At 56.6% G+C, this 99024-nt stretch carries 90 protein-coding genes, 2 pseudogenes and 1 riboswitch; of the genes and pseudogenes, 44 read left to right on the top strand and 48 right to left on the bottom strand.

The features are described 5' to 3' along the window. Positions 1–30: 30 nt before the first annotated feature. Both mobB and mobA read right to left on the bottom strand, forming a co-directional pair. Positions 31–546, bottom strand: a complete 516-nt coding sequence (mobB, locus tag FFB58_RS21035) for a molybdopterin-guanine dinucleotide biosynthesis protein MobB (RefSeq protein ID WP_138370918.1) — start codon at positions 544–546, stop codon at positions 31–33. Next, on the bottom strand, positions 543–1127 hold the full coding sequence (gene mobA / locus FFB58_RS21030; protein ID WP_138370917.1) for a molybdenum cofactor guanylyltransferase MobA: 585 nt from the start codon (positions 1125–1127) through the stop codon (positions 543–545). The genes mobB and mobA overlap by 4 nt, the downstream gene beginning before the upstream one ends. A 68-nt stretch (positions 1128–1195) precedes the next feature. Between mobA and FFB58_RS21025 the strand changes: the two genes are divergently transcribed. The 3 genes from FFB58_RS21025 (at position 1196) to dsbA (ending at position 3178) form a co-directional block, all read left to right on the top strand. After that, a complete protein-coding gene (locus FFB58_RS21025; protein WP_039032193.1) occupies positions 1196–1465 on the top strand; it encodes a YihD family protein in 270 nt (89 codons plus the stop codon). A 75-nt stretch (positions 1466–1540) separates the two neighbouring features. Further along, positions 1541–2527 carry a serine/threonine protein kinase gene (locus FFB58_RS21020; RefSeq protein ID WP_138370916.1) on the top strand — a complete coding sequence of 329 codons (987 nt, stop codon included), beginning with the start codon at positions 1541–1543 and terminating at the stop codon, positions 2525–2527. A gap of 27 nt (positions 2528–2554) precedes the next feature. Next, entirely contained in the window at positions 2555–3178 is a 624-nt protein-coding gene (gene dsbA / locus FFB58_RS21015; protein ID WP_039032191.1) for a thiol:disulfide interchange protein DsbA, read from the top strand. A 15-nt stretch (positions 3179–3193) separates the two neighbouring features. Here the strand turns inward: dsbA and FFB58_RS21010 are convergent, their stop codons facing one another. After that, positions 3194–4102 (bottom strand): acyltransferase, encoded by a 909-nt coding sequence (locus tag FFB58_RS21010; RefSeq protein ID WP_039032190.1) that lies wholly within the window; start codon positions 4100–4102, stop codon positions 3194–3196. Positions 4103–4538: 436 nt separating this feature from the next. On the opposite strand from FFB58_RS21010, the gene polA reads away from it, so the two are divergent. After that, positions 4539–7331, top strand: a complete 2793-nt coding sequence (gene polA / locus FFB58_RS21005) for a DNA polymerase I (RefSeq protein ID WP_138370915.1) — start codon at positions 4539–4541, stop codon at positions 7329–7331. A 312-nt stretch (positions 7332–7643) separates the two neighbouring features. Here the strand turns inward: polA and yihA are convergent, their stop codons facing one another. Further along, a complete protein-coding gene (gene yihA / locus FFB58_RS21000; protein WP_039032188.1) occupies positions 7644–8270 on the bottom strand; it encodes a ribosome biogenesis GTP-binding protein YihA/YsxC in 627 nt (208 codons plus the stop codon). A 581-nt stretch (positions 8271–8851) separates the two neighbouring features. Here yihA and yihI point away from each other — a divergent pair. Both yihI and hemN read left to right on the top strand, forming a co-directional pair. Next, positions 8852–9364 carry a Der GTPase-activating protein YihI gene (gene yihI / locus FFB58_RS20995; protein ID WP_039032187.1) on the top strand — a complete coding sequence of 171 codons (513 nt, stop codon included), beginning with the start codon at positions 8852–8854 and terminating at the stop codon, positions 9362–9364. Positions 9365–9552: 188 nt separating this feature from the next. Then, on the top strand, positions 9553–10926 hold the full coding sequence (hemN, locus tag FFB58_RS20985; protein ID WP_138370914.1) for an oxygen-independent coproporphyrinogen III oxidase: 1374 nt from the start codon (positions 9553–9555) through the stop codon (positions 10924–10926). A 75-nt stretch (positions 10927–11001) separates the two neighbouring features. Here the strand turns inward: hemN and FFB58_RS20980 are convergent, their stop codons facing one another. From FFB58_RS20980 to glnA, 4 genes are all read right to left on the bottom strand, one after another. Beyond that, complete coding sequence (locus tag FFB58_RS20980) at positions 11002–11112, bottom strand: YshB family small membrane protein (protein WP_138370913.1); 111 nt, start codon at positions 11110–11112, stop codon at positions 11002–11004. Between the two features lie 111 nt (positions 11113–11223). Further along, positions 11224–12636: a nitrogen regulation protein NR(I) gene (glnG, locus tag FFB58_RS20975; RefSeq protein WP_039032185.1), complete on the bottom strand. Its 1413-nt coding sequence runs from the start codon at positions 12634–12636 to the stop codon at positions 11224–11226. Positions 12637–12647: 11 nt separating this feature from the next. Further along, positions 12648–13697, bottom strand: a complete 1050-nt coding sequence (glnL, locus tag FFB58_RS20970) for a nitrogen regulation protein NR(II) (RefSeq protein ID WP_039032184.1) — start codon at positions 13695–13697, stop codon at positions 12648–12650. 189 nt (positions 13698–13886) lie between these two features. Beyond that, positions 13887–15296 carry a glutamate--ammonia ligase gene (gene glnA, locus FFB58_RS20965; RefSeq protein WP_039032183.1) on the bottom strand — a complete coding sequence of 470 codons (1410 nt, stop codon included), beginning with the start codon at positions 15294–15296 and terminating at the stop codon, positions 13887–13889. A gap of 388 nt (positions 15297–15684) precedes the next feature. Here glnA and typA point away from each other — a divergent pair, with 388 nt between their 5' ends. The 5 genes from typA to fabY all read left to right on the top strand — a co-directional run bounded on the left by typA (position 15685) and on the right by fabY (position 20533). Beyond that, positions 15685–17508: a ribosome-dependent GTPase TypA gene (gene typA, locus FFB58_RS20960; protein ID WP_039032182.1), complete on the top strand. Its 1824-nt coding sequence runs from the start codon at positions 15685–15687 to the stop codon at positions 17506–17508. Positions 17509–17638: 130 nt separating this feature from the next. Beyond that, the gene (gene yihX / locus FFB58_RS20955) at positions 17639–18238 is read left to right on the top strand and encodes a glucose-1-phosphatase (protein ID WP_039032181.1); all 600 of its coding nucleotides are present in this window, start codon (positions 17639–17641) and stop codon (positions 18236–18238) included. After that, positions 18232–19113, top strand: coding sequence for a virulence factor BrkB family protein (locus FFB58_RS20950; protein WP_039032180.1), 882 nt, complete (start codon positions 18232–18234; stop codon positions 19111–19113). Before yihX ends, FFB58_RS20950 begins: the two co-directional genes overlap by 7 nt. Then, positions 19110–19547, top strand: a complete 438-nt coding sequence (gene dtd, locus FFB58_RS20945) for a D-aminoacyl-tRNA deacylase (protein WP_138370912.1) — start codon at positions 19110–19112, stop codon at positions 19545–19547. Before FFB58_RS20950 ends, dtd begins: the two co-directional genes overlap by 4 nt. A 44-nt stretch (positions 19548–19591) precedes the next feature. Continuing rightward, positions 19592–20533, top strand: coding sequence for a fatty acid biosynthesis protein FabY (fabY, locus tag FFB58_RS20940; protein ID WP_039032178.1), 942 nt, complete (start codon positions 19592–19594; stop codon positions 20531–20533). A 63-nt stretch (positions 20534–20596) separates the two neighbouring features. Here the strand turns inward: fabY and FFB58_RS20935 are convergent, their stop codons facing one another. Both FFB58_RS20935 and FFB58_RS20930 read right to left on the bottom strand, forming a co-directional pair. Further along, positions 20597–21157, bottom strand: coding sequence for an Ail/Lom family outer membrane beta-barrel protein (locus tag FFB58_RS20935; RefSeq protein ID WP_039032177.1), 561 nt, complete (start codon positions 21155–21157; stop codon positions 20597–20599). 172 nt (positions 21158–21329) lie between these two features. Then, a pseudogene (locus FFB58_RS20930) lies at positions 21330–21590 on the bottom strand (alpha/beta hydrolase); the annotation flags it as partial. Positions 21591–21790: 200 nt separating this feature from the next. Here FFB58_RS20930 and FFB58_RS20925 point away from each other — a divergent pair. Both FFB58_RS20925 and FFB58_RS23105 read left to right on the top strand, forming a co-directional pair. Next, positions 21791–22033 (top strand): ribbon-helix-helix domain-containing protein, encoded by a 243-nt coding sequence (locus FFB58_RS20925; RefSeq protein WP_138370910.1) that lies wholly within the window; start codon positions 21791–21793, stop codon positions 22031–22033. Next, a pseudogene (locus FFB58_RS23105) lies at positions 22032–22160 on the top strand (PIN domain-containing protein); the annotation flags it as partial. The gene FFB58_RS20925 and the pseudogene FFB58_RS23105, both read left to right, overlap by 2 nt. A gap of 39 nt (positions 22161–22199) precedes the next feature. Here the strand turns inward: FFB58_RS23105 and fdhE are convergent. The 4 genes from fdhE to fdnG are packed head-to-tail and all read right to left on the bottom strand — an operon-like array spanning position 22200 to position 27723. Continuing rightward, positions 22200–23129, bottom strand: a complete 930-nt coding sequence (gene fdhE, locus FFB58_RS20915) for a formate dehydrogenase accessory protein FdhE (protein WP_138370909.1) — start codon at positions 23127–23129, stop codon at positions 22200–22202. Then, complete coding sequence (gene fdoI / locus FFB58_RS20910; RefSeq protein WP_039032173.1) at positions 23126–23761, bottom strand: formate dehydrogenase cytochrome b556 subunit; 636 nt, start codon at positions 23759–23761, stop codon at positions 23126–23128. The genes fdhE and fdoI overlap by 4 nt, the downstream gene beginning before the upstream one ends. Continuing rightward, positions 23758–24660, bottom strand: coding sequence for a formate dehydrogenase subunit beta (fdxH, locus tag FFB58_RS20905; protein ID WP_039032172.1), 903 nt, complete (start codon positions 24658–24660; stop codon positions 23758–23760). The genes fdoI and fdxH overlap by 4 nt, the downstream gene beginning before the upstream one ends. Before the next feature lie 12 nt (positions 24661–24672). Then, positions 24673–27723 carry a formate dehydrogenase-N subunit alpha gene (gene fdnG, locus FFB58_RS20900; RefSeq protein ID WP_138370908.1) on the bottom strand — a complete coding sequence of 1017 codons (3051 nt, stop codon included), beginning with the start codon at positions 27721–27723 and terminating at the stop codon, positions 24673–24675. Between the two features lie 441 nt (positions 27724–28164). Here fdnG and fdhD point away from each other — a divergent pair, with 441 nt between their 5' ends. Both fdhD and FFB58_RS20890 read left to right on the top strand, forming a co-directional pair. Continuing rightward, positions 28165–28995 carry a formate dehydrogenase accessory sulfurtransferase FdhD gene (fdhD, locus tag FFB58_RS20895; RefSeq protein ID WP_138370907.1) on the top strand — a complete coding sequence of 277 codons (831 nt, stop codon included), beginning with the start codon at positions 28165–28167 and terminating at the stop codon, positions 28993–28995. A gap of 115 nt (positions 28996–29110) precedes the next feature. Further along, positions 29111–29323, top strand: a complete 213-nt coding sequence (locus tag FFB58_RS20890) for a YdgH/BhsA/McbA-like domain containing protein (protein WP_039032168.1) — start codon at positions 29111–29113, stop codon at positions 29321–29323. A gap of 41 nt (positions 29324–29364) precedes the next feature. Here FFB58_RS20890 and FFB58_RS20885 read toward each other — a convergent pair whose 3' ends face one another. Both FFB58_RS20885 and FFB58_RS20880 read right to left on the bottom strand, forming a co-directional pair. Next, positions 29365–29688: an AzlD domain-containing protein gene (locus FFB58_RS20885; RefSeq protein ID WP_103825275.1), complete on the bottom strand. Its 324-nt coding sequence runs from the start codon at positions 29686–29688 to the stop codon at positions 29365–29367. After that, positions 29688–30347 carry an AzlC family ABC transporter permease gene (locus FFB58_RS20880; RefSeq protein WP_039032165.1) on the bottom strand — a complete coding sequence of 220 codons (660 nt, stop codon included), beginning with the start codon at positions 30345–30347 and terminating at the stop codon, positions 29688–29690. Before FFB58_RS20880 ends, FFB58_RS20885 begins: the two co-directional genes overlap by 1 nt. 103 nt (positions 30348–30450) lie before the next feature. On the opposite strand from FFB58_RS20880, the gene FFB58_RS20875 reads away from it, so the two are divergent. The 4 genes from FFB58_RS20875 to FFB58_RS20860 all read left to right on the top strand — a co-directional run bounded on the left by FFB58_RS20875 (position 30451) and on the right by FFB58_RS20860 (position 35563). Continuing rightward, entirely contained in the window at positions 30451–30999 is a 549-nt protein-coding gene (locus FFB58_RS20875; RefSeq protein WP_039032164.1) for an XRE family transcriptional regulator, read from the top strand. A gap of 21 nt (positions 31000–31020) precedes the next feature. Continuing rightward, the gene (locus FFB58_RS20870) at positions 31021–32016 is read left to right on the top strand and encodes a LacI family DNA-binding transcriptional regulator (RefSeq protein WP_138370906.1); all 996 of its coding nucleotides are present in this window, start codon (positions 31021–31023) and stop codon (positions 32014–32016) included. Between the two features lie 104 nt (positions 32017–32120). Further along, a complete protein-coding gene (locus tag FFB58_RS20865; RefSeq protein WP_138370905.1) occupies positions 32121–34244 on the top strand; it encodes an alpha-galactosidase in 2124 nt (707 codons plus the stop codon). A 44-nt stretch (positions 34245–34288) separates the two neighbouring features. Next, complete coding sequence (locus FFB58_RS20860) at positions 34289–35563, top strand: MFS transporter (RefSeq protein ID WP_039032161.1); 1275 nt, start codon at positions 34289–34291, stop codon at positions 35561–35563. Here FFB58_RS20860 and rhaM read toward each other — a convergent pair. The 9 genes from rhaM to rhaB all read right to left on the bottom strand — a co-directional run bounded on the left by rhaM (position 35551) and on the right by rhaB (position 45452). Next, a complete protein-coding gene (gene rhaM, locus FFB58_RS20855) occupies positions 35551–35865 on the bottom strand; it encodes an L-rhamnose mutarotase (protein WP_039032160.1) in 315 nt (104 codons plus the stop codon). The genes FFB58_RS20860 and rhaM overlap by 13 nt on opposite strands. Further along, complete coding sequence (fucO, locus tag FFB58_RS20850) at positions 35862–37010, bottom strand: lactaldehyde reductase (protein WP_138370904.1); 1149 nt, start codon at positions 37008–37010, stop codon at positions 35862–35864. Before fucO ends, rhaM begins: the two co-directional genes overlap by 4 nt. A 99-nt stretch (positions 37011–37109) precedes the next feature. After that, on the bottom strand, positions 37110–38114 hold the full coding sequence (locus tag FFB58_RS20845; RefSeq protein WP_039032158.1) for an ABC transporter permease: 1005 nt from the start codon (positions 38112–38114) through the stop codon (positions 37110–37112). Beyond that, a complete protein-coding gene (locus FFB58_RS20840; protein ID WP_138370903.1) occupies positions 38111–39115 on the bottom strand; it encodes an ABC transporter permease in 1005 nt (334 codons plus the stop codon). The genes FFB58_RS20845 and FFB58_RS20840 overlap by 4 nt, the downstream gene beginning before the upstream one ends. Continuing rightward, entirely contained in the window at positions 39115–40617 is a 1503-nt protein-coding gene (locus FFB58_RS20835; RefSeq protein ID WP_039032156.1) for a sugar ABC transporter ATP-binding protein, read from the bottom strand. Before FFB58_RS20835 ends, FFB58_RS20840 begins: the two co-directional genes overlap by 1 nt. Positions 40618–40731: 114 nt before the next feature. Then, a complete protein-coding gene (gene rhaS / locus FFB58_RS20830) occupies positions 40732–41718 on the bottom strand; it encodes a rhamnose ABC transporter substrate-binding protein (RefSeq protein WP_032615332.1) in 987 nt (328 codons plus the stop codon). 81 nt (positions 41719–41799) lie between these two features. Further along, entirely contained in the window at positions 41800–42630 is an 831-nt protein-coding gene (gene rhaD, locus FFB58_RS20825; protein ID WP_138370902.1) for a rhamnulose-1-phosphate aldolase, read from the bottom strand. Positions 42631–42726: 96 nt separating this feature from the next. Beyond that, a complete protein-coding gene (gene rhaA / locus FFB58_RS20820) occupies positions 42727–43986 on the bottom strand; it encodes an L-rhamnose isomerase (protein WP_138370901.1) in 1260 nt (419 codons plus the stop codon). After that, positions 43983–45452 carry a rhamnulokinase gene (rhaB, locus tag FFB58_RS20815; protein WP_138370900.1) on the bottom strand — a complete coding sequence of 490 codons (1470 nt, stop codon included), beginning with the start codon at positions 45450–45452 and terminating at the stop codon, positions 43983–43985. Before rhaB ends, rhaA begins: the two co-directional genes overlap by 4 nt. A gap of 303 nt (positions 45453–45755) precedes the next feature. Here rhaB and rhaS (FFB58_RS20805) point away from each other — a divergent pair, with 303 nt between their 5' ends. From rhaS (FFB58_RS20805) to yiiM, 4 genes are all read left to right on the top strand, one after another. Then, positions 45756–46592 (top strand): HTH-type transcriptional activator RhaS, encoded by an 837-nt coding sequence (gene rhaS, locus FFB58_RS20805; protein ID WP_039032152.1) that lies wholly within the window; start codon positions 45756–45758, stop codon positions 46590–46592. A 74-nt stretch (positions 46593–46666) separates the two neighbouring features. Next, positions 46667–47515 carry an HTH-type transcriptional activator RhaR gene (gene rhaR / locus FFB58_RS20800; RefSeq protein WP_138370899.1) on the top strand — a complete coding sequence of 283 codons (849 nt, stop codon included), beginning with the start codon at positions 46667–46669 and terminating at the stop codon, positions 47513–47515. A 185-nt stretch (positions 47516–47700) separates the two neighbouring features. Continuing rightward, entirely contained in the window at positions 47701–48321 is a 621-nt protein-coding gene (gene sodA, locus FFB58_RS20795) for a superoxide dismutase [Mn] (RefSeq protein WP_039032150.1), read from the top strand. A 76-nt stretch (positions 48322–48397) separates the two neighbouring features. Then, complete coding sequence (gene yiiM, locus FFB58_RS20790; protein WP_138370898.1) at positions 48398–49081, top strand: 6-hydroxyaminopurine reductase; 684 nt, start codon at positions 48398–48400, stop codon at positions 49079–49081. Between the two features lie 25 nt (positions 49082–49106). On the opposite strand, the gene cpxA is transcribed toward yiiM, so the two are convergent. Continuing rightward, positions 49107–50480 carry an envelope stress sensor histidine kinase CpxA gene (gene cpxA / locus FFB58_RS20785; RefSeq protein WP_138370897.1) on the bottom strand — a complete coding sequence of 458 codons (1374 nt, stop codon included), beginning with the start codon at positions 50478–50480 and terminating at the stop codon, positions 49107–49109. Next, entirely contained in the window at positions 50477–51175 is a 699-nt protein-coding gene (gene cpxR / locus FFB58_RS20780) for an envelope stress response regulator transcription factor CpxR (protein WP_039032144.1), read from the bottom strand. Before cpxR ends, cpxA begins: the two co-directional genes overlap by 4 nt. Positions 51176–51325: 150 nt before the next feature. Between cpxR and cpxP the strand changes: the two genes are divergently transcribed. The 6 genes from cpxP to FFB58_RS20750 all read left to right on the top strand — a co-directional run bounded on the left by cpxP (position 51326) and on the right by FFB58_RS20750 (position 57459). After that, positions 51326–51826 carry a cell-envelope stress modulator CpxP gene (gene cpxP, locus FFB58_RS20775; RefSeq protein ID WP_138370896.1) on the top strand — a complete coding sequence of 167 codons (501 nt, stop codon included), beginning with the start codon at positions 51326–51328 and terminating at the stop codon, positions 51824–51826. Between the two features lie 153 nt (positions 51827–51979). Continuing rightward, the gene (gene fieF, locus FFB58_RS20770; protein ID WP_138370895.1) at positions 51980–52885 is read left to right on the top strand and encodes a CDF family cation-efflux transporter FieF; all 906 of its coding nucleotides are present in this window, start codon (positions 51980–51982) and stop codon (positions 52883–52885) included. Between the two features lie 174 nt (positions 52886–53059). Then, a complete protein-coding gene (pfkA, locus tag FFB58_RS20765; RefSeq protein ID WP_039032141.1) occupies positions 53060–54022 on the top strand; it encodes a 6-phosphofructokinase in 963 nt (320 codons plus the stop codon). A 214-nt stretch (positions 54023–54236) separates the two neighbouring features. Continuing rightward, a complete protein-coding gene (locus tag FFB58_RS20760; RefSeq protein WP_138370894.1) occupies positions 54237–55226 on the top strand; it encodes a sulfate ABC transporter substrate-binding protein in 990 nt (329 codons plus the stop codon). Between the two features lie 111 nt (positions 55227–55337). Beyond that, positions 55338–56081, top strand: a complete 744-nt coding sequence (locus tag FFB58_RS20755; RefSeq protein WP_138370893.1) for a CDP-diacylglycerol diphosphatase — start codon at positions 55338–55340, stop codon at positions 56079–56081. A gap of 73 nt (positions 56082–56154) precedes the next feature. Further along, the gene (locus FFB58_RS20750) at positions 56155–57459 is read left to right on the top strand and encodes an SLC13 family permease (protein ID WP_138370892.1); all 1305 of its coding nucleotides are present in this window, start codon (positions 56155–56157) and stop codon (positions 57457–57459) included. A gap of 81 nt (positions 57460–57540) precedes the next feature. Here FFB58_RS20750 and tpiA read toward each other — a convergent pair whose 3' ends face one another. Both tpiA and FFB58_RS20740 read right to left on the bottom strand, forming a co-directional pair. Next, entirely contained in the window at positions 57541–58308 is a 768-nt protein-coding gene (tpiA, locus tag FFB58_RS20745) for a triose-phosphate isomerase (RefSeq protein WP_039032137.1), read from the bottom strand. A 110-nt stretch (positions 58309–58418) separates the two neighbouring features. Next, positions 58419–59015 carry a DUF1454 family protein gene (locus FFB58_RS20740; RefSeq protein WP_138370891.1) on the bottom strand — a complete coding sequence of 199 codons (597 nt, stop codon included), beginning with the start codon at positions 59013–59015 and terminating at the stop codon, positions 58419–58421. Positions 59016–59128: 113 nt separating this feature from the next. Here FFB58_RS20740 and FFB58_RS20735 point away from each other — a divergent pair, with 113 nt between their 5' ends. Next, the gene (locus tag FFB58_RS20735; protein ID WP_138370890.1) at positions 59129–59548 is read left to right on the top strand and encodes a DUF805 domain-containing protein; all 420 of its coding nucleotides are present in this window, start codon (positions 59129–59131) and stop codon (positions 59546–59548) included. Here FFB58_RS20735 and fpr read toward each other — a convergent pair whose 3' ends face one another. The 4 genes from fpr to FFB58_RS20715 all read right to left on the bottom strand — a co-directional run bounded on the left by fpr (position 59549) and on the right by FFB58_RS20715 (position 63948). Next, complete coding sequence (gene fpr, locus FFB58_RS20730) at positions 59549–60295, bottom strand: ferredoxin--NADP(+) reductase (protein WP_138370889.1); 747 nt, start codon at positions 60293–60295, stop codon at positions 59549–59551. A 96-nt stretch (positions 60296–60391) separates the two neighbouring features. Beyond that, positions 60392–61402, bottom strand: coding sequence for a class II fructose-bisphosphatase (gene glpX / locus FFB58_RS20725; protein ID WP_138370888.1), 1011 nt, complete (start codon positions 61400–61402; stop codon positions 60392–60394). 170 nt (positions 61403–61572) lie between these two features. Beyond that, the gene (gene glpK, locus FFB58_RS20720) at positions 61573–63081 is read right to left on the bottom strand and encodes a glycerol kinase GlpK (protein WP_039032132.1); all 1509 of its coding nucleotides are present in this window, start codon (positions 63079–63081) and stop codon (positions 61573–61575) included. A gap of 21 nt (positions 63082–63102) precedes the next feature. Beyond that, positions 63103–63948, bottom strand: coding sequence for an MIP/aquaporin family protein (locus FFB58_RS20715; protein ID WP_039032131.1), 846 nt, complete (start codon positions 63946–63948; stop codon positions 63103–63105). Between the two features lie 401 nt (positions 63949–64349). Here FFB58_RS20715 and zapB point away from each other — a divergent pair, with 401 nt between their 5' ends. Continuing rightward, entirely contained in the window at positions 64350–64589 is a 240-nt protein-coding gene (zapB, locus tag FFB58_RS20710) for a septal ring assembly protein ZapB (protein ID WP_039032130.1), read from the top strand. Between the two features lie 80 nt (positions 64590–64669). Here zapB and rraA read toward each other — a convergent pair whose 3' ends face one another. From rraA to priA, 7 genes are all read right to left on the bottom strand, one after another. Further along, positions 64670–65155, bottom strand: a complete 486-nt coding sequence (gene rraA / locus FFB58_RS20705) for a ribonuclease E activity regulator RraA (RefSeq protein ID WP_039032129.1) — start codon at positions 65153–65155, stop codon at positions 64670–64672. Between the two features lie 92 nt (positions 65156–65247). Beyond that, positions 65248–66174: a 1,4-dihydroxy-2-naphthoate polyprenyltransferase gene (menA, locus tag FFB58_RS20700; protein WP_138370887.1), complete on the bottom strand. Its 927-nt coding sequence runs from the start codon at positions 66172–66174 to the stop codon at positions 65248–65250. Between the two features lie 62 nt (positions 66175–66236). After that, positions 66237–67568: an HslU--HslV peptidase ATPase subunit gene (gene hslU, locus FFB58_RS20695; RefSeq protein WP_039032127.1), complete on the bottom strand. Its 1332-nt coding sequence runs from the start codon at positions 67566–67568 to the stop codon at positions 66237–66239. 9 nt (positions 67569–67577) lie between these two features. Beyond that, entirely contained in the window at positions 67578–68108 is a 531-nt protein-coding gene (gene hslV / locus FFB58_RS20690; RefSeq protein WP_039032126.1) for an ATP-dependent protease subunit HslV, read from the bottom strand. 92 nt (positions 68109–68200) lie between these two features. Further along, the gene (gene ftsN, locus FFB58_RS20685) at positions 68201–69184 is read right to left on the bottom strand and encodes a cell division protein FtsN (protein WP_138370886.1); all 984 of its coding nucleotides are present in this window, start codon (positions 69182–69184) and stop codon (positions 68201–68203) included. 93 nt (positions 69185–69277) lie between these two features. Then, the gene (cytR, locus tag FFB58_RS20680) at positions 69278–70303 is read right to left on the bottom strand and encodes a DNA-binding transcriptional regulator CytR (RefSeq protein WP_039032124.1); all 1026 of its coding nucleotides are present in this window, start codon (positions 70301–70303) and stop codon (positions 69278–69280) included. A 134-nt stretch (positions 70304–70437) separates the two neighbouring features. Next, positions 70438–72633: a primosomal protein N' gene (gene priA, locus FFB58_RS20675; RefSeq protein WP_138370885.1), complete on the bottom strand. Its 2196-nt coding sequence runs from the start codon at positions 72631–72633 to the stop codon at positions 70438–70440. 201 nt (positions 72634–72834) lie between these two features. On the opposite strand from priA, the gene rpmE reads away from it, so the two are divergent. After that, positions 72835–73050, top strand: a complete 216-nt coding sequence (gene rpmE / locus FFB58_RS20670) for a 50S ribosomal protein L31 (RefSeq protein ID WP_039032122.1) — start codon at positions 72835–72837, stop codon at positions 73048–73050. A 51-nt stretch (positions 73051–73101) separates the two neighbouring features. Here rpmE and metJ read toward each other — a convergent pair whose 3' ends face one another. Beyond that, entirely contained in the window at positions 73102–73419 is a 318-nt protein-coding gene (gene metJ / locus FFB58_RS20665; RefSeq protein ID WP_007369220.1) for a met regulon transcriptional regulator MetJ, read from the bottom strand. Positions 73420–73697: 278 nt separating this feature from the next. Here metJ and metB point away from each other — a divergent pair, with 278 nt between their 5' ends. The 4 genes from metB (at position 73698) to katG (ending at position 80708) form a co-directional block, all read left to right on the top strand. Further along, positions 73698–74858 carry a cystathionine gamma-synthase gene (metB, locus tag FFB58_RS20660; protein ID WP_039032121.1) on the top strand — a complete coding sequence of 387 codons (1161 nt, stop codon included), beginning with the start codon at positions 73698–73700 and terminating at the stop codon, positions 74856–74858. Between the two features lie 2 nt (positions 74859–74860). Continuing rightward, on the top strand, positions 74861–77293 hold the full coding sequence (locus FFB58_RS20655; protein ID WP_138370884.1) for a bifunctional aspartate kinase/homoserine dehydrogenase II: 2433 nt from the start codon (positions 74861–74863) through the stop codon (positions 77291–77293). 208 nt (positions 77294–77501) lie between these two features. Further along, complete coding sequence (gene metF / locus FFB58_RS20650) at positions 77502–78392, top strand: methylenetetrahydrofolate reductase (protein WP_039032119.1); 891 nt, start codon at positions 77502–77504, stop codon at positions 78390–78392. A 144-nt stretch (positions 78393–78536) separates the two neighbouring features. Further along, the gene (gene katG, locus FFB58_RS20645; protein ID WP_138370883.1) at positions 78537–80708 is read left to right on the top strand and encodes a catalase/peroxidase HPI; all 2172 of its coding nucleotides are present in this window, start codon (positions 78537–78539) and stop codon (positions 80706–80708) included. 111 nt (positions 80709–80819) lie between these two features. Here the strand turns inward: katG and FFB58_RS20640 are convergent, their stop codons facing one another. From FFB58_RS20640 to argE, 5 genes are all read right to left on the bottom strand, one after another. Next, on the bottom strand, positions 80820–81923 hold the full coding sequence (locus FFB58_RS20640; RefSeq protein WP_138370882.1) for a glycerol dehydrogenase: 1104 nt from the start codon (positions 81921–81923) through the stop codon (positions 80820–80822). A gap of 12 nt (positions 81924–81935) precedes the next feature. Next, positions 81936–82598 (bottom strand): fructose-6-phosphate aldolase, encoded by a 663-nt coding sequence (gene fsa / locus FFB58_RS20635; protein ID WP_138370881.1) that lies wholly within the window; start codon positions 82596–82598, stop codon positions 81936–81938. A gap of 128 nt (positions 82599–82726) precedes the next feature. Further along, positions 82727–83497 (bottom strand): helix-turn-helix domain-containing protein, encoded by a 771-nt coding sequence (locus FFB58_RS20630; protein WP_138370880.1) that lies wholly within the window; start codon positions 83495–83497, stop codon positions 82727–82729. Positions 83498–83590: 93 nt separating this feature from the next. Further along, positions 83591–86242, bottom strand: a complete 2652-nt coding sequence (gene ppc, locus FFB58_RS20625) for a phosphoenolpyruvate carboxylase (protein WP_138370879.1) — start codon at positions 86240–86242, stop codon at positions 83591–83593. 246 nt (positions 86243–86488) lie between these two features. Further along, the gene (gene argE / locus FFB58_RS20620; protein ID WP_138370878.1) at positions 86489–87640 is read right to left on the bottom strand and encodes an acetylornithine deacetylase; all 1152 of its coding nucleotides are present in this window, start codon (positions 87638–87640) and stop codon (positions 86489–86491) included. Positions 87641–87728: 88 nt separating this feature from the next. Here argE and argC point away from each other — a divergent pair, with 88 nt between their 5' ends. The 4 genes from argC to oxyR all read left to right on the top strand — a co-directional run bounded on the left by argC (position 87729) and on the right by oxyR (position 92206). Next, positions 87729–88733 (top strand): N-acetyl-gamma-glutamyl-phosphate reductase, encoded by a 1005-nt coding sequence (argC, locus tag FFB58_RS20615; protein WP_138370877.1) that lies wholly within the window; start codon positions 87729–87731, stop codon positions 88731–88733. Positions 88734–88739: 6 nt separating this feature from the next. Further along, positions 88740–89516, top strand: a complete 777-nt coding sequence (argB, locus tag FFB58_RS20610) for an acetylglutamate kinase (RefSeq protein ID WP_138370876.1) — start codon at positions 88740–88742, stop codon at positions 89514–89516. Positions 89517–89590: 74 nt separating this feature from the next. Continuing rightward, a complete protein-coding gene (gene argH, locus FFB58_RS20605; protein ID WP_138370875.1) occupies positions 89591–90964 on the top strand; it encodes an argininosuccinate lyase in 1374 nt (457 codons plus the stop codon). Positions 90965–91288: 324 nt separating this feature from the next. Further along, on the top strand, positions 91289–92206 hold the full coding sequence (oxyR, locus tag FFB58_RS20600) for a DNA-binding transcriptional regulator OxyR (protein ID WP_138370874.1): 918 nt from the start codon (positions 91289–91291) through the stop codon (positions 92204–92206). Here oxyR and sthA read toward each other — a convergent pair. Beyond that, on the bottom strand, positions 92189–93589 hold the full coding sequence (sthA, locus tag FFB58_RS20595) for a Si-specific NAD(P)(+) transhydrogenase (RefSeq protein ID WP_138370873.1): 1401 nt from the start codon (positions 93587–93589) through the stop codon (positions 92189–92191). The two genes, oxyR and sthA, sit on opposite strands and share 18 nt — an antisense overlap. A 196-nt stretch (positions 93590–93785) precedes the next feature. Here sthA and fabR point away from each other — a divergent pair, with 196 nt between their 5' ends. Together fabR and FFB58_RS20585 are read left to right on the top strand one after the other, a co-directional pair. Beyond that, positions 93786–94424 (top strand): HTH-type transcriptional repressor FabR, encoded by a 639-nt coding sequence (gene fabR / locus FFB58_RS20590; RefSeq protein WP_032615233.1) that lies wholly within the window; start codon positions 93786–93788, stop codon positions 94422–94424. A 10-nt stretch (positions 94425–94434) separates the two neighbouring features. Then, on the top strand, positions 94435–94794 hold the full coding sequence (locus FFB58_RS20585) for a YijD family membrane protein (protein ID WP_032615232.1): 360 nt from the start codon (positions 94435–94437) through the stop codon (positions 94792–94794). A 57-nt stretch (positions 94795–94851) separates the two neighbouring features. Here FFB58_RS20585 and trmA read toward each other — a convergent pair whose 3' ends face one another. Then, positions 94852–95952: a tRNA (uridine(54)-C5)-methyltransferase TrmA gene (trmA, locus tag FFB58_RS20580; protein WP_138370872.1), complete on the bottom strand. Its 1101-nt coding sequence runs from the start codon at positions 95950–95952 to the stop codon at positions 94852–94854. A 103-nt stretch (positions 95953–96055) separates the two neighbouring features. Then, positions 96056–96231: riboswitch (cobalamin riboswitch) on the top strand. A 65-nt stretch (positions 96232–96296) separates the two neighbouring features. Here trmA and btuB point away from each other — a divergent pair. Both btuB and murI read left to right on the top strand, forming a co-directional pair. Next, on the top strand, positions 96297–98150 hold the full coding sequence (gene btuB / locus FFB58_RS20575) for a TonB-dependent vitamin B12 receptor BtuB (protein WP_138370871.1): 1854 nt from the start codon (positions 96297–96299) through the stop codon (positions 98148–98150). Beyond that, positions 98095–98946, top strand: coding sequence for a glutamate racemase (gene murI / locus FFB58_RS20570; RefSeq protein WP_138370870.1), 852 nt, complete (start codon positions 98095–98097; stop codon positions 98944–98946). Before btuB ends, murI begins: the two co-directional genes overlap by 56 nt. The last annotated feature ends 78 nt before the right edge of the window (positions 98947–99024 follow it).

The following is a 99024-nucleotide window of genomic DNA, read 5'->3' as shown; positions in this document are numbered from 1 at the left end:
TGCGCGGAAAAGCCGGGTGGCGGCTCCGCCTTACCCGGCCTGGAAAGACCTCATCCATTGTTGAATGAAATCGACAACGCCCTCCACATCATTGATATCTAATACCGGTACCTGAAGCGACAGTGAAATGTCGCTGGCTACCGCGATAACATGTTCATCAAGCGTTAATTCATTAATGTCATGCCCTGTATCGCTGCGAAACAGCAGGATCTTTGCCACGGGCTCATGCTTAAAACCTTCAACCAGAACCAGATCCAGCGTCGAATGATCCATCCGGCTAATGAGATAAGGAAGATCAACGTCCCTTTCATCCGGCGTCTCGGTCATTAATGCCCAACGCTGACTGCTGGCGACAATAGTTTGTGCCGCGCCAGCTTTGCGTAGTTCATAACTGTCTTTACCGGGAATATCGACATCCATATTGTGGTGGGTATGTTTGATAAGCCCCGGACGCACGCCCCTGGCACAAAGTGCCGGGATAATGGCTTTTAGAAGGGTGGTTTTACCCGTACCGCTCCAGGCGGCGATCGCTAAAACAGGTATCATTGGTGCCTCTGCATAGTGTCTATCTGTTTGAGGGTATTTATATTAATAAATGCCTGTTTCATCTCGCTAAAATCGACAGGATGTCCGCCAGCCTGCCGCATGAAGACCATCACCCGACGCTCTCCCGCAGCCAGGTAGTTCTGTAATTCTGGCATCAGCCTACGGTGCATTAGCGCGATGGTTGGATGATCGCGCTCGCCGTCATGCGCCCAGACAACGGCTGCCGCTTCCCTCTGTTGAACAAAGCGTTCAGCCAGATAATCAGGAATGAACGGCGTATCGCAGGGGCAAAACAGAAACCACTCCGCGTCACACTGCTGCATAACGGAAAGCATGCCAGCCAGCGGCCCGGGGAAATCTGCCAGCAAATCGGGATAGACGGGATATCCACTTGCCTGATAAACGGCGAGGTTTTTGTTAGCACTGACGGCAAGCGTGCTGACTTGTTTACTCAACCTCTGTGCAACGTGCTGCCATAACGGTATGCCGCTCAACTCCTGCAGACCTTTATCAACTCCGCCCATACGGGACGCCTTGCCGCCGGCTAAAACCACACCGGTGATCGTGCTTATCTGGCTCACGAATATCGCCTCTTTTCTTGTGGGATTGACCCTGATAACGTGTCACTCTAAATGAAAGGAGTATTACCATGAAATGTAAACGTCTGAATGAAGTTATCGAACTTCTCCAGCCAGCCTGGCAAAAAGAGCCAGAACTTAACCTGGTGCAATTCTTACAGAAACTGGCGCAGGAGTCAGGCTACGAGGGTGAACTGGCCGACCTTTCTGATGACATCCTGATCTATCACCTGAAAATGCGCGATTCCGGCAAAGATGCCGTGATCCCCGGTATTCAGAAAGATTATGAAGAGGATTTCAAAACGGCCCTGCTGCGCGCGCGTGGCGTAATTAAAGAGTAAAAGCTTGTAAGAGGCGCCACCGTAATCGCCGTTAAATGATATCCTGAATCATTCGTATAATTTCCGGATGATCGGATGAACGACCAGGCCTTTACTTTCCAGACCTTACACCCGGATACCATTATGGATGCTCTGTTTGAGCAGGGCATCCGGGTGGACTCAGGTCTGACCCCATTAAACAGCTATGAAAACCGCGTCTACCAGTTTCAGGATGAGGATCGTCAGCGCTTCGTCGTGAAATTTTATCGCCCGCAGCGCTGGTCAGCCGATCAGATTCAGGAAGAGCATCAGTTCGCGCTCGACATGGTCGCCGATGATGTTCCCGTTGCTGCGCCCATTAAATTCAATGACCAGACGCTGCTGTCGCACCAGGGATTTTATTTTTCTGTATTCCCAAGCCTCGGTGGCCGACAATTTGAAGCCGATAATATCGATCAGATGGAATGGGTTGCCCGTTATTTAGGGCGCATTCACCAGACGGGAAAGAAAAGCGCCTTTACCTCACGCCCCACCATCGGGATACAGGAATATCTCCTCGAACCGTGTCAGGTATTTGAAACATCCTCGCTTATCCCTTCAGGTCTGAAAGCTGATTTTCTTGCCGCGACGGACGGCTTAATTAATGCCGTTATCGCGCGCTGGGATAACAACGTCAAAACGCTGCGCCTGCACGGCGATTGCCATGCCGGAAATATCCTCTGGCGTGACGGGCCATTATTTGTCGATCTCGATGATGCGAGAATGGGACCTGCTATTCAGGATCTCTGGATGCTGCTGAATGGCGATAAAGCCGAGCAGCGGATGCAGCTTGAGACGATTATCGAAGCTTATGAAGAGTTCAGCCCCTTTAATTCAGACGAAATTGCATTAATCGAACCTTTACGCGCCATGCGTTTTGTTTATTATCTTGCATGGTTAATCAGGCGTTGGGACGACCCCGCGTTCCCCAGAAACTTCCCGTGGCTTACCGGGGAAGATTACTGGCGTAACCAGATATCCACATTTATTGAACAGGTAAAGGTTCTGCAGGAACCCCCTTTGCAATTAACGCCAATGTATTAATCGAACACATCCAGGAGAGAGTTGATCATGAAAAAAATATGGCTGGCGCTGGCAGGTATGATTCTGGCATTTAGCGCTTCGGCTGCACAGTTCACCGATGGTAAGCAGTACATTACCCTCGACAAACCTGTTGCCGGAGAACCTCAGGTTCTCGAGTTCTTCTCATTCTATTGCCCGCACTGCTATGAGTTCGAGCAGGTTCTTCATGTTTCCGATAACGTGAAGAAAAAGCTGCCAGAAGGCACCAAAATGACCAAGTATCACGTTGAGTTCCTTGGCCCGCTGGGTAAAGACTTAACGCAGGCGTGGGCGGTAGCGATGGCCCTGGGTGTGGAAGACAAAATCACTGCGCCAATGTTTGAAGCCGTGCAGAAAACTCAGGCCGTACAAACCACTGCCGATATCCGTAAAGTATTCGTCGATGCGGGCGTGAAGGGTGAAGAATACGATGCAGCCTGGAATAGCTTTGTGGTGAAATCTCTGGTCGCGCAGCAGGAAAAAGCGGCAGCCGATCTGCAACTGCGTGGTGTTCCAGCTATGTACGTTAACGGTAAATACCAGCTGAATATGCAGGGTATGGATACCAGCAGCATGGACATCTTCGTGCAGCAGTATGCTGACACCGTGAAATATCTGGTTGAGAAGAAGTAATAAAGAAAACGCCGGTCAATGACCGGCGTTGTTGTATTGGGCTTTAATCCTGGTGATTAGCGCGTCTTTTTCCGTCCATAGCGTATTCAGCCAGAGCTGGAAACGTCGCTTAAAGTTCTTATCGTTAACATAATCCCCATGTAACTCTTCCGCCACTGGCACCAGATTAATACGCACCACGATCCGCGTTAACTTACCGCTGAGCATATCGTAAAATGGGGTCTTATCGTTTTCCGGATAACACAGCGTCACGTCCAGTAATTTATCGAACTGTTGACCCAGTACGTTCAGCGCCATGGCGATGCCGGCCGCTTTTGGTGGCAGGAGGTTGCTATAGGATGAGCGGGTCTGCTGCTTTTTCTCTTCGGTAAAGCGAGAGCCTTCAACAAAATTGACGATGGTGGTGGGGTGCGCGCGAAACTTCTCGCAAGAGCGACGGGTTGTTTCAACATCTTTGCCGCGGCGTTCAGGATGGCGAATCAGATAGCTGCGGGAGTAGCGCTTCATGAAAGGCATATCCAGCGCCCAACAGGCCAGGCCAATAAAGGGTACCCAGGCAAGCTGCTGCTTGAGGAAATACTTGTTCATCGGAATATGTTTGCGGAACAGCACGCATAACACCACGATATCGGCCCAGCTGTGGTGGTTGCAGATGAGCAAATACCAGTTTTTCTTGTTGAGACCATCCAGACCCTGAACGTCCCATTTCAGATGCGGGTTAAGGCGGAGCAGTACCGCCAGGCCTTCACACCAGCAGTACATCATAAAGTTGCAGAATGCAGATACAGCACGCCAGACGACGGGAATGGGTAAAAGCAGTTTAATTATTCCGGCGATGATGATCGGCACAGAACAGGCAATGGTGACCAGAATAGTTAATGCGATGCTTAACAGGAGTATGATCGCAGCCAGCAGTCTAGGCATGATGAATGTTTTCAGGTAGTTAGCTATGGTAAGCGCCTGATAAACAGACACCGGGCGCTGATTTTACCAGAAAACTGCCAAATGATGGCGCTTTAACTTGGCGGGACGAATGATTTGCACGCGTTGTGGAGAAAAATCCTGTGTCGCCAAAATGGCGTGGCTTATATCCACATGGAGTAAATTGTCATCAACCGAAAATATGAGATCGAGATCGAATGATAATTATCTGATTATTAATAATAATATTTAGATGAACGATCTACTTTCAGCACAATTAATCCAGGTGTTAGAAAGTATTCACAAACTTATCCACAGATTTGATTTGCGAGCGATCCTGAGGATCACAAAATCTTTGGCTGTATTGACCGTGAAAAACTGATGTTTTCATCCTTCTGTGGCATCCTTTATCCATAAATTCCTTAAAGGCACGGACATTATGGTTCAGATCCCCGAAAATCCGCTTATTCTCGTCGACGGTTCGTCTTACCTCTACCGGGCGTATCATGCGTTTCCTCCGCTGACTAACAGCGCAGGAGAGCCTACGGGCGCAATGTATGGCGTGCTGAATATGCTGCGTAGTCTGATCATGCAGTATCAGCCGAGCCATGCTGCCGTAGTCTTCGATGCGAAAGGCAAAACTTTCCGGGATGAGCTGTTCGAGCATTACAAATCCCATCGTCCGCCGATGCCGGACGATCTGCGCGCGCAGATTGAACCCTTGCATAAGATGGTAAAAGCGATGGGGCTGCCTTTAATGGCCGTCACGGGCGTAGAGGCTGACGACGTTATCGGTACGCTGGCGCGAGAAGCCGAAAAGCTGGGCCGTCCGGTACTGATCAGTACTGGCGATAAAGACATGGCGCAGCTGGTCACGCCGGGGATCACCCTGATTAATACCATGACCAACACCATTCTTGGACCGGAAGAGGTGGTGGCGAAGTATGGCGTGCCGCCAGAACTGATCATCGATTTCCTCGCATTGATGGGCGACTCCTCCGATAACATTCCTGGCGTGCCGGGCGTGGGTGAGAAGACGGCTCAGGCGCTGCTACAGGGGCTGGGCGGGCTGGATACGCTTTACAGCGAGCAGGATAAAATTGCCGGGTTGACCTTCCGCGGTGCAAAAACCATGGCCGCGAAGCTTGAGCAGAACAAAGAGGTGGCATACCTCTCCTATCAGCTGGCAACCATCAAAACGGACGTCGAACTGGAATTGACCTGCGATCAGCTTGAAGTGCAGCAACCTGCTGCCGAAGAGCTGCTGGGCTTGTTTAAGCAATACGAGTTCAAACGCTGGATCACCGATGTTGAAGCGGGGAAATGGCTGCAGGCAAAAGGGGCTAAACCGGCGGCGAAGCCAAAAGAGACCCTGGTGATTGATGCAGAAGATGCGGTAGAAGAAGCCGCCAGCATTCTCTCTTCCGAGCATTACGAAACCGTCCTTGATGAAGCACAGCTACAGGGCTGGATTGAAAGACTGAAGCAGGCGCCGGTATTTGCCTTTGATACCGAAACCGATAGCCTCGATAACGTCTCCGCCAATATGGTGGGCCTCTCATTTGCCACAGAACCTGGCGTCGCCGCCTATGTGCCGGTGGCTCACGACTATCTCGACGCACCTGTGCAGCTCACGCGTGAGCGCGTGCTCGAACTCCTCAAGCCAATCCTTGAAGACGAAAAAGTGCTGAAGGTGGGGCAAAACCTGAAGTTCGATCGCGGTATCCTGCAAAACTACGGCATCGAGCTGCGCGGTATTGCGTTCGATACCATGCTGGAGTCTTATATCCTCGACAGCGTAGCCGGTCGTCACGATATGGATTCGCTCTCTGACCGCTGGCTAAAGCATAAAACCGTTACCTTTGAACAGATCGCGGGTAAGGGCAAGAATCAGCTGACTTTTAACCAAATCGCGCTGGAAGAGGCCGGACACTATGCTGCGGAAGATGCCGATGTCACCCTGCAACTGCATTTGAAGATGTGGCCTAAGCTCGAAAAAGACGCCGGGCCGCTGAACGTGTTCCAGAATATCGAGATGCCGCTGGTGCCGGTGCTGTCCCGCATCGAGCGCAACGGCGTTAAGATCGATCCGGCTGTATTGCATAAGCACTCGGAGGAGATCGCCCTGCGCCTGAACGAGCTGGAGCAAAAAGCGCATGAGATTGCCGGCGAGCCGTTCAACCTCTCGTCCACCAAACAACTGCAGACCATCCTGTTTGAAAAGCAGGGTATCAAGCCGCTGAAGAAAACCCCTGGCGGCGCGCCGTCCACCTCAGAAGAGGTGCTTGAGGAACTGGCGCTGGACTATCCGCTGCCAAAAGTGATCCTTCAGTACCGTGGCCTGGCAAAGCTGAAATCGACCTACACCGATAAGCTGCCGCTGATGATCAACCCGAAAACGGGTCGCGTGCATACTTCTTATCATCAGGCCGTGGCGGCTACCGGGCGCTTGTCCTCAACCGATCCTAACCTGCAAAACATTCCGGTGCGTAATGAAGAAGGGCGTCGTATTCGTCAGGCGTTTATTGCGCCAGAGGATTACATCATTGTCTCTGCTGACTATTCACAGATTGAACTGCGCATCATGGCGCACCTGTCCCGGGATAAAGGCCTGTTGACCGCCTTTGCTGAAGGGCAGGACATTCACCGGGCAACGGCGGCGGAAGTATTTGGTATGTCGCTGGAGAGCGTTACCGGGGAACAGCGTCGCAGTGCTAAAGCGATCAACTTTGGTCTGATCTACGGCATGAGCGCCTTTGGTCTCTCCCGCCAGCTCAACATTCCGCGTAAAGAGTCGCAGAAGTATATGGATCTCTATTTCGAGCGATATCCGGGCGTTCTGCAATATATGGAAAATACGCGTGCTCAGGCGAAAGAAAAAGGCTATGTCGAGACCCTGGAAGGGCGTCGCCTCTATCTGCCGGACATCAAATCCAGCAATGCTGCCCGACGTGCCGGCGCTGAGCGTGCTGCAATCAACGCCCCAATGCAGGGAACGGCTGCGGACATCATTAAACGTGCAATGATCGCTGTTGACGCCTGGCTGGAGAAAGAGCAGCCGCGGGTGCGGATGATCATGCAGGTTCACGATGAACTGGTGTTCGAAGTGCATAAAGACGATCTGGAATCCGTGTCGAAAAAGATCCACGAATTGATGGAGAACAGCGTGAAACTGGACGTGCCGTTGCTGGTGGAAGTGGGTCACGGAGAAAACTGGGATCAAGCTCACTAAGTGTTTATGGCATATCAACTGTTTCTGTAAGTAAGCAACATATCCATGAACGTTTTGTGATGATCATTAGAATTCCCTATGTAAAGAATGAAAAAAAACTACAAAAAGTGCTTTGTCTGTAGTCTAAAAAAGGGTAGAGTTATTCACGTAGGGTACAGAGGTAAGATGTTCTATCTTTCAGACCTTTTACTTCACGTAATCGGATTTGGCTGAATATTTTAGCCGCCCCAGTCAGTAATGACTGGGGCGTTTTTTATTGCGGCAAAGAAAATAACAGCGCAAAAAAAAGCGCGGACATCGCCGCGCTCATCTTTACTGATCCCCTTCTGTAGCGGGTTCCAGTTCGCTATACCACGTATCCAGTTTCTCACGCAGTTTATCCACGCCCTGCTTCTTCAGCGAAGAAAACGCTTCGACCTGGATGTCACCGTTAAACGCCAGAACCGCTTCGCGCACCATGTTTACCTGCGCTTTACGCGCGCCGCTGGCCAGCTTGTCGGCTTTGGTGAGCAACACCAGCACCTGGATCCCGCTTTCGACGGCCCAGTAGATCATCTGCTGATCGAGATCTTTAAGCGGATGACGAATATCCATCAGGACAACCAGGCCCTTCAGGCACAGGCGTTTTTCCAGATATTCACCCAGGGCGCGCTGCCACTTGAGCTTCATCTCTTCCGGAACTTCTGCATAGCCGTAACCTGGCAGGTCCACCAGGCGCTTGCCCGGCGCGACTTCGAACAGGTTGATTAGCTGGGTACGGCCAGGCGTTTTAGAGATACGGGCCAGGCTTTTCTGATTGGTCAGGGTATTCAGAGCGCTGGATTTCCCCGCGTTAGACCGGCCAGCAAATGCCACTTCGAGACCCGTATCGGCGGGTAAATGGCGAATATCAGGCGCACTAAGAACAAAATGCGTCTGGTGATAATTCAGGTTGGTCACGTGGTTGTCTCCAGAAATTCGTAACGTTGGGGGGATTATACCTGAACAGAGAGAAAAGGCTTTTCCCATCGGCAATACGGCTGTAAGTAAAAACCCCTGGCTTTGTGAGAGATCTGCCATTTGAACTATGGGAGATTTAAGAAAAATCGCAGAGCTCTAAAATTTCAAAACCATTAAAATCAATCTATTAACGTTTAGTCTTAGTCTGAAAGTCGTGGATAAACGGCCTTTGTGGCTTGTGCGTACAGCTGGAAACGGTAAAGTAGCGCTCAACGGCGAGGATGCCGACAGGAACCGGACTCAAGGATGAGGGTCAGGAGCGCCAGGAGGCGAAGACACAGGACAGTCAGGAAGACGTACGCCTGGAGGCGTTTTAAAGGGAAACGGAACATATCACGGACGGTACCTGCTAACGGACAAACAGGGTGAGTTGTAAGCAAACAGGGATTGTCAGACCCGTAATGGGTTATGAGTCAGGAAAAAAGGCGACAGATTGCTCTGTCGCCTTTTTTCTTTGCTTGCTTTCTGCTAGATTTCGCCGCAATTCTATACTGAAGAAAACGACTTAAAGACAAAACAACATGAAAAAACCGACCTCCGCTGCAGGCGCTAAACGTCCTGCAAAAGCACGCCGCAAAACGCGCGAAGAACTGAATCAGGAAGCGCGCGATCGCAAACGCGATAAAAAGCATCGTGGTCATGCTGCGGGTAGCCGCGCGAGTGGCGGTGCTTCGGGCGCGTCTGCGAAGAACAAACAGCAGAAAGACCCGCGTATCGGCAGTAAAACACCTGTTCCATTAGGCGTGACCGATGCCCCGGTCACCAGGCAGCACAAACCGAAGAGCGAGAAACCTATGCTTTCACCGCAGGCCGAGCTGGATATGCTGGAGAACGATGAGCGCCTGGACGCGCTGCTGGAACGTCTTGAAGAGGGCGAAGCCCTGAATGCTGAAGAGCAATCATGGGTTGATGCCAAACTGGATCGTATCGATGAACTGATGCAACAGTTGGGTCTCTCCTATGATGATGAAGACGAAGATGAAGAAGAAGAAAAACAGGAAGATATGATGCGCCTGCTGAAAGGTGGAAACTAACATTTGCACCCGGCAGGCTCACTCGTCCTGCTTATAACCCTTCCGGTTATATGTTATCTGGTGTGGTTATTCGTTAAACTACGGCGGTTGTCGCGGCGACAGAAGTGGCTGCGCACCCGATTCGTGGCCCGCACAGGGGTCAGAACGGGCCGCCGTATACGAACGCGACACCAACGGAAGGAGTGAGCATGTCTGTACCAACCATCGACTGGGATCTGGCCCTCATCCAGAAATATAACTATTCCGGGCCGCGTTATACCTCTTATCCCACTGCGCTGGAGTTTTCCGACGCCTTCGGTGATAGCCAATTTCAGCAGGCCGTGGCGCGTTATCCTGACCGTCCGCTTTCTCTGTACGTTCATATCCCGTTCTGTCACAAGCTCTGCTATTTCTGTGGCTGCAATAAAATTGTGACCCGTCAGCAGCATAAGGCGGACCAATATCTGGATGCGCTTGAACAGGAGATCCTGCATCGTGCGCCGCAGTTTGCCGGCCGTCATGTCAGCCAACTGCACTGGGGCGGCGGTACGCCAACCTATCTGAATAAAGCGCAAATCAGCCGCCTGATGACCCTGCTGCGGGATAACTTCCGTTTCAATGCGGATGCTGAGATCTCTATCGAAGTGGACCCGCGCGAAATCGAGCTGGATGTGCTCGATCATCTGCGTGCCGAAGGTTTTAACCGCCTGAGTATGGGCGTGCAGGACTTTAACAAAGAGGTCCAGCGCCTGGTCAACCGCGAGCAGGATGAAGAGTTTATCTTTGCCCTGTTGAATCATGCTCGGGAGATTGGCTTCACCTCCACCAATATTGACCTGATTTATGGCCTGCCGAAGCAGACGCCTGAGAGCTTTGCCTTTACGCTGAGGCGCGTGGCGGAGCTGAATCCGGATCGCCTGAGCGTGTTTAACTATGCGCATCTGCCGACGCTGTTTGCTGCCCAACGCAAAATCAAGGATGCCGACCTGCCTTCCGCCCAGCAAAAGCTGGATATCCTGCAGGAAACCATCACCTCGTTGACCCAGACCGGCTACCAGTTTATCGGTATGGATCACTTCGCCCGTCCGGATGACGAACTGGCCATTGCCCAGCGCGAAGGTGTCCTGCACCGCAACTTCCAGGGTTATACCACTCAGGGCGATACGGATCTGCTGGGGATGGGCGTCTCGGCCATCAGTATGATTGGCGACTGCTATGCGCAAAACCAGAAAGAGCTGAAGCTCTACTACCAGCAGGTGGATGCGACCGGCAACGCCCTGTGGCGCGGCATCGCGTTAACCCGCGACGACTGCATTCGCCGGGACGTGATCAAAGCGCTGATCTGCAACTTCCGTCTCGACTTCAGCGCGGTCGAAGCGCAGTGGGATCTCAACTTTACCGATTACTTTGTGGAAGACATGAAGCTGCTGGCGCCGCTGGCGAAAGACGGGCTGGTGGATGTGACGGAGAGTGCGATTGAGGTGACGCCGAAAGGACGTCTGTTGATTCGTAATATCTGTATGTGCTTTGACGCCTATCTGCGGCAGAAAGCCCGTATGCAGCAGTTCTCGCGCGTGATTTAAGCCGTACTGCCGGGTGGCGGCTTCGCCTTACCCGGCCTACAAAAGCGCGAAATGCAGGCCGGGTAAGCGAAGCATCTAACTAAACAATCCAACCAGCGCCGCACACAATACTGCGGCAACGGCTGTTTGCGGCGTATGGCTTTCGACTGCTGCGCCAGACAACATATTCATGATTGATTCCAGCATGATGATCCCCCCGTTTTCCCGGGCGAGATCATACTTAACGCATCGGAACAGTAAAGCGCAAAATAACACCAGCTTGCGTTTGATTAACTCTCTTTACACTGCAAGAGAGCATCACTCCATCCCCAGCTCTTTTAACTTACGCGTCAGGGTATTGCGACCCCAGCCAAGCAGGCGTGCTGCCTCTTGTTTATGGCCCTGAGTATGGCGCAGCGCGGTGGTAAGCAGCGTGCGTTCCATCTCGGGCTGCGCCTCGGAGAGCAGGTTTTGATGACCGGAACGCAGGGCGCGATCGGCCCATTGCGCCAGCAGCGTCGCCCAGCTGTCGGGCAGGCTCTGCCCGGTGCTGCTTTCCGGAACATGGGTTTCGAAAAGCTCTGGCGGGAGATCCTGAATCAACACTTCCTGACCGGCGGCCATCACCGTCAGCCAGCGACAGGTATTCTCCAGCTGACGCACGTTCCCCGGCCAGGCCAGACGCGTCAGCGCCGCTTCGGTTTCCGGGTGCAGCAGTTTGGCTTCGACACCCAGTTCGCGGGCGGCATCCTGCAGGAAATGGCGCGCCAGACGCGGAATATCTTCACGACGCTCGCGCAGCGGCGGGAGATGAACGCGAATGACGTTCAGGCGGTGGAATAAATCTTCACGGAATTTCCCCTCCTGGACGCGCAGTTCGAGGTTCTGGTGGGTGGCGGCAATAATGCGCACATCCACTTTAACCGGCGCATAGCCGCCCACGCGGTAAAACTGTCCGTCCGCCAGCACGCGCAGCAGACGTGTCTGGACGTCGAGGGGCATATCCCCAATCTCATCCAGGAACAGCGTCCCGCCGTCGGCCTGCTCAAAGCGACCCTGACGGATGGTATTGGCCCCGGTAAAGGCGCCTTTTTCATGGCCGAACAGTTCGGACTCAATCAAATCCTTGGGGATCGCCGCCATATTCAGGGCGATAAACGGGGCTTTGGCACGCGGACTGTGGCGATGCAGGGCATGCGCGACCAGCTCCTTACCGGTACCCGACTCACCGTTGATCAATACGCTGATGGACGAGCGCGACAGGCGGCCAATGATGCGAAACACATCCTGCATTGCCGGCGCTTCGCCAATGATGTCGGTGGTGGGGCCGAAAACCGGGGCATTGCGCGGCTGCTGCTGCTCCTGATAGTGGCTAATGGCGCGCTCAACCAGCGCCACCGCTTCGTCAATATCGAACGGTTTTGGCAGATAATCGAACGCACCCTGCTGATAGGCGCTGACGGCCGCATCCAGATCGGAGTGGGCGGTCATTATGATGACCGGAAGCATCGGATGGCGCTGCTTGATCTGTTTTAACAGCGCCAGCCCGTCCATCCCCGGCATACGGATATCGGACAGCAGCACATCCGGGGTTTTGGTGGTGAGGGCATCAAGCACCTCAGCGCCACTTTCAAACGCAGTGCAGCTTAAACCTGCTCCGGTAAGCGCCCGTTCGAGCACCCAGCGGATGGAGCTATCGTCATCAACTACCCAGACTATCCCTCGTTGCATAACCTAACCCTCTATTTCCTGATTGGCAGGTAAACCGAAAACTCGGTATGACCCGGCCAACTGGTAAATTCAATTTTGCCGGAATGCTGATCTATCAAATTACGGGCAATCGATAAGCCAAGCCCGGTCCCGCCTTCACGGCCGCTGACCATCGGGTAAAACAGCGTGTCCTGTAAATGGGAAGGGATGCCCGGACCGTTATCTTCAACGTCGATACGTGCCGCCAGGCGGTAGCGCGTGCCGTGCAGCGTCAGCTGGAACGCGGTGCGGGTGCGCAGAATAATTTCTCCGCCTTCCACGCCTAATGCCTGCAGGGCATTGCGCACGATATTCAGCAATACCTGCTCAATCTGGTCGGGATCGTGCGGCAGTTCCGGCAGGCTGGGATCGTAATCGCGAATCAGCCTGACGTTGTCCGGCAACTCCATCGACACCAGCTTCACGACGCGCTCGGCCACTTTGTGAATGCTTTCGGTAACATGCATGCCGGGCTGCTGTGGCCCTAACAGGCGATCCACCAGGTTACGCAGGCGATCGGCCTGCTCAATAATAACGTTGGTGTATTCCGCCAGCGCCGGGTCGGGTAGGGCTTTGGTGAGCAGCTGTGCCGCACCGCGCAGGCCGCCAAGTGGATTTTTAATCTCATGGGCGAGGCCACGCACCAGATCGCGGGCCGCAATCTGCTGGGCATGCTGAAGCTGCTCCTGGCTCAGGCGGCGCTGGTTATCCATGGGCGCCATTTCCAGCAGAATCAGCCCTTCCGGCAGCCGCTGCGCGGTCAGGGACAGAATATGCGAGCGCCCGTCGATCACCAGCGTAACTTCGTTATCGGTAAAGCCCTGTCCTGCCTGCAGGCTCTCCTGCATCAGGCCGATGTTCAGGGAAAAATAACTCAACAGCTCGGGCAGCGGCGCGCCAAACAGTTTGCGCGAGCTTTGCGCCAGCAACTGCTGGGCCGCGGGATTGGCGTAATGCACCGCCAGCTCGTCGTCGACCAGTAATATGCTGTTGATGAGAGAATTGAGGATCTGCCCAGCATCGGGCAGCGTGCCAGTTGCCATTCAGCAGTCTCCTGGAGTCGTTTGCACCATTTTAGTGCAGTATAGCGTTTCCGCGGTAAAAAGCGCGTGAGATCAGCTTGTTGACGGTGAAAAAAGCCCATCCGAAGATGGGCTGAAAAGTTTCCACGGCAACAAAAAAAACGGCTATTAATCTCGCGCGGAAAAAGGCCGCGCGACAGGGATTAATGATTAGACGCTGTAGTACAGTTCGAACTCAACCGGGTGCGGAGTCATGCGAACGCGGTCGTTCTCTTCCATACGCAGGGCGATGTAAGCGTCGATCGCTTCGTCAGTGAACACGCCGCCTGCAGTCAGGAACTCACGGTCTTTGTCCAGCTCCAGCAGGGCTTCTTCCAGAGAACCTGCAACCTGTGGGATCTCTTTCGCTTCTTCTGGCGGCAGGTCGTACAGGTTTTTGTCCATTGCTTCGCCCGGGTGGATCTTGTTCTTGATACCGTCAAGACCAGCCATCAGCAGCGCTGCGAAGCACAGGTATGGGTTAGCTGCCGGGTCCGGGAAGCGCACTTCGATACGACGCGCTTTCGGAGAAGCAACCACTGGAATACGGATAGAAGCAGAACGGTTACGGGCAGAGTACGCCAGCATAACTGGAGCTTCGTAGCCTGGGACCAGACGCTTGTAGGAGTTAGTGGTTGGGTTCGCCAGGGCGTTGATCGCTTTAGCGTGTTTGATTACGCCGCCAATGTAGTGCAGAGCCTGCTCGGACAGACCCGCATACTTGTCACCAGCGAACAGGTTAGTCCCGTTCTTGGACAGGGACATGTGGCAGTGCATACCTGAACCGTTGTCGCCAAACATTGGTTTTGGCATGAAGGTCGCGGTTTTACCGAAGCGGTGCGCAACGTTGTGAACAACGTATTTGTAGATCTGAATTTCGTCCGCTTTTTTGGTCATGGTGTTGAAACGGGTGGCGATTTCGTTCTGGCCAGCAGTTGCAACTTCATGGTGGTGCGCTTCAACAACCAGGCCCATCTCTTCCATGATTAGACACATGGTAGAACGGATGTCCTGTGAAGAGTCAACCGGTGGAACCGGGAAGTAACCGCCTTTGACTGCTGGACGGTGACCTTTGTTACCGCCTTCGTATTTGGTGGAGGAGTTCCATGCGCCTTCGATATCATCGATAGCAACGTGGGAACCGGACGTGGTCGCACCAAAACGGATGTCGTCGAACAGGAAGAACTCTGGCTCTGGCCCGAACAGAACGGTGTCTGCGATGCCGGTGGAGCGCAGGTACTCTTCAGCGCGTTTAGCGATGGAGCGTGGGTCGCGGTCGTAGCCCTGCAGGGTGCCTGGCTCGAGGATGTCGCAACGGATGATAAGGGTAGACTCTTCGAAGAACGGGTCAATGAGCGCGGTAGATGCGTCAGGCATCAGTACCATGTCGGATTCGTTGATACCTTTCCAGCCACCAATCGAGGAGCCGTCAAACATTTTGCCTTCTTCAAAGAATTCGGCATTCACCTGATGAGCAGGAATAGTGACGTGCTGTTCTTTACCTTTGGTATCGGTGAAGCGCAGATCAACAAACTTCACTTCATGTTCGTTCAGCATCGTCAAAACGTGTTCAGCGGACATACTTAACTCTCCAGATTGGTCATTGTCGTCGTGGTAACGAGGTCTTCAAATTCTGTGTAAGGCAGGCGATGTTGCCTTTTGTTGCCGTATTTTTACTAAGCGAAATCTGTGCCAACTTTTAAAACACCCCAAAAAGGCGTTATCATGCGCACCATAGTGCAAAAGGGCTGCACCAGGATGGTTTTGTTGCACCAGTATAGTGCTTCAATGTGAACATTGAGCACCATATTGGTGCAATTTACGTTAAAGTGCCCCTTTACCGCTCCGTGAAAGCGATCACAAAGCATCTCTGCGATACTTGTTTGCGGGGGATGTTTGTGATCCTGTTTTGTAGTGCGATTAATCCGTGTACAATAACGCGCTATTTCTAAATGCCTGAGGCAAAGTTGTGATCGAAAATCTGCGTAATATCGCCATCATCGCGCACGTTGACCATGGTAAAACTACCCTGGTTGATAAGCTGCTGCAGCAATCCGGTACGTTCGATGCGCGTGCCGAAACTCAAGAACGCGTGATGGACTCCAACGATTTGGAGAAAGAGCGTGGGATTACCATCCTCGCTAAAAACACCGCTATCAAATGGAATGACTACCGTATCAACATCGTTGATACCCCGGGGCACGCCGACTTCGGTGGTGAAGTTGAACGTGTAATGTCCATGGTCGATTCCGTGCTGCTGGTCGTTGACGCAATGGATGGCCCAATGCCGCAGACGCGCTTCGTAACCAAAAAGGCATTTGCCCATGGTCTGAAGCCAATCGTGGTTATCAACAAAGTTGACCGCCCTGGCGCGCGTCCTGACTGGGTTGTTGATCAGGTCTTCGACCTGTTCGTAAACCTGGACGCCACCGACGAACAGCTGGACTTCCCGATCGTTTACGCTTCTGCGCTGAACGGTATCGCAGGTCTGGACCACGAAGACATGGCTGAAGACATGACCCCGCTGTACCAGGCGATTGTTGACCGTGTTCCTGCGCCAAACGTCGATCTCGACGGTACCCTGCAGATGCAGATCTCTCAGCTCGACTACAACAACTACGTTGGTGTAATCGGCATTGGTCGTATCAAGCGCGGTAAAGTGAAGCCTAACCAGCAGGTTACTATCATCGATAGCGAAGGCAAAACCCGTAACGGTAAAGTCGGTAAAGTTCTGACTCACCTGGGTCTGGAGCGTATCGATAGCGACATCGCTGAAGCGGGCGACATCATCGCCATCACCGGTCTGGGTGAGCTGAACATCTCCGACACCATCTGCGATCCGCAGAACGTCGAAGCGCTGCCGGCCCTGTCCGTTGATGAACCAACCGTATCCATGTTCTTCAACGTCAACACCTCTCCGTTCTGTGGTAAAGAAGGTAAGTTCGTTACCTCCCGTCAGATCCTTGACCGCCTGAACAAAGAGCTGGTGCACAACGTTGCGCTGCGTGTTGAAGAAACGCCGGATGCTGACGCATTCCGTGTTTCCGGTCGTGGTGAGCTGCACCTGTCAGTTCTGATCGAAAACATGCGTCGTGAAGGTTTCGAGATGGCGGTTTCCCGTCCGAAAGTTATCTTCCGCGAAATCGACGGCCGTAAACAAGAGCCGTTCGAAAACGTAACGCTGGACGTCGAAGAGCAGCACCAGGGTTCTGTAATGCAGGCACTGGGTGAGCGTAAAGGCGACCTGAAAAACATGAATCCAGATGGCAAAGGCCGCGTACGTCTCGACTACGTGATCCCAAGCCGTGGTCTGATCGGCTTCCGTTCAGAGTTCATGACCATGACTTCCGGTACTGGTCTGCTGTACTCCACCTTCAGCCACTACGACGACGTTCGTCCGGGCGAAGTTGGCCAGCGTAACAACGGCGTTCTGATCTCCAACGGTCAGGGTAAAGCAGTTGCGTTCGCCCTGTTCAGCCTGCAGGATCGCGGTAAGCTGTTCCTGGGTCACGGTGCAGAAGTTTATGAAGGCCAGATCATCGGTATTCACAGCCGTTCTAACGACCTGACTGTAAACTGCCTGACCGGTAAGAAACTGACCAACATGCGTGCGTCCGGTACTGACGAAGCAACGGTTCTGGTTCCACCGGTTAAGATGACTCTGGAACAGGCTCTGGAATTCATCGATGACGACGAACTGGTAGAAGTGACTCCACAGTCTATCCGTATCCGTAAACGTCACCTGACTGAGAACGATCGTAAACGCGCAATGCGCGGTCCGAAAGAAGATTAATTTTCTTCTCTCCGTCCTCTGAAACCCCGCCTTCTGGCGGGGTTTTTTCTTTTCAGGGGTGCTCCGCGCCTCATAGCCAAACATCTTCTTTCCCGCTACAGTTACTTTTCACGGCGAAAAGGAGAAATACATGCTCTATATCTTTGATTTAGGAAACGTAATCGTCGATATCGACTTCAATCGTGTGCTGGGTGCATGGAGTAATTTCAGCCGCGTTCCGCTGGCCACGCTAAAGCAAAGTTTTACCATGGGCGAGGCTTTCCATCAGCATGAGCGCGGTGAAATAACCGATGAAGTCTTTGCCGAAAAGCTCTGTCAGGAGATGGAGCTTTCGCTCAGTTACGAACAATTTTCCCACGGCTGGCAGGCTATCTTTGTCGGTATCCGCCCTGACGTGATTGCCATCATGCACAAACTGCGCGAGCAGGGGCATCGGGTGGTGGTGCTCTCCAATACCAATCGCCTGCACACTACCTTCTGGCCGGAAGAGTATCCCGAAGTGAAAGCGGCGGCAGACAAGATCTATCTCTCCCAGGAGATGGGAATGCGTAAGCCGGAAGCGCGCATCTACCAGGCCGTTCTACAGGCTGAAGGATTCTCTGCCGGGGATGCCGTCTTTTTTGACGATAACGTCGATAATATAGAGGGAGCTAACCAGTTGGGTATCACGTCAATTCTGGTGACCGGAAAACAGACGATACCCGACTACTTTGCGAAGCAGTTATGCTAAAAAACGTTCATCAAAAAGCAAGCCACCACACCAGGCCGTTTCGTGCGTGGCTAAAACTTCTCTGGCACCGCATCGACGAGGACAACATGACGACGCTGGCAGGCAATCTTGCCTACGTGTCGCTGCTCTCCCTTGTGCCGCTGGTGGCTGTCATCTTTGCCCTTTTTGCCGCCTTTCCGATGTTTTCTGATGTCAGCCTGCAGCTGCGGCATTTTGTGTTTGCTAATTTCATGCCGGCAACCGGTGATGTCATCCAGAATTACATTGAGCAGTTTGTTGCTAACTCCAGCAAGATGACGGCGGTAGGTGCCTGCGGGCTTATCGTCACCGCGCTGCTGCTGATGTATGCCATTGACAGTGCGCTGAATACTATCTGGCGCAGCACCCGCGCGCGTCCGAAAGTGTATTCGTTTGCGGTTTACTGGATGATCCTGACCCTGGGGCCGCTGCTGGCCGGGGCCAGCCTGGCGATCAGCTCCTATCTGCTCTCGTTACGCTGGGCCAGCGAACTCAACAGCGTGATTGACGATGTGCTGCGTATCTTCCCGCTTCTCCTCTCGTGGCTCTCTTTCTGGCTGCTTTACAGCATTGTTCCGACGACGCGCGTGCCTAACCGGGATGCGATGACAGGGGCGCTGGTTGCCGCTCTGCTGTTTGAACTGGGCAAGAAAGGGTTCGCGCTTTACATCACCATGTTCCCCTCCTATCAGCTGATTTATGGCGTGCTGGCGGTGATCCCCATTTTATTCGTCTGGGTATACTGGACCTGGTGTATCGTCTTGCTTGGCGCGGAAATTACTGTCACTCTCGGGGTATACCGCGAGCTAAAAAAAGCAGCAGAAGCCGAAAAACAACGAGAAGCAGACCAACCATGATTGCATTGATTCAGCGCGTAACCCGTGCCAGCGTCACCGTGGAGGGGGACGTGACGGGCGAAATTGGTCCGGGACTTTTAGTCCTGTTGGGTGTCGAAAGGGATGACGACGAGCAAAAAGCCAACCGCCTGTGCGAGCGCGTGTTGGGTTACCGCATCTTCAGCGATGCGGATGGCAAAATGAACCTTAACGTCCAGCAGGCGGGTGGCAGCGTGCTGGTGGTGTCACAGTTTACGCTGGCAGCCGATACCGAGCGCGGCATGCGCCCGGGCTTCTCTAAAGGGGCTGCGCCGGATCGGGCAGAAGCGCTTTATGACTATTTTGTCGGGCGTTGCCGCCAGCAAGAGATGCATACACAGACCGGACGATTCGCTGCAGATATGCAGGTTTCGCTGGTCAATGATGGCCCTGTCACTTTCTGGCTCCAGATATGAGTGAGCTGACGGTATGGCCGCGGGTAACCAGAGAGAGTACAGCTATGTATCACCTTCGAGTACCGCAAACAGAAGAAGAGTTAGCGCTTTACTACCAGTTCCGCTGGGAGATGCTGCGTAAGCCATTACATCAGCCGAAAGGGTCGGAACGCGACGCCTGGGACGCCATGGCGCATCACCAGATGGTGATGGATGAAGAGGGCAACCTTGTCGCCGTAGGACGGCTGTATATCAATGCCGATAATGAAGCCTCTATCCGCTTTATGGCGGTGCACCCTTCCGTGCAGGATAAAGGTCTCGGCACGCTGATGGCGATGACGCTGGAGTCCGTGGCGCGTCAGGAGGGCGTGAAGCGCGTCACCTGTAGCGCGCGCGAAGACGCGGTGGAGTTTTTTGCCAAGCTGGGTTTCATTAATCAGGGCGAAATCACCGCGCCGCAAACCACCCCGATTCGTCACTTTTTGATGATCAAACCCATTGCCTCGCTGGATGATATTCTCCATCGCGCCGACTGGTGCGGTCAGCTGCAGCAGGCCTGGTATCAGCACATTCCCCTGAGTGAGAAGATGGGGGTGCGTATTCAGCAATACACCGGGCAAAAATTTATCACCACCATGCCGGAAATCGGCAACCAGAATCCGCACCACACGCTGTTTGCCGGCAGCCTGTTCTCGCTGGCCACGCTTACAGGCTGGGGGCTTATCTGGCTGATGCTGCGTGAGCGCCACCTTGGCGGCACCATCATTCTGGCCGACGCCCATATCCGCTACAGTCGTCCCATCACCGGCAAACCGAGTGCCGTGGCCGATTTAGGCTCGCTGAGCGGCGATCTCGATCGCCTGGCGCGCGGTCGCAAAGCCCGCGTGCAGATGCTGGTGGAGTTGTTTGGCGACGAGACCTCAGGCGCGGTGTTTGAAGGAACCTATATCGTGCTGCCCGCAAAGCCGTTTGGCGCCTATGAAGAGGGCGGGAACGAGGAAGAGTAATATCCAGCGTTGAGAGTTACCCAGGTGAAACGGGTAACTCTCGTTTAAAGCCAGCCCGCTGGTTTAAAAACGGTAGCCCATGCCGACGTTGAAACCATTTATTGCTTTGTTGCGATCCAGATTTGCTTTCGTGCCTTCATAGCCGAGATTAATAGAGAGCGCGTTGAACGGGTTCATTACCATTCCGACGCCCCACGCAAAAGACGCTGATTTTTCAGAAATACCGTTATGGTTCACTTCATTATTACCGTAAGTCATCCAGCGAGTATTTCCGGTTGCCTTCACCCAGGCTGTGCCGCCAACGGCATAGAAAGAGACGTAATCATTTAAACGATATGCCGGGCCTGCCAGCAAAGAGTAATAATTCAGATCTATATCATTATGAACAATATCGCTGCCCGTTAAATATGCCTGCTTAGCGTGCGCTTTCATCCAGGAGAACGAGCCAAGCAGGCTAAATGGTGAGCCGAATTCATAGCGGTACTGGGCATTTACGCCGTTCAGGTTGTCAAAGCCGTGCACTTCGCTGTGCGCAAAACCAACAGAAAAAGTGTGATTATTTGCCAGTGCCATACTGCTGGTGAGGGAGGCTGTCAGTAAAATCGCCAGAGAAAATTTATTCATTGATATAATCCATTAATCAAAGAAGTTAGATAATTAACAATAATGGTGGGAGGGGAATGTGATGATTATTCTTCCTTTATCACATTGCTTTGGGCGATTTATTCTGCTGTGCAGATTTTGGCGGTGCAAACTTTAATTACTTTATCGTCATTATGGTTATTCTTAATTTATTCCCCTTACTGACAAAACACCCGCCGTGATAATAGATAATGGCGGGCAGCCTTTCAGGTGCGTTGAGCGGCGAAAAAATGCGAAAAGTGATTCCGTCGAGCTCCTGCGTTGTTGCCTGAACACGAGTTTCACTCTCCCCGGCAAGCACCGTACTGGCAACGTAGCCTGCTCTCCGGTCATCAATACTCTGGCTACGCGAAGAGGGTTTCCCTGCGGCGATAAACTCCTGAACCAGTTGATCAATACCTTTTTCCAGTGCCATGAGTGCTTTCCTTTACCTGTATGAATAAACAGTTTTATAGCCTGGTTTTATGCAGATGAAAACAGAGGATTTTGGTGGGGATTTAAATCTGGAAAGCGGCTCGCAAAAGCGCGCGCTGCCTCAATAATTCGCTTTAACCACAAATTAATAACGTGTATTTTGCCTGAAAATTAACCGTTGACGAGATGCTGGGATGATATATGACTCTATTGGCGAAACTTGAAATGGGCAGAATACTGATCGATTTGTCGGATAACGTCATTCAGCGACTCGATAACCTCAAACAACTGCGAAACCAGCCTCGCGCTGAGTTGCTACGAGAAGCAATAGAGCAGTATCTCGACCAGCAAAGTTCTTCAGTTATTCGTGATGCGCTGGGTCTTTGGGGTAATGAGCAAGAAGGTGGGCTTGAGTACGAGCGTAAACTGCGTGATGAGTGGTGAGCATGGAATGAAACTGCCGGATGCCATCATTCTGGCTACAGCTCAAAGCAGAAATTGCCCATTAATCTCACGAAATACAAAAGATTTCGCCGGGATAGCAGGGGTCGTTTCGCCTTATCAGCTGTAGGCCGGGCAAGCCTGCGCCGCCCGGCACGATTACAGGAAATTACTCCCCTTCACCCGGGAACAGGAACGGGTTGATAGAGCTGCGGGCAAAGCCTTCCTGCTCCATTTTTGCGTCCAGAATCAGCGTGGCGAGATCGTCGGCGACGGCCTCCACCTTCGGGTCTTTCTCCTGATACAGAATCTTCAGGTAGGTGCCGCAATCGCCGCAGCTTTCGGCTTTCACCGCAGACTGCTCGTTTTCCAGCGACCAGTAGTGCAGGTCGCGGGTCTGCTCGCAGTTGCTGCATTTGATGCGCACCACGTGCCACTCGGTTTCACACAGGTTGCAGTGCAGATAGCGCAGGCCCTGAGTAGTACCGATTTGCACCATGCTCGACACCGGCATCGAACCGCACACCGGGCAGAACTGGCGCGCTTCACCGTATTCGGCACGGGCTTTCCCTGGGATCAGGCTGGCCATTTGCGCCCAGTAGAGCGACAGCGCCGCCCAGATGAACGGGGCCTTGTCGCTGCTGACGGAGGCAAAATCGGAGGCAAACAGCGCGCTCGCCATCAGCTCCAGCTCCTGCTCAGAGGCTTTTTCGAGGTTCTCGATCACCGCCAGCGCCGGGCCGCTCATCTCTGGCTTCAGCTCGGCAATCAGGGAGTGCAGCAACTTGTGCCAGTGCTTATCGCGCGGCAGAACGTGGATATCCAGCGGCGGTTTGCCCTGGGCGTTCGCCTCTTTGATGCGCGCGGTCAGGTCCATCTGCAGCGGATGGTCGTACAGCACCACTTCCTGGACGTGGGCGATCAGCGCCGCAAAGCGCAGATAGTCGCCGAGTGGGTTGCTCTCAGCCAGCTCGCGCAGGCGTTCCGCGCGGCGGTTGTAGAGGTTTTTAAGTCTGGGGAACAGTAACGGCGGAATCACTTCCGCCGTGCGTTTCTCGCTCGAACCCAGCTCATCTTGCGGGATTATGCGAATACTCATTCAGATGGCTTTTCCTGTTTCTGGCGGACTTCCCGGTACCAGCGTGGGTGATGTTTCTTCGCCCACGTCTTAGTTACCCAGCCTTCCACCATCGCGGTAATGGTGCCTTTCACCCAGAGGGCGGCGTAAATATGCACCATGATAACCACAATCAACGCCACTGCTGCAAATGAATGCAGCATTAACGCAAATCGGATCACCGGGATTGAGAAAGCAGGTGCGAAATACGGACGCCAGATGATCACGCCACTCACCAGCAGCAGTACCAGGAAGATAATCGCCGCCCAGAATACGCATTTCTGGCCGAAGTTATAGCGTCCGGTATCACCCACTTCCTCGTTGACGACGATCTTACGAATATTCTTCGCCCAAAAGATATCATCCCGATTGATTAGGTTGTGGTGCCAGTAGCGGAAAAACATGATGATGAATGAAGCGAACATCACCACCCCGACGAACGGGTGCAGGATGCGCGCCAGCTGCGGCGTACCCAGGATCTGCATCAACCAGTTGAAGGAGGGGAAGAAGAACCCCAGCCCGCTTATCGCCGCCAGCATGAAGCAGAAGGCGGTGACCCAGTGGTTGATACGTTCCGGCGCCGTGTAGCGCACGATGGTGTCACGTCTTTTCATTTGCGCACCTCGTCTTTCTCTTCATGCAGGTTGTCTTCATCCTCGTCTGCACGGTTCGGACCGACACCGACATAGTGGAAGATGCTGGCAGCGAAGGTTGCCGCAAAGCCTACGGCGGCCAGGGGTTTCCAGATGCCTTTCCAGAATTTAACCGTGGCGCTGATTTCCGGGTTCTCCGGCAGGCCGTGATAGAGATTCGGCTTGTCGGCGTGGTGCAGCACGTACATCACGTGCGTACCGCCAACACCGGCCGGATCGTACAGGCCTGCGTTGTCGTAACCACGGGTTTTCAGCTCGGCTACGCGCTCGCCCGCCAGCGTTTTCATATCCTCTTTGGAGCCAAAGTGGATAGCGCCGGTTGGGCAGGTCTTCACGCAGGCCGGCTCCTGGCCGACGTTCACGCGGTCGACGCACAGCGTACATTTGTAGACGCGGTTGTCTTCCGGGTTCAGTCGCGGCACGTCAAACGGACAGCCGGCGATGCAGTAGCCGCAGCCAATGCACTGCTCAGACTGGAAGTCGACGATACCGTTGGCATACTGAATGATAGCGCCTTCAGACGGACAGGCCTTCAGGCAGCCCGGATCGGCGCAGTGCATACAGCCATCCTTGCGGATCAGCCATTCCAGTTTGTCGTTCTGCTCCACTTCCGAGAAGCGCATTACCGTCCAGGATTTGGCGGTCAGATCGGCAGGGTTATCGTAAACCCCGACGTTGTGACCCACTTCATCACGCAGATCGTTCCACTCCGAACAGGCCACCTGACAGGCTTTACAGCCGATACAGGTGGTCACGTCGATAAGCTTCGCCACTTCCTGCTGGTGGTCCCGCGCCTGAGGCGCGGGGGTAAGACCGTTAGTCGCGGAACGACGAATAATGTCTTGCGATTGATAAGCCATAAGTCGTCTCCGTTACACCTTTTCCACGTTCACGAGGAAGGCCTTAAACTCCGGCGTCTGCGTGTTCGCATCGCCGACGAAAGGCGTCAGGGTGTTGGCAATAAACCCTTTCTTCGCCACCCCTTCGTAACCCCAGTGGATCGGGATACCGATGGTGTCCACCTGTTGCCCGTGAACGTTCAGGGTGCGAATACGCTTGGTCACCACCGCTTTGGCCTTGATATAGCCGCGGTTGGAGGAGACCTTTACGGTATCGCCCTGAACGATGCCAAGCTTGTTCGCCAGCTTCTCGCCGATCTCCACGAACTGTTCCGGCTGCGCGATAGCGTTGAGCAGCGCATGCTTGGTCCAGTAGTGGAAGTGCTCGGTCAGACGGTAGGTGGTGCCCACGTACGGGAACTTGTCCTTTTTACCCAGCGCTTCAAGATCGCCCTTAAAGATTCGGGCGGCCGGGTTAGAGATCACGTTCGGGTGCAGCGGGTTAGTGCCCAGTGGCGTCTCAAACGGCTCGTAGTGTTCCGGGAACGGCCCTTCCGCCATCTTATCGATGGCAAACAGGCGGCCCATCCCTTCCGGCTGCATGATAAACGGCCCGACATCGCTGCCCGGTGCGGCGGCGCTGTAGTCCGGAATATCCACGCCGCCCCACTTCGCGCCGTCCCACTTCAGCAGCTGACGCTTCGGATCCCACGGCTTGCCCTGCGGGTCTGCGGAGGCACGGTTATAGAGAATGCGGCGGTTCAGCGGCCACGCCCATGCCCAGCCCAGCGTATTGCCGAGGCCCGACGGGTCGGCGTTATCGCGGTTGGCCATCTGGTTGCCTTTCGGCGTCCAGCTACCGGCGAAGATCCAGCAGCCGCTGGAGGTGGTGCCGTCATCGCGCAGGTGGGCGAAGGTGCTGAGCTGATCCCCTTTCTTCGCCAGCACGGTGCCGGTGGCCGGGTCGATGACGTCCGCCAGCGCCTTGCCGTTGCTCTCCATCGCCACTTCTTCTGGCTGCGGATTTTCCGGCGTCGCGTAGTTCCAGGTCATGTTCAGCACCGGCTCCGGATTAGCGCCGCCTTCAGCCGCGTACATCTTACGCATACGCAAGAAGATACCGGCCAGGATCTCGCCGTCGTTCATGGCGATACCCGGGGCGTCCGCACCTTTCCAGTGCCACTGCAGCCAGCGACCGGAGTTAACGATAGAGCCGTTCTCTTCCGCGAAGCAGGTGGAGGGCAGACGGAACACTTCGGTCTGGATCTTCGACGGATCAACGTCGTTCGACTCGCCGTGGTTCTGCCAGAAGGTCGAGGTTTCGGTGTTGAGTGGGTCAATGGTCACCAGGAACTTCAGCTTCGACAGCGACGCCACAACCTTGTTCTTGTTCGGGAACGAGGCCACAGGGTTAAAGCCCTGGCACAGATAGCCGTTGACCTTGCCCTGGTTCATCATCTCGAAGTACTGCAGGACGTCGTAACCTTTATCCCACTTCGGCAACCAGTCAAAGCCCCAGCTGTTCTCGGCTGTGGCTTTATCCCCATAGAAAGCCTTCATCATCGAGACGAAGAATTTCGGGTAGTTGCTCCAGTAGTTAACCTGGCCTTCCAGCAGCGGCTTAGGCGTGCTGGCCGTCAGGTAGGTCTGAAGATCGGTCTGTTTCTCGCTCGGCAGGTTCATGTAGCCCGGCAGGCTTTGCGACAGCAGGCCGAGATCGGTCAGGCCCTGAATGTTGGAGTGACCGCGCAGGGCGTTAACGCCGCCGCCTGCCATCCCCATGTTGCCGAGCAGCAGCTGCACCATTGCCATGGTACGGATGTTCTGCGCGCCGACGGAGTGCTGCGTCCAGCCCAGGGCATAGAGGAACGACGCGGTTTTGTCGTGAGCGCTGGTTTCGGCGATGTACTCGCACACCTTCAGGAAGTCGGCCTTCGGCGTACCACAGATGGTCTCGACCATCTCCGGCGTATAGCGGGAGACGTGCGTTTTCAGCAGGTTCCACACGCAGCGCGGATGTTGCAGGGTGGTATCGCGTTTCGCAAAGCCGTTTTCATCCAGCTCATAGTTCCAGCTGGTTCTGTCGTACTTGCGTGCCTGCGCGTCATAGCCGCTGAACAGGCCGTCGTCGAAGCTGTAATCCTCACGCACGATCAGGCTGGCGTTGGTGTAGGCCTCGGTGTATTCACGGTTATATTTTTCGTTAGTCAGCAGGTACAGCAATACGCCTGACAGGAAGGTAATGTCAGTACCGGAACGAATTGGAGCATAGAAGTCGGCAACCGACGCCGTACGCGTGAAACGCGGATCGACGACAATCAGCTTCGCGCCATTGTGGATTTTGGCTTCCATCGCCCAGCGGAATCCCACCGGATGCGCTTCTGCCGCGTTCCCACCCATCACAACGATGAGGTTGGCGTTTTTCATGTCGACCCAGTGGTTGGTCATCGCACCGCGACCAAATGTTGGAGCAAGACTTGCTACCGTTGGTCCGTGTCAGACACGCGCCTGGTTGTCGACCGCGAGCATACCGAGTGCGCGCGTGAATTTCTGCGTTAAATAGCCTGTTTCGTTACTGGAGGCAGACGCACACAGCATGCCGGTGGAGAGCCAGCGGTTGACGGTGGTGCCTTCGGCGTTTTGCGCCATGAAGTTGGCATCGCGGTCTTGCTTCATGAGCTTAGCGATGCGATCGAATGCCTCTTCCCAGCTAATTTGCTGCCATTTGTCGGAGCCAGGAGCGCGATATTCCGGGAATTTCAGACGGCTTTCCGAGTGGATGAAGTCCACCAGACCTGCCCCTTTCGGGCACAGCGCGCCGCGGTTAACCGGGTGATCCGGGTCGCCTTCGATATGGAAAATAGATGCTTTGGCGTTTTTCGCACCGTCGCCGAGGCTATACATTAACAGCCCACAACCGACGGAGCAGTACGTACAGGTATTACGGGTTTCGCGGGTGCGCAGCAGTTTGTACTGCCGTGTTTCCGCCAGCGCGACGCCGGGCGCAAAGCCCAGTGCTGCTGCCGTGGTGCCTGCCATACCGCCAGCGCAGATCTTAAAGAACTGCCTTCTGCTGACCTGCATGGGTCACTCCTTGTTTCGACATTGCCACCTTTTACAGGGCGTGTCGCAGGTGCGTTTTGCTGCTTACCTGCAACGCGCATTATTCAGGTGCATATAGTTTTACTTTACGGTTACAAAATAACCGGAAAGGGATGGGATCTTTTATTCCCTCAATTCCGCGAGGGATATGGCTCAGAATACCACATTGTCGGTAGGCTTGTTTGAATGGAGTTAAAACAACGTGAACGAAATCTAAGCGTGCTAATTTAAAAATGTGAACTAAATCACTTTATTAACCCTGCGTGTTACAAGGCTGTAGCAACCCGCTCAACGGGCTCCCCCACAGGGAGTAACGCCGCCTGACAGTTGCTCTACTGAAAAATTGATCCATCTCCGGCGCGAAGTCCCGCTATTTGTGGTGCAATAGCGCCCTTACTTGCGAAGTTGCCCAGGAATGAAGTCGTGTCAAAAGAGAACCGAGATACCCCCTCCCAGCCCGTCGGCGTTGTGACCTGTGAGGTGCGCAGACCCCCGCAGCTCAATCAACCCATTGCGGACTGGCTGGCGCAGGAAGTGCCTGTGGCGCTGGTTTATAACGGTATCTCGCACGTCGTGATGATGGCTTCGCCAAAAGATCTGCCCCTGTTTGCCCTCGGTTTTTCCCTCTCGGAAGGGATTATCGACCACCCGCAGGAGATCTACGGGATGGATGTGGTCCCGGTCTGCAACGGCATGGAAGTGCAAATCGAGCTCTCCAGCCGACGCTTTATGGCCCTCAAGGAGCGTCGCCGCGCGCTGGCCGGGCGGACCGGCTGCGGGGTTTGCGGTGTGGAGCAGTTGAACGACATCGGCAAACCCATCGCGCCGCTGCCCTTCACCCAGACCTTTACACTGACCAACCTCAATATTGCGCTGCAAAATCTTAACTCGGTACAGCCGGTAGGGAACCTGAGCGGGTGTACCCACGCCGCCGCCTGGGTACTGCCGTCGGGCGAAATTGCGGGCGGGCACGAAGATGTCGGACGCCACGTGGCGCTGGACAAGCTGCTGGGCCGACGGGCTGGCGAAAGCGCCGTCTGGCAGCAGGGGGCCGCGCTGGTCTCCAGCCGGGCAAGCTATGAGATGGTGCAAAAAGCGGCGATGTGCGGCGTGGAGATCCTGTTTGCGGTATCCGCAGCTACCACCCTGGCGGTTGAGGTGGCCGAGCGCTGCAACCTGACGCTGGTGGGTTTCTGCAAGCCAGGAAAAGCCACGGTATATACCCATCCGCAACGCCTGATTGTTGATCAGTAATTTTGAATGATATTAGCAAATCCTTCCGCTATCAGTTGTCGGTGATGAGGCCTATTATTTATCACATCAAGGCACAACGCCTTACAACAAACAACTTATCGCAAGGGTCTCTATCATGAAAAACATCAAAACTTTTGTCGCTGTTATCGCTCTGGCTACTTCTTTCGGTTCTTTCGCTGCTCAGACTGTCACCGCATCTGCCAGCACCATTGACGGCGCAGAAGCGAAAATTGCCGCACAGGCTCAGCAGGCTGGTGCATCGTCTTACACCATTACTCAGGCTTTCACCGGTAACCGTGTACACATGACCGCTGAACTGAGCAAATAAGCACAAAGCATCTGTCGAAAGAGCGCCCCCGGGGCGCTTTTTTAGTTTATGCCCGCCAGGCGTAACAGCGCCGTCACCACTGCCGCCGCCACGATCACGAAAATCAACGGTACTTTGCGCCAGGCGAGGAATACCGCAAACGCCACGCCCAACACCCGCGCCATTCCGGCAAAATGTTCCCCTTCGTAGAAGGTGGTCGCCAGCGCCACCGAAAACAGCAGTACCGTTGCCGCATCCGAGAGCAGCGCCTGGGAGCGTTCCGACAGCGCTAACCGGCTGCCCAGTTTTGCTCCACCGAGACGCATCAGATAGGTGCCCGCAGAGAGCAGGGCAATGCCGAGAATAAAGACGGTCATGTTTTCCATTATTTCTTCCTCGTCGCAAGGCCAAGCAGAGAGAGCAACACCGGCAGGCCCACCGGCGCAAAGGGAACCGCGGCCAGCGACAGCGCCGCACCGCTACAGGCGCGGATAAGCGTCGTGCGGTTCTTAAAGGCGGGCACCACTAAGGCCAGCAAAATGGCCGGGAATACCGCATCCAGCCCGATGGTTTCCGGGTCGGGCAGCAGCTTGCCGACCATCGCCCCCAGCAGTGTGCCCAGCGGCCAGATGATTGCCACGCCCAGACCGCAGAGCCAGTAGGCGGCCTTGCGCTGTTCCGGCGTTTTTTGCGACAGGCCAAACACCACGCTTTCGTCGTTCATAATGTGGCAGCCCAGCAAGCTGGCGCCGCGCTTGCCGACCAGCTCGCGCACCGTTACGCCAAAGGGCACATGGCGGGCATTGACCAGTAGCCCGGCCGCCGCAGCGGCAAGCGGATTGCCGCCGCTGGCAACAATGCCGATAAACATAAATTCCGACGCGCCCGCCAGCACCGAAATGGAGAGCACAAACGGCACCCACAGCGGAAAGCCATACGCCATCGCCAGCGAGCCGTAGGACATCCCCACGACCCCCACCGCCAGGCACACCAGAATAATCGCTTTGATGGTGTCGCCTTTAAGACTTGAGAGAGAGTGTTTCATACAAATTTAGCCATATCGAACGAGTATCCATTATAATGAACGCAATAAATTCGTTTATCAAGATGAACGATTCGTTCGATATAACAGTAAAAGAGGCCGTTTTATGACGCAGCCAATTAGCGTGATCGCCAAAAGTCTGGTGCGAGAACGCATGCGAACCGGGCTTTCACTGGCGGAAATTGCCCGTCGTGCCGGGATCGCCAAATCCACACTCTCGCAGCTGGAGTCCGGCAACGGCAATCCCAGCCTCGAAACCCTGTGGTCGCTGTGCGTGGCGCTGGATATCCCCTTTGCCCGTTTGCTTGAACCCCATCAGCCTGCCACCCAGGTTATCCGCCTCGGCGAAGGCACCAAAGTGGTGGCTGAACAGGCAAACTATGAGGCAATTTTACTGGCGGCCTGCCCGCCGGGGGCCCGACGCGATATCTACATTCTGATGGCCCAGCCCGGCGCCGACCGTATCTCGCATCCGCACCCGCCGGGTTCGGTCGAACATATTATTGTGATGAAGGGGCGGGCGCTGATTGGCCTGATCGACGCACCCGAGGAGCTGGGGCAGGGGGACTATATTTGCTATCCTGCCGACCAGGCGCACATCTTCAAAGCCCTTGAGCCCGATACCTATGCGCTCATGGTGTCGGAACAAAACTAATACCCAAAGACACGGATAATCATGTCGCTTAAAGCCATTGCTAAAGAACTGGGACTGTCGGTAACGACGGTAAGCCGCGCCCTCAACGGCTATTTTGACGTTTCCAGCGAGACGCGCGCCCGCGTGGAGGCCGAAGCGCAGCGACGTGGCTATCGCCCGAACACCCTTGCCCGCCGCTTGAAGATGGGCAAGATCGACGCCGTGGGGCTGGTCTTTCCGGTGCATCCCGTTCCGCTCAATAACAGCGTTTTTATGGAGATGGTCGGCGAAATTAGCCACGAGTTAGCGCGACATGAGATCGACTTACTACTGATTGCCGACGACGACCTGGCCGACAAGCACAGCTATATGCGCATGGTGCAAAGCCGTCGCGTGGATGCGCTGATTGTGGCGCACACGCTCGATAACGATCCGCGTCTCGAACAGCTGCAGGCCGCCGGGTTCCCCTTCCTGGCGCTCGGTCGTAGCCATCTGCCGGAGCCCTACGCCTGGTTTGATTTTGATAACTATGCGGGCACCCACACCGCCGCCCAGCGTCTGATTGCGCGCGGGCATCAGCGCATCGCCTACCTGGGGGAAAGCCACAATCAGGCGTTCATCACCCAGCGCCGTCAGGGCTACCTTGCTGCCCTGAAAGAGGCGGGGCTCTCCAGCGAATGGCTGCGCACCATGCCGCCTTCACGCCGCGCGGGCTACACCACCACGCAGGAACTGCTGGCGCTGGATGTCCCGCCGACGGCGATCGTCACCGACTGCAACACCCACGGCGATGGCGCGGCGATGGCGCTGGCGCAGATGGGGCGTTTAACCGGCGAGCACGCCGTATCGCTGGTGGTCTACGATGGCCTGCCGCAGGACAGCATTGTCGATATCGACGTGGCGGCGGTGATCCAGTCCACTCGTCAGGGGGTGGGCAAGCAGATTGCCGACATGGTGCTGCAGCTGATTAACGGCGGCGAACTCAGCCAGCTGCAGGTGCTGTGGCAGCCGGAATTCTCTCCGGGCCAGACGGCATAATTTTCCCCAATTTCTAAAGCCGATCACAAAACCGAAACGTTTTGGTTTGTATCCGAAACGTTTCGGATCAAAACTCAGGATATCCCGATGACAGGAGATGTCCGATGCAAGAGGCTATTTTACGACTGGCGAGCGAAACGGTGGATGTGGTGATCAAAACCCACCCGTTCGCCGAAATTCTTTACTGGGGACCCCACCTTCGCCACTTTTCGCCGCAGGATGCGGCCACGCTTTCCCGCCCGGTTGCCAACGGCAGACTGGACGTTGACTCGCCGGTTACACTGATGGCGGAGCTGGCCCACGGCCTGTTTGGCGCGCCGGGCATTGAAGGCCACCGCCAGGGGCTGGATGGTTCGCCGAAGTTCAGTACCGTTGCGGTATCGCAGCAGGGGCAAACCCTGACCCTAACCGCCGAAGACCAAAACGCCGGTCTGCGTCTGACCAGCGAGATTGCCCTCGATGACAGCGGCGTGCTGGCTGTTCGTCACGGCCTGACCAATCTCAAAAGCCAGCCGTGGCAGGTTGAGCGCCTGGCCGTCACCCTGCCGTTGGCGGAACGCGCCCGGGAAGTGATGGCGTTTCATGGCCGCTGGATCCGCGAGTTCCAGCCGCATCGCCTGCTGCTGGAGCACGACAGCTTTGTTCTCGAAAACCGCCGGGGGAAAACCTCCCACGAACATTTCCCGGCGCTGATTAGCGGCACGCCGGGCTTTAGCGAAATGCAGGGCGACGTCTGGGGCGTGCATCTGGGCTGGAGCGGCAACCATCGCCTGCGCGCCGAGGCCAAAACCGATGGCCGTCGCTATCTGCAGGCCGAAGCGCTTTATCTGCCGGGTGAGATGGCGATTAGCGAGGGCGAAACCCTCTGGACGCCACGCCTCTACGCCAGCTACTCCGCGCAAGGGCTGAACGGCATGAGCCAGCAGTTCCACCGCTATCTGCGCAGCAACATCATTCGCTTCCCGGAGAACAAACCGCGCCCGGTGCATCTCAACACCTGGGAGGGGATCTATTTCAACCACGATCCTGAGTACATCATGCGCATGGCCACCGAGGCGGCTTCGCTGGGCGTCGAGCGCTTTATCATTGATGATGGCTGGTTTAAGGGGCGTAACAATGACCAGGCCGCGCTGGGCGACTGGTATCTCGACGAGCAAAAATACCCCAACGGCCTAACGCCGGTGATTAACCATGTGAAAGATCTCGGGATGGAGTTTGGTATCTGGGTCGAGCCGGAGATGATTAACCCCAACTCCGATCTCTACCGCGCGCACCCGGACTGGGTGCTGGCCCTGCCGGGGTACGAACAGGCCACCGGACGCCATCAGTGGGTGCTGAACCTTAACATTCCTGCCGCCTTCAACTACCTTCTGGAGCGGATGAGCTGGCTGCTGGGTGAGCATAAGATTGACTATGTGAAGTGGGACATGAACCGCGAGCTGGTGCAGCCGGGGCATAACGGCAAGGCCGCCGCCGACGCCCAGACCCGACAGTTCTACCGCCTGCTGGATGCTCTGGGCGAGCGCTTCCCGCACGTGGAGTTTGAATCCTGCTCCTCCGGTGGGGGACGTATCGACTATGAAGTGCTGACCCGCTGCCATCGCTTCTGGGCGTCCGACAACAACGACGCCCTGGAACGGAATACCATCCAGCGCGGCATGAGCTACTTCTTCCCACCGGAGGTGATGGGCGCGCATATCGGTCATCATAAATGCCACGCCACCTTCCGCCAGCACAGCATCGCTTTCCGCGGCCTGACGGCACTGTTCGGGCATATGGGGCTGGAGCTGGACCCGCTTGCCGTAGACGAGCAGGAGCGCGAGGGCTACCGGCACTATGCGGCGCTGCATAAGCAGTGGCGCGAGGTGATCCATCGCGGCACCCAGTGGCGCGTGGATATGCCCGACAGCACCACCCTGGCGCAGGGGATTGTGAGCCAGGATCAGGCCCAGGGGCTGTTTATTGTCACTCAGATGGCGATGCCGGATTACACCCTGATGATGCCGCTGCGCATGCCGGGACTGGCGGCCAACGCCCGGTACCGCATCACGCTGCTGGATCACCCCAATATCCGCCTGACCGGCGAAGGGGGACATACCATGCGCAAGCTGCCGGCCTGGATGGAGGCACCGCAAACGGTGAGCGGCGAATGGCTGATGCAGGCGGGGCTGGCGCTGCCGGTTCTGGATCCGGAAACCGCCATTCTGATTGGCGTTGAACGCGTATAAGGGCAATGGGCCGGGCAAGCGGCCCTGAGTTAAGGATAAAAATAATGAACACGACTGCCTGTACCCACAAAGACAATCCGAACTTCTGGATCTTCGGATCGTTCTTCTTTCTCTACTTCTTCATCATGGCCACCTGCTTTCCGTTCCTGCCGATCTGGCTGTCGGATATCATCGGCCTGAATAAAACCCATACCGGGATTGTCTTCTCCTGCATCTCGCTCTCCGCCATCTCGTTCCAGCCGGTGCTGGGCGTGGTGTCCGACAAGCTGGGGCTGAAAAAACACCTGCTGTGGATCATCGCGGTGCTGCTGTTTCTGTTCGCGCCGTTCTTCCTCTACGTTTTCGCTCCGCTGCTGAAAACCAATATCTGGCTCGGGGCGCTGAGTGGCGGGCTCTATATCGGCTTTGTCTTCTCGGCGGGATCGGGCGCTATCGAGGCCTACATCGAGCGCGTAAGCCGCAACAGCTTCTTTGAATACGGCAAGGCGCGCATGTTCGGTTGCCTGGGCTGGGGGCTGTGCGCCTCGACGGGCGGCATCCTGTTCGGCATCGATCCTTCGTATGTGTTCTGGATGGGGTCCGCCGCGGCGCTGGTGCTGATGGTATTGTTGGTGGTGGCAAAACCGAAGCCCAACCAGACCGCCCAGGTGATGAACGCATTAGGCGCTAACCAGCCGCAGATCACCGTCAGAACGGTGATTAACCTGTTCCGCCAGCGCAAAATGTGGATGTTCATTCTGTACGTGATTGGCGTGGCCTGCGTGTATGACGTCTTCGATCAGCAGTTCGCCACCTTCTTTAAAACCTTCTTCGCCACACCGGAGGCGGGCACGCGGGCGTTTGGTTTTGCGACCACCGCGGGCGAAATCTGTAACGCCATCATCATGTTCTGCTCGCCGTGGATCATTAACCGCATTGGTGCGAAAAATACGCTGCTGATTGCCGGACTGATTATGGCAACGCGCATTATCGGGTCATCATTTGCCACCACCGCCGTGGAAGTGGTAGCCCTGAAGATGCTGCACGCGCTGGAAGTGCCTTTCCTGCTGGTGGGCGCATTTAAGTACATCACCGGGGTGTTCGATACCCGGCTGTCAGCGACCATCTACCTGATTGGCTTTAACTTTGCCAAGCAGCTGGCGGCGATTTTCCTCTCCGCCTTTGCCGGGAATATGTATGACCGGATCGGCTTCCAGGATACCTATCTGATGCTGGGCTGTTTTGTGCTGGCGATTACGCTGGTGTCGGCGTTTACGTTGAGCGGTAAGCGGGAGATCGCTGCCGCGAGCGCGGCAGCGTTAACACATCAGGCCAGGTAAAACACCTCTTTCAGCCCGGCGCTCACCGGGCTGTTATCCGGGTTAGAGGGCATCACTTCTCCCATATATTTCCACCAGCGCTGGCAGACATCGGTATTCGCCACCGCATTCCAGCGCTCTTCCGATTCAATCTCCACCGTGGCAAACAGCAGGTTACGCTCTTTATCGAGCCAGATGGCGTAGTGGTGCGCGCCGTGGTCTTTCAGCACCGCTTCCAGCTCGGGCCAGATCGGGTTGTGGCGACGTTCGTACTCCTCATGAGCGTCAGGGTTCACCTGCATCACAAAGGCTTTGCGGATCATAATGCCTCCAGATAGAGTTCGCGCACCTCGTCGCGGCTGGCGCTGCGCGGGTTGCAGGGGGCGCAAGGATCGGCGAGGGCTTTGTCGAGCCAGCCTTCGATATCGGCTTTGGTCACGCCCAGCTTGCTGAAGCCGGACGGGATCCCGACGCGGGTGCTCAGGGCGCGAATGGCGTTGATCGCCTCCATGCTGGCGGCTTCGTCGCTCATGTCGCGGGTATCCACGCCCATCGCCTGCGCCACGCGGGCAAAGCGTTCCACGGCGTTAGGGCGGTTAAAGTTTTCGATGATCGGCAGCAGGATGGCGTTGCAGACGCCGTGCGGCAGGTTATGCGTGGCGCCTGGCTGATGGGCCAGGGCATGCACCAGCCCCAGACCGGCGCTGTTAAAGGCCATCCCCGCCAGATACTGGCCGAAGGCCATCTGCTCCCGCGCCACGAGGTTGTGGCCGTTGTTGACCGCCTCCGGCAGCCAGTGGGCGATGAGGCGAATCGCCTCCAGCGCGTTGGCGTCGGTGAGCGGGTGGGCGCCGACGGAGACATAGGCCTCGATGGCGTGGGTCAGGGCATCCATGCCGGTGGCTGCCGTCACGGCGGCCGGAATATCGAGCATCACGCTGGCGTCATCCACGGCAATGTCCGGGATAATGTTCGGGTCGATGATCACCTCTTTGACCTGACGCGCCGAATCGATGATCACCGCGTTGCTGGTCATCTCTGCCGCCGTGCCTGCAGTGGTGTTGATCGCCACCAGCGGCACGCCGGGGTTGAGCACTTTGCCGACGCCGGAGTAAGCGGTAGACGGACCAGGATTGGCGGTGAGGATCTTAATCGCCTTGGCGGTGTCGATCGGGCTGCCGCCGCCGAAGGCAATAATGTAATCACACTGCCCATCCTGGAACGCGGCAAAGCCCTGCTGCACCAGCGCTTCCGTCGGGTTCGGGAACACCGCGTCGAACAGGTGATAAGACATCTGCTGCGCGTCGAGGGCGGTAAACAGGCTGTCGAGCAGGCCCATTTTCACCAGCTGACCGTCGGTGACAATCAGCGCGGTGCCCCACTGTTTGTTCGCCACCAGCTTAACCATATCGCCGATTGCGCCTGCGCCGTGCAGGCTGATTTTCGGCAGCGCCAACATAAAGCTCATGATAATTCTCCTTAATTACGGTGATTTTTATGCCCGGCGGCGCTGCGCTTGCACGGGCCTACGGTTCGTAGGCCGGGTAAACGCAGTGCCACCCGGCATTTAGATCCGTCTTCGCTGCATAATCCGGCGGGTGATGATCGGCAGGGAGATCACCACAATCAGCATCGCGCCGATAATCACCGACATCACGATGCCCGGCACGTTGAGCAGGCTCAGGCCGAAGGTGACCAGCCCCATCAGGAAGGCGGCGATAATCACGCCCACCATGCTGCCGGAACCGCCGAGAATATTGACCCCGCCGAGCACCGCCATGGTCACCACCGCCAGCTCCCAGCCCATCGCAATGGTCGGGCGGGTACTGCCCAGACGCGAGGTGAGCAGCACCGAGGCCAGCCCGGCCATCAGCCCCACCAGGGCAAAGAGGATCAGGTTGTGACGCTTGACGTTGATGCCGGAATACCATGCCCCGGTCGGGTTATTGCCGATGGCGTAGGTGCGACGCCCGAAGTTGGTTTTGTGCAGCACGAAGGCGAACACCGCCCCCAGCACGATAAACAGCGCGAACTCAAACGACAGCGCACCCCAGACGTATCCCTGGCCAAACCAGGCGAAGCTCTCCGGCCAGGTGTTTAACGCCTGGTCGCCCAGCAGGATGTAGGTGATGCCGCGATAGAGGCTCATGGTGCCGATGGTGATGACAATCGACGACAGGTTGAAGCGGGTCACCAGCAGACCGTTGAACAGCCCGCACAGCAGGCCCACGCCTAATCCCACGCAGACCAGCAACGGCGTATCCAGCCCGGCGGCCGCGCAAAAGCCCATCACCGTGGAGCTGAGCGCGATGGTGGAGGCCACCGACAGATCAATTTCACGGGCGATAATCAGCATCGCCATGGGCAGCACGATGATCGCTTTCTCGGTGAAGTTGAACGTGGCGTCCGACAGGTTCCAGATATTAAGGAAGTAAGGGGAGGCCAGCGCGTTGACCACGAACACGGCCAGGGTGACCGCCAGCAGAAAACCTTCCCAGCACAGCAGGCGCTGGAAAATGCCCGACGCAGCGGGCGTATTTTTGATCTCTTCAGACGTCATAATTTTACTCATGATCTCACCGCCTGTTTTTGACGTGCCAGCGCCGCATCGCGCAGGATCAGCCGTCCTTTGCGTTTGTTGCCGCGTTCATTGAGCAGCACCGCAATCACAATCACCGTCCCGGAAATCGCCATCTGCCAGAACGGCGACACGCCAATTACCGGCAGGGCGTTGTTGATGACCCCAAGGAACAGCGCGCCGCACAGGCAACCTAACACCCGGCCCGTACCGCCCATGGTGCTGATGCCGCCAATCACGCAGGCCGCCACCACCTGAAGCTCAAAGCCGTTCGCCACATCGACATAGGCCACCGCGAAGCGCGAGATCCACAGATAGCCGCAGAACCCGGCCAGCGCCCCGGAGAGGCAGAAGCTGACGAACTGCATTTTGCCGGCGTTAATCCCGGTGTAGTACGCCGCCGTGGCGTTACCGCCCGCCGTGTAGAGGGCGCGTCCGGTGCGGCTGTAGCGCAGGAAATAGCCCACCAGCAGCAGGGCGGCAATGGCGCACCAGCTCAGTACCGGTAAGCTCAGCACCGACGCACGCGGCAGGCCGAGGAAATCAGCCCCCATCTGGTTAGAGTTGACCCAGCCGCCGCCGGAGAGCAAAAAGATGATCCCGCGGTAGATGCTCATGGTGCCGAGCGTCACCACAATCGCAGGAATGCCCATCTTCCACACCAGCAGGCCGTTGATGACGCCCATCAGCAGGCCCAGAGCGGTGGCCAGGATCAGCAGCACCCAGACCGGCACCTCGGGATAGTTAAAGTTGATCAGGGCGACAATCATCCCGGTCAGGGCCAGGTTTGCCGCCATCGACAGGTCGATGCCTTTGGTCAGCAGCACCATCATCTGCCCGAGAGCGAGAATGACCAGAATCGAGGTGTCGTTAAACATCTCCACCAGGTTGCCCGGGGCGATAAACGACGGGACGCGGGTACCGATGGCGATGACCATCAGCACGATCACCGCCGCCAGCAGCGCTTCGCGGTGTTTAAGCAGTTGTTGCACCATTATGCGGCCTCCTGTCTGGCACCGCTGGCGGCGCTGACGATGGTTTCCGCCGTCGCGCCCCCCGCCTGGTATTCCGCCACCATTAACCCTTCATGCATGACGATAATTCTGTCGGCCATGCCCATCACTTCCGGCAGTTCGGAGGAGACCATGATCACCGCCAGCCCCTGACCTACCAGCTCGGACATAAACTGGTGCACCGCCGCCTTGGAGCCGATATCGATCCCTTTGGTCGGTTCATCGAGAATGATGACGTCCGGGTGGGTCGCCAGCCATTTGCCGATCACCACTTTCTGCTGGTTGCCGCCGGAAAGGGTCTCCACCGCCTGTTTCCAGCTAAAGGCTTTCACCTGCAGGCGTTTGGCGTATTCGTCCGCCAGTTGCCACTCGCGATCGTCGTTCAGCACGCCGTTGGCGTTGAGCTTGCTGAGCTGCGGCAGGCTGATGTTCTGCGCAATCGACAGCTCAATAATCGCCCCCTGCTTCTGGCGCTCTTCCGGCACGCAGACGATCCCGGCTTTGATGGCGTCCGCCGGCTGGCGGAAATGCTGTTCTTTACCGTTCAGCACAATGCTGCCGGAAGAGGGGCGCGAAACGCCGGAAAGCGCCTGCATCAGTTCGGTACGTCCGGCACCCACCAGCCCGTAGAAGCCGAGGATTTCGCCTTTGCGCAGGGTAAAGGAGATCCTGGCGAACTCGGTCGGATGGCAGAGATCCTTCACCTCCAGCACGGTGTCGCCTTTTTCGCATTCCACTTTCGGGAAGGTCTGGGTTATCGCGCGGCCCACCATCATCGCCACCATCCGCTCTTCGGTGATGTCGTTGATGGCCCCGGCGCCGACAAACACGCCGTCGCGCAGGATGGTGTAGTGATCCGCCAGCTCAAAAATCTCGTCGAACTTGTGGGAGATAAACAGGATGGCTTTTCCCTCCTGCTTTAAGCGTTCGACGATCTGGTAGAACTCGAGGATTTCGTGCTGGGACAGGGCGGCGGTGGGTTCATCGAGGATCACCACCTGGGCGTCAAACGACAGCGCCCGGGCGATCGCCACCATATGCCGCTGGGCGATGCTCAGGGTTTTCAGCGTCGCGCGCGGGTCAATCTGCACCTCCAGACGGGTGAGGATCGCCTGCGCCCGGCGGTGCATCTCCGGCCAGTCGAGCTTTTTGAAAATGCCTTTATAGAGGTACTGGCCGACAAAAATGTTTTCGGTGACCGACAGCTCATCGAACAGCACGGTCTCCTGGTGAATGGCGGTAATGCCCACCTTATGCGCCGAGTCGGGGGTCGGCAGCTGAATGGGGATCGCTTTATAGAGGATTTCGCCCGCGTCGGGCTGGTAAATGCCGGTCATCACTTTGACCAGCGTCGATTTGCCCGCGCCGTTTTCACCGATCAATGCGGTGACTTTGCCGGGCCAGAGCTCAAGCTGCACGTTCTCAAGGGCGCGCACACCAGGGAAAACCTTAGTAATGCCGTTGAGCGCCAATAATGGGGTCATGATAGTTCTCCGGAAATTCCATTACCCCTCACCCTAACCCTCTCCCCAAAGGGGAGAGGGAACAATTACACCCTCTCCACTATGGGGAGAGGGCCGGGGTGAGGGGCGAAGTTGTTAGAAGATTTTCGAGAACTTATCAATATTGCTGGCATCGTAAACAAACGGCTCAGCCATGGCGCCGCTGCCGTCGGCATCCAGCTTCACTTTACCCAGTTTGCCCATGCTGGCTTCCTCTTTGGTTGCCGTGCCTTTCACCAGGTCATCCGCTAAGTAGGTAGCGGCATACCCGAGGTCGATCGGGTTCCAGATGGCGAAGCTTTTGCTGGCGCCGGATTTCACCGCGCCGGCCATTTCAGACGGCAGTCCTAAGCCGGTGACGTACACCTTGCCGATTTTGCCCTGATCTTTCACCGCCTGCGCCGCCGCCACGATGCCCACCGACGATGGCGAGACGATCACTTTCAGGTCCGGGTAGGTTTTCAGCAGGCCCACCGCTTCGCGGTAGCTCTTGTCAGAGAGATCGTCGCCATAGGCCACGGTCACCAGATTGACGGACGGGTACTGCGGCAGCACCTTTTTCATCTCGGCAATCCAGGTGTTCTGGTTGGTGGAGGTTGGCGTGGCGCTCAGCACCGCCACGTCGCCTTTCTCCACGTTCAGCGCTTTCAGCGCCTCGGCTGCCAGCTTGACGTTGGTCTCGCCAATCAGCGCATTGTTAGACGGGTTGAGGTGGATCTGGCGACCGGCTTTCGCCACGCCGGAATCCCACGACACCACTTTGATCCCGCGCTGCATCGCTTTTTTCAGCACTGGCACCACGGCATCAGGATCGTTGGCGGAAATCGCGATCGCATCCACGCCCTGGGCGATCAACCCGTTCAGCACTTCGATCTGGGCTTCGGCGGTGGTGGTGGTCGGGCCGGTATAGATCACTTTTACATCACCCAACTCTTTGGCTGCCTCCTGGGCACCCACGTTTGCCGCTTCGAAGAAGCCATTACCTAACGATTTCGCCACCAGGGCGATTTTCACTTCAGCTAAAGCAGAACCGGACAACGCCAGGGCGGCAACGGTGAGGATCAAGCTTGTCTTTATTTTCATTGCTTTTACTCCACTTAATTGAGTTTTGTAGGGTTTGCAGGTGTAGGTTCGCCCCGTCCCGATGAGCGGGGCGCGATGTTCTTATTTGTACAGATCTAACGCTGACTGCACAGGGTTAACGCCAAAGCGTTTGCCCAGCGCAATCAGTTCTTCCCGGGTGATGGTCTGCTTCATGCCACCCATCGAATAGACTTTTACCAGCACTTCGGCAGATTTCTCGGCAGTGTCGATCAGACCAAAGGTCTCATCCAGCGTCGGGCCGCTGCCGAACACGCCGTGGAACGGCCACAGCACCAGGGAGCGTTTTTGCATCTCGGCCGCCGTGGCTTCGCCGATTTCGTCGGTACCCGGCACCATCCACGGCAGAATGCCTACGCCATCCGGGAACACCACCAGACACTCGGTGCTGCCTTCCCACAGCTGGCGGGTGATGACGTCTGAGTTGTTCTCCAGTACAAAAGTCAGGGCGATCAGGTTGGTGGCGTGACAGTGCATGATCACGCGATCTTTCCCATTGGTGGCCTTGATACGCTCGCAGTGGGAGAGGAAGTGGGCCGGCAGTTCAGAGGTTGGTACCGCTTCGTCAGTCAGCCCCCAAAGAATGTGGTAGCCCGCGCCGTCGCTGTCCACTTTTACCACCCCTAAATTCGCGGTGGGGTCGAGCTGCACGTTGCGGAAGAATTTGCCGGAACCGGTGACGATAAACGGCGTGTTGGCGAGCAGCGGCATCGGCTGGCTCAGGGCGATGTAGCGCGGTTTGGCGTGGAAATCCGCCTCAAACGGGGCGATATCCGCTTCATCCAGGCGCAGCGTCAGGTTGCCGCCGTTGCGCTCGTCCCAGCCTTTCAGCCAGGCGTCGGAGGTGGCTTTGATCATGCCCTGGACGAACCAGGATTGAGTGATGGTCTGCATTCTGTGTTTCCTTTGAAAATGCCCGGCGGCGCTTCGCTTGCCGGGCCTACAGCTAAACGTAGGCCGGGTAAGCGAAGCGCCACCCGGCAATGTTGTTTACTTGCGAATTCTGAGAACGTCCTGCTCGTACGCCCGGACGTTATCCAGCCACTGGCTGCCCGCCGGGGCATCGTTACGCTGGCAGTACATCTCCCATACCGCCTGCCACGGCAGTGATTTTTGCTCTTCCAGCAGGGCCAGGCGCGAGGTGTAATCCCCTGCGGCTTCCAGCGCGCGCAGCTCGGCGGTAGGCTCCAGCAGGGCGCGCAGCAGGGCTTTTTTCATGTTGCGGGTGCCGATAACCCATGCCGCGATGCGGTTGATAGAGGCGTCAAAGAAGTCGAGGCCGATGTGCACCCGGTCGAACAGGTCATGGCGGATAATCTCGCTGGCGATGGCCTGGGTTTCGTCATCCAGCAGCACCACGTGGTCGCTGTCCCAGCGCACCGGGCGGCTGACGTGCAGCAGCAGGTGCGGCACGTACAGCATCGCGGCGGAGATCTTGTCGGAAATCACTTCGGTTGGATGGAAGTGACCCGCATCCAGGCACAGCGCGGTCTGGCGGCTGGTGGCGTAACCCATGTAGAACTCGTTAGAGCCGACGGTGTAGCTTTCGGCGCCAATGCCGAACAGCTTGCTCTCCACGGCGTCGATGTGGTGCGCCGGGTTGAGTTTTTCGCTGATGATTTCATCCAGCGCCGCCAGCAGACGCTGACGCGGGGCGAGACGGTCAACGGTAATGTCTTTCATTCCGTCCGGGATCCAGATGTTCATCACCGACGGGGTGCCCAGCTGCTCACCAAAGTACGCCGACACGCGACGGCTGGCCTTCACGTGGTCAATCCAGAACTGGCGGATCTCGTCATCGGCGTGGGCGAGGGTGAACCCGTCGGCGCTCAGGGGATGCGAGAAGCAGGAGGGGTTAAAATCCAGCCCCAGCTTTTTGGTTTTCGCCCATTCAACCCAGTTCTTAAAATGTTCCGGCTTGATGGCATTACGCTCGACGGGCTCGTCGGACTCCAGATAGATGGCGTGCAGGTTCAGGCGTTTCGGGCCCGGGATCAGGCTCAGGGCCAGCTCCAGATCGGCACGCAGTTCGGCGGCGTTACGCGCCTTGCCCGGATAGTTACCGGTGGCCTGGATCCCGCCGGTCAGCGCGCCGCCAGGGTTCTCAAAACCGGCGACGTCGTCGCCCTGCCAGCAGTGCATAGAGACGGGCAGACGGTCGAGCTGACGCAGAGCCTCCTCGACATCCACGCCCACGGCGGCGAAACGCTGTTTAGCCAGTTCCCAGGCTTGTTCAAGTTGAGTGGTCATGCGCAAAGCTCCTTAGTCGGTCGTTGTTGCTGAAACTGCGCCTGGTAGCGGGCAATCTCATGATCGGGATTCGGGTTAAAGGTGGTCAGGCCGTAGTTGTCGGTCACCACCTGGCGGAACTGGTCGACGTTGGTCAATTCATCGAGAGTCATCAGCTGGATGCCGATATTGCCGAGGGTCGAGGCCTCAACCGGCCCGGCTAACACAGGAATGCCGCAGGCGTCGGCGCACAGCTGGTTGAGCAGCTGGTTCTGGCAGCCGCCGCCGACAATGTGCAGCTCGCTGAACGGCTTCCCGCGCAGGGTTGCCAGCTCGTGCAGCACCTCGGCATACAGCAGGGCGAGGCTGTCGAAGATGCAGCGCGCCAGTTCGGCGGCGCTCTCCGGCTCCGGCTGGGCGGTGTCGCGGCAGGCGGCCTGGATCTCGGCGCTCATGTTGGCCGGATTGATAAAGCGGTCGTCGTTGGGGTTGATCAGGAAACGGCACGCCGGCAGGGCTTCCGTCTCGCTAATCAGGGTCGCCAGGTCGCTGATGCGTTGCTCCTTCAGCACCCGCTGCAGCAGCCACAGGCCCATAATGTTTTTCAGCACCCGGTAGCGACCCTCTGCGCCGCCCTCGTTGGTGATGTTGGCCGCCAGGGCGCTATCGCTGGTATAAGGGGTTTTGCTCTCAAAGCCCATCAGCGACCAGGTGCCGGAGGAGAGATACGCCGCATCCTTTGAGGCCAGCGGCGCGGCAATCACCGCGCTGGCGGTATCGTGGCTGGCGACGGCCACCACCGGGATGGCATGTTTCTGCGGGCAGATCCAGTGACCAATCACATTGCCGGGATGGGTCGGGGTGCCAAACCAGTCGCGCGGCGCGCCGGTCCAGCGGAGCAGGTTCTCGTCCCAGTTATCGGAATTGATGTTCACCAGCTGGGTGGTGGTAGCGTTGGTATATTCCCAGTTCATCTGGCCGGTGAGGCGGTAGCTGAAGTAGTCCGGGATCAGCAGGGCGTGGGCGACGTTCGCCACCAGCTCCGGCTGCTGTTCCACCAGGGCGCGCAGCTGATAGAGCGTATTAAAGGGCAGGAACTGAATGCCGCTGCGGCCATAGATCTCCGCTTTGCCGAGCTGCTCCAGGGCGTGGGTCATCACTCCGTCGGTGCGGTCATCGCGGTAGGAGACCGGCAGGCCCACGCGCTGGCCGTTGCTGTCCAGCAGCACGTAATCCACGCCCCAGGTATCAATCCCGATGCTGTCGATGCGAATGCCTTCTTCACATACCTTATTCAGCCCGGCGCGGATCTCCGCTTCCAGAGTGTCGATATCCCAGCAGTCAAAACCATCCTGCTTTTGCAGGCAGTTAATGAAACGGTGGATTTCGCGAAGCACAAGCGTGCGCTCCTCGCGGTGGTAGCTTGCCAGCATCACCCGGCCGCTGGAGGCACCTAAATCGACAGCCACACAATGGCGGAAAGTCATGGTCCGATCCTTATTGAAGTCATTGCCGGTGAGTGTAAAAAAGGGAAGGGAAAGCGACCTTCTTGCCACTGACAGCGCATTTCAGGCGCTGGCAAGAATTCAAAGATGAACGTGAGAGAGTTCACAATTTCGGTTTTTAGCGGCAAAAACAGGTGGTGTGACGGTGTCCGCATTTCCTGATCTTTCCCGCCGTTTCTTGAAAAAGCGACAGGGTTTGCGCCATTTGCTGTCGAAAATTTAAGGTGAGCCGGGGAACCCTAAATTACTATTTTGAGAACTCTTATCATCTGGTGGTGACCCGTTATGACCGTACTGCACAGCGTGGATTTTTTCCCTTCAGGCCACTCGCCTGTGGCGATTGAGCCGCGGCTGCCCCAGGCTGCGTTTCCGGAACATCATCATGATTTTCATGAGATTGTGATCGTGGAGCACGGGACGGGCATCCATGTCTTTAACGGGCAGCCGTACACCATCAGCGGCGGGACGGTGTGCTTTGTGCGCGATCACGACCGGCACATGTACGAACATACCGACAACCTGTGCCTGACTAACGTGCTGTATCGCTCTCCGGAAGCGTTCCAGTTTTTGTCGGGATTAAACCAGCTGTTGCCTCAGGAGCAGGATGGCCACTACCCGTCGCACTGGCGGGTGAACCAGGCCACGCTGCAACAGGTGCGCCAGCTGGTAAGCCAGATGGAGCAGTCGGAAGAGGGCCAGGAGACTCACGCCCTCGCCAGCCGCGAAATCCTGTTTATGCAGCTGCTGGTGCTGCTGCGCCGGGGCAGTCTGGTGGAAGGGGCCGCGAATAACGACGCCCGGCTCAATCAGCTGATGGCCTGGCTGGAAGATCACTATGCGGAAGATGTCTGCTGGGAGACGCTGGCGGATAACTTCTCGCTGTCGCTGCGCACCCTGCATCGTCAGCTGAAGCAGCACACCGGTCAGACGCCCCAGCGCTACCTGAACCGTCTGCGGCTGATCAAAGCCCGCCATTTGCTGCGCCATACCGATGACAGCGTCACGGATATCGCTTATCGCTGCGGTTTTGGCGACAGTAACCACTTTTCGACGCTGTTTCGCCGAGAGTTCAACTGGTCGCCGCGCGATATTCGCCAGGGCCGGGATGCCTCCCTTCAGTAACGCGAGGAAAATCACCGTTTTATTGCCGCAAAGCGGGTAATAATGTCAGGTTATTCCCCGGTAGAGGTTGTGACGTGGCAGGACAGTTGATTCTTCGCAGAGCCGATTTTTTTGCATCCGCTGCTCAGGCCGTCGCGGTGGCGGACCGCTATCCGCAAAATGTCTTTGCCGAACACACCCATGATTTCTGCGAGCTGGTGCTGGTGTGGCGCGGCAACGGCCTGCATATCCTCAACGATCGCCCTTATCGCATCACCCGCGGCGACCTGTTTTATATCCGCGCCGAGGACAAACACTCCTACGCCTCGGTGAACGATCTGGTGCTGCAGAACATCATCTACTGCCCCGACCGGCTGAAGCTCAACGTGGACTGGGGGGCCAACATCCCCGGCTTTCTGAACGCCCGTGGCGCGCCGCACTGGCGGCTCGGCAGCAACGGCATGGCTCAGGTGCGCCAGGTCATCGCCCAGCTGGAGCAGGAGAGCCTGAAGGACGACCCTCATGCGTTTGAACTGGCGGAACTGCTGTTTGCCCAGCTGACCATCATGCTCAGGCGCTACCGCTACGCCCCGGATAACCCCGAAGCCAGCGAGCCGGAAGCGCTGCTGGATAAGCTCATCACCGCCCTTTCCGGCAGCCTGAACCGCAGCTTTGTGCTGGAGAAGTTTTGCGAGCAGGAGCAGTGCAGCGAGCGCGCCCTGCGCCAGCAGTTTCGTACCCAGACCGGCATGACGGTCAACCACTATCTGCGCCAGTTGCGCATCTGCCATGCGCAGTATCTGCTGCAGCATACCGAGCTGATGGTCAGCGAAGTGGCCATGCAGTGCGGCTTTGAGGACAGCAACTACTTCTCGGTGGTGTTTAACCGCGAGGTGGGGATGACGCCGGTTCAGTGGCGTCATCGCAGCCATAACGCAGCGTAATAGAATATTCACCAACCCCCTGAGTTCTCCACACGCCCCGCCAGATCAGTGACATAACGAAAAGTTATAACCTTATTAAAACTACGGCATTGATAAACATTTTCAATATCATTTAATTAACTATAATGAACCAACTGCTTACGCGGCATTAACACGTTTGCCGCCCGACAATAATGGAGATGATTATGAGCTATACCCTGCCATCCCTGCCGTACGCTTACGACGCCCTTGAGCCGCATTTCGACAAGCAGACGATGGAGATCCATCACACCAAACACCACCAGACTTACGTTAACAACGCCAACGCGGCGCTGGAAAGCCTGCCAGAATTCGCCAACCTGTCTGCTGAAGAGCTGATCACCAAACTGGATCAACTGCCAGCTGACAAGAAAACCGTACTGCGTAACAACGCGGGCGGCCACGCTAACCACAGCTTCTTCTGGAAAGGCCTGAAAACCGGCACTACCCTGCAGGGCGACCTGAAATCCGCTATCGAGCGCGACTTCGGCTCCGTTGAGAACTTCAAAGCTGAGTTCGAAAAAGCGGCTGCTACCCGTTTCGGCTCTGGCTGGGCGTGGCTGGTTCTGAAAGGCGACAAGCTGGCGGTCGTTTCTACTGCTAACCAGGACTCCCCGCTGATGGGCGAAGCGATCTCTGGCGCATCCGGTTTCCCAATCGTGGGCCTGGACGTGTGGGAACACGCTTACTACCTGAAATTCCAGAACCGTCGCCCGGACTACATCAAAGCCTTCTGGGACGTTGTAAACTGGGACGAAGCTGCGGCACGTTTCGCTGCTAAAAAATAAGGTTGCAAAGCCTTCTGTGAGAAGCGAGTCTGATGACTCGCTTTTTTTATACCCACAATCTGCACAAGGAGCCGCGATGGACTATCACGTTAATGTATTCACCGGAAAAATAAGGGACTACAAGGGTAGCCGCCCGAGCGCGATTGCCAAACTGCAGGTTGATGGCGAACTGACGTTAACCGAGCTGGGTCTGGCGGGCGATGAGCAGGCGGAAAAGAAAATCCACGGCGGGCCAGAGCGCGCGCTGTGCCACTATCCGCGTGAACATTATCAGCACTGGGCGAGCGAATATCCCGCTCAGGCCGATCTGTTCGTCGCTCCGGCGTTTGGCGAAAACCTGTCAACCGAGGGGCTGACGGAGAAGAACGTCTTTATCGGCGATATCTTTCGCTGGGGCGAGGCCCTGATCCAGGTGACCCAGCCGCGTTCCCCTTGCTTCAAGCTCAACTTCCATTTCGGCATTAACGACATGGCCACGCAAATGCAGAACGCGGCGAAAACCGGCTGGCTCTATCGCGTGGTGCTGGCAGGGCAGGTATCGGCGGATGCGCCGCTGACGCTCGTCTCCCGCCTGAGCGACGTATCGGTGCATGACGCCTGCGCCATCGCCTGGCATATGCCGTTTGACGACGAACAGTATCAGCGCCTGCTGTCTGCGGCGGGCCTGTCGACCAGCTGGACGCGAACCATGCAGAAGCGGCGCCTTAGCAACAAGATTGAAGACAATTCCCGGAGATTGTGGGGTAACCAGGCCGGGTAAGCGAAGCCGCCACCCGGCACAACAGTTACGAACGTTTGTAGAGCGGCAGCCAGAGGGTTAAGCGTAATCCCCCCAGCGGGCTGTCGTCCGCTTTGACCCAGCCGCGATGCTGCTGCATGGCGGTCTCGACAATCGCCAGACCCAGCCCGGTGCCGCCAGATTCACGGTCGCGGGCTTCGTCGGTACGGTAGAACGGACGGAAAATCTGCTCACGATCTTCCGGGCTGACGCCAGGACCATCGTCATCCACGTTAATGGTGATGCCGTCTTTATCCACCGAGAACGCCACCTCGATTTTGGTATGCGAATAGCGCAGGGCGTTACGGACGATATTCTCCAGCGCGCTTTCCAGCGTGTTGGGGTTACCGTACAGCGGCCACGGGCCCGGCGGGAAGTTGACGGTGAAGGATTTCCCCATCTGCTCCGCTTCGAATGCCGCGTTATCCAGCACCTCATGCCACAGGTGGTTGGCTTTCACCTTTTCGCTGACCAGGGCGTTTTTCTGCTGATTGCGCGACATCACCAGCAGGTCGTTGATCATGCTGTCCAGACGGTGCGCCTCCGTTTCGATACGCTCCAGCTCCTTGCTCTCACCGCTGCGACGACGCAGCAGGGCGGTACCCAGCTGCAGGCGCGTTAACGGAGTGCGCAGTTCGTGGGAGATATCCGAGAGCAGGCGCTGCTGGGTGGTCATCATCCGCTCCAGCGCCGTTACCATCTGATTAAAGCTGGCACCCGCCGCCAGGAACTCCTGCGGCCCGGCTTCCAGCTCAGGATGCTGTCGCAGGTTGCCCTGCGCCACTTCATCCGCAGCGTTTTTCAGTTTGCGAGCCGGCTTCGCCAGACTCCAGGCGAGCCATAACAACAGCGGTGAACTCACCAGCATTGTGACAATCAGCAGCAACAGCGGGCGGTCGAACAGCAGGTTGATAAAGTCGGACTGGGAACTGCTCGCCGGGCGAATCAGGTAGAGCTGGTAATTATCCTCCCCGTCATTGACGGAGAACGGCCCCACCATCTCCACACGACCGTATTTCTTCTTCTGCGGATGATCGGCGTTATCGGCCTGGCCAATGAAGTTACGGATGATCTGCATTTCATTGCGGTCCGCACCAATCACGCGGCCTTCGCTGGTGACCAGCAGCAGGCGCTGCCCGGGAGGCGCCCATTTTTCAATCGCGCGAAACAGCCTGCGCCACCACATCAAATCATTGGGCGGATCGATGGCCAGCTCTGCTTCTACGTGTTGCTCGATCATCACACCCTGACGTTGCTCGCTATCAAGGAGCTCCGTCATCTGGCGTGAGTCGAGTTTTGGCAACATCAAAACCAGCATTAAAACCAGTGCCAGCGTCAGCCAGAAAATGGCGAAGATGCGGGCGGTTAAGCTGCCTATCATGAAGCGGAAACCATCAGATAACCGCGTCCACGCAGGGTTTTAAACCACGGGTGACCGTCTTTGCGTTCCGGCAATTTACGGCGCAGGTTGGAAATGTGCATATCAATGGCGCGGTCGAACGGCGTCAGGCGTTTACCCAGCACTTCCTGGCTCAGATGTTCACGTGATACCACCTGGCCGAGATGCTGTGCCAGCAGGTAGAGCAGGGTGAATTCGGTGCCGGTCAGCTCCAGCGCCTGGCCGTCAAAGCTGGCTTCCTGGCGGCCTGGGTTCAGGCTCAGGGAGTCCACTTCGAGCGTAGGTGAGCCGTTGTCGGTGTTCTGCTGCTGCTCGCTCCAGTGGGAACGGCGCAGGATCGCACGAATACGGGCAACCAGTTCGCGGTCGTTAAAAGGTTTAGGCAGATAGTCATCCGCGCCCAGCTCAAGGCCGAGTACGCGGTCAAGTTCGCTGCCGCGTGCGGTCAGCATAATGACAGGTGTCTGGTGTGTCTGGCGTAGCTCTTTAAGGGTGTCGATACCGTTTTTCTTCGGCATCATGACGTCGAGCAAAAGCAAGTCGATGCTATCGTCGAGTAGACTCAGCGCCTGTTCCCCATCATGGGCAACCGACACGTCAAAGCCTTCCATGTCGAGCAACTCCTTTAAAAGGGATGTCAGCTCTCGGTCATCATCAACTAACAGGATTTTATTCATTGTTTAAATACCTCCGAGGCAGAAATTACGTCATCAAGGCTCTCTAATCCATGACTTTACGTTGTTTTACACCCCCTGACGCATGTTTGCAGCCTGAATCGTAGACTGTCTCTCGTTGAATCGCGACACGAAAGATTTTGGGAGTAAGTGATGCGCATAGTTACCGCTGCCGTCATGGCCTCAACGCTGGCGTTTAGTGCATTTAGCCAGGCTGCTGGAGCTATCACCGGCGATAACCGTTCCTCAGCAGAGGGTATTGCGCAGCAAAGCGGCCAGGGCCATATGTTTGACGGCATAAGTTTAACCGAACATCAGCGTCAACAGATGCGAGATCTGATGCAGCGGGCCCGGCATGACCAGCCCCCTGTTAATGTTAGCGAAATGGAGACAATGCATCGCCTTGTCACCGCAGAAAATTTTGACGAAAACGCTGTACGCGCTCAGGCAGATAAGATGGCGCAGGAACAGGTTGCCCGCCAGGTCGAGATGGCACGGGTCCGCAACCAGATGTTTCACCTGCTAACGCCAGAGCAGCAAGCGGTTTTGAACCAGAAACACCAGCAACGTATGGATCAGTTGCGCGAGGTTGCACGGATGCAGAAGAACGCCGAATCGACGCTTTTTAGTAGCAATACCCGTAGTAACCAGTAGACCCTGTTTTCCTTGCCATAGACACCATCCCTGTCTTCCCCCTCATGATGAGGGGGTTTTTTTTGCCCATCATTAAAATGCGTTAACCCTTTATTCATCTTATTGACTCCCCTGCATCCGTTATACTAGCGGCATAGCATGACAGGAGTGTTTATGAATCAATCCTATGGACGGCTGGTCAGCCGGGCCGCAATCGCCGCGACGATCATGGCGTCGTGCCTGTTAGTGATTAAAATCTTCGCGTGGTGGTATACCGGTTCGGTCAGTATTCTGGCGGCGCTGGTCGACTCCCTGGTGGATATTGCCGCCTCGGTCACTAACCTCTGGGTGGTGCGCTACTCTCTGCAGCCGGCAGATGAAGAGCATACCTTTGGCCATGGCAAAGCGGAGTCGCTGGCGGCGCTGGCGCAAAGTATGTTTATCTCCGGTTCGGCGCTGTTTCTCTTTTTGACCGGTATTCAGCACCTGTATACCCCGTCGCCAATGAAAGATCCCGGCGTTGGCGTAGTGGTGACAATAATTGCACTTATAAGCACATTAGTTCTGGTAACGTTCCAGCGCTGGGTGGTACGCAAAACCCAAAGTCAGGCGGTACGGGCGGATATGCTTCATTATCAGTCTGATGTTATGATGAACGGCGCGATTCTTATTGCGCTCGGTCTGGCCTGGTATGGCTGGCACCGGGCCGATGCGCTGTTTGCGTTAGGGATTGGATTCTATATTTTATACAGTGCGTTACGTATGGGGTACGATGCGGTGCAATCGCTGCTCGATCGCGCACTGCCAGACGCAGAACGGCATGATATCTTTGAAATTGTGACCTCCTGGCCAGGCGTCAGTGGCGCTCACGATCTTCGCACGCGGCAGTCAGGGCCGACCCGCTTTATTCAGATTCATTTAGAAATGGAAGATAACCTGCCGCTCGTTCAGGCACATCTGGTGGCTGAACAGGTTGAGCAGGCGATTTTGCAGCGTTTCCCGGGGTCAGACGTCATTATTCACCAGGATCCCTGCTCAGTCGTACCTAAGCCAGGCAATGGACATTTTGAGCTTTCGTAATTCGTTGTAAAAAAGTGAACCAGGGCAGCATTTTGTGGAAAAATAACCGCCATTTGGTCTGACCTGAATCAATTCAGCTGGAAGTGGTTGATATACTATTTGCAGTATTCGTTGGTCGATAGACGTCTTCCGGCAACAGATTTCATTTTTGCATTCCTAAGTTCAGAGGTAGTCATGATTAAGAAAATCGGTGTGTTGACAAGCGGCGGTGATGCGCCCGGCATGAACGCAGCAATTCGTGGCGTGGTTCGTGCTGCGTTGACGGAAGGTCTGGAAGTTTTTGGTATCTATGACGGTTATCTGGGCCTGTATGAAGATCGTATGGTGCAGCTCGACCGCTACAGTGTTTCCGACATGATTAACCGTGGCGGCACCTTCCTGGGCTCCGCACGCTTCCCGGAATTCCGCGACGAGCGCATCCGTGAAGTGGCTATCGAGAACATGAAAAAACGTGGTCTGGACGCGCTGGTTGTTATCGGCGGCGACGGCTCCTACATGGGTGCAAAACGCCTGACTGAAATGGGCTTCCCGTGCATCGGTCTGCCAGGCACCATCGACAACGACATCAAAGGTACCGACTACACCATCGGTTACTTCACTGCGCTGGGTACCGTTGTTGAAGCGATTGACCGTCTGCGCGACACCTCTTCTTCTCACCAGCGTATCTCTATCGTTGAAGTAATGGGCCGCTACTGTGGCGACCTGACCCTGGCGGCAGCCATTGCTGGTGGCTGTGAGTTCGTGGTGGTTCCGGAAGTGGAATTCAGCCGTGAAGACCTGGTGGCAGAAATCAAAGCCGGTATCGCCAAAGGTAAGAAACACGCTATCGTTGCCATCACCGAGCACATCTGCGACGTGGACGAGCTGGCGAAGTACATCGAAACCGAAACCAAACGCGAAACCCGCGCTACCGTTCTCGGCCACATCCAGCGCGGCGGCTCACCGGGTCCTTACGACCGTATCCTGGCTTCCCGTATGGGTGCCTACGCGATTGAGCTGCTGCAGCAGGGCTTCGGCGGTCGTTGCGTCGGTATTCAGAACGAAAAACTGGTTCACCATGACATCATCGACGCTATCGAAAACATGAAGCGTCCGTTCAAAGGTGACTGGCTAGACTGCGCGAAAAAGCTTTACTAATCAGCCTCTTGTTGCCGGGTGGCGGCTGCGCCTTACCCGGCCTACAAAAGCAGGGTTCGTAGGCCCGGATCGCTGTGCGCCACCGGGCTTTTTTCTGTGCACAATACTGCTTTTTATTCCCGCAAGTTATAGCCAATCTTTTTTTATTCTTTAATCATTGGTTTGCTTTCTGGCACGCTGCATTCATCAAACACAACATTAAGAGAGTTGGACGATGAACAAATGGGGCGTGGGGTTAACTTTATTGCTGGCATCGACCAGCGTTCTGGCAAAGGATATCCAGTTACTGAACGTGTCTTACGATCCGACGCGTGAGCTGTACGACCAGTACAACAAAGCGTTCGCCGCACACTGGAAACAGGAAACCGGCGATAACGTCGTGATCCGCCAGTCTCACGGCGGCTCCGGCAAGCAGGCGACCTCGGTGATTAACGGTATCGAAGCCGACGTCGTGACCCTGGCGCTGGCGTATGACGTGGATGCCATTGCAGAACGCGGCCGTATCGATAAAAACTGGATCAAACGCCTGCCGGACAACTCTGCACCTTATACCTCCACCATCGTGTTCCTGGTGCGCAAAGGCAACCCGAAACAGATCCATGACTGGAACGATCTGGTTAAGCCGGGCGTGTCGGTCATCACCCCGAACCCAAAAAGCTCTGGCGGCGCACGCTGGAACTATCTGGCGGCATGGGGTTACGCCCTGCACCATAACAATGGGGATCAGGCCAAGGCTCAGGAGTTCGTAAAAGCGCTGTTTAAGAACGTCGAAGTGCTGGATTCCGGTGCGCGCGGCGCGACTAACACCTTCGTTGAACGCGGCATTGGCGATGTGCTGATTGCGTGGGAAAACGAAGCGCTGCTGGCAACCAACGAGCTGGGCAAAGACAAGTTTGAAATCGTCACTCCAAGCGAATCCATTCTGGCTGAGCCAACCGTCTCCGTTGTCGACAAAGTAGTGGACAAGAAAGGCACCCAGGCCGTGGCTGAAGCCTACCTGAAGTACCTTTACACCCCGGAAGGCCAGGAGATCGCCGCGAAGAACTTCTACCGTCCTCGTGATGAGGCGGTGGCGAAGAAATATGAGAACGCGTTCCCGAAACTGAAGCTGTTCACTATCGATCAGGTCTTCGGCGGCTGGACGAAAGCGCAGAAAGATCACTTCTCGAATGGCGGCACCTTCGATCAGATCAACCAGCGTTAATCGTCTCTTAAAGAACGACACGGTGACCCGGTGCGAGAAATCCGCCGGGTTTTTTATTTGGTCATCTTTATGCGTTACTCTTTCACTTCAAATGGATACAGGTAACGCGCTGTGAAAAAAATAATCGTGCTGGTGCTGGTTATCATCGTACTCGCTGCGGGCGGCTGGCTGTGGATGAAAACGGGTAACCCAAATGCGCTACGGCATATTGTTCTTGACCAGTGTGTGCCCAATCAGATGCAAAACCGTAACCCGGCACCCTGCGCGCAGGTTAAGACGGATGCGGGATATGTGGTGTTTAAAGACCGCAACGGGCCGCTGCAGTATCTGCTGATGCCAACGTACCGCATCAACGGTACCGAAAGCCCGCTTCTGATCGAGGCTCATACGCCGAATTTCTTCTGGCTGGCGTGGCAGTCGCGCAACTTTATGAGCATGAAGCGGGGGAGCAGCGTGCCTGACAGCGCGGTTTCGCTGACCATCAACTCCCCGACCGGGCGCACGCAAAACCATTTTCATATCCACATCTCCTGCCTGCACCCGGACGTGCGCGAGAAGCTCAATGCGAATCAGGGCCAAATCAGCACCCAGTGGCTGCCGTTCCCCGGCGGGCTGGAAGGGCATGAGTATCTGGCGCGTCGGGTAACGGAGGCTGAGCTGGTGAAGCGCAGTCCGTTTATGATGCTGGCAGAAGAGCTGCCGGAAGCGCGCGACCATATGGGGCGTTTTGCGCTGGCGATGGCGCAGCAGTCCGACGGGTCGTTTGTGCTGCTGGCAACCGAGCGAAATCTGCTGACGCTTAACCGCGCATCTGCTGAGGAATTGCAGGATCATCAATGCGATATCCTGAATTGACCCCACCATAAATAGCGTTTACTCGCCCTGCCTGTCGCCGTAGACTTGCTGAAAAATTCTACAGGAGACAGGTATGTCGCTCTGGTTAACTCATCCGCTGTTTCTGCCCTCGCTGATCGTCGGCGTCACTATTGTGCTCTGGGCCACCTCGCTGCTGCCGGAATTTATCACCGCGCTGCTGTTTTTTACCGCGGCGATGATCGCCAGAATTGCGCCGCCGGAGGTGATCTTCGGCGGTTTTGCGTCGTCGGCGTTCTGGCTGGTATTCAGCGGGTTTGTGCTGGGCGTGGCGATCCGCAAAACCGGGCTGGCGGACAGGGCGGCGCGGGCATTATCCTCCAGGCTGACCGACTCCTGGCCGCTGATGGTGGCAAGCGTGGTGCTGCTCACCTATGCGCTGGCGTTTGTTATGCCTTCCAACATGGGGCGTATTGCCCTTCTGATGCCCATTGTGGCGGCGATGGCGAAGCGGGCGGGCATTGCCGACGGCTCCCGGGCATGGTTCGGCCTGGCGCTGGCGGTGGGGTTTGGCACCTTCCAGCTGTCGGCCACTATCCTGCCTGCCAACGTGCCCAATCTGGTGATGAGCGGGGCGGCGGAAGGCTCATACGGGATCCATCTCAACTATGTTCCGTACCTGCTGCTGCATACCCCGGTGCTGGGGATCCTCAAGGGCCTGATTCTGATCGGCCTGATTTGCTGGCTGTTCCCCGGTGAGCCCAAACCGGCGCAGGATCTGACTCCGTCGGAGCCCATGGGCCGCGACGAAAAACGCCTCGCCTGGCTGCTGGCGGTGGTGCTGGTGATGTGGATGACCGAAAGCTGGCACGGCATCGGCCCGGCGTGGACGGGGCTTGCGGCGTCGATTGTGGTGATGCTGCCGCGCGTGGGTTTTATTACCGGGGAGGAGTTCTCGGCCGGGGTGAATATGCGCACCTGTATCTACGTGGCGGGCATTCTGGGGCTGGCGATCACCGTGACGCAGACCGGGATTGGCAATGCCGTGGGTGAGGCGTTGATGCGGGTGATGCCGCTGGATGCCGACGCGCCGTTCACCAGTTTCCTCGCGCTGACCGGCATCACCACCGCGCTGAACTTCATCATGACTGCCAACGGCGTGCCGGCCCTGTACACCACGCTGGCGCAAAGCTTCTCGGATGCCACCGGCTTTCCGTTATTATCGGTGATCATGATTCAGGTGCTGGGGTATTCCACGCCGCTGCTGCCGTATCAGGCGTCGCCGATTGTGGTGGCGATGGGGCTGGGAAGGGTGCCTGCGCGGGCGGGGATGCTGCTCTGTCTGGCGCTGGCGGTGGCAACGTATCTGGTGCTGCTGCCGCTGGATTATCTGTGGTTTAGCATGTTGGGACGGCTGTAAAAAAGCCCGGTGGCGCTGGCGCTTACCGGGCCTACAGAACCGTAGGGCGGGTTAGCGAAGCGCCACCCGCCACAAAGGCAATTACGCCTTTTTAGCGGCTTCTGCTGCTTTAACGATCACCGCGAAAGCGTCTGCTTTCAGGGATGCGCCGCCAACCAGCGCGCCGTCGATGTCCGGCTGGGTGAACAGCTCTGCGGCGTTCGCTGCGTTTACGGAACCGCCGTACTGGATGATCACTTGCTCAGCAACTTTCGCGTCTGCTTTCGCAATGTGGTCACGGATGAATTTGTGAACGGCCTGAGCCTGTGCTGGGGTTGCAGATTTGCCGGTACCGATCGCCCATACTGGCTCGTAAGCGATGACCGCGCCTTCAAACGCTGCCGCGCCCTGAGTGGTCAGCACTGCGTCGATCTGACGTGCGCACACTTCTTCAGTTTTGCCCGCTTCGTTTTCTGCTTCGGTTTCACCGATGCACAGAACCGGGATCAGACCCTGCTCTTTCAGCACCGCGAATTTCTTAGCGATGAACTCGTCGGACTCTTTGTGATAGGTGCGACGCTCAGAGTGGCCGATGATGATGTATTTCGCGCCGATATCTTTCAGCATTTCAGCGGAGGTTTCACCGGTGAACGCGCCAGACAGGTTAACGTCAACGTTCTGAGCACCCAGAACGATGTGGCTGCCGTCAGCCGCTTTCTTAGCCATATCCAGGTACATGTCCGGCGGAGCGATAGCAACAGCACAGCCAGTCACGCCAGCCAGCTCTTTACGCAGGTTAGCTACCAGTTCGTTTACCATGTGGCGGCTGCCGTTCAGTTTCCAGTTACCCATCACTAAAGGATGTCGCATTTCAATTCTCCACGCTCAAGAGCGAATTAAGGAATATGGCCACCCGATTGGGCAGCATGGTCTGTGAATCAGTATAGAGATTTTCCCTCGAAAGGCTTTGCTTTTTGTCATTAATTCGAGCCGCCAAGAGTCTCAGATAACGCCAGCTTAATCGGTTCAACAGCGAAGGTCAGCCCCTTTTCGCCGTTATCTGCCACCACATAGCGAACCGCGCCTTCCGTTTCGGCGTAGTAGCGTTTGTTTTTACCGGCGGTAAGCAGCTTTTGCAGTTTTTGCTGGCTCTGGGATTTGGTCAGCGCCGGAGTAAACGCCCGCAAAATTGCGCTCATATACTCCAGCGCTTTCGCTTTGGCGGCTTTCTGTTCCGGCCCCTGAATCGGCAGCCAGGTGATCTGCATACTCTTAATTTTGAGGGTTCCACGCTCCAGCGCCGTGGAGGCGTACAGATTCTCATTAATTTTGCTGGCAGCCCGGGTCAGGTTCGGGGTATCGCGCGCGCCGTCGATGGAGCGAAACTCACTGAGCGGCAGGGTTGGATTATCCTGATTAAAGGCTTCACGGAACAGGCTAATGGACTGATCGAACGTCGGCGCGCCCGGCATCACGTAGGGTGCGGTAGCCGGTGCGGAGGTCTCAGCAGCACGCAGAGAAAAGCTCGCACTTAACAGTGTTAAACCCAGCCAAATAAGGTGACGCCACATCTTCATCAATAAAGTCTCTGAATGTTACTGCCCACGATTAAAACGGGATCCGGCTGGCTTGTCAAAAGGATGCGACTCCAGGGTAAACTACGCTCCGCAATGATTTTAAGGAACCTGACATGACCATACAGCAGTGGTTGTTTGCATTCAAAGGGCGTATTGGACGCCGTGATTTCTGGATCTGGATTGGTGTATGGATTGTCGCCATGCTGGCTCTGTTTATTTTTGCCAATAACGCGTGGCTGAGCACCCAGACGGCGGCCTTCGCGCTGGTGTCGCTGCTGTGGCCGACCGCAGCGGTGTTAGTGAAACGTCTGCACGATCGTGGGCGTTCAGGGCTGTGGGCGCTGCTGGTGGTGCTGGCGTGGATGCTGCTGGCTGGCAACTGGTCGATGCTCCCTTCCATGCTGCCGTGGGTGGTTGGCAGGCTGATCCCCACCGTTATTTTTGTGATGATGATTGTCGACCTGGGCGCGTTCGTTGGCACCCAGGGCGAGAATAAATACGGTAAAGATACGATCGACGTGAAGTACCGCTGATTACCAGTAGTGCTCTGCGGTCATATGGCCCGGCCGACGGCGTAAATGTTTGGTCATCTGCCGGGTCTCTTTCAGCAGCTGCTGGGTGTCGCGCACCATCTGCGGGTTACCGCACAGCATCACATGGCTGGTGGCTGCATCCATTTTCAGACCTACGGCGGCTTCCAGTTCGCCATTTTCAATCAGGGCCGGGACGCGCCCGTTGAGTGACCCCGCTACCGTTTCACGGCTCACTACCGTCTGGATTTTCACTTTCCCTTCATAGCGCTTCTGCAGCTCCTGCATCAGCGGCAGGTAGCTCAGGTCTGCGGCATAGCGCGCGGCATGCACCAGCACGATATTCTTGAAGCGGTCGAGGTCTTGCCCATACTGCAGGATCGACAGGTAAGGGCCGATGGCGGTACCGGTCGCCAGCATCCACAGCGTTTCGCAGTCGGGTACTTCATCCAGCACGAAGAAGCCAGCGGCTTCGCTGACAATCTGGATCTCATCGTCGGGTTTTAGTGCCGCCAGACGCGGGCTGAGTTTGCCGTCGGGGACGGTGACAAGATAGAACTCGAGATCCGGGTTATCCGGCGCGTTGACATAGGAGTAGGCGCGCTGCACGCGTTCGCCGTCGATCTCCAGCCCCAGCTTGGCAAACTGCCCCGCCGTGAAGGGGTGGATGGGCGCATGAACGGTGAGACTAAATAGTGCATCGGTCCAGAATTCTACCTTTTTAACTTTGCCTGTTACCCAGTCAGCCATGATGTTCTCCTGTGCTTATGTCGGGATCTATCTTCCTTTCCTGGAGGGGAGATTTCCAGCCCGGGCGGGCCGGAAAGCTCAATTGATCAAACGGTTTTACAGAATGTGGGTCTGCACGTCGGGATCTTTGCGGTCCAGATAGTGAATTGACTGGATGCGGCGAATGGTGCGTGATTTACCCCGGATCAGCAGCGTTTCGGTGGTCGCCATGTTGCCTTTGCGGCTGATGCCGTCCAGCAGATCGCCTTTGGTGATCCCGGTGGCGGAGAAGATGACGTTATCGTTGCGGGCCATATCGTCCAGACGCAGCACGGTGTTGGCTGCAATCCCCATTGCCGCACAGCGGGCCAGCTCCTGCTCGCCGATACGGCGGTTCTCTTCGCTGTCGCCTTTCACGTCATGGCGCGCCAGCAGACGCCCGTGCATATCCCCGTCGAGGGCGCGGATCACCGCGGCAGAGACCACCCCTTCCGGTGCGCCGCCGATGCCGTACAGCACGTCGACTTCGCTGTCCGGCATGCAGGTAAGAATGGAGGCCGCCACGTCGCCGTCGGGGATGGCGAAGACGCGCACGCCGAGCTGCTGCATCTGGGCAATCACCCCATCGTGGCGCGGTTTAGCCAGGATAGTGACCGTCAGTTCGCTCAGCGGTTTATTGAGCGCGGCGGCGATGTTACGCAGGTTATCCGCCAGCGGCAGATTGAGGTCGATAACCCCTTTTGCGCCAGGGCCGACAATCAGCTTTTCCATATACATATCCGGCGCGTTGAGGAAGGTGCCTTTATCGCCCACGGCCAGCACTGCCAGCGCATTAGCCTGGCCCATGGCGGTCATGCGGGTGCCTTCAATCGGATCCACGGCGATATCCACCGCATCGCCTTTGCCGGTCCCGACTTTCTCGCCGATATAGAGCATTGGCGCTTCGTCGATTTCACCTTCGCCAATCACGATGGTGCCGTCGATGTTGACCTGGTTAAGCATGATGCGCATGGCGTGGACGGCTGCGCCGTCAGCGGTATTTTTGTCGCCACGGCCAAGCCACTTATAGCCTGCCAGGGCGGCAGCTTCGGTTACGCGGGAAAACTCGATAGCAAGTTCACGTTTCATCAGATACTCGTGCAATCAAAAGGAATTGCACGAAGTTTATCACAGAGTGGGGTGGGGTGCGGGCTGGGTCCCCCTCACCCCGGCCCTCTCCCCAAAGGGGCGAGGGTGTTCAAGTTCCCTCTCCCCTTTGGGGAGAGGGTTAGGGTGAGGGGTGAGGGGTAAGGCTTGTCTTACTCGTCGTGCTCTTCCCACGCCAGGGCGCGTTTCACCGCTTTCTTCCAGCCGCTGTAGCGGTAGTTGCGCTCGGTGGTTTCGATGCCCGGGCGGAATTCGCGTTCAATGACCGCTTTTTCCTGCAGTTCGTCCAGATTCTGCCAGAAGCCCACCGCCAGACCGGCAAGATAAGCCGCACCCAGCGCCGTCACTTCACGCACTTCCGGGCGCTCCACGCGGGTACCCAGAATGTCGGACTGGAACTGCATCAGGAAGTTGTTGGCAACCGCGCCGCCGTCCACACGCAGGGCGTGCAGGCGAATGCCGGAGTCGGCCTGCATCGCTTCCAGCACGTCGCGGGTCTGATAGGCAATCGACTCCAGCGTGGCGCGAATGATGTGGTTGGAGTTCACCCCACGCGTCAGGCCGAAAATCGCCCCGCGCGCATAGGGATCCCAGTACGGCGCACCCAGCCCGGTAAAGGCCGGCACCACGTACACGCCGTTGGTATCTTTCACCTTGGTGGCGAAATACTCTGAGTCAAAGGCGTCGCTGATCAGCTTCATCTCGTCGCGCAGCCACTGGATGGAGGCCCCCGCCATAAACACCGCGCCTTCCAGGGCGTAGTTCACTTCCCCGCGCGGGCCGCAGGCGATGGTGGTCAGCAGACCATGCTCCGATTTCACCGCCTTCTCGCCGGTATTCATCAGCATGAAGCAGCCGGTGCCGTAGGTGTTTTTCGCCATCCCTTCCTTCACGCACAGCTGGCCAAACAGCGCCGCCTGCTGGTCACCGGCGATCCCGGCGATAGGAATACGCGTGCCGCCTTTACCGCCGATATTGGTCTGGCCGTAGATTTCCGAGGATTTACGCACCTGCGGCAGCATGGCGCGCGGGATATCCAGCGCCTCCAGCATCTTGTCATCCCATTCCAGGGTGTTGATGTTGAACAGCATGGTACGCGAGGCGTTGGTGTAGTCGGTCACGTGGACGCGGCCCTGGGTCATCTTCCAGATAAGCCAGGTATCCACGGTGCCGAACAGCAGTTCGCCGCGTTTTGCCCGCTCGCGGGAGCCTTCAACGTGGTCGAGGATCCATTTCACCTTGGTGCCGGAGAAGTACGGGTCCACCACCAGGCCGGTGGCGCTACGCACGTACTCTTCCATACCGTCGCGCTTGAGCTTCTCGCAGATATCCGCGGTGCGGCGGCACTGCCAGACGATAGCGTTGTAAATCGGCTTACCGGTTTCGCGCTCCCAGACGATGGCCGTTTCACGCTGGTTGGTGATACCGATAGCGGCAATCTCATCGGAACTGATATCGGCTTTCGCCAGCACTTCAACCAGCGTTGAGCTTTGCGACGCCCAGATTTCCATTGGATCGTGCTCGACCCAGCCTGGCTTCGGATAAATTTGCTCGAATTCGCGCTGTGACACGCTGACGATGTTCGCGTCATGATCCATAACGACAGCGCGGGAGCTGGTCGTGCCCTGGTCGAGCGCAACGATATATTTTTTGTCGGTCATAGTTGTGGTCCCGTAGTCAGATTACAGCGAAGCGTTTTGTTGTGTGGCGGAAGAGGTGTCCTTCTCCTCGGCGACACAGGTGTCACACGGCAGGTGGCGGCCAATCAGTTTACGATAGCCGAAGGCACCCAGCGCAGCACCTACAATGGGGCCGAACAGCGGCACCAGGAAATAAGGAATATCTTTACCGCCGGTGAAGGCAACGTCGCCCCAGCCCGCGAAGAAGGCAAACGTCTTGGGTCCCAGGTCGCGCGCCGGGTTCATGGCAAAGCCCGTCAGCGGTCCCATTGATGCACCGATTACCGCAATCAGCAGGCCAATCAGCAGCGGTGCCAGCGGCCCGCGTGGAATGCCGTTGCCGTCATCCCCCAGGGCCATAATGACGCCCATCAGGATCGCGGTAATCACCATTTCCACCGCGAAGGCCTGCACAAAGTTTATGTGCGGATTCGGATAGGTGGAGAAGATACCCGCCAGCTCAAGGCTTTCGGTACTGCCGCGCACCATCTGGTGCGTCTGTTCAAAGTCGATAAACAGATTGTAATAGAGCCCGTAAACTAACGCCGCTGCACAAAAGGCACCGGCAAACTGCGCAACAATGAAGGGGATCACCTTGCGTTTGTCGAAGCAGGCAAACAGCCACAGCGCGATGGTGACCGCAGGGTTGAGATGCGCACCAGAAACACCCGCCGTCAGGTAGATGGCCATCGCCACGCCCAGACCCCAGATGATGCTGATTTCCCACTGCCCGAAACTGGCGCCCGCCACTTTCAGTGCAGCCACACATCCTACGCCAAAGAAAATCAACAACCCAGTACCCAGGAACTCTGCGATGCACTGGCCTTTTAAGGTTGATGTTTCACTCATAATCGGATCCTGAAAAGAATTAATGGTTATTGTTGGCGCGACGATTGTCGAAACCGCCACGATGTCCTGTAGACATAGTGTTAATTTATCGTTAACGAGCAAAAACGAGAAATATCGAACTTAAAATGTGTGTGCCGCGTCAACAAAATGAGCGATAACGCGCCATAAAGTGTGTGCGAGCGTTAATGAGCGAATGCGGGTTGAAGCATCCCGTTAACTAAAGTGTTAACAATTTAGGGGTATATGGTGCGAACGCACCAGGAGGAGGCTGAAAAGTATTGCAAACCGCAATCTGCGCGGTCTGCCGCTGGACAGGGAGGGCGGGGCTCCATACAATCGACACCAGGTGTTGTGCGCGTTTACGTCAAGCGTCGCCTTGCAAATTCAGGAGAGGTAGGATTATGTCGTTAGAAGTGTTTGAGAAACTGGAATCCAAAGTACAGCAGGCGATTGATACCATCACCCTGCTGCAGATGGAAATCGAAGAGCTGAAAGAAAAAAACAACGCGCTGTCGCAGGAAATTCAGACTGCTCAGCACGGTCGCGAAGAGCTGGAGCGTGAAAACCACCACCTGCGCGAACAGCAGAACGGCTGGCAGGATCGTCTGCATGCCCTGCTGGGACGTATGGAAGAAGTCTGATTCCCGTTATCTTTTACGCTTAACGGCGTGAGAGAGAATGAGCAGGCCGGGTAAGGCGAAGCCGCCACCCGGCTTTTTTATTACTCGATATCCAGCGGATCTTCAGAGAGGATAATGCCGGTATTATCGGCATAGAGATGGTCGCCGGAGAAGAACGTCACACCGCCGAAATTAACGCGCACGTCGCTTTCGCCAATGCCTTCCCCTGCGGCACCCACCGGAATGGCAGCAATCGCCTGAATGCCCAGATCGAGCTCTTCGAGGTCGTCCACCTGACGCACCGCGCCATAGACCACAATGCCTTCCCATTCGTTTTGCATGGCAAGACGAGCCAGTTCGGCATCAATTAACGCGCGACGCACGGAGCCACCGCCGTCGATCAGCAGAATGCGACCACGGCCGTTCTGTTCGAGCAGATCGTACAGCAACCCGTTATCCTCAAAACATTTAACCGTGATGATTTGTCCGCCAAATGACGACCGTCCACCAAAGTTGGAGAACAGCGGTTCTACGACGTTAACATCTTCCTGGTAGATGTCACAAAGCTCGGAGGTATCGTATTTCATAGGTTTAACGCTCTGTTGCTGCAAGTGATTTCAGTATATCGCGCGAAATGCATTGTTTGCAAAATCATCAATTGTTAATTGATATTTGTCAGCTAATTTAGCGTCTGGCTGAGAACAATCCCTATCACGAACAACAGGTTAGTTAGTAACGCCCCTTTTACCGTGCGTTCCAGCATCGGCGGCATTGCCGAGGCGCTCTGCTCGCGCATCACGTAGCGGGCCTGTTTGAACAGCAGCGGCGCGGCAAGGATGAACAGCCAGCCCCACAGACTGTGCAGCGACAGCAGATTAAACAGCGCCAGACAAAACAGCGCACCCATCAGCAGGCAGGCATGGTAGCGGCGCGCGTTCACCGGCCCTAAACGGACCGCCAGGGTGTTTTTACCGTTCTGCCGATCGCTGTCGATATCGCGCAGGTTATTGATATTGAGTACCGCCGTCGCCAGCAGGCCGCAGGCGGTGGCCGGCAGAAACAGGGCAGGGATCAGCGTATGCGCCTGCAGATACCAGCTACCCATCACGCTCAGCCAGCCGAAGAACACCAGTACGGAAATATCACCCAGACCAATGTATCCGTAAGGGCGGGTGCCGACGGTATAGGTGATCGCCGCGACGATGGCCAGCAGGCCGAGCACCAGGAAGCCAACCGCATCCGCCGGCGTTTTACAGGCCACCAGCACCAGCGCAATCCCCGAAAGACAGATCAGCGCGACGGTGATAATCAGCGCCCGTTTCATCTGCTCCTGGGTGATCACCCCTTTCTGCATCCCGCGCAGGGGCCCGATACGGTCAGGCTTATCGCTGCCCTTAACGGCATCGCCATAATCGTTGGCAAGGTTAGAGAGAATTTGCAGCAGACCGGCGGTTACCAGCGCCAGTGAGGCCACCAGCGGGTCAAAATGTCCCTGCCACCACGCGAGGGCGGTGCCGACAATAATGGCGGCGAAAGCGAGAGGAAGAGTTTTAGGACGCAGGCTTTCCAGCCAGGCACGTGTACGGCTGATTTCAGTCATAGTTATTTAGCCAATAAAAATGGGGCTTTTCAGCCCCATCATCAGTGATGAATATGCAATGACCGCGATTATAGGATAAAACGGCTCAGATCTTCATCTGCTACTAAAGCATCAAGGTGCTTACTCACATAGTCGGCATCAATGGTAATGCTCTCGCCGTTAAGGTCGCTGGCATCATAAGAGATGTCTTCCATCAGGCGTTCCAGCACGGTATGCAGACGACGCGCACCGATGTTCTCGGTGGTTTCGTTAACCTGCCATGCGGCCTGTGCGATACGCTTGATACCGTCTTCGGTGAACTCGATGTTCACGCCTTCGGTCGCCATCAGCGCTTTGTACTGCACGGTGATGGAGGCGTTCGGCTCGGTCAGGATGCGCTCGAAATCTTCAGTGGTCAGCGCCTGGAGCTCAACGCGGATCGGCAGACGACCCTGCAGTTCCGGGATCAGGTCAGACGGCTTGGCCACCTGGAACGCGCCGGAGGCGATAAACAGAATGTGGTCGGTTTTCACCATGCCGTGCTTGGTGGAGACGGTGCAGCCTTCAACCAGCGGCAGCAGGTCGCGCTGTACGCCTTCACGGGAAACGTCCGGGCCGGAGGATTCGCCGCGCTTACAGATTTTATCGATCTCATCGATAAACACGATGCCGTGCTGCTCTACCGCGTCGATAGCGTCCTGCTTCAGCTCTTCCGGGTTCACCAGCTTCGCCGCTTCTTCTTCAATCAGCAGCTTCATCGCGTCTTTGATTTTCAGCTTACGCGGCTTTTGCTTCTGCCCGCCCAGGTTCTGGAACATGGACTGTAGCTGGCTGGTCATCTCTTCCATGCCTGGCGGAGACATAATTTCTACGCCCATTGGCGCAGCGGCGAGATCGATCTCAATCTCTTTGTCATCCAGCTGGCCTTCACGCAGTTTTTTGCGGAACGCCTGGCGCGCAGCAGACGGCTCGGCAGGCTGCTCTGCCTGGCCCCAGTTGTTTTTCGCCGGTGGGATCAGCACATCCAGGACACGCTCTTCCGCCATCTCTTCGGCGCGATAGCGGTTTTTCTCGATGGACTGGACGCGAACCATTTTGATCGCGGAATCGGTCAGATCGCGGATGATAGAGTCCACTTCTTTCCCGACATAGCCCACTTCGGTGAACTTGGTCGCTTCGACTTTGATGAACGGCGCGTTGGCCAGTTTCGCCAGACGACGGGCGATCTCGGTTTTACCGACACCGGTCGGGCCGATCATCAGAATGTTTTTTGGCGTCACTTCATGGCGCAGCACTTCGTCCAGCTGCATACGACGCCAGCGGTTACGCAGGGCGATCGCCACAGAACGCTTGGCGTTATCCTGGCCGATAATGTGTTTGTTCAGTTCGCTGACAATTTCGCGTGGGGTCATTTCAGACATGAGAAATCCTTACGCCTTAGACGGCAATTCTTCGATGGTGTGGAAGTGGTTGGTATAGATGCAGATATCCCCTGCAATATCCAACGCCTTCACAGCGATATCGCGCGCGCTCAGGTCGGAGTTTTCCAACAGCGCACGGGCGGCGGCCTGGGCGTACGGGCCACCGGAACCGATAGCAATCAGGTCATTTTCTGGCTGCACCACGTCACCGTTACCGGTGATGATCAGCGAGGCATTTTCATCGGCAACCGCCAGCAGCGCTTCCAGCTTGCGCAGCATACGGTCGGTACGCCAGTCTTTCGCCAGCTCAACGGCGGCTTTCACCAGATGTCCCTGATGCATTTCCAGTTTACGTTCAAACAGCTCAAACAGCGTGAAGGCGTCAGCGGTACCGCCCGCAAAACCGGCGATCACTTTGTCGTTATACAGACGACGCACTTTTTTCACGTTGCCTTTCATGACGGTATTACCCAGCGTGGCCTGGCCATCACCGGCAATCACCACCTGGCCGTTACGGCGTACACTTACTATTGTTGTCACGAGCAGACCCCCTGGTTACAAATTCGGAATAGAGGCCCCGAGCCAGTGCTCAGGGCTGAATAGAATGATAGATGGGGGGGATTTTGGGGGTTTCAACCCCCGGAAGCGAGTCGAATGCAGTTTGCGTGACCTGCCATCTTCAGACGAGAGATGGTGCCATCGGCATTTTCTTTGCCTTTTACCGGGCCGATCACCACGCGATTCCAGCCGTTATTGGTGGTGATGCGTGAGTCAAAGCCCTCAAAGGCCAGCTGGGCACGCACGGTTTCCGCCTGCTCCGCGCCTTTAAATGAACCGCACTGTACCATCCAGCGACGTTCGTCTTTCTTCTCTGCCGTCTGCTTCGGTGCTTCGGTCTCTTTAGTGACCGGCGCGGCCTTCGGCTGCTGGGCGGTGGTATGCGCAGGCGTTTGCAGCAGATCCTGATACGGCTGCGCGTTGCTATTTTGCTTCGCAGGCTGCGTCTTCGGCTGTTGCGCCGGTTGCGTCTGCGCGGTACGTGGCTGCTGGTACGGCTGTTCCGTTGCCCGCGGCTGCGCTTTCGGCTGCTGTACCGTCTGGGTCTGCGCCCACTGCTGTTGTTGCTGAACCTGTTGCTGCGCCTGGCGCTGACGCTGCAGCGTTTGCTGGCGCTGTGCTGGCGTTTGCTCATTCCACGGCACTTCGTTGAGCTGGGTAGGCTGCTGGCGCATATCGGCCTGCATCTGGGCCAGCAACTGGCGCTGTTCATTGGTTAACTGGGTAGGATCAACCACCTCGCCACCGGCAGAAGGCTCGGTTGGTGCACGCACGCCCGGCTGGCGGCTTTCAAGCTCTTTAATATAGCGCCAGCGCTCTTCCGGTTTCGGAGGCAAGCCGTTGCCGACAACTTTGTTGCCCTGCAGCGCTTCTGCTTCTTCTTTTTTATGGTGCGTAATGAACCAGAGGCCGCCGATGAATGCCACCAGTACCGCCGCCGCAATCGCGACCATGGCAGGCGAGACCGCAGGCAGGCTGCGTTGCGGTTTCCGTGAGCTACTCTTTTTGCGTCGCGAAGGTGCCGGCTGGCCGCGACGTACATAATCTCGTTGTGCCACTATCGTTTCGCTGTATTTTTTCGTTTGTCAGCCCGTCATGTTACTTAAGCGACGGGCCTTTGACCAGATGAGGACGTCTGAAAGGCGTTTACTTTAAGTCAGTGCCTGGGTTGAACCCCGAACAATCAATTCACAGTCCAGTAAACGGGAGCCGCTGCTAACCGTTTGTCCGTTCAGCTGATCCAGCAGCAACAGCATCGCTTCCCGGCCAATATCATAGCGGGGTTGCGCCACCGTCGAGAGCGGCGGATCGCAAAATTCAGACAGAGAAATGTTATCGAAGCCAATAATCGACAGGTCTTTCGGCACATTCAGGCCGCGCCGTTTGGCGTAAGAGAGTGCGCCCAGCGCCATTACGTCGCTATGGCAGAACACCGCAGTAGGCGGTTGCGGCAGCGACAGCAGTTTTTCCAGCGCCAGGCCGCCTGCGGCATAGGTAAAGTCACCGCGAGCGATATAGTGCGGATCCACCGTCGCCCCGGTGCGGCGCAGCGCCTGAACATAGCCCTGCAGGCGATAGTGGCACAGCGGCATCTCTTCCGGCCCGGCGATGCAGCCGATACGTTTATGACCGAGCTCCTGCAGATAATTCACGGCGTTGAACGCGGCGGTGAGGTTATCGATATGGACGGTCGGCAGCTCCAGTTCAGGAGCGAACTCGTTGGCCATCACCATTGGCGGTAAATTGCGCTGCTCTTCAATGCTGGCATCAAAAGGCAGACGGGAACCAAGCAGCAGCATGCCGTCGATCTGCTTGGTGATAATCAGGTCGATGAAGGTCTTTTCCTGCTGGTTCTGGTGCGCGCAGTCGCCAATCAGCACCAGGTAGCCCTGGGCGGCGGCGGTCACTTCGATGCCGCGGATGATTTCGCTGAAAAAGGGATCGCAGATATCGGGCACAATGACCAGAATGGTGCGGGATTCGTTTCGTTTGACGTTTCGGCCCATGGCCTGGGGCAGATAACCCACCTCCAGCGCAGCCTGCTCAACGCGATTGCGCGTGCTTTGCGAGACTTTGTCGGGATTCATTAAGGCTCGGGATACCGTTGCCGTTGAGACTTTTGCTTTCAGGGCAACATCTTTCATGGTCGCCGAGGCAACCTCTTTCCTGGACTTCAACCTCTTCTCCTCGCAGGCGTATCACCGCTCTTCTGACTGAATCAGTTTTATCAGATTGCGAATGGAAGCGGTTACAGAATTTTCATAAAAAGTGTGAGTCATGTTGAATTTTTCGATCCGCCTCCCACCATTTTTTAACTTTCGATGGGATCGACATCCAGCACCCACTTCACCTTACGCGCTTCCGGCAGGGTATTTATTAACGCCAGTGTTCCGCTGACGATATGTTGCAGACGCACCCGGGAAGGGTGTTGCAGCAGAATTTGCCAACGATAGCGTCCGCCGCGTTTGGGCGCTAATGCCGGAACCGGACCTAAAATCCACAGCTGATTATCCACCAGCGGGCTGGCCTGCAGCAGATTGCGCAGCTGCTGGAGGAACAGCGGCGCCTGCTGGTTGTTGTGATCCTCGGCGCGGATAATCACATGGCTGGTCCACGGCGGGAGTTGCAGGGTCTGACGCTCCGCCAGGGCCTGCTCGGCAAAGGCGTCGTAGCCTTTATGCAGCAGGGTTTGCAGCAGCGGATGCTCGGGATGGTGGGTCTGCAGCACCACTTCGCCCTGTTTACCGGCGCGCCCGGCACGGCCAGCCACCTGGGTATAGAGCTGGGCAAAGCGCTCTGCAGAACGGAAATCCGCCGAGAACAGCGCGCCGTCAACGTCCAGCAGCGCCACCAGGGTGACGTCCGGGAAGTGGTGCCCTTTCGCCAGCATCTGGGTACCAATCAGGATGCGCGCCCCGCCGCGATGCACCTCTGCCAGCTGCTGCTCAAGCGCCCCTTTGCGGCTGGTGGTGTCGCGGTCGATACGTGAGATGGCCACGCCGGGGAAGAAGGGGGTCAGCGCCTGCTCCAGCTGCTCTGTGCCCAGCCCGACCGGCACCATATGGGTGGAGCCGCAGGAAGGGCACTGGCGCGGCACCGGACGCTGGCTGTCGCAGTGGTGACAGCGCAAATGGTGCTGCGCCTGATGCAGGGTGTAATAGTGATCGCAGCGCGGGCACTCGGCTATCCAGCCGCAGTCGTGACACAGCAGCGCCGGGGCAAAGCCGCGACGGTTGAGAAACAGGATCACCTGGTTGTTGGCCTGCAGATGCTGGCGCATGCGGGTAATTAACGCCGGGGCTAATCCCGCCTGCACCTGCTGGCCTTTCAGATCCAGCACGTGCTGCATGGCTGGCCGGGCATTACCCGCCCGTCGCGTCAGGCGTAATAGATGGTATTTACGCTGGCGCACGTTATGCAGCGTCTCCAGCGCAGGGGTCGCCGAGCCAAGAATAATCGGGATCTGCTCGCTGTGGGCGCGGTACACCGCCAGGTCGCGGGCGTGATAGCGCCAGCCTTCCTGCTGTTTATAAGAGCTGTCGTGCTCTTCGTCGATAACGATCACGCCAAGATTTTTAAACGGCGTGAACAGGGATGAGCGGGTGCCAATCACAATCGCCGCTTCGCCATTTTTGGCTTTCAGCCAGGCGCTGAGGCGCTCGCTGTCGTTTAACCCGGAGTGCAGCACCTCGACCGGAGCATTAAACCGCTCGCGAAAACGGGCGATGGTCTGCGGCGTCAGGCCGATTTCCGGCACCATCACCAGCGCCTGTTTGCCCTGAGCCAGCACATTTTCCAGCACGCTCAGATAGACTTCGGTCTTACCGGAACCGGTGACGCCCGCCAGCAGCCAGGCCGAGAAGCGATCGGAGGCGCTGTGGATCGCGCCAACGGCGGTTGCCTGTTCGGTATTCAGCCGCAGACGGTCGCCCGCCACGCTAAAGCCGTCGCGCCAGTCGATAAGCGCTGGCGCTTCGCAGGCCAGCTCGCTCAGCCCTTTTTTGCGTAAGCTCTGCAGCGCCGCGTCGTTAAAATCGAGGCTCTCAACCTGGTGCCGCCAGATCCGGCCCTGGCGTAACGCCGCCAGCGCCTGCTGCTGTTTCGGGGAGCGTTTCAGGCTGTTAATGTCCACCGCCTGGCCCTGCTCGGTGGCAAACCAGTACCACATCGGCGCGTGGCTGGCGCTTTTGCCCTGACGTAACAGAATGGGTAGGGCATGAAACAGCACGTCGCCAATGGGATGATGATAATAGTCGGCGGCCCACAGCAGCAGTCGCCAGACGCTGGAGGAAAAGACCGGTTCGCTGTCCAGCACCTCAACCACGCTCTTCAGGTCACTGAGAGGCAGTTCGCTTTGCTGGCTGACGGAAACCACAACGCCCACCCGCTGCTGTTTGCCAAACGGCACCGTCACGCGACAGCCCGCTACGGCCTGCATGCCGTCCGGCAGCAGGTAGTCGAAGGTGCGGGGAAGCGGAACGGGCAGGGCAACGTGAGCAACGGGCATCGAATCTTCCTGACTTGAAAAGTGGCGCGTTAGTATACACATTAGTGAAAGGCGGCGTGCGGATCAGTTTGCATACCCTGGTTAAATTCTGTATGATTCGCCGCCTTTGGTGCACTTTGCATCAAAGAACTTACATTCAACATCGCGTGGTGTCTGGCGTTAGGGCTGGAAGAGCGACGCGGCCTTAACTGAGGTTCTCCCATGAAAAAAGATATCCATCCTAAATACGAAATGATTACTGCAAACTGTTCTTGCGGTAACTCTATCCAGATCCGCTCCACCGTGGGTCATGATCTGAACCTGGACGTGTGCGGCCAGTGCCACCCGTTCTACACTGGTAAGCAGCGTGATGTTGCAACCGGTGGCCGTGTTGACCGCTTCAACAAGCGTTTCAGCATCCCGGGCTCTTCTAAGTAAGATGCATCCCGAAAAAAAAGCGCCGCAAGGCGCTTTTTTTGTATCTGCAAATCAGTATTCCCACGTATCCGGGTCGATACCCAGTTCACGCATGATCACCTTCGCCTCTTCCGGAATTTCATCGCTACGCTCTTTGCGCAGGTCTTCATCGTTCGGCAAAGGCTGGCCGGTAAACGCGTGCAGGAACGCTTCGCACAGCAGCTCGCTGTTGGTAGCGTGACGCAGGTTATTCACCTGACGACGCGTGCGCTCATCGGTGAGGATTTTTAACACCTTCAGAGGAATGGAAACCGTAATTTTTTTTACTTGTTCACTCTTCTTACCGTGCTCAGCGTATGGGCTGATATATTCGCCGCTCCATTCAGCCATGAGATACCTTTAATCCTCTCTGTCATTAATATGAGGCCGACACCGCAGCGGTTCGCAGGGTTTCGCGCCATAATCTCGCGTAGTTTACCGTAGAGACGCCGTCGTGACACGGATATTGCCTCTGCGGTATGCGCTAAAGCATATAATTTTAACGGCTATTTGCGCATTGCTCAATCTATACGCAAAGAAGTTTAGATGTCCAGATGTATTGACGTCCATATAATCAATGTTTACTCTGGTGCCTGACTTTTCATCCATTAAGCCAGGAAGCCTTCACCATGACGCGTAAACAGGCCACCATCGCAGTGCGTAGCGGATTGAATGACGACGAACAGTACGGCTGCGTTGTCCCGCCGATTCATCTCTCCAGTACCTATAACTTCACCGGATTTAATGAACCACGCGCCCATGACTACTCGCGCCGTGGCAACCCTACGCGTGATGTCACCCAGCGTGCGCTGGCGGAACTGGAAGGTGGCGCAGGCGCGGTGATGACCAACACCGGCATGTCGGCGATTCATCTGGTGACCACCGTGTTCCTGAAACCTGGCGATCTGCTGGTGGCCCCGCACGACTGTTACGGCGGCAGCTACCGTCTGTTCGACAGCCTGGCGAAGCGCGGTTGCTATCGCGTGCTGTTTGTCGATCAGGGTGATGAGCAGGCGCTGAAACAGGCGCTGGCAGAAAAACCGAAGCTGGTATTAATCGAAAGTCCAAGCAACCCGCTGCTGCGCGTTGTGGACATCGCAAAAATTTGTCAGCTTTCGAGGGATGCGGGAGCGATAAGTGTAGTGGATAATACGTTCCTCAGTCCGGCGCTGCAGAACCCGCTGGCACTGGGAGCAGATCTGGTATTGCATTCATGCACCAAATATCTGAACGGCCACTCGGATGTGGTTGCCGGGGTGGTGATTGCAAAAGATCCGGAAGTTGTCACCGAACTGGCATGGTGGGCGAATAACATCGGCGTCACCGGCAGCGCGTTCGACAGCTATCTGCTGCTGCGTGGTCTGCGCACCCTGTCGCCGCGTATGGACGTGGCGCAGCGTAATGCCCAGGCGATTGTCGATTTCCTGAAGACCCAGCCGCTGGTGAAAAAGCTTTATCACCCGTCGCTGCCGGACAATCAGGGGCACGAGATTGCGGCGCGTCAGCAAAAGGGTTTTGGCGCGATGTTAAGCTTTGAACTGGATGGCGATGAGCAGACGCTGCGTCGCTTCCTGAGCGGGTTGTCACTGTTTACGCTGGCGGAATCTTTAGGTGGGGTTGAAAGCTTGATCTCCCACGCCGCCACCATGACGCACGCAGGCATGGCGCCAGAAGCGCGTGCCGCCGCCGGGATCTCCGAGACGCTGTTGCGTATCTCAACCGGTATTGAAGATTGTGAAGATTTAATTGCCGATCTGGAAAATGGCTTCCAGGTCGCAGCCAAGGGGTAATCATGAGTGTGATAGCGCAGGCAGGGGCGAAGGGTCGTCAGCTGCACAAGTTTGGTGGTAGTAGTCTTGCTGATGTGAAATGTTACCTGCGGGTCGCGGGGATCATGGCAGAGTATTCGATGCCGGGGGACATGATGGTTGTCTCCGCGGCGGGCAGCACCACCAACCAGTTGATTAGCTGGCTGAAGTTAAGCCAGACCGATCGTCTCTCTGCGCATCAGGTTCAACAAGCGTTACGCCGTTATCAGAGTGAACTGATCGCCGGTTTACTGCCTGCTGACGTGGCCGATGGCCTGATTAGCAACTTTATCCAGGATCTGGAGCGGCTGGCCGCGTTACTCGACAGCGGCGTGACCGATGCCGTCTACGCAGAAGTGGTGGGCCACGGCGAAGTGTGGTCTGCCCGTCTGATGGCAGCCGTCCTGCAACAGCAGGGGCTGGAGGCCGCATGGCTGGACGCGCGTGATTTCCTGCGCGCCGAACGTGGCGCTCAGCCGCAGGTGGATGAAGGCCTCTCCTATCCGCTGCTTCAGCAACTGCTGGTGCAGCATCCGAATAAACGTATTGTCGTGACCGGCTTTATCAGCCGCAGCAACGCGGGTGAAACCGTGCTGCTGGGACGTAACGGCTCCGACTACTCTGCGACGCAGATCGGTGCCCTGGCGGGCGTCTCTCGCGTCACCATCTGGAGCGACGTGGCCGGCGTCTACAGTGCCGACCCGCGTAAGGTGAAAGATGCGTGTCTGCTGCCGCTGCTGCGTCTCGACGAAGCCAGCGAACTGGCGCGCCTCGCAGCTCCGGTTCTTCACGCCCGTACCTTACAGCCGGTCTCCGGCAGCGATATCGACCTGCAGCTGCGCTGTAGCTATACGCCGGATCAGGGGTCAACCCGCATTGAGCGCGTGCTGGCCTCCGGCACGGGGGCGCGTATCGTTACCAGCCATGACGATATCTGCCTGATCGAGTTCCTCGTTCCGGCCGGGCAGGATTTCAAACAGGCGCATAAAGAGATTGAACTGATCCTCAAGCGTGCTCAGGTGCGTCCGCTGGCCGTGGGTGTGCATACTGACCGTCACCTGCTGCAGTTCTGCTACACCGCAGAAGTGGCCGACAGCGCGCTGAAAATTCTCGATGAAGCGGGCCTGCCGGGCGAGCTTCGTCTGCGTCAGGGGCTGGCGCTGATCGCCATGGTCGGCGCGGGCGTCACCCGTAACCCGCTGCACTGCCACCGTTTCTGGCAGCAGCTGAAAGGCCAGCCGGTTGAATTTACCTGGCAGTCGGAAGAGGGCATCAGCCTGGTGGCGGTGATGCGTACCGGGCCAACGGAGAGCCTGATCCAGGGCCTGCACCAGTCGCTGTTCCGCGCCGAAAAACGTATCGGCCTGATGCTGTTCGGGAAAGGCAATATCGGTTCCCGCTGGCTGGAGCTGTTTGCCCGTGAACAGACCACGCTTTCCGCGCGTACCGGCTTTGAATTTGTGCTGGCGGGGGTGGTGGACAGCCGCCGCAGCCTGCTCAGCTATGAAGGGCTGGACGCCAGCCGTGCGCTGGCCTTCTTCAACGACGAAGCCATTGAACAGGATGAAGAGTCGCTGTTCCTGTGGATGCGTGCCCATCCGTATGACGACCTGGTGGTGCTGGATGTGACCGCCAGCGAGCAGCTGGCCGATCAGTATCTTGATTTTGCCAGCCACGGTTTCCACGTCATCAGCGCCAACAAACTGGCGGGTGCCAGCAATACCCGCAACTACCGTCAGATTCATGACGCGTTTGAAAAAACGGGCCGTCACTGGCTGTACAACGCCACCGTCGGCGCGGGTCTGCCGGTTAACCACACCGTGCGCGATCTGATCGAAAGCGGTGACAGCATTCTGGCGATCAGCGGTATTTTCTCCGGCACTCTCTCCTGGCTGTTCCTGCAGTTTGATGGCACCGTGCCGTTCACCGACCTGGTGGATCAGGCGTGGCAGCAGGGGCTGACCGAGCCGGACCCACGCGTTGACCTCTCCGGGAAAGACGTGATGCGTAAGCTGGTGATTGTGGCGCGTGAGGCGGGCTACGACATCGAGCCGAATCAGGTACGTGTGGAGTCGCTGGTGCCAGCGGGCTGCGAAGAGGGATCTGTCGATCACTTCTTCGAGAACGGCGATGCGCTGAACGAGCAGATGCTACAGCGTCTGGAAGCGGCGCGCGAAATGGGTCTGGTGCTGCGCTACGTGGCGCGTTTCGATGCCAACGGCAAAGCGCGCGTTGGGGTTGAGGCCGTACGTCCTGAACATCCGCTGGCGGCGCTGCTGCCGTGCGATAACGTCTTTGCCATCGAAAGCCGCTGGTATCGCGATAACCCGCTGGTTATCCGTGGTCCGGGTGCGGGCCGCGACGTGACCGCCGGGGCAATCCAGTCAGATATCAACCGTCTGGCGCAGCTGCTGTAATCTTTGTGTTTTCCCCCTCTCCCCTAAGGGGAGAGGGAATAGTTACCCCATCCTGAACGTTTTTCACTTTCCCTGAGCATTCCTCACCGTTATTGATGATATTTTCAGTTGACGCCAGTCCGCTTTTCCGTCATTTTTACATCTGGACGTCTAAACGTATAGAAGTTCGAATACAACAAACAACGACACGCGATTGATGAGGTAAGGTATGAGCTTTTTTCACGCCAACCAGCGGGAAGCCCTGAATCAGAGCCTGGCTGAAGTAAACGGCCAGATTAACGTCTCTTTTGAATTTTTCCCGCCGCGCACCAGTGAAATGGAGCAGACCCTGTGGGCCTCTATCGATCGCCTGAGCAGCCTGAAGCCAAAATTTGTCTCCGTAACTTACGGCGCCAACTCCGGCGAGCGCGACCGCACGCACAGCATCATCAAAGGGATTAAGGACCGTACCGGTCTGGAAGCTGCCCCGCATCTGACCTGTATCGATGCCACCCGTGATGAGCTGCGCGCCATCGCCCAGGATTACTGGAACAACGGTATCCGTCATATCGTGGCCCTGCGCGGCGACCTGCCGCCAGGCAGCGGCAAGCCGGAGATGTACGCCACCGATCTGGTTGCCCTGTTGAAAGAGGTTGGTGACTTCGATATCTCCGTCGCGGCCTACCCGGAGGTTCACCCGGAGGCGAAAAGCGCCCAGGCGGATCTGCTCAACCTGAAACGCAAAGTGGATGCCGGTGCGAACCGCGCCATCACCCAGTTCTTCTTTGATGTGGAAAGCTATCTGCGCTTCCGTGACCGCTGCGTCTCAGCCGGTATCGACGTGGAGATTATTCCGGGGATCCTGCCGGTCTCTAACTTCAAACAGGCGAAGAAATTTGCCGACATGACCAACGTGCGTATCCCGCTGTGGATGGCAAAAATGTATGAAGGTCTGGACGATGACGCTGAAACCCGCAAGCTGGTGGGCGCGAATATCGCTATGGACATGGTGAAAATTCTCAGCCGCGAAGGGGTAAAAGATTTCCATTTCTATACCCTCAACCGCGCCGAAATGAGCTACGCGATCTGCCACACTTTGGGGGTTCGCCCGGGCCTGTAAAAGCAAATCCCTCATAAATATGAGGGATTTTTTGTTTTCGTCCGATTTCGACGGAAATAACTATCAAATCTGTGGATGGTTTCAATTATCTCTTGCTCCCGGTGGTGTATATCCTAACGGTAAAATCATAGAGGGAGCAGAGCGATGAGTATGTCCGACGAGAATCATAATTCAGGTAAATGCCCATTCCACCAGGGCAGTTATGACAAGAGTGCGGGTGCTGGCACTAACAGCCGGGACTGGTGGCCTAAACAACTTCGTATCGACCTTCTCAATCAGCATTCCGAACGTTCTAACCCCCTGGGTAAAGATTTCAATTACCGCAAAGAGTTCAGCAAACTCGATTATTCCGCGCTGAAGGGCGATCTTAAAGCCCTGCTGACCGATTCACAGCCATGGTGGCCTGCGGACTGGGGCAGCTATGCCGGTCTGTTCATTCGTATGGCGTGGCATGGTGCGGGCACCTATCGTTCAGTCGACGGACGCGGCGGCGCGGGCCGTGGTCAGCAGCGTTTCTCTCCGCTCAACTCCTGGCCGGATAACGTCAGCCTCGATAAGGCGCGTCGTCTGCTGTGGCCGATCAAACAAAAATATGGCCAGAAAATTTCCTGGGCTGACCTGTTTATTCTCGCGGGCAACGTAGCGCTGGAAAACTCCGGCTTCAGAACCTTTGGCTTTGGTGCCGGGCGTGAAGACGTGTGGGAACCGGATCTGGACGTTAACTGGGGGGATGAAAAAGCCTGGTTAACCCATCGTGACCCGGAAGCGCTGGCGAAGAATCCGCTGTCAGCTACCGAAATGGGGCTGATTTACGTGAACCCGGAAGGGCCAAACGCCAGCGGCGAACCGCTGTCGGCGGCGGCGGCTATTCGCGCCACCTTCGGCAATATGGGGATGAACGATGAAGAGACCGTCGCGCTGATCGCCGGTGGTCATACCCTGGGTAAAACTCACGGGGCAGGGGAAGCCAGCCATGTGGGTGTCGATCCGGAAGGCGGTCCGCTTGAGGCGCAGGGCCTGGGCTGGACCAGCACCCACGGTACCGGTATCGGGGCGGATGCGATTACCTCCGGCCTGGAGGTGATCTGGTCGCAGACGCCGACCCAGTGGAGCAACTACTTCTTCGAGAACCTCTATAAATACGACTGGGTGCAAACCCGCAGCCCGGCCGGGGCGATTCAGTTTGAAGCGGTGAACGCGCCGGAAATCATGCCCGATCCGTTCGACCCGTCGAAAAAACGTAAGCCGACCATGCTGGTTACCGACCTGACGCTGCGCTTCGATCCTGAGTTCGACAAGATCTCACGCCGCTTCCTGAACGATCCGCAGGCCTTTAACGAAGCCTTCGCCCGGGCGTGGTTCAAACTGACCCATCGTGATATGGGGCCGATTTCCCGTTATATCGGACCGGAAGTACCGAAAGAAGAGCTGATTTGGCAGGATCCGCTGCCGCAGCCATTCTTCCACCCGTCCGCTGACGATATCCAGAGCCTGAAAGAAGATATTGCGGCTTCCGGACTGTCGGTGAGTGAACTGGTGTCCGTAGCATGGGCGTCGGCCTCCACCTTCCGCGGTGGCGATAAGCGTGGCGGTGCCAACGGCGCACGTCTGGCACTGGCGCCGCAGCGCAGCTGGGATGTTAACGCCGTAGCGGCACGCGTTCTGCCGGTGCTGGAAGGCATCTATAAATCTGCGCATAAAGCGTCGCTGGCGGACATCATCGTGCTGGCCGGTGTGGTGGGCGTCGAGCAGGCGGCGAAAGCGGCGGGCTTCAACATCACCGTTCCCTTTACGCCAGGCCGCGTAGATGCGCGTCAGGATCAGACCGATATCGGCATGTTCTCGCTGCTGCAGCCGGTTGCCGATGGCTTCCGTAACTACCGTGCGGCCATCGACGTGTCGACTACCGAATCGCTGCTGATTGATAAAGCGCAGCAGCTGACCCTGACCGCGCCAGAGATGACGGTGCTGCTGGGCGGGCTGCGTGTGCTGGGCGCTAACTTTGACGGCGGTAAGAGCGGCGTCTTTACCGATCGCGTGGGCGTACTCAGCACTGACTTCTTCGTCAATCTGCTGGATATGGGCACGCAGTGGAAAGCTACTGATGAATCCAGCGAGCTGTTTGAAGGCCGCGACCGCGTGAGTGGAGAAGTGAAATATCAGGCAAGCCGTGCCGACCTGGTATTTGGTTCTAACTCCGTACTGCGTGCCCTGGCAGAGGTTTACGCCAGCAGCGATGCTCACGAGAAGTTCGTGAACGACTTTGTCGCGGCATGGGTGAAAGTGATGAATCTCGACCGGTTTGATCTGCTGTAAAAGGAAAATCCCCGCTTCGGCGGGGATTTTTTTGCCGGGTGGCGGCTACGCCTTACCCGGCCTACAAAACCCGTAGGCCCGTGCAAGCGCAGCGCCGCCGGGCAACAGCCGCTACTCCCACTCCTGCATAAATCGCTGACCGTACTGGTCGGCAACCAGCAGTGCCGCATATACCTGATCCGGCGTGGTGCCGCCCGGCATGTTATGGATGGTTTCATCTTTCGCGCAGGATGCCGTCGCCACCAGGCGCATTTTGGCCGGGATATCGGTGGTGATATCCAGCTGTGCCAGGGTGATGGGTAATCCCACGCTGTGGCAGAGCGCCGCGACGGTTTCTATCTCTTCAACCGGGGCATTCTCCAGTACCAGCTGGGTCAGGGTGCCGAACGCCACTTTCTCGCCGTGATAGTAATGATGGGCATCCGGGATGGCGGTCAGCCCGTTGTGAATGGCGTGCGCCGCCGCCAGCCCACCACTCTCAAAGCCGACGCCGCTCAGATAGGTATTCGCTTCAATCACCCGCTCAAGGGCAGGGGTCACCACATGCTGCTCCGCGGCCAGCATCGCTTTCTCACCCTCTTCAATCAGGGTGTTGTAGCACAGCTCGGCCAGCGCCAGGGCTGCCTGTGTGCATTTGCCGCCCGCCATGGTAGTCGCACCGCTGCGCGAGCAGGCCCGGGCTTCAAACCAGGTCGCCAGCGCGTCGCCAATACCGGCAGCCAGCAGGCGCGCAGGGGCACCGGCCACCACTTTGGTATCCACAATCACGATGTTCGGGTTGTGGGGCAGCATCAGGTAGCGATCGAATTCCCCGCTGTCGGTGTAGATGACGGAGAGCGCGCTGCAGGGCGCATCGGTGGAGGCGATAGTCGGGGCGATAGCAACCGGAACGTCCATAAAATGCGCCAGCGCTTTAGCGGTATCCAGCGTTTTACCGCCGCCGATGCCGAGGATCGCCTGGCAGTCGGCGCTCTTCGCCAGCTGACGCAGTCGGTCAATCTCGTTCTGCGAACATTCGCCGCCAAAGGGCGCGATTTCTACGTACAGTTCCGCCTGTTTAAAGCTCTGGCGCAGCGTCTCTTCGGCAAAGCCCAGCACAAATTTATCGCCCACCACCAGCCAGCGTGCGGCCAGCGGTTTCAGGTAATCACCGAGGCGTGAGAGCACGTCTGCACCCTGAATGTATTTGCCGGGCGATTGAATAATACGATCCATCACATATCTCCTTTACAGGTTGAGGCTACCAAACGTGTTTTTCCAGTCCTGCTCAAACTTGTCTATGGCTGACTCTACCGCTGGCGTATTGAGCATTTGTTGCGCGACATCAGTGGGCAGGGTGATCGCCTCACAGCCAGCAAGCAGGCAGTCCAGCGCCTGACGCGGCGTTTTGAAGCTGGCAGCCAGCACCATGCTGTCTGGCGCATGCAGTTCCAGCAGGGTTTGCAGCTCCTGCACCGTGCGGATCCCGTCTCCGCCCTGAGCATCCACGCGATTAACGTACGGCGCGATGTACTTCGCCCCGGCCAGCGCCGCCAGCAGACCCTGAGATGCGCTGTACACTGCGGTGCCGAGCGTGGTAATGCCCTCTTTTTTAAGCGCTTTGATGGCGACAAGCCCTTCTGCGGTTACCGGGATTTTGACCACGATGTCGGGGATCGCATCACGCAGGCGTCTGGCTTCGGCAACCATCCCTTCGGCGCTGCGGCTCATGGTCTGGGCGAACAGGGTCCCCTGGGGGCCGATGGCTTTCTGCAGGCGCGGCAGGACATCCCAGAGCGGTTCACCGCTGGCGGCAATAATGCTCGGATTAGTGGTGATACCCGCAATGGGGAAGATGCGGGCAAGGCGTTCAACGTCCGCCACGTTGGCGGTATCGAGATACAATTCCATTATTTTTCCTTAAGTCAGCGGATATGAATTAAGGATACGGCGGGCCTGACGGGGTGAGCCAGAGGTCAAATTTGTCAAATACTGGACAAATGTAAGGTCCTTAGCGAAGTGAGAGGACGATCACAATGCTAGTTTTTGGCGGTAAGCTGGCTGTGATACTGGCGGCGATATTCCGAAGGTGAGCGCTCGGTGTGCCTGCGAAACAGGCGGCAGAAGTAGTTGCTGTCCGTGAAGCCGCAGTGTGCGGCAATGTCCTTAATTTTCAGGTCATAGCCTTTGAGAAGCTGTCGCGCATGCTCGAGACGGGTTCTGGTCAGGTATTCATTGAACCCCACGCTGCCGGTCTTTTGAAAAAGGTGAGAAAGGTAGTTGGGTGAAATGTAAAACGCCTGCGCCACCGACTCACGGGTAAGCGGTGCGGCATGATGTTCTTCGATATGGCTGCGAATAGCTTCAAAAAGTGCCCGACTGTGGGAGGCGGTGTGAATGTCGCTGCCCAGCAGATCGCGGCAGTGGCTGAGCAGACTTAAGACCACCAGTCTCGCCGTGGCCTGCTCGTCCGGCTGCATTTGCAATTCAGCGAGGGTTTGCAGCAGGAAGGCACCGATTCTTGGCCCGCGTCTGGCGACCTGCTGCTGAAGCAACACGGTGGTGTCGCGCTGGAGCTGAAGCGTCAGTTGCTGCTTCCCGAAACTGATGCTGAGCAGGGTGGCGGGCTGAAGGTCAGCAATAAATCCGACGGAAGAGAACACCGCGTCATGCGTTTCGCCTTCAAGAACAATCGTAAGACGAGGAGAAGCGTTGGGGATCGGGTCGACCGGAGATGCAAATCGCACCTGATGCAGGGGCGACGTGCCGTTGATCAGATCGGTCAGGATTGAGGTGATATCGTGGGGCATGGTGGGAGTACCAGAATTGCCGGGTGGCGCTAACGCTTACCTGGCCTACTTATCGTAGGCCCGTGCAAGCGCAGCGCCGCCGGGCATAAAACATTAACCGGTGTTACGCATCCCCGCCGCAACGCCCGCGATGGTTACCATCAGCGCTTGTTCCACACGTGGATCCGGCTCCTGACCCTCTTCTTCTGCTTTACGCGAACGGTACAGCAGTTCGGCCTGCAGAACGTTCAGCGGATCGGTGTAGATGTTACGCAGCTGGATAGACTCCGCAATCCACGGCAGGTCGGCCATCAGATGGGAATCGTTGGCGATAGCCAGCACTACTTTGATGTCGCCTTCCAGCAGTTCACGCAGTTCGGTACCCAGCTTCCACAGCTCCGGTTTCACCAGACGCTGATCGTAGTACTCCGCCAGCCACAGGTCGACTTTGGAGAATACCATCTCCAGCATGCCCAGACGGGTGGAGAAGAACGGCCAGTCGCGGCACATGGTTTCCAGTTCGCTCTGCTTACCGTCATCCACCACTTTCTGCAGGGCGGCACCGGCACCCAGCCAGGCCGGGAGCATCAGGCGGTTTTGCGTCCACGCGAAGATCCACGGGATGGCACGCAGGGACTCAACGCCACCGGTCGGACGACGCTTGGCCGGACGGGAACCGAGCGGCAGTTTACCCAGCTCCTGCTCAGGTGTGGCCGAGCGGAAGTAAGGCACGAAGTCTTTGTTTTCACGCACGTAGCCGCGGTACAGATCGCAGGAGATATCTGACAGCTCGTCCATGATATGGCACCAGGCCTCTTTCGGCTCCGGCGGTGGCAACAGGTTGGCTTCCAGAATGGCGCTGGTGTAAAGCGACAGGCTGCTGATGGTCACTTCCGGCAGACCGTACTTGAAGCGGATCATCTCGCCCTGTTCGGTCACGCGCAGACCGCCTTTCAGGCTGCCCGGTGGCTGTGAAAGCAGCGCCGCATGCGCTGGCGCACCGCCACGACCGATAGAGCCGCCGCGACCGTGGAACAGAGTCAGCTCAATGCCCGCTTTCTCGCAGGTTTTGATCAGGGAGTCCTGCGCCTGATACTGCGCCCAGGAGGCTGCCATTACGCCCGCGTCTTTTGCGGAGTCGGAATAGCCAATCATCACCATCTGTTTGCCCTGAATAAAGCCGCGATACCAGTCGATGTTCAGCAGCTGGGTCATCACGTCATTGGCGTTGTTCAGGTCATCAAGGGTTTCGAACAGCGGTGCCACCGGCAGGGCATAGTCGATGCCGGCTTCTTTCAGCAGCAGATGAACGCCCAGCACGTCGGACGGGGTCTTCGCCATGGAGATCACATAGGCGGCCACCGATCCTTTCGGCGCATCAACGATCGCTTTGCAGGTGTTGAGCACTTCGCGGGTGTCGTTGCTCGGCTCCCAGTTGCGTGGCAGCAGAGGACGTTTGGAGTTCAGCTCGCGGATCAGGAAGGCCTGTTTGTCGGCTTCTGACCAGCTTTCGTAGTCGCCGATGCCAAGGTAGCGGGTCAGCTCGCCCAGCGCTTCGGTATGACGGGTGCTTTCCTGACGTACGTCGATACGCACCAGCGGCACGCCAAAACACTTCACGCGACGCAGGGTGTCGAGCAGTTCGCCGTTGGCGATGATGCCCATGCCGCACGCCTGCAGAGATTTATAACAGGCGTACAGCGGATCCCAGAGCTGCTCGTTCTGGCTCAGCAGTCCTTCCGGCTTCGGCAGGCGCTGGCCTTTCAGACGTGCTTCCAGCCAGGCCTGCGTTGCCAGCAGCTGGCCGCGCAGCTTTTTCATCAGATAGCGGTAAGGCTCGCTCGCACCCTCTTCACCGGCCAGCTCGCGCAGTTCCGGGGTGGCTTCAACCATCGACAGCTCAGAGATCAGCACCTGAATATCTTTCAGGAATAGATCGGTCGCTTTCCAGCGGCTCAGCAGCAGCACGTGGCGGGTGATGTCGGCAGTGACGTTCGGGTTGCCGTCGCGGTCGCCGCCCATCCAGGAGGTGAAGCGGACCGGGACAAAATCCACCGGCAGGCGATAGCCGAGGTTCTCTTCCAGCTGTTCATTCAGCTCGCGCAGGTAGTTTGGCACCCCTTCCCACAGGCTGTTTTCCACCACCGCAAAGCCCCACTTGGCTTCATCTACCGGGCTTGGGCGGTGCTTACGAATTTCATCGGTATGCCAGGACTGGGCAATCAGCTGGCGCAGGCGGCGCATCAGCTGGTTACGTTCGTAGTCAACGATCTCTTTGTTATCCAGCTGCTTCAGGCAGTTGTTCACTTCCACCATTTTGTGGATCAGGGTACGACGGGTGATCTCGGTCGGGTGGGCGGTGAGCACCAGCTCCAGCGACAGGGACTCGACGGCCTTTTTAATGGTGGCTTCGTTGAGATCGGGTTGGTCCTTGAGCTTTCTGAGCGTACGGGCAATCACTTCCGGGTTGCTTGCCGCTTCGCCGTTCGGCGAAATGCTGTGGTACTGCTCGGCGGTGTTCGCCAGATTCAGAAACTGGCTGAAGGCACGGGCAACAGGCAGCAGTTCGTCATTGGAGAGGTTCTGCAGGGTGGTAAGCAGCTCCTGACGATTGGCTTCGTTACCTGCACGGGAAGATTTGGACAGCTTGCGGATAGTTTCAACGCGATCGAGGATGTTTTCCCCCAACGCGTCTTTGATGGTATCTCCAAGCACTTTGCCGAGCATACTGACATTACTACGCAACGCGGAATATTGTTCGTTCATAAAAACCCAGTCACCCCATCATTTTTGTTTATGCCCTGCCAGACATCTAACGGACATTATTTTGTCATCTCCCTTTATAAAGCCACGTAAAACCCCCGTCGTCAATTGCTGCGAAAACGGTTCAGCAAACGAATAAATGCGGGCAATTTACGAAATTTAATTCGCTTTGCGTCAGATAAGAGATGCTTATGAGAATGTGACGAAGATCGCGGGATTTTCCCCTCTCCGAAGAGAGGGGAGGCGTGATTAATGCCAGCAGAAGTGATGCACAACCTGGGTAATCAGTTCGCGGGTGGGCTTGATAAAGCGCGTTTCCAGATACTCATCCGGCTGATGGGCCTGGTTAATGGAGCCCGGGCCGAGCACCAGGGTCGGGCACAGGGTCTGAATAAACGGCGCTTCGGTGCAGTAGTTCACCACGTCGGTTTTCTCGCCGAGCAGTTTCTCCACCACTTCCACCAGCTGGTGGTCCGGCGGGCACTCATAACCCGGGATCGGCGGATGCAGGTCGGACACCGTCAGACGGCCCGGCCAGCGTTCACTCACCGGTGCCAACGCTTCGGTCAGTAAGCCATTCAGATCGCTCAGGGTCATGCCCGGCAGCGGACGGATATCCATATGCAGTTCACAGCAGGCGCAGATACGGTTAGACGCATCGCCGCCGTGCAGGCTGCCGAGGTTCAGCGTGGGATACGGCACGGTGAAGGCGTCGTAGTGATAGCGCTCTTTCAAATCGTCACGCAGGGTCATGATGCGGCCGATGGCGTCGTGCATCAGTTCAATGGCGTTGACGCCGCGCGCCGGATCGCTGGAGTGGCCGGACTGGCCCAGCACGCGCACCGCCGTGGAGATATGGCCTTTGTGGGCACGGATCGGTTGCAGGGACGTTGGCTCGCCGATAATCGCGCAATCCGGGCGAATCGCCGTGTTTTCCGAGAAGTATCGCGCGCCCGCCATGCTGGTCTCTTCGTCGGCGGTAGCCAGAATATAGAGCGGCTTTTTCAGAGTGGTGACGTCAACGTCACGCAGCGCGTCGAGGATAAAGGCGAAGAAGCCTTTCATGTCGGCGGTGCCCAGCCCGTAGAGCTTGTTGTCGTGCTCGGTCAGGGTGAAGGGATCGCGCGTCCAGCGCCCGTCATCAAACGGAACGGTGTCGGTGTGTCCCGCCAGCAGCAGACCGCCCGCGCCCTGGCCGGTACTGGCGAGCAGGTTAAATTTATTACGGGTTCCCGGTACCGGCTGAACCTCCACCTTAAAGCCGAGATCGCTGAACCACCCCGCCAGCAGATTGATTAAAGTCTCATTACTCTGATCCAGCGCTTCTTCCGTTGCGCTGATGGACGGCGTGGCAATCAGGGCGCGGTAGATCTCGATAAATGGCGGTAAATTCATTTTCATTGTTGACACACCTTAGGTCGTGATAGTATCAATATTCATGCAATAAATGTGAATAAAAATACATTAACGTTGAGCATAAAGGAACCCGATGTTGAATACGCTGATTGTAGGCGCTAGCGGTTATGCGGGCGCAGAGCTTGTAAGCTACGTGAATCGCCATCCTCATATGACCATAACCGCTTTGACTGTCTCAGCGCAAAGCAATGATGCAGGAAAGTTAATTTCCGATTTACATCCGCAACTTAAAGGGATTGTCGATCTGCCATTGCAGCCAATGTCGGATATCAGCGAGTTTACCGGCGGCGTAGACGTGGTGTTTTTAGCCACCGCTCACGAAGTCAGCCACGATCTGGCGCCGCAGTTCCTGGCGGCCGGTTGCGTGGTATTCGATCTCTCCGGTGCGTTCCGTGTGAACGACGCCGCGTTCTATGAAAAATACTACGGTTTCACTCATCAGCACCCGGATCTGCTTGAAAAGGCGGTGTATGGTCTGGCGGAGTGGAGCGCAGATGCGCTGAAAGAGGCGAACCTGATCGCCGTACCGGGTTGCTACCCTACGGCCGCGCAGCTCGCCCTGAAACCCCTGATCGACGCGGGCCTGCTGGATCTGAACCAGTGGCCGGTGATCAACGCCACCAGCGGCGTGAGCGGAGCCGGGCGCAAGGCGGCTATCTCCAACAGCTTCTGCGAAGTGAGCCTGCAACCGTATGGCGTGTTTAACCACCGCCATCATCCCGAAATCACCACTCATCTGGGTACGGACGTGATTTTCACTCCGCATCTGGGCAGCTTCCCGCGTGGCATCCTCGAAACTATTACCTGCCGCCTGAAACCGGGCGTGACCCAAGACCAGGTGAAAGAGGTCTTCACGAGGGCGTACGCGGATAAGCCGCTGGTGCGTCTGTATGACAAAGGCGTGCCGGCGCTGAAAAACGTGGTTGGCCTGCCGTTCTGCGATATCGGCTTTGCCGTGCAGGGCGAGCACGTGATTGTGGTGGCCGCAGAAGATAATTTACTCAAAGGCGCAGCCGCCCAGGCAATGCAGTGCGCAAATATTCGTTTTGGCTATGCTGAAACGCAGTCTCTTATTTAAGGTGTGATGATGAACCCATTAATTATCAAGCTTGGTGGTGTACTGCTGGACAGCGAAGAGGCGCTGGAGCGTCTGTTTACCGCGCTGGTCAACTATCGCGAATCACATCAACGTCCGCTGGTGATTGTTCACGGCGGCGGCTGTGTGGTGGATGAGTTAATGAAAGGCCTGAACCTGCCGGTGAAAAAGAAGAACGGCCTGCGCGTGACGCCTGCCGATCAGATTGACATCATTACCGGTGCGCTGGCGGGTACGGCCAACAAAACCCTGCTTTCATGGGCGAAGAAACACCATATCGCATCCGTGGGCCTCTACCTTGGCGATGGCGACAGCGTTAAAGTGACCCAGCTCGACGAAGAGCTTGGCCACGTCGGTCTGGCGCAGCCGGGCTCGCCAAAACTCATTAATACGCTGCTGGAAGGCGGTTTCCTGCCGGTGGTGAGCTCTATCGGCGTGACCGAAGAAGGCCAACTGATGAACGTCAACGCTGACCAGGCAGCGACCGCGCTGGCGGCGACGCTGGGCGCAGACCTGATCCTGCTCTCTGACGTGAGCGGAATTCTGGACGGCAAAGGCCAGCGCATCGCGGAGATGACCGCAGCGAAAGCCGAACAGCTGATCGACCAGGGGATTATCACCGACGGCATGATCGTGAAAGTGAACGCGGCGCTGGACGCTGCGCGCACGCTGGGTCGCCCGGTGGATATCGCCTCCTGGCGTCACGCGGAGCAGCTTCCGGCGCTGTTTAACGGCACGCCGATCGGCACGCGTATTCTGGCGTAAGATTTTATTGAATGACCGTAGGCCGGGTAAGCGTAGCGCCACCCGGCGGAACTAACGAATAAAGGAAGCATGTTATGGCACTTTGGGGTGGGCGTTTTACACAGGCAGCGGATCAACGGTTCAAACAGTTCAACGACTCTTTGCGCTTCGACTACCGCCTGGCCGAACAGGATATCGTCGGCTCTGTGGCCTGGTCCAAAGCGCTGGTCACCGTTGGCGTGCTGACCGCAGACGAACAGCTGCAGCTGGAAGAGGCGCTGAATAATCTGCTGGAAGAGGTGCGTCTCAACCCGCAGCAAATCCTCGAAAGCGACGCCGAAGATATTCACAGCTGGGTGGAAGGGAAGCTCATCGACAAAGTCGGCCAACTGGGTAAAAAGCTGCATACCGGCCGGAGCCGTAACGACCAGGTGGCGACCGATCTGAAGCTGTGGTGCAAAGATACCGTGGTGGAACTGCTGGCGGCTAACCGTCAGCTGCAGAGCGCGCTGGTGGAAACCGCGCAGAACAACCAGGATGCGGTGATGCCGGGTTATACCCACCTGCAGCGTGCGCAGCCTGTCACCTTTGCCCACTGGTCGCTGGCCTACGTTGAGATGCTGGCGCGTGATGAAAGCCGTCTGCAGGATACCTTAAAGCGTCTGGACGTGAGCCCGCTGGGCAGCGGCGCGCTGGCCGGTACTGCCTATGAAATCGACCGCGAACAGCTGGCGGGCTGGCTGGGCTTCGCCTCTGCCACCCGCAACAGCCTGGACAGCGTCTCCGATCGCGACCACGTGCTGGAACTGCTTTCTAATGCCTCTATCGGCATGGTGCATCTGTCGCGCTTCGCCGAAGACCTGATCTTCTTCAACTCAGGTGAAGCCGGGTTTGTTGAGCTGTCGGATCGCGTAACTTCCGGCTCTTCCCTGATGCCGCAGAAGAAAAACCCGGATGCGCTGGAGCTGATCCGCGGCAAGTGTGGCCGTGTGCAGGGCGCGCTGACCGGTATGATGATGACCCTGAAAGGGCTGCCGCTGGCGTATAACAAAGATATGCAGGAAGACAAAGAGGGCCTGTTCGACGCGCTCGACACCTGGCTGGACTGCCTGCATATGGCGACCCTGGTGCTGGACGGCATTCAGGTGAAACGTCCGCGCTGCCAGGAAGCGGCTCAGCAGGGTTATGCTAACTCCACCGAGCTGGCGGATTACCTCGTGTCTAAAGGCGTGCCGTTCCGTGAAGCGCACCACATTGTGGGGGAAGCGGTAGTGGAAGCCATTCGTCAGGGCAAAGCGCTGGAAGACCTGCCGCTTTCCGATCTGCAGAAATTCAGCAGCGTGATTGGCGATGATGTTTATCCGATCCTGGCGCTGCAGTCATGCCTGGACAAGCGTGCCGCAAAAGGCGGCGTGTCGCCGAAGCAGGTGGCGCAGGCCATCGCGGATGCGAAAAACCGTCTGGTGTGATCCGTGATATGTCGGGTGGCGGCTTTGCCTTACCCGACCTACAAAATGAGTAGCCCTGGCAAGCGTAGCGCCGCCGGGGAAAAGGCCAGCCATGCGCTGGCTTTTTTACGCAAAAAAAATGCGGACCACGGGGTCCGCAAAAGTTCACGTTGGCTTTAGTTGTTCGAGTTTTGAGAGAAACTCGTGAGACGGGACAGGACTTCAAGGGTAATCGGTGCCGCCTCGTCTCTGTGATGCATTATTCAACAGAACGCTTGATAGGGATAATCGTTCGTTGCTATGCTATCTATCGCCATGAACTATCGTGGCGACGGAGGATGAATAATGAATATTCGTGATCTTGAATACCTGGTGGCGTTAGCCGAACATCGCCATTTCCGCCGCGCGGCAGATTCCTGCCACGTCAGTCAGCCTACGCTTAGCGGTCAGATCCGTAAGCTGGAAGACGAGCTTGGCGTAATGCTGCTGGAGCGCACCAGTCGTAAAGTGCTGTTCACCCAGGCAGGCCTCCTGCTGGTGGATCAGGCGCGCACCGTGTTGCGCGAGGTCAAAGTGCTCAAGGAAATGGCAAGCCAGCAGGGGGAGACCATGTCCGGCCCGCTGCATATTGGCCTGATCCCAACCGTTGGCCCGTACCTGCTGCCGCACATCATTCCGATGCTGCATCAGACCTTCCCGAAACTCGAAATGTACCTGCATGAAGCGCAAACCCATCAGCTGCTGGCGCAGCTTGATAGCGGCAAGCTCGACTGTGCCATTCTGGCGCTGGTTAAAGAGAGCGAAGCCTTTATCGAAGTGCCGCTGTTTGATGAGCCGATGATGCTGGCGATCTATGAAGATCATCCGTGGGCGAGCCGCGATCGCGTCCCGATGGCCGATCTGGCCGGCGAAAAGCTGCTGATGCTGGAAGATGGTCACTGTCTGCGCGATCAGGCGATGGGCTTCTGCTTTGAAGCGGGTGCTGATGAAGATACCCACTTCCGCGCAACCAGCCTGGAAACGCTGCGTAACATGGTGGCGGCGGGAAGCGGCATTACGCTGCTGCCTGCGCTGGCCGTGCCGCGCGAGCGTAAGCGTGATGGGGTGGTCTATCTGCCCTGCATCAAGCCGGAGCCGCGCCGTACCATTGGCCTGGTTTATCGCCCGGGTTCACCGCTGCGCAGCCGCTATGAGCAGCTGGCAGAGGCCATCCGTGGTGCAATGGATGGCCATTTCGACGGTAAATTAAAACAGGCGGTTTAAGCCGTTCAGCGCCGCTACCCGATAAGCTTCTGCCATGGTCGGGTAGTTAAAGGTGGTATTAACAAAGTATTCGATGGTGTTACCACCACCTTTTTGCTCCATGATCGCCTGGCCGATATGAATGATTTCCGCCGCACGCTCACCGAAGCAGTGAATACCGAGGATCTCTTTCGTCTCGCGATGGAACAAAATCTTCAGCGTACCCACGCTCATCCCCACGATTTGCGCCCGCGCCAGATGTTTAAACTGGGCGCGACCCACCTCGTAAGGCACCTTCATGGCCGTCAGCTGCTGCTCGGTTTTCCCGACAGAGCTGATTTCCGGAATGGTATAAATGCCGGTCGGAATATCTTCGATCAGATGCGCCGTCGCTTCACCTTTCACCAGCGCCTGAGCCGCAATGCGTCCCTGGTCGTAAGCCGCTGACGCCAGGCTTGGATAGCCAATCACATCGCCTACGGCATAAATATGCGGCAGAGCGGTCTGGTACATGCTGTTAACCTTGATTTGCCCGCGGCTGTCGGTGGTGAGACCGATGTTCTCCAGCGCCAGCGAATCGGTGTTACCCGTACGGCCGTTAGCGTACAGCAGGCAGTCTGCTTTCAGCTTTTTACCGGATTTCAGGTGCATGATCACGCCATCATCGCAGGGTTCGATCTTCTCGTACTCTTCGTTGTGGCGAATCACCACGCCGCTGTTCCAGAAGTGATACGAGAGCGAGTCGGACATCTCCTGATCGAGGAAGGCCAGCAGACGGTCGCGGGTGTTAATCAGGTCGACCTTCACGTTCATGCCGCGGAAGATAGAGGCATATTCGCAGCCGATCACCCCGGCACCGTAGATCAGCACGTGGCGCGGCTCATGATGCAGGCTCAGAATGGAGTCGCTGTCGTAGACGCGCGGATGAGAGAAATCGACATCGGCCGGACGATAGGGACGTGAGCCGCAGGCGATAACGAATTTCTCTGCGGTGATCGTCTCAACAGAACCGTCATGGCACTCCAGCGCCAGCGTATGCTCATCCACAAAATGCGCGCTGCCCTGCAGAATTTCGCAGTGGTTACGTTCATAAAAACCCTGGCGCATCCGCGTCTGCTGGTTAATCACGTTATCCGCGTGATTGAGAATATCGGCAAAAGAAGAGCGGAGAAGTCGGGAGTGATCGCTGTAGAGAGGGTTCTGGTTGAATTCAATAATGCGGCTGACGGCGTGGCGGAGGGCTTTGGAAGGGATGGTGCCCCAGTGGGTACAGCCGCCGCCAACGTTATGGTAGCGCTCAATAACCGCTACTCTGGCTCCCTGTTTAACCAGTCCCATAGCAGCGCCTTCGCCGCCGGGGCCGGAACCAATAACTATTGCGTCGTAATCGTAGGAATGTGACATGGTAAGGCTTACCTGTTCTTATACATAAAAGCAACAGAATAGTAACATCATTGGCGGGATAACCCAATTATCGTTGTGCTCTTTTCGCGTGGTGGAGCACAAACCACATGGAAACCTTCATTCTGTAAGCCAGGTAAACCGATTAATTTTATTCTCTGGTATAGTGCCAGCGGGCCTTTGGAAGGATTCAACTATCGTGATGGGCGTAAGAGCACAACAAAAAGAGAAAACCCGGCGTTCGCTGGTGGAAGCCGCATTCAGTCAACTGAGTGCTGAGCGGAGTTTTGCCAGTCTGAGCCTGCGCGAGGTCGCACGCGAAGCAGGGATTGCGCCTACCTCTTTCTATCGTCATTTCCGTGACGTAGATGAACTGGGTCTGACCATGGTGGATGAGAGCGGGCTGATGCTGCGCCAGCTGATGCGCCAGGCGCGTCAGCGTATCGCCAAAGGGGGCAGCGTGATCCGCACCTCCGTTTCCACTTTTATGGAGTTTATCGGCAATAATCCCAACGCGTTTCGTTTATTGTTACGGGAACGCTCTGGCACCTCGGCAGCATTCCGTGCGGCTGTGGCCCGCGAGATTCAGCATTTTATTGCGGAACTTGCCGACTATCTTGAACTCGAAAACCATATGCCGCGCGCCTTCACTGAGGCGCAGGCCGAGGCGATGGTCACAATAGTCTTCAGTGCGGGCGCCGAAGCACTGGATGTGAGCGTTGAACAACGCAAGCAACTCGAAGAGCGACTGGTATTGCAACTGCGGATGATCTCTAAAGGGGCTTATTACTGGTATCGCCGTGAACAAGAAAAACTGGCGCATCAATCCGATGAGTGAAAGGTGAGTAATGAAACAGACAGGACAGGATAAAGGAACATTGTTGCTGGCATTGATCGCTGGCTTATCCATTAACGGTACGTTCGCAGCGATTTTTAGCTCCATTGTACCGTTCTCGGTTTTCCCGATGATCTCTCTGGTGCTGACGGTGTACTGTCTGCATCAGCGTTATCAGAATCGCACCATGCCGGTAGGCTTACCGGCGCTGTCGGCAGCGTTCTTTGTGCTGGGCGTCCTGCTGTACAGCACCGTAGTGCGCGCAGAGTACCCGGACATTGGCTCTAACTTCCTGCCGGCTGTACTGTCGGTGGCGCTGGTGTTCTGGATTGGCTTTAAAATGCGTAACCGTAAGCAGCAGCTGCCAGAGTAACGGTTCTGTTTTGTAGTTGTAGGCCGGGTAAGCGCAGCGCCACCCGGCAATAACGGGTTACCGCGCAGTCAGTAACACCCCGCACTCCATATGGTGTGTATACGGGAACTGATCGAACAATGCCAGACGTTCAACCTTGTGCGTCTGGCTTAATGTTTCCAGGTTCTTGCATAAGGTTTCCGGGTTACAGGAGATATAAAGAATACGCGGGTACGCCTGCACCATCTTCTCGGTTTCGCTGTCCAGCCCGCTGCGCGGCGGATCGACGAAAATCGTTTCACACTGATAGCTCTTCAGATCGATCCCCTGCAGACGGTTAAAGTCCCGCACGCCGTTCATCGCCTGAGTAAACTCTTCCGCCGACATACGAATGATCTGCACATTATCAATGTGGTTTGCTGCAATGTTGTATTGCGCGGCGGCGACCGACGGCTTGGCAATTTCGGTAGCCAGCACGCGTTCGAAGTTACGCGCCAGCGCCAGGGAGAAGTTGCCGTTACCGCAGTACAGCTCCAGCAGATCGCCGGTTGAACCTTCGGTGGCCTTCAGCGCCCACTCCAGCATCTGCACGTTCATGGCGGCGTTCGGTTGCGTAAAGCTGTTCTCAACCTGGCGGTAGATCATCTCTTTGCCCGCTACCGGCAGGCGTTCATCGATGTAATCCTGATCCAGGGCAATTTTGGTTTTTGTCGCGCGGCCAATCAGATGCACATTAATGTTCTGCGCGCGTAGCGCATCGCGCAGGGCTTCTGCCGCCTGGCGCCACTCGTCATTCAGCGCTTTATGGTACAGCAGCGAGACGATGGCCTGATTGCTTTGTGTACTCAGGTAGTCAATCTGGAACAGCTTATGGCGCAGAACAGGATTATTGCGCACGCCGTCCATCATCAGGGTCATCAGCTGGTTAATCAGCTCGCTGGCCGCCGGGAAGCTGTCCACGCGGATACGGCTTTTGGTCTGCTGATCGAAAATGATGTGGTACAGGTCATCGCCGTCATGCCAGATACGGAATTCGGCACGCATACGGTAATGGCTGACCGGGGAGCGGAACACCTCAGGCGCAGGCGCAGCAAAAGGCGTCATCATACTTTGCAGGCGGACGACTTTCTCTGCCAGTTGCGCGTCGTACTGTTCTGTCGGGAGGTGTTCTGGAGTCATGATGCTTCCTGTTGAAGATGAATTACGCGGGGATTGTAGGGATTGTACAGGGGATGTCCAGCCCTAATGGTTAACAGCAGTCTGGACATCTATACGTGTCTAAATGTAGCATTATGTTTCCGGTCTCTTATGAGTGAAAAGGGAATCCAGTGCAAATCTGGAGCTGACGCGCAGCGGTAAAGACTGGCGGGATGAGTTAATCGACACTGTGAAAATGGGAAGTCGTCATCCAGTTAACGCCACCTAGCCCGAAGACCTGCCGGGATCACGTCGCATTTGGTTTCATCATCGCGTGCTATGGGTGGGGCCTGCGGCATCCTTCTTATATTGTGGATGCTTTTACAATGATAAAAAAAGTATCGCTGTTGACGGCGCTTTCCGTCACGGCATTTTCGGGCTGGGCGCAGGATAGCGCAGACTCGTTGGTGGTGACGGCAAACCGTGTTGCACAGCCTGCTAATACCGTCCTGGCCCCAAGCTCTGTCGTTACCCGGGAAGATATCGAGCGCTGGCAGGCGAAAAGCGTCGTTGAGGTGATGTCGCGCTTACCGGGCGTTGATATTGCACAAAGCGGTGGAATGGGTGCCAACTCTTCTACTTTTATTCGCGGTACAGAATCTCGTCATGTGCTGGTTCTTATCGACGGCATTCCACTGAATAACGCCGGGATCAGCAACTCACCGGATCTCAGCCAGATTCCCGTTTCGCTCATTCAGCGTGTCGAATACATTCGTGGTCCGCGCTCGGCCCTGTACGGTTCAGATGCGATTGGCGGTGTGATTAACATCATCACTGGCCGTGATAAGCCAGGGGCAGAAATTAACGCCAGCGTAGGTTCGAAAGGCTATCAATCCTACGATGGCTCCTTCCAGCTGGTGCTGGATAAAACCAAAATCACCCTGGGCGGCAATTATAACTATACCCGCGGCTTTGATATTGATGCGGCAGATGCCCCGCGTCAGCCAGACCGTGACGGCTTTATGAGTAAGTCGCTGTTCGGCTCCGTTGAGCAGCAGATCACTGACAACCTGAGCGGCTTCGTGCGTGGCCTCGGCTACGACAACCGCACGGCGTATGACGGTTATGAGCATTACGACGATAACTTTATGGTCGATGGCACCCCTGATACGCGTCAGCTTTACAGCCAGAACTGGGATACCGGTCTTCGCTATAACCAGGGAATTTATCAGACCCAGCTGGTGGCTGGTTATGGTCGCAGTAAAGACCAGAACTACGATCCGAGCAAAGGCCGTTATGCGTCCTCTGCCACCATGGATGACGTTAAGCAGTACACCGCTCAGTGGCTGAACACCGTTACTGTCGGCCACGGCAATATTGGCGCAGGTCTGGACTGGCAGAAGCAAAAAACCCAGGCGGGAACGGGCTATCTGGATAAAGGCTACGAACAGCGCAACACGGGTGTGTTCCTGTCTGCCCTGCAGCAGTTCGATAGCGTCACCCTGGAAGCCGCCGCGCGTAATGACGACAACGCTAACTTTGGTAACCATAACACCTGGCAGACCAGCGCCGGATGGGAGTTTATCGACGGTTACCGGATCATTGGTTCTTATGGTACAGCCTATAAAGCGCCGACCATGAGTCAGATCCACAGTGCTAGCTATGGCAACCCGGACCTGAAACCGGAAGAGAGCAAGCAGTGGGAGGGCGGCTTCGAGGGGCTGACCGGTCCGGTGAACTGGCGTGTGTCAGGCTATCGTAACGACATCGACAACCTGATTAGCAGCGACCCGCGGACTTTCCGCTACTACAACGTCGACAAAGCGCGTATCAAAGGTATTGAAGCGACGGCGCAGTTTGATACTGGCTCGGTAGGGCATCAGGTTTCCTATGACTACGTCGATCCACGCAATGCGAAAACGAACGAAGTGCTTGCCCGCCGTTCGAAACAGCAGGTGAAATACCAGCTGGACATGCAGGTGTGGGATCTCGACTGGAATCTGGCCTACCGCTATCTGGGAACCCGTTATGACGTGGCGTACGATCCTGATACCTTTACTTCAGAGCGCGTGAAACTGGGTGGAGTAAGCCTGTGGGATCTCGCCGTTTCATATCCTGTCACCTCTCACCTTACAGTTCGTGGTAAAATAGCCAACCTGTTCGATAAAGACTACGAGACAGTTTATGGCTACCAAACTGCAGGACGGGAATACACCTTGTCTGGCAGCTACACCTTCTGACCCACGTCCCACCGTACTGGTGTTTGACTCCGGTGTCGGTGGGCTTTCAGTCTATGATGAGATTCGGCAACTTCTGCCGGATCTTCATTATATCTATGCGTTCGATAACGTGGCTTTCCCGTATGGGGAAAAGAGCGAAGCGTTTATTGTCGAGCGCGTCGTCGAGATCGTTACCGCCGTACAACAGCAGTATCCTCTCGCACTGGCAGTGATTGCCTGCAATACCGCCAGTACAGTCTCCCTTCCGGCACTGCGTGAAAAATTCCCGTTCCCGGTTGTCGGCGTCGTTCCGGCGATTAAACCTGCCGCGCGCCTGACGGCGAATGGCGTGGTGGGACTGCTGGCGACGCGCGGGACGGTTAAACGTCCTTATACCCGTGAGCTGATCGAGCGCTTTGCCAATGAATGCCAGATTGCGATGTTAGGTTCTGCTGAGCTGGTTGAGATGGCCGAAGCTAAACTGCACGGCCAGGCGGTATCGCTGGAAGAGCTGCGCCGTATTCTGCGTCCATGGCTGCGGATGGCGGAGCCGCCAGATACGGTGGTGCTGGGCTGCACGCATTTCCCGCTATTACAGGAAGAGCTGCTTGCCGTACTTCCGGAAGGTACCCGGTTGGTGGATTCGGGAGCGGCAATTGCCCGTCGCACGGCATGGCTGCTTGAACATGAAGCGCCAGATGCGAAATCCACCGACGCGAATATCGCTTATTGCATGGCATTGACCCCGGTAACTGAGCAACTTTTACCCGTTTTGCATCGTTATGGCTTCGAAACGCTCGAAAAACTAGCGCTATAGCACGGTTTTGAGCAAAAAACAGACGGTTGAAAGTTTTTTTTAATTTTGCTCTTGTCAGCGCCGGAGAACTCCCTATAA

The sequence above is a fragment of the Enterobacter sp. MF024 genome (assembly GCF_005843915.1).
GTDB lineage: Bacteria > Pseudomonadota > Gammaproteobacteria > Enterobacterales > Enterobacteriaceae > Enterobacter > Enterobacter barmai.
Note: the sequence above shows the minus strand (reverse complement) of the source record. Positions and strands in the feature narration are given on the sequence as shown.

What these genes read in the sequence shown, in the direction of transcription:
- mobB (WP_138370918.1), bottom strand. Translation starts at nt 546, where the DNA reads ATGATACCTGTTTTAGCGATCGCCGCCTGGAGCGGTACGGGTAAAACC.
- FFB58_RS21025 (WP_039032193.1), top strand. Translation starts at nt 1,196, where the DNA reads ATGAAATGTAAACGTCTGAATGAAGTTATCGAACTTCTCCAGCCAGCC.
- FFB58_RS21020 (WP_138370916.1), top strand. Translation starts at nt 1,541, where the DNA reads ATGAACGACCAGGCCTTTACTTTCCAGACCTTACACCCGGATACCATT.
- dsbA (WP_039032191.1), top strand. Translation starts at nt 2,555, where the DNA reads ATGAAAAAAATATGGCTGGCGCTGGCAGGTATGATTCTGGCATTTAGC.
- FFB58_RS21010 (WP_039032190.1), bottom strand. Translation starts at nt 4,102, where the DNA reads ATGCCTAGACTGCTGGCTGCGATCATACTCCTGTTAAGCATCGCATTA.
- polA (WP_138370915.1), top strand. Translation starts at nt 4,539, where the DNA reads ATGGTTCAGATCCCCGAAAATCCGCTTATTCTCGTCGACGGTTCGTCT.
- yihI (WP_039032187.1), top strand. Translation starts at nt 8,852, where the DNA reads ATGAAAAAACCGACCTCCGCTGCAGGCGCTAAACGTCCTGCAAAAGCA.
- hemN (WP_138370914.1), top strand. Translation starts at nt 9,553, where the DNA reads ATGTCTGTACCAACCATCGACTGGGATCTGGCCCTCATCCAGAAATAT.
- FFB58_RS20980 (WP_138370913.1), bottom strand. Translation starts at nt 11,112, where the DNA reads ATGCTGGAATCAATCATGAATATGTTGTCTGGCGCAGCAGTCGAAAGC.
- glnG (WP_039032185.1), bottom strand. Translation starts at nt 12,636, where the DNA reads ATGCAACGAGGGATAGTCTGGGTAGTTGATGACGATAGCTCCATCCGC.
- glnL (WP_039032184.1), bottom strand. Translation starts at nt 13,697, where the DNA reads ATGGCAACTGGCACGCTGCCCGATGCTGGGCAGATCCTCAATTCTCTC.
- glnA (WP_039032183.1), bottom strand. Translation starts at nt 15,296, where the DNA reads ATGTCCGCTGAACACGTTTTGACGATGCTGAACGAACATGAAGTGAAG.
- yihX (WP_039032181.1), top strand. Translation starts at nt 17,639, where the DNA reads ATGCTCTATATCTTTGATTTAGGAAACGTAATCGTCGATATCGACTTC.
- FFB58_RS20950 (WP_039032180.1), top strand. Translation starts at nt 18,232, where the DNA reads ATGCTAAAAAACGTTCATCAAAAAGCAAGCCACCACACCAGGCCGTTT.
- dtd (WP_138370912.1), top strand. Translation starts at nt 19,110, where the DNA reads ATGATTGCATTGATTCAGCGCGTAACCCGTGCCAGCGTCACCGTGGAG.
- fabY (WP_039032178.1), top strand. Translation starts at nt 19,592, where the DNA reads ATGTATCACCTTCGAGTACCGCAAACAGAAGAAGAGTTAGCGCTTTAC.
- FFB58_RS20935 (WP_039032177.1), bottom strand. Translation starts at nt 21,157, where the DNA reads ATGAATAAATTTTCTCTGGCGATTTTACTGACAGCCTCCCTCACCAGC.
- FFB58_RS20925 (WP_138370910.1), top strand. Translation starts at nt 21,791, where the DNA reads ATGACTCTATTGGCGAAACTTGAAATGGGCAGAATACTGATCGATTTG.
- fdhE (WP_138370909.1), bottom strand. Translation starts at nt 23,129, where the DNA reads ATGAGTATTCGCATAATCCCGCAAGATGAGCTGGGTTCGAGCGAGAAA.
- fdoI (WP_039032173.1), bottom strand. Translation starts at nt 23,761, where the DNA reads ATGAAAAGACGTGACACCATCGTGCGCTACACGGCGCCGGAACGTATC.
- fdxH (WP_039032172.1), bottom strand. Translation starts at nt 24,660, where the DNA reads ATGGCTTATCAATCGCAAGACATTATTCGTCGTTCCGCGACTAACGGT.
- FFB58_RS20890 (WP_039032168.1), top strand. Translation starts at nt 29,111, where the DNA reads ATGAAAAACATCAAAACTTTTGTCGCTGTTATCGCTCTGGCTACTTCT.
- FFB58_RS20885 (WP_103825275.1), bottom strand. Translation starts at nt 29,688, where the DNA reads ATGGAAAACATGACCGTCTTTATTCTCGGCATTGCCCTGCTCTCTGCG.
- FFB58_RS20880 (WP_039032165.1), bottom strand. Translation starts at nt 30,347, where the DNA reads ATGAAACACTCTCTCTCAAGTCTTAAAGGCGACACCATCAAAGCGATT.
- FFB58_RS20875 (WP_039032164.1), top strand. Translation starts at nt 30,451, where the DNA reads ATGACGCAGCCAATTAGCGTGATCGCCAAAAGTCTGGTGCGAGAACGC.
- FFB58_RS20870 (WP_138370906.1), top strand. Translation starts at nt 31,021, where the DNA reads ATGTCGCTTAAAGCCATTGCTAAAGAACTGGGACTGTCGGTAACGACG.
- FFB58_RS20865 (WP_138370905.1), top strand. Translation starts at nt 32,121, where the DNA reads ATGCAAGAGGCTATTTTACGACTGGCGAGCGAAACGGTGGATGTGGTG.
- FFB58_RS20860 (WP_039032161.1), top strand. Translation starts at nt 34,289, where the DNA reads ATGAACACGACTGCCTGTACCCACAAAGACAATCCGAACTTCTGGATC.
- rhaM (WP_039032160.1), bottom strand. Translation starts at nt 35,865, where the DNA reads ATGATCCGCAAAGCCTTTGTGATGCAGGTGAACCCTGACGCTCATGAG.
- fucO (WP_138370904.1), bottom strand. Translation starts at nt 37,010, where the DNA reads ATGAGCTTTATGTTGGCGCTGCCGAAAATCAGCCTGCACGGCGCAGGC.
- FFB58_RS20845 (WP_039032158.1), bottom strand. Translation starts at nt 38,114, where the DNA reads ATGAGTAAAATTATGACGTCTGAAGAGATCAAAAATACGCCCGCTGCG.
- FFB58_RS20840 (WP_138370903.1), bottom strand. Translation starts at nt 39,115, where the DNA reads ATGGTGCAACAACTGCTTAAACACCGCGAAGCGCTGCTGGCGGCGGTG.
- FFB58_RS20835 (WP_039032156.1), bottom strand. Translation starts at nt 40,617, where the DNA reads ATGACCCCATTATTGGCGCTCAACGGCATTACTAAGGTTTTCCCTGGT.
- rhaS (WP_032615332.1), bottom strand. Translation starts at nt 41,718, where the DNA reads ATGAAAATAAAGACAAGCTTGATCCTCACCGTTGCCGCCCTGGCGTTG.
- rhaD (WP_138370902.1), bottom strand. Translation starts at nt 42,630, where the DNA reads ATGCAGACCATCACTCAATCCTGGTTCGTCCAGGGCATGATCAAAGCC.
- rhaA (WP_138370901.1), bottom strand. Translation starts at nt 43,986, where the DNA reads ATGACCACTCAACTTGAACAAGCCTGGGAACTGGCTAAACAGCGTTTC.
- rhaB (WP_138370900.1), bottom strand. Translation starts at nt 45,452, where the DNA reads ATGACTTTCCGCCATTGTGTGGCTGTCGATTTAGGTGCCTCCAGCGGC.
- rhaS (WP_039032152.1), top strand. Translation starts at nt 45,756, where the DNA reads ATGACCGTACTGCACAGCGTGGATTTTTTCCCTTCAGGCCACTCGCCT.
- sodA (WP_039032150.1), top strand. Translation starts at nt 47,701, where the DNA reads ATGAGCTATACCCTGCCATCCCTGCCGTACGCTTACGACGCCCTTGAG.
- yiiM (WP_138370898.1), top strand. Translation starts at nt 48,398, where the DNA reads ATGGACTATCACGTTAATGTATTCACCGGAAAAATAAGGGACTACAAG.
- cpxA (WP_138370897.1), bottom strand. Translation starts at nt 50,480, where the DNA reads ATGATAGGCAGCTTAACCGCCCGCATCTTCGCCATTTTCTGGCTGACG.
- cpxR (WP_039032144.1), bottom strand. Translation starts at nt 51,175, where the DNA reads ATGAATAAAATCCTGTTAGTTGATGATGACCGAGAGCTGACATCCCTT.
- cpxP (WP_138370896.1), top strand. Translation starts at nt 51,326, where the DNA reads ATGCGCATAGTTACCGCTGCCGTCATGGCCTCAACGCTGGCGTTTAGT.
- fieF (WP_138370895.1), top strand. Translation starts at nt 51,980, where the DNA reads ATGAATCAATCCTATGGACGGCTGGTCAGCCGGGCCGCAATCGCCGCG.
- pfkA (WP_039032141.1), top strand. Translation starts at nt 53,060, where the DNA reads ATGATTAAGAAAATCGGTGTGTTGACAAGCGGCGGTGATGCGCCCGGC.
- FFB58_RS20760 (WP_138370894.1), top strand. Translation starts at nt 54,237, where the DNA reads ATGAACAAATGGGGCGTGGGGTTAACTTTATTGCTGGCATCGACCAGC.
- FFB58_RS20750 (WP_138370892.1), top strand. Translation starts at nt 56,155, where the DNA reads ATGTCGCTCTGGTTAACTCATCCGCTGTTTCTGCCCTCGCTGATCGTC.
- tpiA (WP_039032137.1), bottom strand. Translation starts at nt 58,308, where the DNA reads ATGCGACATCCTTTAGTGATGGGTAACTGGAAACTGAACGGCAGCCGC.
- FFB58_RS20740 (WP_138370891.1), bottom strand. Translation starts at nt 59,015, where the DNA reads ATGAAGATGTGGCGTCACCTTATTTGGCTGGGTTTAACACTGTTAAGT.
- FFB58_RS20735 (WP_138370890.1), top strand. Translation starts at nt 59,129, where the DNA reads ATGACCATACAGCAGTGGTTGTTTGCATTCAAAGGGCGTATTGGACGC.
- fpr (WP_138370889.1), bottom strand. Translation starts at nt 60,295, where the DNA reads ATGGCTGACTGGGTAACAGGCAAAGTTAAAAAGGTAGAATTCTGGACC.
- glpX (WP_138370888.1), bottom strand. Translation starts at nt 61,402, where the DNA reads ATGAAACGTGAACTTGCTATCGAGTTTTCCCGCGTAACCGAAGCTGCC.
- glpK (WP_039032132.1), bottom strand. Translation starts at nt 63,081, where the DNA reads ATGACCGACAAAAAATATATCGTTGCGCTCGACCAGGGCACGACCAGC.
- FFB58_RS20715 (WP_039032131.1), bottom strand. Translation starts at nt 63,948, where the DNA reads ATGAGTGAAACATCAACCTTAAAAGGCCAGTGCATCGCAGAGTTCCTG.
- zapB (WP_039032130.1), top strand. Translation starts at nt 64,350, where the DNA reads ATGTCGTTAGAAGTGTTTGAGAAACTGGAATCCAAAGTACAGCAGGCG.
- rraA (WP_039032129.1), bottom strand. Translation starts at nt 65,155, where the DNA reads ATGAAATACGATACCTCCGAGCTTTGTGACATCTACCAGGAAGATGTT.
- hslU (WP_039032127.1), bottom strand. Translation starts at nt 67,568, where the DNA reads ATGTCTGAAATGACCCCACGCGAAATTGTCAGCGAACTGAACAAACAC.
- priA (WP_138370885.1), bottom strand. Translation starts at nt 72,633, where the DNA reads ATGCCCGTTGCTCACGTTGCCCTGCCCGTTCCGCTTCCCCGCACCTTC.
- rpmE (WP_039032122.1), top strand. Translation starts at nt 72,835, where the DNA reads ATGAAAAAAGATATCCATCCTAAATACGAAATGATTACTGCAAACTGT.
- metJ (WP_007369220.1), bottom strand. Translation starts at nt 73,419, where the DNA reads ATGGCTGAATGGAGCGGCGAATATATCAGCCCATACGCTGAGCACGGT.
- metB (WP_039032121.1), top strand. Translation starts at nt 73,698, where the DNA reads ATGACGCGTAAACAGGCCACCATCGCAGTGCGTAGCGGATTGAATGAC.
- FFB58_RS20655 (WP_138370884.1), top strand. Translation starts at nt 74,861, where the DNA reads ATGAGTGTGATAGCGCAGGCAGGGGCGAAGGGTCGTCAGCTGCACAAG.
- metF (WP_039032119.1), top strand. Translation starts at nt 77,502, where the DNA reads ATGAGCTTTTTTCACGCCAACCAGCGGGAAGCCCTGAATCAGAGCCTG.
- katG (WP_138370883.1), top strand. Translation starts at nt 78,537, where the DNA reads ATGAGTATGTCCGACGAGAATCATAATTCAGGTAAATGCCCATTCCAC.
- FFB58_RS20640 (WP_138370882.1), bottom strand. Translation starts at nt 81,923, where the DNA reads ATGGATCGTATTATTCAATCGCCCGGCAAATACATTCAGGGTGCAGAC.
- fsa (WP_138370881.1), bottom strand. Translation starts at nt 82,598, where the DNA reads ATGGAATTGTATCTCGATACCGCCAACGTGGCGGACGTTGAACGCCTT.
- FFB58_RS20630 (WP_138370880.1), bottom strand. Translation starts at nt 83,497, where the DNA reads ATGCCCCACGATATCACCTCAATCCTGACCGATCTGATCAACGGCACG.
- ppc (WP_138370879.1), bottom strand. Translation starts at nt 86,242, where the DNA reads ATGAACGAACAATATTCCGCGTTGCGTAGTAATGTCAGTATGCTCGGC.
- argE (WP_138370878.1), bottom strand. Translation starts at nt 87,640, where the DNA reads ATGAAAATGAATTTACCGCCATTTATCGAGATCTACCGCGCCCTGATT.
- argC (WP_138370877.1), top strand. Translation starts at nt 87,729, where the DNA reads ATGTTGAATACGCTGATTGTAGGCGCTAGCGGTTATGCGGGCGCAGAG.
- argB (WP_138370876.1), top strand. Translation starts at nt 88,740, where the DNA reads ATGATGAACCCATTAATTATCAAGCTTGGTGGTGTACTGCTGGACAGC.
- argH (WP_138370875.1), top strand. Translation starts at nt 89,591, where the DNA reads ATGGCACTTTGGGGTGGGCGTTTTACACAGGCAGCGGATCAACGGTTC.
- oxyR (WP_138370874.1), top strand. Translation starts at nt 91,289, where the DNA reads ATGAATATTCGTGATCTTGAATACCTGGTGGCGTTAGCCGAACATCGC.
- sthA (WP_138370873.1), bottom strand. Translation starts at nt 93,589, where the DNA reads ATGTCACATTCCTACGATTACGACGCAATAGTTATTGGTTCCGGCCCC.
- FFB58_RS20585 (WP_032615232.1), top strand. Translation starts at nt 94,435, where the DNA reads ATGAAACAGACAGGACAGGATAAAGGAACATTGTTGCTGGCATTGATC.
- trmA (WP_138370872.1), bottom strand. Translation starts at nt 95,952, where the DNA reads ATGACTCCAGAACACCTCCCGACAGAACAGTACGACGCGCAACTGGCA.
- btuB (WP_138370871.1), top strand. Translation starts at nt 96,297, where the DNA reads ATGATAAAAAAAGTATCGCTGTTGACGGCGCTTTCCGTCACGGCATTT.
- murI (WP_138370870.1), top strand. Translation starts at nt 98,095, where the DNA reads ATGGCTACCAAACTGCAGGACGGGAATACACCTTGTCTGGCAGCTACA.